The organism is Mesorhizobium waimense, from assembly GCF_003601975.1.
In the GTDB taxonomy this organism is placed as follows: domain Bacteria; phylum Pseudomonadota; class Alphaproteobacteria; order Rhizobiales; family Rhizobiaceae; genus Mesorhizobium; species Mesorhizobium waimense.
On the sequence record NZ_QZWZ01000020.1, the window covers coordinates 1 to 110452 of the forward strand.

Genomic DNA, 110452 nt, shown 5'->3' on the forward strand with positions numbered 1-110452 from the left:
GCCACAACGAGAACCCCAAGCCATATCGATGGACCAAGTCCGCAGACGACATTCTCGCCTCCGTCAAACGCTTCTGCCAGAAGGCGGAACAATCCTTATGCCACGAAATTTAGATTCAGATGACTAGGAGGCAAGGCGCGCTCGACGACGTTGAGGAAAAAGCGGATGCCGATCGGGATGATGGTGTCGTTGAAGACGAAGCGGTCACCATGCAGTCCTTCGGCCGGGCCGACATCGCCGGCGCCGATCCAGGCATAGGCGCCGTCGCCAACGCCTTGCAGCAAATAGGCAAAATCCTCGCAGCCCATGCTCGGCTGGAACTCGGTAAGGACACGATCCGCGCCGACTGTGTCGGCGGCGGCTTGCGCCGCGAGTGCCGCGCCATCAGGCGAATTCACAACGGGCGGATAGCCACGCTTGTAGGTGAGCGCGGCACTCGCCCCGTGCATCGCCGCGCAGGCCCTGGCCACGCGCTCGATCTCGGCGGCGCAATGATCTGACAGCGCGCGGTCGTAGAAGCGGCAGGTGCCCTCGACCTTCACCTCGCCTGGCACGAAATTGTTGAAGCGGCCGCCATGGATTTGCGTCACCGACAGCACCGCGGGCGACAGCGGATCGACACTGCGGCTGACCAGGCGCTGGACGGCGGTGACGAAGCTTGCCGCGGCCAGCACCGGATCGTCGCCCAGATGCGGCATCGCTGCGTGGCAGCCGCGGCCGCGAAAGGCGACCTCGAAATCGTCGACCGCCGCCATTTGCGGTCCGGCCCGCACGCCGACATGCCCTTCCGGGAAGCCCGGCCAGTTGTGGACCGCGAACACCTGCTCGACTGGAAAGCGGCGGAGCAACCCGTCTTCGATCATCTTCTTGCCGCCGCCCAGCACCTCCTCGGCGGGTTGGAAGACGAACACCACCGTGCCCTCGAAACTGCCGCTCTCGGCAAGCAGCTTTGCGGCGCCGAGCAGCATCGCCATATGGCCGTCATGGCCGCAGGCATGCATGACGCCGTCCTTGCGCGAGGCGTAGTCGACAGCGGCGGCTTCCGTGATCGGCAAGGCGTCGAGCTCGGCGCGCAACGCGATCGACCGGCGGCTTGTGCCTCTGGTCAGTGTAGCGACGACAGCGGTTGCGCTGACGTCAGTATGAACGGCAAGGCCGAATTCTCTGAGCTTTCCCGCGACGAAGGCCGCCGTCTCGTGCTCGGCAAAGCCCAGTTCCGGATTGGCATGGATGTGTTGCCGCCAGCCGATCGCCTCCGGCACGATCGCCGCCACCTTGTCGTTCTCATGCATTGTCAAACCTCCGCGTCGTCCTGTGTCGTCTAGGATACCCGGTTGCCTGGCTCCCGGTCTTGAACGGGATTGACGGGCCGCGTGCTTTTGAGAAGGCTGGGGCACCATGAGCGATGCCAGCGAACAGAAAGAACGCGAAGCCGCGCGCTTGACGCGGCATGCCGGCCTCGGCGACCTCGAAATGCTCGCCGCCCGCTACCGCGACCATGCTTATGCGCTGCACACTCATCCAACCTACGTGTTCGGCGTCGTCGTCGCCGGCGTCGAGAAGCTGAGGATCGGTCGCCGCAATCATTTGGCGCCCGCAGGCTCGATCATCGCCGTCAATCCCGAAGATCCGCATGACGGCGAGAAGGGCTGCGCTGTAGGCTGGGCCTACCGCACCTGCTATCCCGATGTGACCTTGATGGGCGAGATCGCCGACGATCTCGGACTGCGGGGATTGCCGATGTTCGCCGAGGGAATTTTGCAGGCGTCAGACCTGGCGCGAGGCTTCGTGCGTGCGCACAGTCTGGCGGGGCAGCCGCTTGAGCAGGAAGCGGCGATGCTGGTCGTGCTGCGCCGGCTCGCCAGCCGCTTCGGCGGCTGCAGTGGCCGCATTCATGCCTCCGATGGCGGCGAGCCTATCAGGCGCTTCCGCCTCTATGGCGAACTGATCGAGGCCGATCTTGCCGCCGGCTTCGACCTTGCGCGCCTGGCCAGCGCCGCCGGCGTCAGCCGCTTCCAGGTCATCCGCGATTTTCACCGCACTGCTGCCATGACGCCTGGACAATATCTGCGCGACCGCCGCATCCGTGCCGCGTCAGCGCTGATGCGGACCGACATGCCGCTTGCGGAAATTGCAGTGGCGACCGGCTTTGCCGACCAGAGTCATCTCACAAGAGTGTTCAAGACCATCAAGGGCCTGTCGCCGGGCGCCTGGCGCGGCGCGCCGCCGCGTAAGGCAACCACAAGTCGAAAATGAACCAGCCGACTTGGGAACCCAACGCGCCTCTTCGCAGTTCAATGCGGGAGAGGGCGGGGCGCGTCGTGAGCAGCCGGCACGGTCAGGCATGGCCTGTCCGTTTTGGTCGGCTGCCGGAGGAGACCCGCCGCCATGAAGTTCTTTCACACGCTGCTTGCGTTTGCCGTCGCCGCTGTGCTCGCCGCCAGCCCGGCCCGGGCCGTCGACCTCTCCATCGTCTCGGGCGACACCGGCAACGGCCTGAAGGTGCTTCGCGATATCCTCGACCAGTACGAGAAGAAAAGCGGCAACAAGGTCACCATCATTCCGATGCCGACCTCGACCACGGACCAGTTCGGCCAATACAGGCTCTGGCTCGCCGCCCACAACAGCGACATCGACGTCTATCAGACCGACGTCATCTGGGCGCCGCAACTGGCCAGCCAGCTTGTCGACCTGACCGCTGCGACCAAGGATGTCGTTGCAGCCCATTTCCCGTCGATCATCGAATCGCAGACCGTCGATGGCAAGCTGGTGGCGTTGCCGATATTCACTGACGCGCCGGCGCTCTACTACCGCAAGGACCTGCTGGATAAGTATGGCGCCAAGCTGCCGGGAAGCTGGAGCGAGCTTGCCGCCACCGCCAAGCGCGTCATGGACAAGGAACGAGAGGCCGGCCACAAGGACATTTGGGGCTTCGTCTTCCAGGGCAACGCCTATGAGGGGCTGACCTGCGACGCGCTCGAATGGGTGATGTCGAACGGCGGTGGGCAGATCGTCGAGCCGGACGGCACGATCTCGATCAACAATCCGAAGGCCGCCGCCGCGCTCGACATGGCCAAGGGCTGGGTGGGCACCATCGCGCCTCCGGGCGTTCTCGCCTACCAGGAGGAAGAGTCGCGCGGCGTCTGGCAGACCGGCAATGCGGTCTTCATGCGCAACTGGCCCTACGCCTATTCGCTGGGCGAGAGCGAAGGCTCGCCCATCAAGGGCAAGTTCGACGTGACCACGCTGCCGCCCGGGTCAGGCGAGGGCGCCCGCTCGGCGGCGACGCTCGGCGGTTGGAACCTCGCCGTCTCCAAATATTCGAAGAACCCCGATGCAGCGATCGAGCTGGTCAAATGGGTCGCTTCACCTGAAATGCAGAAGTACCGCGCGCTGAAGGCGTCCTATTTGCCGACCATCCAGGCGCTCTACGACGATGCCGACATCGCCAGGGAGCAACCGGTCATCCCGCGCTGGAAGGAGGTCTTCCTCAACGCCGTGCCGCGTCCCTCGAATGAGGCCAAGGTCAGGTACAACGAGGTGTCCAACGCGTTCTGGACCGCCGTGCACAAGACGCTCTCCGGCGAAGGCACGGCCGCCGACAACCTCGCCGATCTCGAAGTGACGCTGACGAAGCTCAAGGGCGCCGCCTGGTGATACAGCCGCGTTCCAGGCTGATGCGCCAGCGCGTGCGCGCGGCGTGGCTGTTCCTTGCCCCGATGCTCGTCGTGCTTGCCGCTGTCGCCGGCTGGCCGCTTCTGCGCACCATCTATTTCAGCTTCACCGACACCTCGCTGACCGATCTAGAGGCGGGGCGGTGGATTGGCTTTGCCAATTACTTTTCGGAGCTCAGCATGCCGAGCGGCCGGGTTCTTTACGACGGCCTGCTCGTCGACCCAGCCTGGTGGCGCGCCGTCTGGAACACGGTGCGCTTCGCTCTGATCTCGGTGACCTGCGAGACGGTCTTCGGCATGGTCGTCGCACTGGTGCTCAACGCCGAATTCCCGGGCCGCGGCTTCGTACGCGCCGCCGTCCTCATCCCCTGGGCGATCCCGACGATCGTCTCGGCGAAGATGTGGCAGTGGATGCTCAACGACCAGTTCGGCATCATCAACGATGTGCTGCTCAACCTCGGCCTGATCAGCACCAAGATCGCCTGGACCGCCAGCGCCGATACGGCGATGGTCGCCGTCCTCATCGTCGATATCTGGAAGACCACGCCGTTCATGGCGCTTCTCATCCTCGCCGCGCTGCAGATGCTGCCGCGCGAGATCTACGAGGTCGCCCGGATCGATGGCGTGAGCCCCTGGCGGGTGTTCTGGAAGGTGACCTTGCCGCTCATCCGGCCGGCGCTGATGGTGGCGGTGATCTTCCGTGGCCTCGACGCGCTGCGCATCTTCGACCTGATCTATGTGCTGACGCCAAACAATGCGCACACCAAGTCGATGTCGGTGTTTGCCCGCGAGAACCTGTTCGAGTTCGACAAATTCGCCTACGGCTCCGCCGCCTCGACGCTGCTCTTCCTCATTCTCGCTCTGCTAACAATGCTCGTGCTGTGGCTCGGCCGGGTCAGACTGGACAGGGACTATTGATGATGTGGCCATCGACCATGCGGATCCTCAGCCGCGCCGCCTTCTACCTGCTCGTCGCGGTCATCGTCATTGTCGCGGTGTTCCCGTTCTACTACGCCGTCGTCACCAGCCTGAAATCGGGGACGGCGCTGTTCGAGGTCGACTATTGGCCGAAGATGATCAGCTTCGCCAACTACCGGACCGTCCTCACCGACGGGACCTTCCCGCGCAATCTCCTCAACTCGCTGATTGTCTCCGGCGCTGTCGTCGTCATCTCGCTGTTCCTTGGCGTCACCGCCGCCTACGCGCTGACGCGCATCCGCTTCCGTGGCCGCTCGCTTCTCCTGTTCGCCATACTCTCCGTTTCCATGTTCCCGCCGGTGGCGCTGCTTGCCGGCCTGTTCGAGCTGATCCGCACGCTTGGCCTCTACAATTCGCCCCTGGCGCTGGTCTTTTCCTACATGATCTTCACGCTGCCGTTCACCGTCTGGGTGCTCACCGCCTTCGTCCGCGACCTCCCGCTCGAGATCGAGGAGGCGGCGATCCTCGACGGCGCGACGCCATGGATCATCATCACCCGCGTTTTCCTGCCGCTGATGTGGCCGGCGCTGGTCACCACCGGGCTGCTCGCCTTCATCGGCGCCTGGAACGAATTCCTCTTCGCGCTCACCTTCACCTCCAGCAACGAACAACGAACCGTGCCGGTCGCCATCGCCCTTCTGTCCGGCAGTTCGCAGTTCGAGATCCCCTGGGGCAACATCATGGCCGCTTCGGTGATCGTCACCGTGCCGCTTGTCGTCCTCGTGCTGATCTTCCAGCGCAAGATCGTCTCCGGCCTCACCGCGGGTGGCGTGAAGGGGTGAACGTTCTTTGGTGACGGCTCTCGTTTTGCGCCGCTGAGTCCTCGGCTAGTGTCACCGGATACCTTCATCGGTAAGTTAGTGCTCGAATGCATCAAGATGTCTCGATCGATTCCGACCTCGTTCGCCGGCTGATTGCCGCGCAGTTTCCTCACTGGTCCGACCTGCCGGTGGAACCGGTCGAGCCGGGCGGCTGGGACAATCGCACCTTTCGTCTCGGCGACGACATGTCGGTGCGCCTGCCGAGTGCGGCGCCCTATGCCGCGCAGGTCGAGAAGGAGCAGCGCTGGCTGCCCCGGCTCGCGCCGCATCTGCCGCTGCCGATCCCGGTGCCGCTGGCCAAGGGTGCGCCCGGGCAAGACTATCCCTGGCCCTGGTCGGTCTATGGCTGGCTGCGCGGCCAGCCGGCAGAGAACGGCCGGACTGCCGATCCCACCCAGTTCGCCCGCTCGCTGGCCGATTTTCTGCTCGCTCTTTACCGCGTCGATGCCACCGATGGCCCGCCGGCCGGCCAGCACAATTTCCATCGCGCCGGCCGGCTTGCGGTCTACGGCGCCGAGACCCGTAGAGCACTGTCGGCACTGACTGGGCGCATCGACACGGATACCGCGCGAGAGGTTTGGGCAAGCGCGATTGGCTCCGAGTGGCAGCGCCCGCCGGTCTGGGTCCATGGCGACGTCGCCTCTGGCAATTTGCTGGTCGAGGACGGAAAGCTCTGCGGCGTCATCGATTTCGGCAGTTCGGCCGTCGGCGATCCCGCCTGCGACCTGGTGATCGCCTGGACGGAGTTTTCCGGGGAGAGCCGACAGACCTTCCGCGATGCGCTTGCCCTCGACGGAGAAACCTGGGCACGCGGCCGGGGCTGGGCGTTGTGGAAAGCCCTGATCACCGCTTCTGGACATGACGGCAACCAGCGCGAGGCCGCGAAATCCTGGGCCGTCATCGACGAAGTGCTGGCCGACCATCGGCGGGTTTATCGCCAATAGACCGGCTCTGTGTCGTCACGCCAGGACGAGAATTTTCGCGCGGCGATTGGATCATGCACCATACCACATGCGCCGGAGCAGCCCGTCACTACGCCGAATGAACTGGTGGTAAAGCGCCGCGCCGGCATGGAACACCAGCAGCGCCACGAGCAGCAAGGCGCCGAAGCCATGCGGCGCGCGCGGCGGATAGTCGGTGAAGTTCGGCAAAGTCGCGCTGCTCTGGCCGAAGATCACCGGGGCAGCACCACTCAGGACCATCATGCCGATGCCGCTGGCGGCCATGCCGAGAATGACGATGTAGAAAGCGACATGCACAAGGCGTGCGATGCGTTCCTGCCAGGCTGGCGATCCTTGCGCGGGAAGCGGCCGCAGATCGAAGCGCCACCACCAGACGATGCGGAATGCCGTCAGCAGCAAGACCACGATCGCCACCGGAATGTGGAAACGAAGGAGGTCGGCCTTCACAGCCGCATCCATTGCATTGGCGGCCCTGAAGCCGGAGCCGAGCAGGGCCAGAATCAGGATGGCGCTCAGCCAGTGAATGGACACCGCTACAGTGCCGTAGCGGTCAGCTCTGCTCTTCCGCATCCATGTCTCCTTCGAGTTTCCGGCGCAGCGCCGTGATCACGGCGTGCATTGTGTTGAGATCCTTGACCACGAGCCCGTCGGCGAGCCTGTTCACCCAGGGCGCCTGCAAGCGCATGGCGGCGTCGAAGGCCTGTCTTCCCTTGTCGGTCAGAACGACGAGTTGTGCCCGCTGGTGATGCGGGTTGGCCCCGAATGCGACGAGCCCTTCCTTGTGCAGGTCGTTGACGATCCGCTGCACGTTCTGGCGGTTGGCGCCGAGATCGCGCGCCAGCCAGGCGACCGGCTGCGGCCGTTCGGCGATGACGATGGCGCCGAGGACCTGCCAGCGGGCGCTGGTCAGGCCAAGGTCGGCGACCAGCCTGTCTCCGGCGGCGAGCATTCGGCCGTTGAGCCTGAACAGGTCGAGAACAAGATCGTTCAAGGCTTCACCGGCCGGGGTTCGAATGGGTTCGTTCATTTGTCATCCTATATCGTGATTGACATCATAGTGTCAAGTTGGTATGTATGCATCATAACAGAGTGACACCATAACACCAATTAGATGGAGCCTTATGATGACTGAGATACGCCCAATGGATCCTGCCTTCCCCATCGACCGTCAGGTCGCGATCGACGCCAGCGCCGTCGTGCTGGTCAATCTTTTCACGCTCGACAAGGCCGACGAGCAGACCTTCCTCCAGGTGTGGCAGGATGATGCCGCCTTCATGAAGCAGCAGCCGGGCTTCATCTCGACCCAGCTCCACCGCGCGCTCGGCGACAGCCCGACCTATTTGAACTGTGCCGTGTGGGAGTCGACCGCCGCCTTCCGCGCCGCCTTCACGCATCCTCAGTTCAGGGCCAAGATCTCGGCCTATCCGACCTCGGCGGTCGCTTCCCCGCATCTGTTCCAGAAGGTCGCAGTGCCGGGCATCTGCGTGGCCTAGCAAGGACGGACGCCCTGCCGCCGTACCGGTTCCGCGCCCGTCTGTCATCCAGCTGTCATATGGTCGCGCTAGGCATCCTTAAATCCGGATTTATGGATATATGGATGGACAAGGAAGCAGCTCTTCGCGCATTGGCAGCCCTCGGCCAGGACACACGCCTCGAAGTCTTCCGGTTGCTGGTGCGCACCGGGGCAGGCGGTTTGCCCGCCGGCGAGATCGCTGCGCGGCTCGACATCGTCCAGAACACCATGTCGGCGCATCTGAAGGTGCTCGACCAAGCCGGGCTGGTCAGTGCCGGGCGTGAGGGGCGCAGCATCCGCTATGCACCGGATATGACCGGCTTTCGCGACCTGCTCGCCTATCTGATGGAGGACTGCTGCAACGGCGCGCCGGAGCTCTGCCAGCCCATTATCCAGGCCGTGACCTGCAAATGTTGAGGGAGGAATTGATGAGCGATCAGATCTACAACGTCTTGTTTCTCTGCACCGGCAATTCGGCGCGCTCGATCCTCGCCGAGGCGATCCTCAACCGGGTCGGCGCCGGCAGGTTCAAGGCCTATTCCGCCGGCTCGCATCCCAAGGGCGAGGTCCATCCATTCACGCTGCAGCTCTTGAAGACGCTCAACCACGACACCTCCTTTGCCCGTTCGAAGAACTGGGAAGAATTTGCGGTCCCCGGCGCGCCAGAGATGAATTTCGTCTTCACCGTCTGCGACAACGCCGCCAATGAATCCTGTCCGGTCTGGCCGGGCCAGCCGATGACCGCGCATTGGGGCGTGCCCGACCCGGCCGAAGTCGAGGGCACCGATGCGGAAAGGCATCTGGCCTTCGCCGAAGCCTACCGCATGCTCAACAACCGCATCTCGATCTTCGTCAGCCTGCCGATGAGCACCGTCGATAAATTGGCCCTGCAGAAGCGGCTGGATGAGATCGGCCGTGATCTGCCAAGGGCCGGCTGAGCATGACCCTTGATCTGCCCCGCCGTCTCGTCGCCGAAGCCCTCGGCACCGCGATGCTGGTCGCCGCCGTCATCGGTTCGGGCATCATGGCCGACCGGCTCACCGACGATGTGGCATTGGCCCTGCTCGGCAACACCATCCCGACCGGCGCCATTCTGGTGGTGCTGATCACTATCCTCGGCCCGGTCTCCGGCGCCCATTTCAACCCGGCAGTGACGCTGGTGTTTGGGCTGCGGCGGGAGATCGAAACCAAGGCGGCGTTGGCCTATGTCCTGGCGCAGATCGCCGGCGGCATTGCAGGCACACTGATCGCGCACGCTATGTTCGGCCTGCCTCTGGTCGAGCTGTCCACCACGGTGCGAAGCGGCACGGGGCAGTGGATCGCCGAACTGGTCGCGAGTTTCGGCCTGGTCTTCACCATCCTCGCCGGCCTGCGCGCCCGTCCGGAGTCGATCCCGTGGCTGGTCGGTCTCTACATCACCGCAGCGTACTGGTTCACCGCTTCGACCTCATTCGCCAATCCGGCGGTCGCCATCGCGCGCGCTTTCTCCAACACTTTTGCCGGCATCAGGCCGCTCGATGTCCCGGCCTTCATCGTCGCCGAGCTTGTCGGCGCGCTGCTGGCCATGGCGCTGGCGAGCTGGCTGCTTGCCGAACCGAAACCCTTGCCTCAGATGAGACCCGCCGAATGACCATCACCATCTATCACAACCCTCAATGCGGCACTTCGCGCAACACGCTGGCCATCATCCGCCAGTCCGGCGAGGAGCCGGAAGTGATCGAGTATCTGAAGAACCCGCCGTCGCGTGAAAAACTCATCGAACTGATCGCTGCCATGGCGATGACGCCGCGCCAGCTGTTGCGCGAGAGCGGCACGCCCTATGCCGAGCTGAACCTTGGCGATCCCAAATGGAGCGACGGCGAGATCCTCGATTTCATGCTGGCGCATCCGATCCTGATCAACCGGCCGATCGTGGTGACGCCGCTCGGCACCATGCTGGCGCGGCCGTCGGAAGCGGTCCTCGACATCCTGCCCAATCCCGACATCGGCCCTTTCACCAAGGAAGACGGCGAAGTGGTGATCGGCGCCGACGGCAAGCGCATCCTCTGAGAGCTTATTTCGAATTTCTTCGAAATTGAGTTGACGCCCAGCTGAGTCTGGGCGTATGGATATTTCCATGAAACTCGAACAAGCAGCAAAACAGCTCGAGGCGCTGGGCAACCCCACGCGGCTGAAACTCTACCGCATCCTAGTCCGGGCAGGCGAGGCGGGCAGGCCGGTCGGCACGCTGCAGGAAAGTTTGGGCATTGCCGCCTCAACGCTGTCGCATCATTTGCACCGCCTCATCCTGACCGGTCTCGTCACGCAGGAGCGGCAGGCGACGACGCTGATCTGCCGCGCCAACTATCCGATCATGCGGGATCTGATCGGCTTCCTCGCCGACGAATGCTGCGCCGATGCCGCCAGCAATCCCGCCGCGGGAGAGGCGGCGGCGTAATTTTTTTGGCTTGTATTTCGATAATCCCGGAATTACGGAAGGTAGAGAAATGAACAAGCACAACGATCTCCCGGTAGCAGTCATCGGTGCCGGCCCTGTCGGCCTGGCGGCAGCCGTCCATCTGCTTCGCCAGGGGCTACCAGTGAAGCTCTACGAGGCCGGCGGCGACGTTGCTACCAACCTTCGCGATTGGGGCCATGTCAGGATTTTTACGCCCTGGCGCTTTTGTGTCGATCAGGGGGCGAGGGAACTGCTGGAAGAGCATGGCTGGAAAATGCCCGATCCCGAGGCGTTTCCCACCGCCAACGAGCTTGTCGATCTCTATCTCGAACCGCTGGCGAAACTCCCCGAGCTGGCGCCGGTGATCGAAACCGGCGCTCGAATTGTCGGCATCTCGCGCTGGGGCGCTGACAAGGTGCGCAGCAGGGGACGCGAAGCACGGCCCTTCATGCTGGTGGTCGAAACTGCCAATGGCACCAGGCGTGACGGTGCCCGCGCCGTCATCGATGCTTCGGGCACATGGCAGTCACCGAACCCGCTCGGTGCCGGCGGCCTCGCGGCCGAGGGCGAGATGGAATTCGCCGATCGCATCGCTTACGGCATTCCCGATATTCTAGGCCGTGACCGAAGCGTTTATGCCGGCCGCACCACGCTGGTCGCCGGCTCCGGCCATTCGGCGGCCAATGCCTTGCTCGATCTTGCCAGGCTCGCTGATGCCGAACCTGGGACGGCGTCCATCTGGACGGCTCGCGGCACCGACCTCGTGCGCATCTATGGCGGCGGCGATGCCGACCAGCTGCCGGCGCGTGGCGAACTTGGCGCCGATGCGCGCGAACTTGCCGAAAGCGGCCGCGTCACGCTGGTCACTGGCTTTGCCACTGTGGCCGTTCGCGACGAAGGCGGTCGCCTGATCGTCGAGGGCGAGACAGCAGACGGCTTGCGGCGGATCGGCCCGGTCGACCGCATCATCGCCGCCACCGGGCAGCGGCCCGATCTCACGCTGACCAGGGAGCTTCGGCTCGATCTTGATCCGTGGCTGGAAAGCGTCAAGGCGTTAGGGCCGCTCATCGATCCCAACGAGCATTCCTGCGGCGACGTGCCCCCGCACGGACACCGCGAACTCAGCCATCCCGAGGCAGATTTCTACACGGTCGGCATCAAGAGCTACGGCCGGGCGCCGACTTTCCTGCTTTTGACCGGCTACGAACAGGTGCGCTCGGTCGCGGCCGCTTTGGCAGGCGACACCGCGTCCGCCGATGCGGTGCGACTGGTCCTGCCCGAGACCGGCGTCTGCGTGGTGCCAGGATCGCTCGCCTTGGCCGAAAGCGCGTCTGAAGACTGCTGCGGTGGCCCGGCGCCGCAAGAGGCGGATGCGTGCTGCGTCGCCGATGTCGAGGCGAAGACCGCCGGCAAGAGTGGCTGCGGCTGCGGCGTCGCCGCATGAGCATTCCGTCGGGCATGCGTAGCCGCGGCACGATCATCACCGTGCTTGGGCTGACGCAGATCATGGCGTGGGGCTCTTCCTACTATTTGCCGGCGGTCATTGCGCCGAAAGTGGCCGCAGAGACCGGTTGGCCGCTGGCTTGGGTGGTCGGCGGCCTGTCGCTCGGGCTTCTGGTCGCCGGCTTGATCTCGCCGCGTGTCGGCTCCTCGATCGAACGTCATGGCGGCCGCAATGTGCTTGCTTTCAGCGCCGTCTGCATCGGCGCCGGCCAGATCGGCCTGGCAGCGGCGCCGACCCTTGCGGCCTATGTCGGCGCGTGGCTCGTGATCGGGCTCGGCATGGGGGCTGGGCTCTATGACGCGGCCTTCGCGACGCTTGGCCGCCTGTACGGCCACAGCGCGCGTTCGGCGATCACCACCTTGACCCTGTTCGGCGGCTTCGCCAGCACCGTCTGCTGGCCGATTTCCGCCTTCCTGATGGCCGAGATCGGCTGGCGCGGTGCCTGCCTCGTCTACGCGGCGGTGCAACTGCTTGTCGCTCTGCCGCTCTATCTCACGCTGCTGCCGCGCGGGGTGTCACCGCGCGGCAGCAGAACCGAAGCGGAAGGAAACGCCAAACCCGCGCCTGTGGGCGATCCGTCCCTGGCGCTGATGATCGTGCTCGCCGCCACCATCACGCTTGCCGCGGTGATCTCCTCGACGATGTCGGTGCACCTGCTGGCGATTCTGCAGGCCAGCGGCCTGGCGCTTGCCGCCGCCGTCGGTCTTGGCGCCCTGGTCGGCCCGTTCCAAGTGACGGCACGCGCCATCGAAATGATGATCGCGCGCTACCATCATCCGATCTGGACCAAGCTTGCCTCGGCGAGTTTCGTCGCCATAGGCATCTCTGCACTCTGGATCGGCATGCCGGCCGTGCCGGTGGCGCTCGGCTTTTACGGCGCCGGCATCGGCCTTGAATCGATCGCGCGCGGCACCTTGCCGCTCGCATTGTTCGGTCCGTCGGGCTACGCGAAATTGATGGGCCGCCTGGCTATGCCGAGCCTGATCGCCCAGGCGGCCGCGCCGTCGATGGGCGCGGTGCTGATGCAATGGACGGGAGCGCAAGGCACGCTCGCCGTACTTGGCGGCCTTGCCCTGTTCAATGTCGTGCTGGCATGCGGCCTGCGCTGGTTGTTGGGCCGCAGGGGCATTCTACTGCAGCCGGGGTAGCCGATCGCTCGAAAACGCGCGGCGCCAGCCGATCCAGCCGCTACATCAGGGACGCGGTCGCCAGACGACTGGTCGCGACGTTCGGCTTCTTGTCGCCTACGTACTCAACGTTCGTGTCGATGAGCCGGTCGCTGTCGATCCCGGCCGCGGTCAAAATATCCACGATCGCCTTCACACGCTTCTTGGCCAGTTCCTTGTTTTTCTTTGCGGCGCTGGAGCCGGTGAATTCCTTGGCAGCCAGGGCCGTCAGTTCGACATTGCAGCGCGCGTCTCGGATGCTGGCGGCAAACTTGTCGAGGTCGTCTTTGATCTGCTGTGAAATCACGGAGGACTGGTTGTAGAAAAAGAGGTGAACCTGGACAGGGTCGCGCTTCTCATACTGTCGGCACGATATCCCTTGCTTCGGGAGAGTGTATAGGATGGCGCTCCGCGCCGTGTTGGTGTCGGCGGCGCCGTCGTCGACCCAATGCGAAAGCGCCAGCACCATTTCCGGCTTGACGCCTTGCGCCTTGAGAAAGTCGCCGGTCGCACTCAGCCTGCGGCCGGCAATGTCGTAGGCCTTGTCGTAGCCACCTTCCTTGCTCGCCGTTGCATAAAGCCTATAGCCGCATTCGTGCCCGGCCTCTTGGATGAAAGCCGCCAGGCCCTTCGCAGATTTATCCGATATCTTGCCGTCACCCTTTTTGAACAGGACTCGGAACGAATTCCACTGGGTGCATTTAGGGCCCAGCTCGCGTTCCTGGGCGGCCGCTCCGAAAGACAAGATGCTCCCGGCAACGACAATAAATGCCAGGACAAGACTGAATGACATCTTCATTTTCAAGGCGCGCCTCCTGTGCATATACTGAACCTACTGCCGTTCCCATGATTTCGATAGGTTAGAACAATTCCTGGAAAAGTGCGTAGCGGTTTTCCTTCGGAATTGCGTAAAAACAAACATCCAGGTCTGCGCCATCGACGATGCCGTCGTCAGTCCCACACCAGCAGCAGCTTGCGCCAAAAGGCGTTGGATGGCATCGGCTTCGAGCCGCGCGGCAGCCGGATGGCCAGATAGATCGTCAGCCATTTGCGATCGATCTCCCGGATTGAAACCTTCAAATCATGCAGCTCGAAAGGTTTCGAAACCCGTGTCCATCCGGAGAACGCCAAGGCACCGACCGGGGCATCGCCTTTCCATACGAGCCTTTCTTCCTGCCTGCCCAGCGCCATGGCGAACTCGAATGGAGACGCTTCCTCATGAGCGATCTCTACTGTTGCGATGACACTTCTGGCGAAGGCCGGGAAAGCAGAGTTGAGGGCGGCAACAACCGGGCCATGCGTGCTCGGCCGCAGGAATATGCCGCCATTGTCGCTGGCGACAAGCAACGCCGGCAGATCGGAGGGATGGTCGGTCACCAGCGTTGAATGCTTCAGCTCGTCACTGGTCATTCGGCGCATGCGTCGGCGTTGCTGCGGCGCGCCGAGGCGCGGACGCCTCGCGCCGGTCGAAACGACATGGCTGATCTGGATGCCCGAAAAGCCGCCGAGCACCCGCGCGTCCAGGAGGCTGCCGCCGCACCGGACCGCGAGCAGCAGATCGCGCCTGTCGGCCGCCGGCGAACTGACAGTCGCCATGATCTCGCGCGACTCGTGCGGTCGGCTGACATCGGCCCAGCCGCTTCCGCCATCACTCTCAAGGAGTTGGGCGAGATTGCCGAAGGTCTGGTTTTCCGCATCCACGATGGCGAGCTGAAACTGCGCACGACCCGTCAGTTCCTCGTCGAGGTAAATCCAACAGGTCGCGCCAGTGACGCCCGGCGGGCAGACGCCCTTCAGCAAAGCCATGGTGATATTGCTGCCCTTGGCTTCAAGAAACAGCTGGTCCGGCGATTGCTCGACATAGCTCAGCAGGGCCGGATCGTCATCGGGATACGAACCGATATGAGCCAGGCGCAGGGGTTCGGCGGAGAGATACTGCTCGCGGTAGAGCGAGGAATGCAACTCCGGCACGGTTTCCTCGGCCGCTGCGTTGAGCATTTCGACGACACCCAGGGTGAAGTCGGGGCGCCCAGCATGGGCGAGCAGCGAAACTGCGGTATCCGCCCTGCCTTCGCGCGCCGCGATCTCGGCCAGCAACTGCATCGCGTCCGCGCCATTGGGGGAACCTGCGCTCAACCGGAGATATCGTTCGTCCTTGACCCGAAGCTCCAGATTCCAGAGGTTGAGTTCTTTCTCATGATTGGCGGTGTTCGAGCTGATGCCGAGTTGCACGAACATGTCCGTATTCGCGAACTTGTGCTTTCGGAAGACGTTGATGATCGGCTTGCGGTTTCGCAGCCACTCGGCATTTCGGTTCATGCCGGTCGGCGATGAGCGATACCAATAGAGCGGCTCCGGGACGGTGACGATCTCCAGGCCGGCCTGGTCCGCCCGAAGGAAGAATTCCCAATCGCTGGCCGAAAAGCCTCGCTCCTCGTTGAGGTAGCCTATCTTGTCGAAAACCTCACGCCGGAACATCGCGTTGGCATCGCCATACGGATTGGTGATCAGGGCGATGTCCGTAGGTCCGCCGACCGGGAAATAGAGCATGTAACCGCTCTTCGTATCCGGCGGCACGAAAGGTTCGTTGAGCCACTTGGCGAAGGTCGTGCAGATATCGGCACCGGACTTTTGCATGCCGGCAACGAAGGCACTGATGGCATTCGGGAACAGCACGTTGTCGTCGTCCAGGAACAGGATCAGCGAACCCTTGGCCGCGCGGATTCCGGTGTTGCGCGCCTTGCCGAGGAAACCGTTCTTCTGCCGGATGATCCGCCAGCCGCGCTGCACGAACTCCGGCTCGATCTCGGCCAGCAACTGGACGGCAGCTGGATCGGTGCTGCCGTCGTCAACGAGGATCAGTTCGATGTTTGGGTAGTCCTGGCGCCGAACCGAGGCAATCGCCTGGGGCAGCAGGCTGGCGCGATTGTAGTGCGCGGTGATGATTGAAACGAGCGGTGGCCGGCTCCGGCTGCGGCTTGGGGCCTTGCCGGGTTCCCTGCGGAATTTCGCGTGCAGCCTGCTCCAGGCTTTCTCACGAGCGTCCCGTTTTTGCAGCGGCTTTGCCGGGCCGAACGATCGGCTTTCCAGCGCTGACGCAATTTTGGCCGCGATGGCCGACGCGGACGCCTCCATCATGATGGCATCAGCCGAACTCGGATGGAGCACGTCGCGAACGCTACCGACGTCCGTCGCGACAAACGGGATCTCCTCGTCGAGGCATGTCACCACATCGAGCGGAAGCTGAGCAGCCGTGTGCGTAATCGCCACCAGCGCATGGCTCTGCCGGAGATATTTGAAGATCTCGGGTTCGTCTCGAATGGGCAGGAGCTTCAGCTTGAACGGCCATTGCCGCGCCCGGCGAACGATCATGCCGCCCGAATGCTCGCCCAGCACATGACCAAACGCGCCGACGACGGTCACCGCCAGGTCGGCCACGCCGCTGTCGGCCAGGCGGTCGAGCGCATCACAGAACAGCGTCAGTCCGCTGCGCGCCTCCGTGCCCGAGAAATGAACAATTTCGGCCGTGGGCCGCTCGCGCGGCCGGTAATGATCGACAGCGAAGTTCGAACGCCACTCCTCAGGCTCGAGGGGCGCTGCAATGTGATGGCTGCCGGGTAGTTTCCATCCCGCCTTGGTCATCCAATCGAGCAGGGACTGGCCGGTGACGACAAGATGGTCGCACGTCTCGGCCGACGTCTTTTCCATGTGCGCGACGGTCATCTGGTCCTTCTGTTCGACCGCGCGGGCATTGGCCTCCAGCTTCCACATGAGCGGCTCATGGGCGAGCACGACGATCGCAGGCGGAGCGGGAAAAACGCCCGTGCGCTTGGCGACGGTGGGGAAATGCGCCAGGCCGCCCTCGAGCGAAAAATAGACGACGTCGAAATCATTCTGCTTGAGGTAGTGGTAGACAGCGACCGAGTTCTTGTCGCTCGCCTCATTGCCGCGCAGCAACTGGGGCGATGGCGGCAGCAATTCGAGCCGCACCAGGAAATTGTCGAAGCACCATTTGCCCAGCCTGGCGATCTCCTCCGCATCAGGCTGGCTGCCGAGCGGGCTCGGCACCCAGAGCAGTGTCACGGTGTCGCCGGTTCTCGCCAGATGCTGCGCCAGCGCGTAGGTTGCCGACCCGGGATCCGCAGTCACCGTCGAGCCGAACTCAACCTCCGAAACGATACACACGTTGCGAGGCTTCTGATTTGCTTGTCGCTTGCCCGTGGGCGGCGCGCCTGCCTTAGAACCAACGCTCAATCAGTCCCCCGATTAATCCGTCTTGTCAGCCTACCCCGCTCGAAACAGTCTTGCCAACAGTTGTATAACACTTTGATAATTGTCTTGCGGGCATAACGCACGTGTCTTTCGCGCAAACCGGATTGAAGACGTTCGGATGATTGGCCTTCTACCCCCAAGACATCTCGCGCGGCTGGATGATCGGCAGATCGACATAGCCGATGGCGAGATCCTGTGCTTTGTCGGCCTGCGCAACGAAGCGACGTTGTTGCCGCATATCCTCGACCACTACCGCGGCCTTGGCGTCGACCGCTTTTTCTTCCTGGACAATGGTTCGACGGACGGCACCCGTGAACTGATCCTGGAACAGCCGGACAGCCACTGCTTCCACACCGAGGGATCGCATTTCGCGCAGAACATCGATCCGCCGCGATGGATCAACACGCTCATGAACGTCTTCGGCACCGGCCATTGGTGCCTTTCGGTCGACGCCGACGAGCTTCTCGTCTATCCCGATCTTGAGCGGGTAAACCTGCGCCAGCTTTGCAGTTATCTCGACTCGACCGGCGCCGAAGCCGTGATCGGCTCGATGATCGACATGTATGCCGACGGCCCGCTGGCCGAATGCAGCTATGACGGCACGATACCGCTCATCGAGGCTTCACCCTACTTCGATCCGGAGCCCGGATGGCTGCGAGCCCGCGACGGCTTATATCCGCCGGAGCAGATGTTCGGTGGCGTGCGGGAACGTGTTTTCTGGCACGGCCGGTTCAAGCAGACGTTTCCCCCGTGCCTGACGAAGGTGCCGATCGTGCGATGGGGACGGGGCACGCATTACCACGTGGCGCAGCACACGATCAGCAAGGTCCGGTTCAGCGAACTGCGCGTCGCGTTGCTTCACTTCAAGTTCGTCTGGGGGTTCCGCCAAAAGTCAGCGTCGTCGCTGAGCGAGAACACGCAACTGAAGGAAAAGACGCTCGAGGAGCGCGCTGCTTACATGGAAGCGCTGGAGCGCGATCCGAAACTGGCGCTCCGCAACCATCGGTCTGTGCGCTATCGCGGCGACGCCGCGCAGCTCGTCGATCTCGGCTGGATGAGAACCTCGGATCGCTACGCCGAATTTGTGTCGAGCCAGGCTGCGCGGCGCCTTCACGGCGACGCGACCACCTGACTGCCAAAACGGGAAGACGCAGCTAAGACCTATCCGCCGTAGCGGCCGCCGCCATCACCACCGTTTCCATTCCCACCGCCCGCCGCAAACTGGGACAGGCTGTTGAGCGCAAGCGCCTTACAGGCCGTCGGAGCATTCGGATAACGGTGCAGATAGTCCTCGAGCGCCTCGATGGTGCCGATCTTAAGGGCCTGCTCGCAAGCAAGCTCGGCCTCCTTGACGGGAGCAACCGCCATTTGCGCCTGCGCCACGTTGGAAAAAGCGACGCTCACGCCCAGAACACTAAGTCCGCCCAACAGTAGCGATTGGATTTTACGCATTACACACCCCTTCCACTACGAACCCCATAGCCCTTGATAATATTAGTTGTTAGTAATTTGTCAACCATAACAGCGGCCAAGCAGCCGTTCTCTTGGGGGATGGTTAACGGTCTCGGGGCCTGGTCGCCCGTTGGATTGCTATTCGCTGAACAGCGTCAGCTTTCGAAAGAAAGCATTGGTCGGAAAACCATTGGGCGTCCCCGCAAAACGCACCGTAAGAACGATAGAAAGCGGCATCTTGCGCCTGGCGTGAAGCATCACCACCAGGGGGTGGCGCACGAATTTGTCTTTCACGGTCATCCACCCCGAAAAGGCAATCGTTTGGGCAGCGATGTCCTGCTGCCAGTCTATGGTTTGATCGGGGCGGGCGAGAGCCAGGGCGAAGTCCATTGCCGGTGCGTCGGCATGCGCGACTTCGACGATTGCTTCTATCTTGCGGAAGAAGGGCGGAAACTGATGATCAAGCGATGCGGCGACCGCACCCTCCAGATGCGGGCGCAGGAACACTCCACCGCCATCCGGTGCGACCAGGAGCAAGGGGAGAGGCGAGGGGCGCGGTGTGAGCAGCCGTGCGCTCCTCAACATGTCGAAGCCGAGAGTGTTCGAGCCGACATCAGCGCGGTCCGGGTCATGGCGGCGCTCATCGGCTTGGGGGCGTCCAAGCAAGGTGGCTGCCGTGTCGGGGCGACCGATCGATGCGGCAATGGCGGCAAGTTTCGCCATGGCGGCATCGCTGTTCGGCTCGACGTCGCAGAGCTCCAGATATTTCTGATTGGCGGGTGTATACTTCAGGTTTTCGCGCGCGCTTTCGATCTCGGATTGCGCTGTGTTCTGGGCGATGGCCAACTTGTAGAGCTGCCCCAAATCACCGAATTGGCTTGACCTGAACGCTTCCACGACGGGGAGGCGATTGTCGTACCAATTCGACGTCCGGAACATTCCGTCAGGCTTCGAGCGGTACCAGTAGAGCGGTTTTGGAATAGGCCTGAGCTTGAGCCCGGCAAGCGAGGCTCGCGCAAAGAATTCCCAGTCGTGCATGGCGTAGCCCGGTTGCTCGATCCAGAACCCGATCTGTGCAAAGACGGATCGACGCACCATCGCATTGGCATCGCCGTAGACATTGTGGATCAGGCCAAGCGTGTCGGGACCACCCAATGGCAAATACTGGATCAGCCCATCGGCCCGGTCCCCGGGCACGAAATCCTCATAGAAGATCAGTTGGAACGCGGTGCAGATGTCCGCGCCTGAAATTGCCATGGCGCGCACGAAATGGTCGACAGCCTCCGGAAACAGCGCGTTGTCATCGTCGACGAACAGGATCAGCTCGCCATGCGCGGCACGGATGCCGGCATTTCGCGCCGCGCCGAGATGCCGGTGCGGCCGCCGCAGGATCTTCCATCCGCGCTGACGGAAGGTCGGCTCCAATGCATCCAGCAATCGCCTGGCTTCGTCCAGGTCGCTTCCGTCGTCAACCAGCACCAGCTCCAGGTGATCGTAGGTTTGCGCTTCGATCGCCGCGATCGCCTGTTTCAGATAGAGCGGCCGGTTGCGATGGGCCATGACGATCGAGACCAGCGGTGACGATCCGGCGCCTTTATGGATGCGCCTCCGCTTGGCCGGCGTCGGCAAATTGCGCGTATCCAGCCATGATTGACGGCATTGGCTGAGGCTGTCGATCGGCAAGGGGCGAGGGGGATCCTTGAGCGCCGCCAGGATCGCCTGCGCCAAAGCGGCAGCGTCGGCATCGACCAGTCGCGGTTGCCTTGCCTGTGGCTTGCAGATCTCGGCGTGCGCGCCGACATTGGTTGCAACGAATGGCAATCCCGCCTCGATGCATGCGGCGACGGCTCCGCCGGTCGATGCGGCGCGGGCGGGTATGACGGCAAGCGCGCCGGCGCGCGCGGCGTAGTCGAGCTTTGCCGCAAGGTTCGCGCGCGGCAACATGTTGAGCTTGAACGGCCACCGCTCGGCGCGTCGCAGAAGCAGGCCACCACTGTGCTCGCCCATGATCTTTCCGAATGGACCGAATGCGGTGACCGTCAGGCCTTTGGGCGCCGTCGGCGCCAGGATGTCCAATGCATCGCACAACAGCGTCATGCCATCGCGAAGGTGCCATCCGGCAAAGACGACAAGTTCTTTTGAGCTTTGTTTCCCGACCGACGATCGCGCGCCTGCCTGGTCGATGCGATCCTGGAGCAGCGGCGTCACCACCGCCTTCTTCACCTTCCAATCTTTCGACAACATCCACTTGCGCAGTGCGGCAGACGCGCAGATCGTGCTGTCAGCCATCTCCGCGCAATATTTTTCCATGTAGGTCACGGCAATTGCGTCGGTGCTTCCCATGAACGCCCTGTCGGCTTCATGTGCCCATTCCAGCGGCGCCTGGGCAATGACCACAACCGACGGCAGAGCGGCAAAGGCCCCGGTCTCGACCGCCAGCAGCGTATAGTAGGGCAGTCCGCCCTCGAGGGGCGCGTAGACCAGATCGTGGCCGGACCGTTCGAGATAGTGCAGCAGCGCCGCGGACTGGCTCTCGGGCGTCGCCAGCGAAGGAAGCAGCTGAACGGACTTGTCGAGAACTTCCAGTCGGACAGAGCCCTCCAGCTCACGGTGACGCGCTGCCACCTCCTCGGAGGAAGGCACATCGCTCCCGGGAACCGATAGCAGGGTGACCTGGTCACCATCCTCGGCGAAAAGCCTGGCCAATTCGACCATGGCTGTGTCTTCGTCGCCACCATGGCCGATCGCACGCGTTACGACACAGACACGGCGAGGCCTGCCTTGCGGCTCTAACGGCCTCCGCTCCTTGCCACCAACGGCCATCGAAGTTCCTCTGATCCAATTCCGCCGAGCGCTTCCGCAGCGTGGTCCATCGACAATGATGCCTGCGCCGGGTTTACTCTTCAGTGATCATCCTTCAGCGCCATTGGTAAACCAAATCGTCACGCAGGTTCTAAAACGGCTGTACAATCAATCGACTGTTACAACTTTAGCGACGCGGAATAGTCAATCTTTACGCCTCCCAGCTAGGCATTGACGGCATAGCAGGAGGCGCAAATGAAAACGACAATGAAGTTTCTCGGCGCGCTCGGTTTGATGGGCGCACTGGTCTCGGCAAGCACCGCAGGTGAATTGCTGCGCCCAAGCATCAAGCTCGGCACTGCCAACGTCAAGACGATCAGCGGCGATCGCGGCGGCTATGTGATCGACTATGCCATCCGTGTGCTGAAAATGCGCCGCAGCGGCGGCTTTGTGCGCTTCAACGGCGCGTGCGACTCGGCCTGCACCCTGTACCTGGCCATGCCCAAGGGCAAAGTGTGTGTCACACAGAGGGCGTCGTTCGGCTTCCACCTGCCCTATGGCGCGGGGGCGCGGGGCAACCAGGTAGCCGCGAATTTCATGATGAAGAACTACCCAGGCTGGGTTCGCAGCTGGATCGCGAAGCGCGGTGGGCTCAAGGGCTCCATCGCGACCATGACATACGCGGATGCCAGCCGCTATCTGCCAACCTGTCCGTCCGAACAGCGTATGGCCATCGCGAACCTGGGTCCGACACGCCTGCGTGGCGGCTGATCGCAAGCCGGCGCTGAAAAGTATCGCGACGGCGGGCGCTCGAAAGCGCCCGCCGTCGTTGATTCATGCGGCAGTCCGGAATTGCATGGGCCGGGCATTTGTATATTTTCCGACCCATGTCCCCTGTTTCAGGTTTGAAGCGAATGCAGTCTTGCCAAAAGTTCGTCCTTCTCGCTTCGCCCAGAACCGGATCTCAAGCACTCAATAGCCATCTCAATCAGTATGACGGGATGGTGATGCACGGCGAAGTCTTCAATCCGAGCTTCGTCGGACTGCGCCATGACTACCACGAGAAAATGAACCTGCAGCGTGAAGACGTTGCCGCGCGGGATGTCGAGCCCGAACGGTTCATTTCGCAGATCTTCGACGATCCCTCGGCTCGCTTTGTCGGATTTCACATATTTCCCGACCAGACACGTGCGGCCGTTCTTCCCGTGCTCGAAGATGAAAGCGTCAAGAAGCTCTGGCTTGTGAGGAACCCGGTCGCGTCCTTTGTTTCATTGCTTGAGGCCGAGGCTTCCGGAGTCTGGATTCTTCATGCCTCGGAACCGTTGCCCGCTGGCGACTACCGGCAAAAAGTGCATTTCGACATCGACCGGTTCAATGCGTACCTCTACGAGCTGAACCTGTTTCGGACCAAGATAAGATCCGTGCTGTTCGAAACCGGGCAGCCGTATTTCCCGATCCACTATAGTGACATCGCCGATCCTCTGGTTGGCAACGCCATCATAGCCTATCTCGGCGGCGACCAGCGCCTGGACCATTTCGAGATCGATATCGTAAAGCCGCCACCGCGCCCGTTTGTCGAGCGCATCGAGAATTACTGGGAATTCACCGCCTATTTCAGAGCCATTTCCTCGGAAGCTCTGTACGCGTTCGGGTGAGGTCTCGGGGCGACATCCTCTGGCGAGGGCACGATCGTTGCGAATGTCGTGCGGTGTCGGAAATTCGCCGGCTTCCAATTCTTGCAGAGGCTCGAACCTGCCGACAGCCGCCGAACGGGCAGTTGGTGCCAAACAGTAGGCTGCACATCGACAAGGAAGCGACTGGTCGCACCGACGGCAGCGAGACCAGCATGTTCAACAATGGCTCGTTATGGATCAACGGCCCTTCGTCGAGGGATGCGTGTAGAACTGGGCACGCCTGAAACGCGTCGATCGGACTGCGTTTTGAGGCGCGCAGCAAAACCAATCGATCGCATTTTAATAATATCCGGCGCAGCCGCGAAGGGCGGTGCTCACCACGCCGCTTGCCCGAATATTAATAAGCGTCGTCTAATATTCTCGCGGAAGGAAAGGGCTGTTCACACGGCGTAAAAGGCGATCAGGGTGAATCTGTCGCCGCTCGCCATGGATCTGCAGCCCGAGCGGCTTTGGCAGCGGTCGAGCTGCCGTTCTCGATACTGATCTCAGCCGGGGGGCGCGAGCCGGGGGCAAGAGGTTGGCGCAGGCTCTGCCCGCTACCTCTTGCCCTCCGGCCGCCATTCCTGGCAATACCAGTCGACGAAATTCCGCAAACCTTCCTCGATAGGCACCTTCGGCTTGAAGCCGAAATCCCGCTCCAGCGCGCTGGTGTCGGCATAGGTCTTCTCGACCTCGCCGGCCTGCATGGGCTCGTTATGGCGTATCGCCTTGACCCCCAGCAGGCTTTCCAGCGTGTCGATGAAATGGCCGAGATGGACCGGCTGGCTGTTGCCGATATTGTAAAGGGCGTGCCCGCCGGTTGGTGGCTTGTCGAGGATGGCGACGACGCCGTCGACGATGTCGTCGACATAGGTGAAGTCGCGCCACATCTCGCCATGGTTGAAGACCCGGATCGGCTTGCCCGCAAGCATCGCCTCGGTGAAGATCCAGCTCGCCATGTCGGGCCGGCCCCACGGGCCGTAGACGGTGAAGAAGCGCAGGCCGGTCTGCGGCAGGCCGAACAGATGCGAATAGGTCGAGCTCATCAGCTCGTCGGCCTTCTTGGTCGCGGCGTAGATCGACACCGGGTCGTCGACGCGGTCGCTCTCCGAAAACGGCACCTTGGTGTTGCCGCCATAGACCGAGCTCGACGAGGCGTAGACGAGGTGCTCGATGTCGGGCGCAGCCCGGCAGAGTTCGAGAATTTCCAGATGGCCGGCAATGTTGGCGTGGATATAGGCGCGCGGATTTTCCAGCGAATAGCGCACGCCCGCCTGGGCTGCCAGATGCACGATCTTGCGGACCGGCCGCTTGCCAAGCACCGCGGCCAGGACGCCTGATTCGGCGATATCCAGCTCGTGGAACGAAAATCCCGTCCTGCCGGCAAGCCGGGCGAGCCGCGCCACTTTCAGTGCCGGATCGTAATAGGCGTTCATGTTGTCGACGCCGACGACCTCGTCGCCGCGGTCCAGAAGCCGCTGGCAGACATGACTGCCGATGAAGCCCGCGGCACCGGTCACAACTATGGACATAGAACCCCCAGAGCTTTGCGATCAGGTCACCGGCTGGGGCGATACCAGCCGTCGCCTTCATTTTCACCGGGCGCCGATTGCGGACGCGCGACGTAGGCCGATGACCCGTTCGCCTCGTGATAGACGCGCGCCAGCATTTCCGCCAGCACGCCCGACGTCACCATCTGCACCCCGGCGATGAGCAGGAAGAAGCCTGTGAACAGCATCGGGCGCGTTCCGATGTCCTGGCCGAAAAACAGCTTCAGGCCGAACAGATAGGTAAGGATCAGCGAGCCCAGCGCGCCCAGCACGATGCCGATGCCGCCGAAGAAATGCCCGGGCCGCGTGCGATAGCGCATGAAGAAATACATGAAGACCAGATCGAGCACGACCCTGAAGGTGCGCGAAATGCCGTACTTGGACTGGCCGTGGATCCGCGCATGGTGCGTCACCACTTCCTGTGCGATGCGCCGTGGCGTCGTCACCGTGGCGAGCCAGGCCGGGATGAAGCGGTGCATCTCGCCATAGAGCCTGACGCTGCGGATGACGTTGCCGCGATAGACCTTGAGGCTGCAGCCATAGTCCTTGAGGCGCACGCCGGTGACGCGCGCGATCAGCGAGTTGGCGATGCGCGAAGGCAGCCTGCGCATCAAAAGCCCTTCCTGGCGATCCTTGCGCCAGCCGACCACCAGGTCGAGATCCTCGGTCAGCAACCGGTAGACCATGCGCGGGATGTCGAAGGGGTCGTTCTGCAGGTCGCCGTCGATCGTGGCGATGACATCGCCGCGCGCCGCGTCCATGCCGGCCTGCATCGCCGCCGTCTGCTTGTAGTTGCGCACCAGCTCGACCGCGTGCACATGCGGGCCGTAATGCGCCGCCAGGCGCCTGATCTCGCTCACCGTCGCGTCGGTGCTGCCGTCGTCCACCAGCACAACCTCCCACGGCCGGCCGTAATGTTCCATCGCCTGGTGAATCCGGGCCAGCAGCGGTTCGACGTTTTCGGCCTCGTTGTACATGGGAACGACGATCGACAGCGTGTGGTCCGGCATGACCGCGCCCTCGGGCAGTCCCGAAGCAGGGATGGGCAATACGTTCATGGCGATGACTTCCTTGCAGAGCCGACGGCCGGGTTTCCCGGCACGGTCGATTTCGAGGGAAACAGCCAGGCGATCGCGCCCGTCGCGATGGCCGAGCAGAAGATGAACAGGTGCAGTGCCAGCGCCGCCTGCAGGCCACTCTTGATGGCAATGCCGGAATAGAGCAGCGCAGCCGCCGCTCCCGCCTCATAGGTGCCGAAGCCGGCGACGCCTTGCACTGGAAGAATGGCTGCGGCCTCGGCGCCGACGGCCCCGGGAAAGGCGGTCTGGAAAGACGTGCCCAGCAGCATGGCCAGCAGCCAACCCTGCACGGCAAGCTTCAGCGCCCAGTTGGCGACCGTCCACCACCAGCCGTAGCGCGACCGTCCAGTCGCCTCGGTGAAAATGTCGCGCAGCATGCCGAGCTTCGCAACGATCCTGCCGCGTGCCGCCCAGTCATGCGGCGCGCGCGCCCATCGCGGCAGATACCAGGCGGCCGCGATCAGCGCCGCGATCCCCGCCGCCCTCAGCGCGGGATTGAGGCCCGGCCACACCAGGCAGGCGAGCACGCCAACGACGAAGGCGTCCTGCAGCCTGAACCACAGCAGCGAGGCGCTGGCGCGCATGAGCGGTATGCCGAAGACCTGCCGCAACAGAAGTGGAAAGGCGGTCTCGCCGCCGCGGAAGGGCACCACGTTGATCATGGCATTGTGGATCAGAATGACGCGCAGGCAGGCGCCGAAACGGCCGTTCACCTCGTCGCGGAACTCGTCGCAGACGCGCAGCGCCCGCAGCACATAGGTGACGAACAGCGCCAGCGCGACAGCCGCGAATGCGCCGGGTGTGATACTGGCGAAGGCATCGCCGACCATCTTCCAGCGCGAGTCGCTGGCGAGCCAGGCCAGCAGCGCCAGCGTCACGACAATCGAGACTATTCTTTTCAACCAATTCTCCGCCGCTTGCGCGGGCCTATAGTGCTCGGCGGCGCCGGACCCATTGTTTTGCTGCACCCGTACCCCGCACTGCTCGTTTGTTGAGTGCGCGGGCAGATCCGCGGAAGCAACCATGAGCCCCGACGTTTTCGGCCGCGTTGAAGTGTGGCGGTCTTATAGATCACCAGACTACGCGAATCCACCAACTTGGTCGTCGACGGATATGGGTCATGCCGACGGGGCGTCGACAGTATCGGCATGCACCGCAAATCCTTGATTTTGCAGTCTGTCACGAGAGTTCGCCACGTTCGCGACCGGCCTTCCCCGGAAAGGTTGACATCATTCTTCGCGCGGCGATTGATAGTGTGCAGGTAGTAACGGCAGTGCCTTGCATCCCCGGGCCCTTCCAGGAAATATTCGGCCAACCCCGCACCATTGAGAAGCGAATACCGAAATGCGATCGCTCGCCATGACAACCAAAAGGGGATCTGGGGCGCAACCCCATCGCCGTGCCGCATCCCTTGCGCCCCTCCTGGCCATCTGCTGTCAGCTTGCGCTTCTCGGAACCGCGAATGCGGCCGCCAAAGGACAAGGTGCCTACGGAGGCAGATGCCTCGGCCACTGTTCCGTCCGCCTATGAGCTGCAAGTTCTTTGCCAGGACCGCACCTGGATCTGGAAGAACGGAGCGGCCTACTTCGCCAAGGACAACAGGCGTCTTCAGGCCTGGACGTTCGGACAGGACTCGGCGTCGGTCGCGGAAGGCAGGTGGTTGGTCACAAAGGACGGCAAGATGTGCATGGAAGCTGCCTTGGCGGTCCAAGGGCACGCCGGCAAGCTTGGGCGCTCATGTTTTAGCAACCGTATCAACGGCGGCAACATCGAGCAGCGCAAGGATCGGGATGGGCCGTGGTACAGTTTCAAGCGGTCGCCGGAAGAACCCGATGACGAGTACAGGAAATTCGAGCAAGGCGACACCAGGGGCGCGCAGTTCGAAGAGACCCGCAAACTGGTCGAATCCAAGAGTTAGCCCCCGGCTGGAACAAGGCATTGGATCAAGCTTGATAAAGGCTCGCTGAGACTAAAGCCCTCACTCCAGCTCAGCGAGCCCACGCCCCGACAAGCTACATACAGGGACGACAACCAGCCTTGCGGGCTGGCATTTCTGACCGGCGCATTTCATGTGCCATGCGGCCCATAGGGCCGTGGCAAGCACCGGGAAAAACCATTGCAGTGACATCATCGGACTGCCTCCAGCCCGAAGAAGGGCGCGGCCGTCCTGACGATCGTGTCGATGTCGGAAAGCTCCGGCACGAAGCCAAGATGTTCGCGTGCGTTGACCGGGTCGGCGTAGAGCTCGGCCGGGTCGCCCGGGCGCCTGGTCCTGTAGACGGCCGGGACCGATTTCGAGGTCATGCGGCTGACCGCCTGCAGGATCTCCTTGATCGACACGCCCCGGCCGGTGCCGAGATTGATCGACAGGTTTTCGCCGCCGGCCTCGAGATGCATTAGCGCCTTGAGATGCGCGCGGGCGAGATCGCTGACATGGATGTAGTCGCGCACGCAGGTGCCGTCCGACGTGTCGTAGTCGGTGCCGAAAACCTCGATCTCGTCGATCATCCCGGATGCGGCCATCAGCACCCGGGGAACGAGGTGGGTCTCGGGCGTGTGCCACTCGCCGAGTTCGCCGTCGGGATCGGCGCCGCAGGCGTTGAAATAGCGCAGGATTGCGTATTTCATCCCGTAGGCCGCCGCGTAATCGCCGATGATCTGCTCGCCCATCAGCTTGGTCCGGCCGTAGGGGCTGATCGGATTTTGCGACGATGTCTCGCGCACCGGCAATGCTTCGGGCACGCCGTAGGTTGCACAACTGCTCGAGAAGATGACGTTCTGGATGAAGCCCGCGCGCGCCGCGTCGAGCACGGCGATGGTGCCGGCCACATTGGTCGAATAATATTCGGCCGGCTCGCGGACGGACTCGCCGACATAGGCGAGCGCCGCGAAGTGGATGATCGCCTTTGGCCGGTAGGTCGCGATCGCCAGCCGAAGCGCCTCGCCGTCGCGGATATCGCCGACGACGAGCGGCCCCCAGGCAACGGATTTCTCATTGCCACGGCTGAGATCGTCGTAGACCACGGGCAGGTAGCCGGCGGCCGATAGCAGCTTGCAGGTGTGGCTGCCGATGAAGCCGGCCCCACCGGTCACCAATATGGGGCGGCGTGTCATGACATTGCGGCCTCTTTGACAGGCCGGCTGCCGTAGAGCAGGGCGTCGAAATACTCCACCGTGTGCGCCAGGCCCTGGCTCAGGCTGATCTTCGGCTCCCAGCCGAGGTTCTGCCTGGCGAACGAAATGTCGGGCTTGCGTTGCCTGGGATCGTCGACCGGCAGCGGCCGGTGCACGATCCTCGAGCGGGAATTCGTGTAGTCGATGACCAGCCTGGCCAGCTCCATCACGGTGAATTCGACCGGATTGCCGAGATTGACCGGATGCGCTGGCGCATTGGGGGCATTCATCAGCCGGATGAAGCCTTCGATCAGGTCGTCCGCATAGCAGAACGAGCGCGTCTGCAGGCCGCTGCCGTAGACGGTCAGGTCCTCGCCCCGCAATGCCTGGACGATGAAATTCGACACCACGCGGCCGTCATCGGGCTGCATGCGGCGGCCATAGGTGTTGAAGATGCGGGCGACGCGCACATCGATGCCATAGGTTCGCGAATAGTCGAAGAACAAGGTTTCGGCTGAGCGCTTGCCTTCGTCGTAGCAGGATCGCGGGCCGTGCGTGTTGACGTTGCCGAAATAGCCCTCGGGCTGCGGATGCACCAGCGGGTCGCCATAGACCTCGGAGGTGGAAGCCTGGAATATCTTGGCGTTGTGCCGCCGGGCAAGTTCCAGGAGGTTCAGCGAGCCGAGCACGCTCGTCTTGAACGTGTGGATCGGGTCTGCCTGGTAGTGCGGCGGCGAAGCCGGGCAGGCGAGGTTGTAGATTTCGTCGACCGGGAGGTCGCGCGGCAATGGATCGATGATGTCATGCTCGATGCACAGGAAGCCCGGATCGCGCTGCAGGACGTTGAGATTGTATCGCTTGCCGGTGTGGAAATTGTCCACCGCGATGACTTCGTAGCCATCGCGCAGCAGCCGCTCGCACAGATGCGAGCCTAGAAATCCTGCGCCTCCGGCGACCAGAGCGCGGCCGCGATTGAAACTACCGCCCCGCCGACCGGTTCCCACACCGGGCTTCAGAACCTTGATCACTTTACTCATGGCATCCCCCTTACGCGCTGCAAAACGCTACCCCGAGGCCGGGACAAAGCTTCGCCCGGCCACGTCCCAAAGAACGTGGCGAAAACCTCCGCTCGCGCGGAATCGCCATCAATGATGTGCGTAAATAGTCTGAGTTTACGGAGATCGTGCCGTACGGCTTATTGGCTGCCGCTCAGCATTCAATACCCCTGAATCGCGACCACGCGCCTGGTTGCCACCATCGCGGATTGCTCGCCCAAATTGCACACCCAACGCTTACAAAAATATACCTGTGGACAACATAGTCAACTAAATTAGAGATTCGTTAACCGTATTCATTGGCGAGTGGTTAATCATGGGCGAGGTCGAGCGTCTCTCCCTCGGTGCAAGCATCGCATTGGCAGGGACCTGGAAGGCGGAAGTGGTTGGTGCTCATTTGCCAGGCCTGCAAAGCAGCGCCTGGAAATTCGCCAGGGGAAGTCAAGGTTTGGCAACTCCCGCGCATGGAAAAGTTTCCAGACACGCCCCCGGCGGCCCGCGATCTGCTTGGGTAATGATAAAATTTTAAATATTCTCGGCCGGGGTCTGGTTCTGGACCCGCAGGAAGCAGTGCGATTGCTGCCCGAAACCGCTCGGGCTGCAAATATGCGCGGCGGCTCCGAGGTAGCGGTTCATGCGCACTTTGGTGATCGGGCGGGCCACAGGTCTGGTTTGAATTTCGGGATATGGTTTCATGCTGACCAGAGCTGCGCTTCAGGTTTGAGATGAGTTGAAAGAAAACAATCCGCCTGACGTAAAGTATTGGCACCCAGGTATCGCCAGAAGGCTCCCCAGGGACGAGCGCTCTGTACAAAAATCCATTCACGCTATTGAAATTTGACCTGCATTGGCGGCCTCTGTGCTGCCAATGAACTTCGCGCATCAAAAATCCCCTCATTCAATCACATGCGGGGCCATACCCCGATTCATTGGGCAGGCGCTGACACATTCCATTATGCCGAGGTCGGTTATTCTAGCGATAGCCGTTTGATCGAAATGCAACGTTTACGCGACTGTTTGCACGACCCGGCCGTCACAAAAAACAGGCATGGCCCGTCGTTGGTGGGCCATGCCTGACGTCTCCTGGTGACAGCGATCTTTGCCGCTGGCGGGACTTATTCCCCCGCCCATTTCGTTTTGCCGGCGTGACCTATTCCCCGCCCATTTCCTTTTTGAATGTGTCGAAATCGACCTGCATGCCGTTGAAGACCGTGCTCCAGTGGCGGGTCAGCGCGGCAACCGCCACGGCCTCCTGGATTTCCTCGTCAGTGGCGCCGGCGCGCTTGGCGTCCTGCGTGTCCGACCAGATGCAGTAGCTGCACGGGATCTGCGCCGCCACGGCGAGTGAGATCAGCGACTTGACCTTCGGCGGCAGCGCCGTCTTGTCGCTGAGCTGGAGGGCCTTGACCTCCGCCCACGCGCCGGGCAGACCGGCCTTCGGGAACTGCTTCACGAAGCTTGGCACGCCGCCCATGGTCGACTGGATGTCCTTGATGGCAGCGTCATAGTCGTCGGCCTGGGCAGGTGCGGCGGCCAGCGCCAGGGTGAGTGCGCAGGCGGCAGCAAGCACGGTTGCGGACGCATTGCGAAGGCAGGAATGCGCGGATGAAAGCTTGAGGTAGGCGGACATGCTTTTCTCCTCTGGTGTTTGTTAGCCTTACGATGTAAGGTAATGTGGAAAATGAACCTTACAGTGTAAGTTGTCAAGCGGCGCCATGGACTCATCGATCAAAAAAAAGCGACCACGCGGGCGGCTGTCCCGCGAGATGATCGAAGATGCGGCTTTCGAGGTGATCGAGAGGGAGGGCCTTGCCGGCTTTTCGATGCGCAAGCTGGCGGCAGAGCTCGGCTGCGAGGCTATGAGCATCTATCACCACTTTCCATCGCAGGCGCATCTGCACGAAGCGCTGGTCGACCGGCTGGTCGGTTCGCTCGAAATGCCCGACGCCGGTCTGCCGTGGCGGCAAAGGATGCGCATCGCCATGCACGACTTCCGCCGCATCGGCAGCGAGCATCCGGCCTTTGCGCCGTTCCTCGTCACCTACCGCATGAATTCGCCGACTTGCCTTGCCTGGCTGAGTGGCATCCTCGGCCTGTTCGAGGCCGGAGGCTTCGGTCCCGAACTGAGCGCGCGGCTGTTCCGCACCGTTGGCTATTATCTGATGGGTGCGATCCTCGACGAGACATCGGGCTATGCCAAGGGCCCGTCGGCGGTCACCGCCGTCAGCGACGAGCAGCTTGCGCTGGATTTCCCGAATGTTGCCGCCGCCGGGCGCTATTTCGGCGCCGCCGAATTCGACCGGACATTCGATCTCGGCCTCGATATGCTGCTCGACGAGATGGAGCGCGCCCTTGGCGGCGCCAATTCGAGGTAGCCGGGCGCATGCGCTTTCTGTTTGCTCTGATCCTGCTCGCCGGAGCCGCCATCGGCGTCGCCTATCCCTGGGCGATGAGCAACTTCTCCGGCCATGAGATCGGCACCTGGCGGGTCTATGAGAAGGGCCGGTTCAGGCCGGTGACGGTACCACTAGCCGTCAGCGACGCGCCGGTCAGGGTGCTGGTGGACCTGACCGCAAGGGCCGAGCGCATCGTCTCTCAGCAGCGCACCGTGCTGACGCTGACCGCCGCAACCGGAGGCCACACGGCGCTCGCCTCGACGCTTCAGTTCAACCATGCCGACAATCCGCGCCAGCCCAGCCCGCAATCGCCCGACAAGATCTTTCGCGACGAGGCGGGCGTGATCGAGACGGTCAGCCCCGGCGCCTATCTGTTCACCGTCGGCCTTGGCGATGCCGAGAACATTCCGATGCGCGCGGTCGACCTCGTGCTGCGCGCCGGCACCGGCGAGATCGACAGCCGCGCGCGGCCGGTCGGCTTCTCGCTGATGGCGGCCGGGCTGATCGGGCTTGTGCTGGCGATGGTCTTTGGTCGCGGCGGCGGGCGGCCGGAAAACCCGAATTCGCAGCCGCCACCGCCGCGCTGGGGCAGGGGCTCGAAGTGAACTACCGCCACGCCTATCACGCCGGTAACTTCGCCGATGTCGTCAAGCATGTCGTGCTGACGCGGCTGCTCGAATATCTCAAGCAGAAGGACAAGGCCTTCCGCGTCATCGACACCCATGCCGGCATTGGCCGCTACGATCTGTCGTCGGCCGAAGCCCAGAAGACCGGCGAATGGCAGGGCGGCATCGGTCGGCTGGTCGGCGTTAAGCTGGACGCCAAGGCGGCCGCACTTCTGGCGCCCTATCTGGAGGCGGTTCGCGCGCTCAACCCCGGCGGCCCAGATGGCGGGATAAAAAAATATCCGGGCTCGCCGCTGGTCGCCAGGCACCTGTTGCGCAAGCAGGACCGGCTGACGGCGATCGAACTGCATCCCGACGATGCGAACCGGCTCAAGATGGTCTTCGCCGGCGATTTTCAGGCGAGGGTGATCGAACTCGACGGCTGGCTGGCGCTCGGCGCGCAATTGCCGCCGAAGGAAAAGCGCGGCCTGGTGCTGATCGACCCGCCGTTCGAAGAGGCGGGTGAGTTCGACCGCCTCGTCGACGGGCTGGTCAAGGCCCACAAGCGCTGGCCGGGCGGCATCTATGCGCTGTGGTACCCGATCAAGGACCGCAAGGCGGTCATCGCCTTCAGGAAGGCGCTCAAGCAGACAGGCATCCCGAAGCTGCTCGACATAGAATTCGAGATCAGGCCGGCCTCGGCCGAACCCAGCCTCGACGGCAGCGGCATGGTGGTGGTCAATCCGCCTTTCACGCTGGAAGGTGAATTGCGCCTGCTGCTGCCGGCCCTGCACAGATTGCTCGTGGTCGGGCGACCGGCGGGCTGGTCGCTGCGGTGGCTGGCGGGGGAGGCGGGGTAACAGCGGCTTCCACCTTGCGAAGCCCACCTCTGGCGGATGGCGAGTTCGAAGCTGGAAACCATCATCATCGCAACCGCTTGACCGCTGACCGGCGAATCCGCACAGTGCGCACAATCGACCTTGAGAGGCTGTCATGACTCGCTTCGCCAAATCCGCCCTTGCCGCACTGATTTCGCTTTGCACGCCGCTCGCCACGTCGCTTGGCTTCACCCAGGCGGTGCATGCCGCCGATCTTTCCGTCTATTCCGACGAGGACAGTGGTGTGTGTGGCGAGGCCTGGGTGCTGAACAAGATCACCAGCCGCTTTTCCTATCAAGTGCGCCACGTGCCGCATCTGCCGGATGTGGCCATCACCGATTTCCGCCGCATCCACCAGCACCGCTATCTGCCGGCCAGCGAACAATGGCCAATCGGCCGCCGCTATTGCGGCGCCACGGTCGCCCTGTCGGACGGCCGCGACCGCACCATCTGGTACCTGATCGAGGAGGGGCAAGGTTTCGCCTCGATTGGCGACAATGTCGAATTCTGCGTCGCGGGCTTCGACCGCTGGATGGTCTACAACGGCCGCTGCCGCGTCCTGCGCTGAACGCAGCTTTCCGATCTAGGGCATTTTCGTTGCCTTGCGGCCAGATCGGCCGCAGCGCTTCGGTCTTGCATGTTGCCGGCAGCCGCCCTGTCGCGAAGATCCTGACTTTTCCTTCTATCGCCGGCAGGCAAATCAGCTAGTCTGAACGCCCGAGAGCAACAATCACTTTCCGGAGTTTTCATGGACCTTGCGACCTTGCTTGCCTTTGCGGCCGCCTTCTTCGTGTTCGCCGCCAGCCCAGGTCCCGACAATATGACGATCGTCGCCCGAACGATCTCCGGCGGCGCTGCTTCGGGCATCGCCTATGGCGCCGGAACGGTGGTCGGCATCGTCATCTTTCTGGTGCTCGCCGCCTTGGGCCTGTCGGTCATCGCCGCCAAGATGGCGATCGTCATGACAGCGCTTCGCTATGGTGGAGCGGTCTACCTGATCTGGATGGGCGTCAGGCTGTGGACTGCGGTCCCCGTGGTGCCGGAACTGCAGCCCGTTTCGGGCGGGCGCGGGTTGCTGACGATCTTCAGCACGGGCATTGCCCTCAACCTAGGCAATCCCAAGATGCCGCTGTTCTACGTCGCACTGCTGCCGAATGTCGTTGGCGCGTCGCTCACCCCCCGACACGTCGGCGTGCTGATGGCGGTGATCCTGGTCGTCGAGGCAGTGGTGATCGGCGGCCACGTCATCCTCGCCGCCCACGCCCGCAACCTATTGCGCACGCCCAGGATTGTGCGCCGCGTGAACCGCGCGGCGGGCGGCGTGATGATCGGCGCCGGCGTCGCCGTGGTCGCCACGCGCTGAGGCACGGGCCTTCTCTCCTGCGCGAGCTCTCACGCCTCCTGATCGAGGATGGCGCGCGCAGGAGCCTGCACTATTGTCCGTGAACGGAAGAAGCTGGCCGGCAGCGCCAACCTCAATCGTAGAAGCCGGCCCGCGGTTGACAGAAAGCATTATCATCATCTAAAAAGAGACAGACCTGTCTCATCACCAACGGCAAAAACCATGACGCCTTCACCCGCTTCCGGCAAACGCCAGCATGTCGTCGACACGGCCTATGCGCTGTTCAGGCAGGGCGGCTTCCATGCCACCGGCATCGACCGGATCATCGCCGAGGCCGACATCGCCAAGATGACGATGTATCGCCACTTTCCCAGCAAGGATGAACTGATCGTCGAGGTGCTAGACTATCGCGCCGGGCGTTTCGACCGTCAGCTCGACCGGCTCGAGCAAGAGGGCATCACAGCCGAGCAGAAAATCTCAAAAATCTTCGACTGGCACGAGCGCTGGTTTCGCGGCGATGATTTCCACGGCTGCCTGTTCGCGCATGCGCTGGCCGAATTCGGCGATCCCGGGCATCCGGTGTTCAAGGCCGTCGCCAGGCAGAAGAACCGCCTGAGATCGCGCATGCAGGCGATCCTCGAGGATGTGATGCCGCCCGACTGTGCTGAAGGCGCTGCCGCCGCGTTGCTGATGCTGATCGAGGGCGCCACGCTGATGGCGCAGATGGGGCAGCCGGCCATAGGCAATGCCCGCAAGGCTGCGGCCGCCATCATCGGCGCTGCGAGCGTGCCGCATTGAGCGCGACCGTCGTCGGACTGGCGGTGTTCGCAGCCATCCTGCATGCCAGCTGGAACGCCTTCCTGCGCACCGGTGCCGACCGGCTGTGGACGGTTACCGTCATGAGCTTTTCCAGCACGCTGGTCGCCATCCCCTTTGCGCTCTTCCACGCCCTTCCGGCGGCGGCTGCCTGGCCCTATGTCGTGCTCTCGGCCTGCCTCCAGGTCGGCTACAGCGTGTTCCTGGTCGCCGCCTACAGATATGGCGAACTTGGTCAGGTCTATCCGATCGTCCGCGGCAGCGTGCCGCTGCTCGTTGCGCTCGGCGGCTTCTTTCTTGCCGGCCAGCAGCTGACCATGCCGGAGATCGTCGGCGTGGCGCTTGTCGCCGGCGGCATCATGGGCCTTTCGCTGGGCAGGGGGAGGGCGTCGACGACATCGATCCTCTATGCGCTGGCGGCCGGAGCGATCATCGCCGCCTACGCGACAGTCGACGCAATCGGCGTCCGTGCGGCGCAAGACAGCAGCGCTTACACGGCATGGGTGCTGGTGCTCTACGGCGCCTTGCTGCCGGCGACCTTCATCGCCATGCGCGGCAGGCTCGCCGTCGACCTCAGCGCGCCGGAAACCTGGAAGGCGCTGGGCGGCGGCCTGTTCGCGCTGATGGCCTATGGCGTCGTCGTTGCCGCCTTCGCGCTCGGACCAGCCGGCCCGATCACCGCGATCCGCGAAACCAGCGTCGTCTTTGCAGCCTTCATCGGACGACTGTTCCTTGGCGAGCTGCTCACACCAAGGCGCGTTGGCGCCTGCGCCATCGTCGCCCTCGGAGCCATATGCCTCGGCTACCGGCCGTGACGCTCCCGCTGTCTCACCGCGGTGCGGTTCTGTGCTGCCCGGACAGGTAGGCGCAGATCAGATCGACGAGCTGCTTCTGCAGTTCCGGCGCCTCCAGCATGCCGCGTCGCGCCGCATTGTGGATCACGCCCTCGACCGCGGAGGAAAGCACGCGCGCGACGGTCTCTGTGTCTTTCGTGCGTCTGCGATACTGCGCCACGGCAGCCGCGTAGTGTTCGAGATAGCGCGACTGGAAAGCGGCATGCGCAGCCCTTGAGCCGCGATCGCCTGGCGCTTCGTCGAGCAGCACCTGGTGCAGCGTCGGATGGATGCTGTGCGCCGCGATCATGCCGCGCGTGAGTTCGCGCGCGAATTGCCGGAGCGGTCTCTCGTCAGCTGCCGCATCGCTGATAACCGCGAGCACCTGATCGAAGTGCCGGCGACGGATCGCTTCGACCAGCGAGAGCTTGTCGGGGAAATACTGGTAGAGCGAGCCGATGCTGGCGCCGGCCGCCTCGGCCACCTTGTTGGTGGTGAAGCCGGCCCATCCTAAATCGCTCAGAACGCGAGCACCCGCCTCGATGATCGCCTCGACGGTTGCCTTGGAACGCGCCTGGCGCGGCTCCTTGCGCATGCGCGAGCGCGGCTTTGCAATGCGAGTAGACATGCCGGCTCCCTCTCCGCAAGAATATAAACAACGTACTCACATTTATGAAAAAGGGATACCGATCATGAGCGCCCTGGTTTTGCTGCGCAGCCTCTTCGCCTACCAGGCCTGGGCCAATGACGAGTTGCTGGAGAAGCTCGCGAGCCTCGACTCACATGCACACGGCAAGGAGCGCCTCATCGCGATCCGTCTCCTCAATCACAGCCACGTCGTGTCAAAAATATTCTCGGCGCATCTCACCGGCGCTCGTCACGGCTACAGCGCCGACAGCACCGAGGACACGCCCGCGCTCGACGCACTACGCACCGATGTCGCGACAATGGATTGCTGGTATCTGGACTATCTGGAATCCGTCTCGCCGGACCATCTGTCCGAGCCCGTGTCGTTCGTCTTCACCGATGGCGACAAGGGATCGATGTCGCGCCAGGAGATGCTGACCCATGTCATCATCCATGGCGGCTACCATCGCGGCGAGGTCGGGCGATTGCTCTCGCAGATTTCCGTCGCGCCGCCATGGGACACTTTCGCCGTTCATCTCCATCAGACCGAGCCTTCGCGCCGGCAGCAGGCGTTGCGTGAGCCGCTAAGCGCCTGATCGTAATAAGGTTTCCGGTTTGACGATGTCGGCTGTAATGCTTTCTTTCGCGAGCATCGTGATCTCCAGAAAACGTGAGCATAAAGCTCACTTTTAATTTCGTGCCGCAAGATGATGGGACGCCGCGGCTGTCGTGTTGCTTTCGTCTTTTCCTCTGTTCGTCGCACGGGACAAGACAAAGCGAGCGATCCGGAAACTCTGCATGATCTTCGCAACGCGCAGTCGATGTCTGCGGTCGAAGCTGCTCGAAAAACCCTGAGCTCGTCGACAAGATCGGCCAAGATAGAGCGCGAAGAATTTCCCTCGCAGAACTTCGTTGCGGGATCAAAGATGCGTGACGAATTTCGTCGACGATCAGCACGTTCGCATTGCGCTCGTAACCGAAATTTAATCTGCTAAAATCAATGTAATGCTTCGCTGGCTAGACACGCGCGAGTCAGATAAGCATGACGCGCCGGGTCACTAACGGCCATCGGCAACAACGCAAGGGGCATCGCATGGCTAAGCAGTCATCCAAAGCGCCGGCATCCAAGGCACCGGCAAAGAAAGCACCAGTAAAAGCAGCAGCGGCGAAGGCCGCGACTGCAGTGAAGAAAGCAGCACCCGCTGCCAAGCCGAAGGCGGCAGCGCCCAAGGCAAAAGCAGCACCGGCAAAGAAGCCGGCTGCAAAGGCTGCGGCGAAACCCGCAGTGAAGAAGGCAGCACCGGCCAAGGCCAAGGCTGCACCGGCGAAGAAGGCAGCACCTGCCAAGAAGCCGGCTGCAAAGGCTGCGGCGAAACCTGCGGCGAAGAAAGCAGCGCCAGCCAAGGCTCCGGTCAAGGCAGCCGCGGCGAAGTCTTCGGCACCGGTGAAGAAGGCCGCGCCGGCCAAGAAGGCGCCTGCGAAGGCCGCGAAGAAGTAATCGCGTTTCTTCGCGCGCCGGGGACAGTACCGGGACATGAGGGCGGGTGCCTTGGATGCGCCGCGCTCTCCGCACCGGTGTTGAGGCGCACGAAAAGAGGGGCGGACGTAGATATCTTTCGCAGCTCCCAGGACTTCGCCACACGGCGAAGTCCGGTGGGTTTTTTTGTTGCCGTGAAAGACGCGCAAAAGGCCCGGCTACCTCGCCATGGCGAGAGCCTTTTCAAGCACCGGATCGCGGCCGGCGGCATAGTCGGCAAACGCGACGTCTATCTTGACGTCGGGTTGCAGCGAGATGTTGCGCGGCCCGAATACAGAAGTTGCCCAGTAGCATTTACTGGCATCGCTGCAGCCCTGTTCGTAATCCTCGAACCTGGTGCTGCAAGTGACGATGATGCGCGAGTTCGGCAATGTCTTGAATTGCGGCTCCGCCCAGAAGTGGCCGTTGTCGCCCATCGGTTCGCCGACGAATGTCACTCTGTCCTGGCCGGTGCTCTTGAGCATCGCCGCCGTCGCCAGTGCTGCTGAAAATGTCGCGCGGCTGATCAGCACGAAGCATGCGCCCGTTGCCTGGCATCAGCTTGGGAAGCGCCTGCGCAAACAGGATCGTGTCGAAGAAGTTGCCGCCATTGTTGAACCGCAAATCGACGATGACGCATTGCGGCCGCTTCGGCACGACGAGCTTTTCCAGGACGCCAAACAGAAATTTCTGGTCGAGCGGATCCTGGTTCTGGCTGCGCAAGTAGTTGCTGCGGATATACAGCACCTTGCTGTCATCGCCGGTCCAGGCGGTCGAGACATCCGTGGCCTTGGCATAGGTCAGCGGGCGTTGGTTGACGCTGTCCAGAACATGCAGCCAGCGGCCAGGCATTGCCTTGCCGTCGGGGATGAGGACAGTCCAGCCGCCGTTGAAAGCCGGGTCGTGCGGATCGCCCGGATCCGGCTCGCTTGCCGGGCCGAGCCTGACGACGCTGGTGCCGCCGCTACGCAGGCGCAGTGTCAGTGGAATTACGCTCGCGTCCGGGGCGGCGCCGATGCGACGCAGGACTATCGGACTGGTGAGATAGTCCGCACTCAGATAGCGCACGCGCTGCTCGGTTCCGGAAATGAATGGCGCGACCCGCGCCAGTGCTTCTTGCGGCGCCAGCGAACCGAGCTTTTCGATGCGGGCGCCGAGCAACTCCGGCACCTGCGGCTGCACGCTGATGATGTAGAGGCCGTCGGCGAACCACCATGTCCTGACGGGCAGATTACCCAACAGGCGGTTCACCATCGCAACCGTATGACCGTTGCGCGGGATGGCCACGGCGCGCATGACGTCCAGCGCGAAATCCGCTGTGGAGGATGTGGCGGCGTTGGTCGTTGCGTCGGCGATCGCCTCGTCACAGGCCTTGCGTTGCTGCTCGCTGAAACTCTGGTCCAGCGGCGCCCATTGCGCCCTCAGATAGGCAAGGTCCTCACGCATCTGCGCCGGCGTTAGTTGGATCGGCGCCGCCGGCTCGGTTGTTTCCGCTCGTGCCCATCGCGGGATCGCCGCACAGGCCAAGGCTGTCGAGGCCGCATGCAACAGATGTCGGCGATTGAGGCTCATGGGCAAGCGCTCCGGCAAGCGCCGCCGACGCTAGGCTAAGCCCAAAACCTTCACCACTAACACTTCCGTGTAGACGCTCAGGCGCTCTCGCTCGCCGAAGCCGACCTCTGGCGGCTGGTTTTTTCCTTTCTGGCTGTTGCGTGGGCGAGGGCGCCCGGTCAACAGTGCCGGTCCGCAAAACAGGGAACCGATCATGCCGAAGCTGCTCTACGCGTCCACGTCCCCCTATAGCTCCAAGGTGCGCATGGCGGCACTTTATGCCGGCATCGGCGTCGATCTCGTGCCTGTAAAGACCGAGGACAAGCCGGCCGAGCTGATGTCAGCCAATCCGCTCGGCAAGATCCCGGTGCTGGTGCTCGACGACGGCCGCTCGATCCATGACAGCCGCGCCATCACCCAGCATCTCAACCGGGCGTCGAAGAGCGCGCTGTTTCCGCGCAACCCCGACAAGCGGCTCGAGGCCGAGGTGCTGGAGGCCATGGCCGACGGCATCTGCGATTGCGCGCTGTCGATGGTCTATGAGCGGCGCACGCGGCCGGAGGAGATGGTCTATCAGCCCTGGCTCGACCGCCAGTGGGCAAAGATCACCGCAGCCCTCGACCTGCTCAACGCCAACCCGCCGAAACTGCCGAAGAAGATCACCGCCGGCCAGATGGCCCTGCGCGCCTGCCTCGGCTATCTCGCGCTGCGCTTCGCCGGCAAATGGGAAAAGGGCCGTGGCCGACTGACCCGCTGGGCGGCGCGTTTTGACGAGAAGTTCCCGGAGCTGAAGGGCGCGGTGCCGGGGTAGCTTGGCCGCCGCGCTCCACTTCCATATTGACCGTTTTCGTGCTTGCCTGTCGCTTGCAAATCGCACACGGGCGGTGAGCATGCCGAGATCAGTCACCACGACCAGCAGCACAGCGGATCCCATGCTCGAGCGTCTGCGCGCCGCCCTTGGCCAGCGCGCCTTCACCGAGCAGAAGATGTTCGGCGGCACCTGCTTTCTCGTCAACGGAAACATGCTCGTCGGAACCTCGAAGCGCGGGTTGCTGGTCCGCGTCGGCAAGGCCGCGCATGAAGCGGCGGTAGCGCGTCCGCATGCACGCCCCATGGAAATGGGCGGGCGTTCGATGGAAGGCTACGTCCATGTCGCGCCGGAGGGCACGGCGACAAAAGCCGATCTTGGCGGCTGGCTCGATCTCGCGCTGGCATTCGTCGGCACGCTTCCACCAAAATCAAAACCCGCCAAGGTCGCAAAGAAGCGCGCCTGAACAGATGGCGCAGCGCATTCTGGGCTCCGCCAGGTCAATGTTGCCGAGGGGCACACGGCGAGGAGAGGGTGCGATGGTCCATCTTACGGGAAACTGCATGTGCGGGGCAGTCGCCTGGACCTACTCCGGAGCCTTGACGCGCAATCTGGTCTGTCACTGCATCGATTGTCAGCGCGCAACGTCCTCCCCCGTCACGGCCTTCCTGGGCATGAAGCCGGAGCATCTGAACTGGACCGGCGAAATTGTGCATTACGAGAGCACCCCAGGAACATTTCGGGGATTTTGCTCGTCCTGCGGCACAAGGCTCTATTTCCGCTCCCGGAAATGGCCTTTGGAAATTCACGTCCACGCCGCCACTATGACCGACCCGGGCGAATACCAACCAGACGCGCAGGTCTTCATGCGCTCGCGGGTGAAATGGCTCGACCGGTTGCAGTCGCTTTCCGCTCATCAGGGTTTTCAGCAAGCTCCGTCGGATTCTGCCGATACGCCCTGAGGTCGGAGCGAACACGCGCCTGCCTGAACGGACAAGTTTGTTGCCCGCTCGTACAAAGTTCTCGAAACCGGCAAGCTCTTGGGCTAGAAAGGTTTTTAAGAATGGCGGCGTGAACCCTTTGTAATGAACATAACCGACGACGACAGCCCGAATGGCGCACGCAACGGCATGTTCACGCCGCCCGGCGATGGCGCCGGCGTCGAACGGGCAGGGCGGCCGCGCAAGGCGCTGCTGTCGTCCTCGATGGTCGGCTCGACCAATCGCGGCCGCGTGCTGCAGACCCTGTTCGATCTCGGTCCGACCAGCCGCGCCGAGCTGGCGCGGCTTGCCGGCGTCAACCGCACCACCATCTCCGGCATCGTGCAGCCGCTGATCGACGACCAGGTGCTGGTCGAAAGCGATCCGATCCCCGCCAATCCGGGCGGCGGCAAGCCGGCGCGGCCGCTGTGGTTCTCGCCCAAGGCGCGTCCGATCTGCGGCGTGCTGTTGATGCCGGACGCGGTGCATGCCTGCGTGTCGACGCTGGATGGCAAGATCGAGGCGGAGCGCAAGATGGCGCTGCCCGATGGCCGGGGGCCGGTCCATCCGATCATCGAGACCATTGCCGAATGCGTCGGCGACACGCTGGCCAAAGCGCGGCGCACGCCCTTCGGCATCGGCGTCGGCGTCGGCGGCATGGTCGACACCGATCGCGGCTCGATCGTCACCGTCAACCTCGCGCCTGCGCTCGACCGCTATCCGCTGGCCGACGAGCTCGGCCGCCGCTTCGGCCTGCCGGTCAAGCTCGACCACCATCCGCGCGCCCTGCTGCTCGGCGACCGCTGGTTCGGCGCCGGGCGCGGCGTCAGGCAATTCGCCGTCGTCTACACCGGCGAGGTGCTGGGCGGCGCGCTCTATTTCGACGGCCATCTCTATCGCGGCACGGCAGGGGCAGGAGGCGAACTTGGCCACACCTTCGTGCAGCTCGACGGCGAACTCTGCCGCTGCGGCCGGCGCGGCTGCTGGGACACGATCGCGACGCTGAGCTGGCTGCGGCGCGAAGCAGCCGGTGCGGGCTTGCCCGAACCCGAGCTGATCGACTCCGGCCGTCTCGCCGACATGGCCGCGCGCCAGGTGCCGGGTGCCGAGAAACTGCTCGACCGCTATGCCCGCAACGTCGCCGTCGGAATCGCCAATCTGCAGCAGACGGTGGCGCCCAACATCTTCATCCTGCATGGCGATGTCGTGCTTGGCGGCGACCGCCTGCTCGAAGCCGTCGCCGCCCACGTCCGCGCCATGGTGCCGGCGCGGCCGGGCGGCCAGATCGAATTCATCGCCGGCGACGCGGGCGATGGCGCGGCATTGCTGGGTGCAGCGGGGCTGGTGATTTCGGAATTGCTGCAGCTGCCGATCTGACTTTGGTGATGGGCGAAGGCAGACTCAGGCGTAATCTCCCCCCTTGAGGGGGAGATGGCCGGCAGGCCAGAGGGGGTCGTCTCACATAGATCGCCGACATCCTGTAGTCGGGAAGGCGTTGGCGCTCCACGCGCCGGGACCCCCTCTGTCGCCTTCAGCGACATCTCCCCTCAAGGGGGGAGATCGGCTGCTTCAACGCCCCGCCAGCCTCAAATAACTCTGGAACCACGGCCGCATCCGCTCAAACCGCGCGGCCATGTTCAGCACACTTTCGTCGGCATGGCGCCGCCCGATGATCTGCATCCCGACCGGCAGGCCCTGTGGCGTCAACCCCGCCGGCACCGAGATCGCCGGATGGCCGGTGTAGTTGATCGGGTAGGTCATGCACCAGCCGATCAGCGGATCGACTGCCTCGCCATTGATCGAGGTCGGGCCGATCGTGTTGCCGTCGGTTGCGTTCTTCACCGGCGGAATCGCCAGCGTCGGCGAGACGATCAGGTCATGCGTTTCGAACAAATCCTCGAGCCCGTCGCTGACGCCGGTGCGCAAGAGGTCGTCGAGCGCGTGCTCAACCGCCGACACTTTGTAGGCGCCTTCCAGCATCGCCAGGAATTGCGGCGTCAGCACTGCTGCGTGTTCGCCCATCAGGTCGATGCCTTCCTGCTTCCAGTAGACGGCGATCGCCGCATAATGGATCGAGATCGTGCGCACCCAGAGCGCCGCCAACTCCTTGTGGTCGGCCTTGAAATCGGGCTCGACCTCATCGACCTCGACGCCGCCCTGCCGCATCGCCTCGACCGCGTCGGCAATGACGGCGGCGACCTGGCGGTCGACCGGAAAATTGCCGAGGCGCGGGCTGTAGGCGACGCGCAGCTTTCGCGCCGGCGCCTGCACGGCGCCAACATAGTCGACGCCGTCATCGGGCAGGCTGAGCGGGTCGCGGCTGTGCGGCCCGGCCATCACCTTGGCCATCAGCGCGGCATCGGCGATGGTGCGCGTCAGCGGTCCGATATGGACCAGCGGATGCCCCCACAGGAAGCCGTCGGGACGCGTCACCGAAGGGATGCGGCCGAAGGACGGCTTGAAGCCGACACAGCCGCTGAACGAGGCGGGGATGCGCACCGACCCGCCGCCATCCGTGCCTTGCGCCAGCGCCGCCATGCCGTCGGCCACCGCCGCCGCACTGCCGCCCGACGAGCCGCCGGAATTGTAGCCGATCGCAAACGGCGTGCTGGTCGGTCCGAAGCGCAGATTGTCGGTGATGCCCTTGTGGCCGAATTCAGGCGTGTTGGTCTTGCCGAGCACGATGGCGCCGGCACCGAGCAGGCGCTCGACCGCCACCGCACTGGTCTTCGGCACCCGGTTCTTCACCGCCCGCGAGGCCATCGATGTCGGCACGCCGGCGACGTCATCGAGATCCTTGATGCCGACCGGCACGCCATGCAAGGGACCGAGCGGACCGCCGGCCATCACCTCCTTTTCGGCGACGCGCGCGGCATCCATCGCCTCGTCGCCGAGCACCAGCGTGTAGGCGTTGACCACGGGGTTGCGCGCTTCGATACGGCGCAGATACGCCTCGGTCACTTCGACAGGCGACAGGTCGCGGCGGCGGATGCGCTCGGCCAGTTCCGTGGCCGGCAGGAAACAAAGCTGCGTTTCTGCAGAAGTCATGAAGCCATTTCCGTCTATTTGATGAACACTGGATTTGCCGAGCCGCCGGTGCCCTTGCTGACCTTGGCGGGGCTCGCGCAATAAAAACCTTCATAGCGGCGGTCGGCGGCACAGTCGGCCGCCAGCGCATCGAGCGACGCCATCTCGGTGAAGACGACGCCGAGATTGCGCATCAGCGCCGCGTGCAGCACCAGCATCAGCCCGGTCTCGGGTTCGTAGGTGGTCTCGTTGGCCAGCGTGTCGGTGACCAGGCTGGGGATCTGCATCTCGTCGAACCAGCGCACCAGGTCGAGGCTGAAGGTGAGGCCAGGCTCCCAATAGTTTTCACCGACCGTCTGACTGCCCGCCGCCAGTGCGCCGACCCAGCCGGTGCGGACAAGCAGGATGCTGCGCGGCAGGATCTCGACGCCTTGCGCCCGCGCGCACTCGATCAGGTCCAGATGCGTGAACGCCTCGGCGCGCTCCAGCGCCGGCTTGCCGCGGAAGCGGGCAATGTCGATGAGCACACCGCGGCCGACGATGCCGCGCTCGGCGATCGGCATGATGCCGGCCCTGGTCATGCCGCCATTGGTGCTCGATGCCGGAAAGCCGTTCCAGAGCGTGTCGTCGAACCACATGTGGCCGAGCGCATCGCAATGCGTGCCGGCCTGCGCGAAACCGGTAACGTAGTCGTCGGCGAATTCGAGGCCGCCGGGCAGAGCGTGCCAGTGGCCGTTCTCGAAGCCGGCCTTGTCGGCGACCATGAAATGCTTGGCCGGCCAGCGGCCGGGAAACACCGCATCGCCATCATGGGTGGCGATCGGCACGCCGAGCGTGAAGGTGCGGCCATACCGCACCGTCGCCAGCCCGTACATGACCTCCTCGGCGGTGAGATAGTTGAGCGCGCCGATCTCGTCGTCGGCGCCCCATCGGCCCCAGCGGTTGGGCGCGTCGGCGAGCAGCCGGCGCAGCGTCATCGTGTCGGTCGCGCTCATGCGCCAGCCTCCGCGATGGCCGAGCGAGGCGTCATCGCCTCCCTGGCGCCGGTGATGTAGGCGACCATGTCTTCCATATTGGTGGCGGCGCTGGCGAGGTCGGCGGCCTTGCGGCCGCGGCGCATCACCACCACGCGGTTGCACACCTGCCAGAGGTGATCGAGATTGTGGGTGACCATGACGATGGTCAGCCCCTGGGCGCCGAGCCGCCTGATGAGGTCGAGCACCTCGCGCGATTCGCGCACGCCAAGTGCGGCGGTGGGCTCGTCGAGCAGCAGCAATTTGTGGCCCCAGAAGGCGCCGCGCGCGATCGCCACCAGCTGGCGCTGGCCGCCTGACATGCGGTCGACCGGCTTGCTGCGCACGCCGGGGATGTCGATGTTGAGCTGCTCGAGGCCTCGTATCGCGGTGTCGCCCATCGACTTGCGGCGGATCCAGCGCAGCAGCGCCGGACCGCGGCCAAGTGCCAGCTCGCGGCCGAGGAAGAAGTTCTCGGCTGCGGTAAAGGTGCCGATCAGCGACAGGTCCTGATAGACCGTCTCGATGCCGAGGCGTTGCGCCTCGGCCGGCGGCGACAGTTTCTGCGGCCGCCCTTCGAGGATCACCTCGCCGGAGGTCGGATCATGCGCACCGGCAAGGATTTTGATCAGCGTCGACTTGCCGGCACCATTGTCGCCGACCAGGCCGATGATGTCGCCCCTGGCGATGTCGAGCGAGACATTGTCGAGCGCCTGGATGCCGCCGAAGCTGCGGCAGATGTGGCGGAGCGAAAGCAGCGTCGCCTGGCCCATGGCTACCCCCTTCCGTAGCGGCGGCCGATGCCGCCGAGCGCCACCGCGACGACCAGAAGCGAGCCGGTGAACAGGAACTGGGTGAAGATCGGCGCGCCGATCATGGCGAGCCCATTGTTGCCGACCGCGACCGTCAGCACGCCGACCAGCGTGCCCAGAATGTGGAACTGGCCTTCCCTGAGTGCCGCCGAGCCGAGGAAGGCGGCCGAGAACGAAGTCAGCATGAAACTGTCGCCCGCCGTCACCTGTCCCGAGCCGAGATTGGAGGCCATCAGCATGCCGCCGATCGCCGCACAGGTGCTGGCGATGGCGAAGGCGACGATGCGGCTGCGGTCGACGGCGACGCCGGCGCGGCGCGCCGACTCCGGACTCACGCCGATCGCCTTGATGTGCTGGCCCTGCACGGTGCGGTTGAGGATCACCCACAGCAGCGCCAGCACCACGGCCATGATGATGACCAGATGCGGCACCCCGGCGATGCGGCCGATGGCGATGTTGGTGAATTCCCGGCTCTGCGTGAGCTGCAGCGGAATACCGCCGGAATAGGCGTAGTTCAGGCCGACGACGATGGTGCCGGTGCCGAGCGTGGCGATGAAGGCATTCACGCCGATCTTGGAAACGACGATGCCGTTGACGATGCCGATCAGTGTGCCGAGGCCGACGACAAGCACGATGGCAAGCGGGATCGACAGGCCGCTATAGCTCAAGAGCCCGACCACGAGCAGCCCGCAGAAGCTCGCGACATAGCCGATGCTGAGGTCGAAATCGCCGGCCACCAGCGGCACGGTGAGGCCGGCCGCGACAATGGTGCCGATCGCCATATCATTGATGATGTTGCGGAAATTGCCGATGGTCGCAAAGGTTCCCGGCTGCAGGACCGAGAAGATCAGCACCATCGAGCCGAGCACGATGATGGTGCCATAGGTGCCGAGCAGGCGCATCAGAAGCGCCCGCCGGTCGCGCGCGCCGGGAGGGAGATACCCGACCTGCGTGACCGGCGAGGCGCCCTCCGCCGGAGCGGAGGTTTCTGGCAGGGAATGGTCAGCGGACATGACAGCTCTGTTCATGATGGAAATCGGGTCCGGCTGGGCTTGCCCGGCCGGACCGTCAATCTGCAGCGTTTACTGCGGATTGTCCTTCATGAACTGGTCGACATTGTCCTTGGTGACCAGAGTGTAGCCCGGCACGAAGGATTTCGGCTGCCACTTGTCGCCGGCTGCAAGAATGTCGGGGATCTGCTCGACAAGCATCTTGCCGGCCGAGGTCAGATCGACGCCGAGCGTGGCGGTCATCGTTCCATCCTTGACCGCCTGCACGGCGGGCGCGGTGGCGTTGAACGAATAGACCTTCACGTCGCTGCGGCCGTTCTGCTTCAGCGCCGCGATGGCGCCCATGGCGTTGTCGTCATAGCAATTGAAGATCGCGAACGGCCCCTTGGCGTCGGCATTGGCGGCGAGCCAGGCGCTGGTTGCGGCCTGCGAAGATTCGGCAGCACCCGGGATGCTGATTTCGTGCGAGGTCGCCTTGAGTCCCGGCTTGGCCTTGACCGCCGCATCGAAGGCATCGGCGCGCTCGCGGCACGGTATGCCGGGGTGATAGGTGAGGTCGAGCAGTGTGCCGGTGTCGCCGACATCCTTCAACATCAGGTCGATCAGCGGTGGCGCGGCGCCCGTGCTGGCCGAAAGCGCAATGCCGTCGGCCATGCCGCCGCCGGCCGAAAGCACCGGGATCTTCGCATCCGCCGCGGCCTGCAGCCCGGCGGCAAGGCCGGTCGAATCGAAGACGGTGACGATGATGGCGTTCACCTTCTTGGTCGTCAGTTGTTTGATGCTGGTGATCGCCTGCGAGGGATCGCCATTGGCGTTGAGTGTTTCCACCGTCCAGCCCTTTGACTGGGCCTCCTTGGTCATGGTGTCGACCATCTGGTTGGTGTCGACATCGGAGGTCGAGAAGGTGACGATCCCGATCGTCAGCTTGTCATCGGCGTGGGCAGCCGGCGCGAGGCATGCCGCGACCAATGCCGCGGCCGAGAATGTCTGAAAGCGGTTCACGTTGCATATCCCCTGTTTGACCGAGTGTTCCGGCTCGCATCTCGACCGCACGGAGCCCTACGGGGCCTTGAGTGCGGGTCGCCACAGATTAGGAATGTTTGTTCGTGCGAGCCACGTACTAACTATAGGCATAAGCCGCAGAGTGACGCAACGGCAAAATGGGGGCTTCCCCTTCTTCCCTTGTGGGAGAAGGTGGATCGGCGGGCAGCGCCGAGACGGATGAGGGGTGCTGGAAGAAACGAGACTTCAGAAAGTTAAATGATTCGAAGTGCTTATGCCTTCAGCGCAGCGATCCGTCCAACACCCCTCATCCGACCGAGCTTCGCTCAGCCACCTTCTCCCACAAGGGGAGAAGGTAAGAACGCATCGCCGGGGCACAAAAAAAGCCGGGCACGAGGCCCGGCTTTTCGTGTCGTGGCTTGAACGACTTAGAACTTCATACCGACGCCGAAGGTGACGCGGTTGTCCTTGACCTTGACGTTGCCAAGAGAGCCGAAGTCCTTGTCGCCGTAGTCGGTGTAGCGGTACTCGACGCGGCCGAACACGTTGTCGGTGATCTTGATGTCGGTGCCGACGCCGGCGGTCCAGCCGAACATCGCATTGCTGTCGTCGGTGCCGGTGACGCTATCCGTGATCTTCTGGTTCTTGCCGGCGAGACCGCCGGTGCCGTAGAGCAGGATTTCCGGGGTCACGGAATAGCCGAGGCGGGCACGCAGCGAGCCTTCGAAGCCGCCCTTGGCGTCGATGCCGTCGCTGTCGCCCTTTACGCCGTTGTAGCCGAGATCGGCTTCGGCGCCGTACACGAAGTTCTCCTGCTGCCACTGATAGCCGCCGAAGACGCCGCCGATGAAGCCCTTGGTCTTCACGTCGACGCCGGCGTCACGGGCATCGGCATGGCCACTAAAGCCATAGCCGGCGCTGATACCAGCATAGGGGCCGGCCCAGGAAGCGACCGGAAGTTCAGCAACCGGGGCGGCCGGTGCCGGCGGCTCTTCCGAGACCACGTCCGCCGCATAGGCGGTTCCACTGAGGGCGAAGAGCCCGAGTGCGACAGCCAGCGGCCGTGCGAATTTGAGATTGGCTTGCATTGTTCTTTACTCCTTAAGCCACAGGACACAGGCTTGTTTTTCACGATCGCCATCGACCCGTCCGGGGGGTGAAACGGATCTGGCGTTCGTCGGTTCCAAATGTCGTGTCGAAATGCGGCTGAAGCGAACCTGAACTTGGGTCATTCCCCGGCGCGAATGAGGCTGAACCTTGACGTTGCATCTTCGCAACAGCGAGATGTCAGCACGCTTGCCATGCTGCATTGCACTCGGCTTGGTGCAAGGAGTCCAGCGTCCTATATTGCGGTCCAGTTGGCCGAGTCTCGGCCGAGCCGAAACGCCGATCGGGCCGCTTTGCCACAATCCTGCCCCAGGTGGAAACGGCATTTAACCCCTGGGCGTGTCATAATTTGCCGGCGGCCGGAATCGAGGCCGCGATTGAGGATTGACAGATGAACGAAGCCGCCGGAACGGCGCTGGTGACGGGTGCGGGAAAACGGATCGGCAAGGCGATCGTCGAGGATCTGGCCAGACACGGTTTCGCCGTCGCCATCCACGCCAACGGTTCGCTGGCCGCAGCAGAGGCGCTAGCCGCGCGGATCCGGGATGCCGGCGGTCGCGCCGCCGTGGTCGGCGCCGGCCTCACCGACATGGGCGCGGTCGGCGACCTCGTGGGACGCGCCGAGGCAGCGCTCGGCCCGGTCACGCTTTTGGTCAACAACGCCTCCCTGTTCGTCGACGACAGCATCGAGGATTTCGACTGGGCCGTATGGGACCGCCACTTCGCCATTCATGTGAAAGCCCCCGCGCTCCTGGCGCAGAACTTCGCCCGCGCGCTGCCGCAGGGCAAGGAGGGGCTGATCGTCAACATCATCGATCAGCGCGTCTGGCGGCCGACGCCGCGGTACTTTTCCTATGCACTATCGAAGTCGACGCTGTGGAGGCAGACCGAGATGCTGGCGCAGGCGCTCGGGCCGCGCATCCGCGTCAACGCCATCGGCCCCGGACCGACGCTGAAGAACGCGCGCCAGGAGGACGCCGATTTTGCCGCGCAGGTCGACGGGCTGATCCTGAAGCGCGGCCCTGAATTGCCCGAATTCGGCGCCACCATCCGCTATCTCTGGGCGGCGCGCTCGATCACCGGCCAGATGATCGCGCTGGATGGCGGCCAGCATCTTGCATGGCAGACGCCCGATGTGACAGGCATGGTGGAATGAGTCCCGCAGACCACAAACACAAGCAGCGCGGCGCCGCCGACGATCTGCCGCCCGAGATCGACCTCGAGGACGATGCGGCCGAGGAGATCGCCGAGCCGGAAACCACCTCGGCCGCACCCGACGTCGCCTTCACCGCAATAGACTGGACGCCACATGCCGGCGATGCCGACGGCATGGTCGGAGCTGAGGTCATCCAGACCTTGGTCAAGCGGCTGCCCAATGCGCCCGGCGTCTACCGCATGATGAATGCAGCCGGCGACGTGCTCTATGTCGGCAAGGCGCGCAGCCTGAAGAAGCGGGTGACCAACTACGCGCAGGGGCGCTTCCACACCAGTCGCATCGGCCGCATGGTGCGCGAGACGTCGACGATGGAGTTCGTCGTCACCCGCACCGAGATCGAGGCGCTGCTTCTCGAAGCCAATCTTATCAAGCGCTTGCGGCCGCGATTCAATGTGCTGATGCGCGACGACAAGTCGTTTCCCTATATCTTGCTGACCGGCGACCACGTCTCGCCCGGCATCTACAAGCATCGCGGCGCGCGCTCGCGCAAAGGCGACTATTTCGGCCCCTTCGCCTCGGCCGGCGCCGTCGGGCGCACCATCAATTCGCTGCAGCGCGCCTTCCTGCTGAGAAGCTGCACTAACTCCTTCTACGAGAACCGTACACGGCCTTGCCTGCTTTACCAGATCAAGCGCTGCGCCGCCCCGTGCACCGGCGAGATATCGCACCAGGACTATGCGGAGCTGGTCAGCGAGGCGAAAGATTTCCTGTCGGGCCGCAGCCAGAAGGTGAAGACGGAAATCTCCGGCGCCATGCAGCAGGCCTCTCAAGACCTCGATTTCGAGCGCGCCGCAATCTATCGCGACCGGCTGGCGGCGCTGTCGCATGTGCAGAGCCACCAGGGCATCAACCCGCAGACGGTGGAAGAGGCGGACGTCTTCGCCATCCATCAGGAAGGCGGCCAGGTCTGCATCCAGGTGTTCTTCTTCCGCACCGGCCAGAACTGGGGCAATCGGGCCTATTTCCCCAAGGCCGATCCGGCGCTGGAGGGATCGGAAGTGCTTGGTTCTTTCCTGGCGCAGTTCTACGACGATAAGCCGACGCCGCGCGCCGTTCTTCTGTCGCATGGCGTCGAGGAGCAGGAGCTTCTGGCGGAGGCGCTCTCCACCCGCGCCGGCCGCAAGGTGTCGATCACCGTGCCGCAGCGCGGCGAGAAGAAGGACCTGACCGACAATGCGCTGCAGAATGCGCGCGAGGCGCTGGGCCGCCGGCTGGCCGAAACCTCGACGCAGACGCGGCTGCTGACAGGTTTTGCCGAGACCTTCGGCATGGCAAAGCCGCCGGTGCGCATCGAGGTCTACGACAATTCGCACATCATGGGCACTAACGCCGTCGGCGCCATGGTCGTCGCCGGGCCGGAAGGGTTCGTCAAGAACCAGTACAGGAAGTTCAACATCCGCTCGACCGAGATCACGCCGGGCGACGATTTCGGCATGATGCGCGAGGTGATGGAGCGGCGCTTTTCGCGGCTGCTGAAGGAGCATGGTGATGCGCCGCGAGGCGCGGACGTCGAGGGCGAGACGGAAGAAGACATCGAGGGCTATGGCGGCTTCCCGGCCTGGCCCGACGTCATCCTGATCGACGGCGGCCAGGGCCAGATGAGTGCGGTGCGCAAGATCCTGTCCGATCTCGGCATCGAGGACCGCGTCGTGGCCATCGGCATCGCCAAGGGCCAGGATCGCGACGCCGGCCGCGAGCGCTTCTTCGTCAAGGGCAGGGACTCGTTTTCGCTGCCGGTGCGCGATCCCGTGCTCTATTTCGTCCAGCGGCTGCGCGACGAGGTGCACCGCTTCGCCATCGGCTCGCACCGCGCGCGGCGCAAGAAGGAGATGGTCAAGAGCCCGCTCGACGAGATCAGCGGCATCGGCCCCGGCCGCAAGCGCGCGCTGCTCCTGCATTTCGGCACGGCAAAAGCGGTCAGCCGCGCGGCGGTCGAGGATCTGGTCAAGGTCGACGGCATTTCCGAGCAGGTGGCCAAGCTGGTCTACAATCATTTCCACGAGAGTTGACGAGGTGTATCGCTATTCAGCCGGCCTGACCTGAATTTCGATACGCCCGGGTCTTTTCGGCTGGCCAATCGAAATTGTTCTGTTGACCCCCCACATTCGCTTCTGATTTGAGTACGCAGGCAGAAAGAGTCCCAAAAATATGGCCCAGCGCGCGTTCAACCTGCCCAACATGCTCACCTACGCCCGCATCCTCGCGGTGCCGCTGGTCGTGCTGTGTTTTTTCCTTGAGGGCCATCTGAAGTCGAGCGACTTCGCCCGCTGGTTGGCTCTGGCCATTTTCCTGCTCGCTTCGATCACCGATTACTTCGACGGCTATTTTGCACGAGCCTGGAAGCAGACCTCCAACATCGGCAAGATGCTCGACCCGATTGCCGACAAATTGCTGGTCGCCACCTGCCTGCTGCTTTTAGCCGCCGACACCGATCGCCATGCCGGCATCGCCGGCTGGTCGCTATGGGCGGCGATCATCATCCTGTGCCGTGAGATCCTGGTCTCGGGACTGCGCGAATATCTGGCCGCGCTGAAAGTGTCGGTGCCGGTGACTCAACTGGCCAAATGGAAGACCACCATCCAAATGGTCGCCATCGCCTTCCTGCTCGCCGGCCCGGCCGGCGACAAGATCTTCCCGCTGACCACGCAGACCGGGCTGGTGCTGCTGTGGATCGCCGCCCTGGTCACGCTCTATACCGGCTATGACTATTTCCGCGCCGGCCTGAAGCACATCATGGACGAGTGACGTGGCAACCAAGCTCATCTATTTCGCCTGGGTGCGCGAGCGGATCGGCAAGCCGGAAGAGGATGTCGAACTGCCCGCCGGCATCGAGACCGTCGCCGACCTTCTGCGCTGGCTGAAGTCGCGCGGCGAGGAATACGAGCACGCGTTGCAATATCCCGACGTGATCCGCGTCGCCATCAACCAGGAACATGTCGAGCACCGCGAGAAGATCGCCGGCGCGCGGGAGATCGCGCTGTTCCCGCCGATGACCGGGGGCTGAAACCATGTCCGGCGTGGTGGTGCCTGTCGTGCGCATCCAGCGCGAAGATTTCGACGTCGCCGCCGAGATCGCCAGGCTGACCGAAGGTCGAGCCGACATCGGCGCCGTGGTGACGTTCTGCGGTCTCTGCCGCGACGAGCAGGGCCGGCTGTCGGCCCTCGAACTCGAACATTATCCCGGCATGGCCGAGGCCGAGATCGCCCGCATCGCCGGCGAGGCGATCGAACGCTGGCCGCTGCAGGGCCTCACCGTCATCCACCGCCACGGCAAGGTCCGGCCGGGCGAGAACATCGTTCTCGTGGTGACGGCTTCCGCGCATCGCCAGGCGGCATTCGAGGCGGCGAACTTTTTGATGGACTACCTGAAGTCGCGGGCGCCGTTCTGGAAGAAGGAGCACCATGCCGACGGTTCCGCGGGCGGCTGGGTCGACGCCAAGGAGATCGACGACAAGGCCGCCGGCCGCTGGAAGGCGCCGTCCAAATAAACTCTCACGCAGCCATTCATTGACCGCAATCCTTTGGCCAATTTGCTGCCATCGGTCAGCCTGGGCAAGGGAGAAGGTCATGCTCGACAGGATCGCCGAATTCTTCATCTTTGGTTTCGTGCCGCTGGTCGTCGGCATGCTGGCGGTGCCGGAAATGTCCAATGCCGCCGAAAAGACCCTGAAGGGCGAGGTGATGTATCGCGAGCGCATCGCATTGCCGCCCAATGCCGTGCTCTCCGTCCAGCTTGCCGACGTGTCGCTGGCCGATGCGCCGGCGGCGATCATCGGCGAGCGCAAGCCGGCGCCGGCCGGCCAGGTGCCGATCAAGTTCGAGATCAGCTTCGATCCCCAGGTGATCCGCCCGAACATGACCTACGCGCTGCAGGCGCGCATTACCGTCGAAGACAGGCTGATATTCATCTCCGATACGCGCCATCAGGTCGACCCGCTGAGCGATGCGCCGCAGACGATCATGCTGAAGATGGTGGCGCCGGACGACAAGGCGGCCGGCGCTCTGCTCGGGCAGAGCTGGCTGGTCGAATACATCGACGGCATCGGCGTCATTGCGGAGCCGCAGGCGACGTTCCGGGTAAGCGAAGCCGGCAAGGCCGGCGGCAGCGGCCCCTGCAACGTCTATTTCGCCACCGCGAAGGTCGACGGTTCGACGATCGCCATCAGCGAGATCGGCTCGACCTCAAGGCCTGCGCGCCTGATGTCATGGCCGAGGAGAAGGCGCTGTTCGAGGCGCTGGCCAGGGCCGCCTCCTACCATGTCGATGCAGGCAAGCTCACCATCACCGACAAGGACGGCAAGGACATCCTGCGCTTCAACGCCGCGAGCTGACCGTCGGACGATCTTTGCGCTGCCGAGGCAGCACCCGCCTCTGAGCGATGCTGGGGCTGGGCGAAAAAAAGGCCGGCGAAACGCCGGCCTTTTGACTGCATGGTCCGCCGGCTCAGCCGACGATCTCGGTGTCGGAGAACCAGTACTTGATCTCCTGCGCGGCGGTCTCCGGCGCGTCCGAGCCGTGCACGGAATTCTCGCCGATCGACAGCGCGTGCACCTTGCGGATGGTGCCTTCGGCGGCGTTGGCCGGGTTGGTGGCGCCCATTACTTCGCGGTTCTTGGCAATGGCGTTTTCGCCTTCCAGCACCTGAACAATGGTCGGCGCCGAGGACATGAACTCCACCAGCTCGCCGAAGAACGGACGCTCCTTGTGCACGGCATAAAAGCCTTCCGCCTCGCGGCGGCTCATCCACACCCGGCGCGAAGCAATGACGCGCAGGCCGGCATCCTCAAGCATCTGGGTGATGGCACCGGTGAGATTGCGCCGCGTCGCGTCGGGCTTGATCATGGAGAAGGTGCGTTCGATCGCCATTGGGTCGTCCTTGCTTTTTGAGAATGGGAATTGGAGTGGCGGGCTCTATACAAGCCGCTTCGGTCCTTGCCAAGGGGAGGCGGCTTCTGGCCAAGGCCGGATGTTTGCGGGATAATTAGACGGCTGCACGCGGACCTGGGCGCCAGGTCGGGGAGCATCGCGGCAGCGGAGCCGAAGGCGATGAACTGGCCTTACGTCAAACGCGGCGACTTCACCGGCATCCTCTTCGTGGCCGTTCTTTTCACCGTCATCACCCTGGTCCTGCTGTTCCTGCCCCAGCTGAAGCAGGATTTCGGCCTTGGCCCGGAATGGCAATGCGCGCGCATGGAGGAGGGCGATCCAATCTGCGTCAGGCTGGTCCAAGAGGATGAAGCGAGATAGCCGGCACTACCGCCTGATCATCACCGGCGGCCGCCGCTGCTCCCAGCCCTCGCGCTGCATGAAGCGGATTTTCGTTCGGAAAAGCGGTCAGGGCACGGGGCGACGTCTATGCCTCGCATCGATCGATGCCGCGCGAAGCAACGGCTATGCGTTCATGCGACTCGACACCGCCAATTTGCTCATCGAAACGATCGCTTTGTGCAGGTCCGTCGGCTTCCGCGACTGCCCCGCCTACAACGAGTATCCCGACGAGCTCCTGCCCCATATCGTCTTCATGGATGTGCCGCTCAGAGCCGCTGAAGCGGATTAGACCGAGCTCATCAAGGCGGATTAGACCGATGTCATCAAGCTGATGGTCATTGAGATAACTGAGTGGCGCGAGTTCAGGCCATGTATCGAGATTTGATCTTGGCTGCCTCCCGAAACACGCCGCGAGCTTGTGGTAGAGGGAAATTGACCATCCGGACATAGGGGTTTCCAACGACCGAAGGGTTCGACTTCGGCCCCGCTTTGCGTTGATCGGGATATCGGGGCTGAAGGCTGCGAAAGGGCGGCCTAGCGGAATGGGTCTCAGCCCCAGTTGCTGTCGTGCTCCGCGTGCGTACTGAGGTAGGCGCCCGGCGCGAAATGCGTGTCGTAGAACTCTGTGTCGAGCCGATGCGCTTGGAGATACATCAGGTTGAAGATCGCCGGCACTGTGGCCGGGAATCTGCCGAAGGTATCGTATATATACTGGGCCATCGCGGACACGCAGTCGACGAACTCCGCTCCCATCGGCGCGGCGCTGGTGCGGACCATCTCCGAGTGCTTGTAGGGGCCTTTTGTCTCGCCATGGAACGGCCCGCCCTTACCGAACTTGCGCTCGACCACCGCTTCCACAGCGGCGCGCATGTCCGGAAAATGCGGCGGGCAGTGTGCCTCGAACACGCCCGGCAGTCCGGTCACATGAGGCAGTGGTTTTCCGGGGATCATGTCGAACCGGAATCCGAGACCGGGAACGGCGGGATCACCGCTGGCGCCCTGAACCGTGAATGGGTTGAGGCCATCGTACATCCAGCCACCGAGACCAAGTGCCTGCAGCATTAGGGCGCCCGCGTAGCAGGCCGTCGAGGTTTCAACGGTGACTTCGGTGAGAGCCAGCTGCTCTACGAACGTCAGCGGATACGGATTCTGCAGATCCACCAGCCCGGCGAAGTTTTCGAGCCCTGGGATTGGCCGGCCATTGACGTCGTCGTAGACGCAGGCCCCGTTCTGAACGAGGTAGCAAAGCGTGAGCACCATGTGCTGAGCGAGATCCGCGACAGGAATGATCAGCGTGCTGCCGGCAACATTGCCACACCACTCGTTGTGCATCTCCATGTGCTCGGGAGTGCGCGGGATGTTTAGCCGCTGATCCGCCAGTTTGACAATGCGCGACCGGTGTGCCCCGAGATACGCGTCCAAGTCGGTCTCGCCGCCGGTCGACATGATGGACGCCATGTCCCGCGTCGGCAGGAAATAGACCCCGGTATCGTCGGTGAAGAATATCTCCGACGTGTGAAACCCTGCCGAAGACGGGAATGTGCGGCCACCGGCGGCGCCCGCATAGTTCGGCATTTTTGGAGCGTAGTGTTTGTTGTGCGGAATGAGATTTGCCCATCCCGTATTGCCCGCTACCGTGCTCAAGAGCAGCATCTTTTCCATCTCGGTGATTGGCGCCGCAAGTTTTTTTGAGGTATAGGCAAGAGGACCGTCCGGTATGGATGCGCCCTTCGCAAAACGCCGTGAGCGGCGCCCATGAATCGCTTGGATCAGTGGAAAATTGGTGACTTGCGCAAGGCCGCGCTCCGGGGCAGTACTGGCATCGTTTTGCTGGTTCACCGGAGTGGCGCCGGACGCGATGCCAGTCAGCAGGCCACTTGCACCGATCACGGATGCACCCAGTACGTTTCTGCGGGTTTTGTCGAACATTGTTCTGTCTCCTGCGGCGCGTCGGCGAATTGAGTTCAGCCAGCGGATGCGCCGTCTAGTTCGTGGTTTCGTGTGCCCAGAACATCCACGGTCCAGCGTTCCAAAACCAGTTGGCTTACGGTACACTGATCACAAATCGAAGATTGTTGTTTAAAGACAATGTCTTGCAGAGCCGCAGCCGGCATGTCCGCCCGCCGCCGTCGCAGGATTTTGTACTGATGGTCTAGAAAGCGGGTATGCCTTGAGCACAAATATACGCGGGAGTTCGACGCGACAGCGCATTATGGACGTCGCCCAGGACGCTGTTCTGCTGAAGGGCTTCGAAGCGACGTCGATCGATGAAATCGTCGCGGCCGTAGAGATATCCAAGGGCGGCTTTTTCTACCATTTTGCCGACAAGAACGCGTTGGCTCAGGCGTTGATCAGGCGCTACATCGAGGAAGAGGATCGTATTTTCGACGACTTGTTCGGCAGGGCCGGCGAACTCAATGACGACCCATTGCATGCCATGCTGATCGGCCTGAAAATGCTAGCGGAACTGTTCGAGAATTTGCCGGACGCCCACCCCGGGTGTCTGGTCGCCACGACCGCCTATCAGGACAGGATGTTCGACGCCGAGGTTCGCGAGTTGAATCGTTCTGCAATCCTGGGCTGGCGTGCCAGATTTCTCGCAATGCTCGAGGACATCCGGGCGTTATACCCCCCAACGAGCCGGTCGACATCGACGCGCTCGCCGATATGGTCATGGGTGTAGCCGAAGGAGGTATCGTTCTGTCCAAGGCGTTGAATGAGCCGAGTGCACTGCCGGCGCAAATCATGCTGTTCCGGACCTATCTGAAACTGCTCTTCAGCCCTCGTTTGAAGCCAGCGCTTTGAGCCGGCGGCCAGCTAGTGGTAGGGTCGATCAAGGCCCGCGGTTGTTCCGCCGTCGAAGCTGGAGCTCCAGCCCCAAACCATGGGCAGCTTTTTTCACTTAGCGCCTGATCATCACCGGCGGCCGCCGCTGCTCCCAGCCCTCGCGCTGCAGCGTCGGCACGTCGTGCTCCTCGCTCGGATAGCCGACGCAGAAATAGCCGATCAGCGTCCATTCGGGCGGCGTGTCGAGGATCTCGGTCATCTCGGCTGGATCGAGGATCGAGACCCAGCCGACGCCGATGCCTTCCGCGCGTGCTGCAAGCCACAGCGTGTGCACCGCCATCACCGCAGAATAGTCAATCGTCGCCGGCATCGTCAGGCGGCCCAGGCCGTGGCCTTGCCCCGTTGTGCGGTCGGCGAAGACCGCGAACTGGCAGGGCGCCTCGGCAAGCCCGGCGAGCTTCAGGCGCGCGTAGAGCGCCGCGCGCTCGCCCGAGAAGTATGCCAGCGCCTCGGCGTTGCAGCGCTCGAAGCAGCGTTTCACGGCGTTGCGACGCTCCGGACTTTCGACGACGACGAAGCGCCAAGGCTGGCTGAGGCCGACAGACGGCGCAATGCTGGCAAGCTCGAGCAGCCGCTCCAGCGTGCCTTCGGCCAGCGGCGTCGGCTTGAAGCGCCTGACGTCGCGGCGCCAGCGCAGCAGCGTTTCCAGCCCGGTGCGAAAGTCGTCGGAGAAATCCGGACCTGAGGTCATGCTGCTATATTGCCTTCGTTGCGGTCGCCCGGATTCACCCGCTGCTTCTTGGCCTCGATCAAGGCAGCGATGAGGCGTGCAAAGCGACGCAAGCGCACCTGCTTTGTCGCATTTCGGAAGCGGTGGGCGGTTACGCCGCCGCCGCCACCGTGCGGCCGAGGCCGCCATTGAGATCGAGGCAGCGTTCGAACCATTGCGCCACGATGTCGCTATGTTCCAGCAGCCGGTAGGGCGAGGCGATGCGTGCCCATTGCAGCGCGCCGAAGGCGATGTAGTCGGCAAAAAGGGGCGAGGCGCCGCCAATGAAAGGCTGGTAGCCGAGCATCGAGCGCAATGGCTCCAGCGAGGCGCGGAATGCGTTTAGTCCGGCGTCGCGGCCAGCCACCACCTCTTCCAGCCGCTTGCCGAAGCGCTGCTCGCGGTTCTGCCGGAAATAGGCGGCATTCGGCTCGTCCTGCATGGCGTGCAGGTCCATGACCGCCACGGTGTTGATGTAGGGATGGATGGTCAACTGCGACCAGCGTTCGATGAAGCGTGCCATCGCCTTGCCGCCGTCGCCGGAAAACAAGGTCGGCCGCTCCGGATAGGTCTCGTCGAGATAGAGCGCGATGGCGAAGGAATCAGCGATCACCTTCTCGCCATCGCGGATCACCGGAACGAGCTTCGAAATACCGCCCTCGACGTTGGGCACTTCGAGGAAACGCGTCGGCACGCTGGAACTGGTGAGCCCCTTGTGGGCGAGCGCCATCGCGATCTTCCAGCAATGCGGGCTGAACGGGCGGGCAGAATCGCGTCCGACGAGGTCATAGAACAGAATGGTCATTGGCGCGAATCTTCCAAGGGTTTAGGTAGGCCGGAATTCGATGCGAGCGAGGCCGGAAAGATGAAACAGCATTTCATGATGTTCGCGGCCTACAATCAATGGGCCAATGGACGCATCTACGAGGCCGCCGCCGATCTCGTCGACGAAGAATTCGAAAGGGATGTCGGCGCCTTCTTCGGCTCGATGGCGGGCACGCTCAACCATCTTCTTGCCGCCGATCGTGTCTGGATGAAGCGCTTCACCGGCGAGGGCGATGCACCTTCGAGGACCGACACGATCATCCACCGCGCCCTGTCTGTCCTCAGCCTGGCACGCGAAGCGGAGGACAAGAGGATCATCGACTGGGTCGGCGGCATGAGTGACAAGGCGATCGCCGGCCGCTTCTCCTACATGACGCTTACCGAGATGCGCACTGTCTCGCAGCGGCTGGCGCCGGCGCTCAGCCACTTCTTCAACCATCAGACCCATCACCGCGGCCAGGCGCATATGATCCTGACTGTGCTCGGCCGGCCTTCCGTGCCGCTCGACCTGGTGTTGTTCCAGCGCAGCGAGGAAGGCCGTGCCTACGCCTGATTTCGGGATCAGATTGTCTTATATTAGGAATTTCTAAAGTTTTAGAATAAAGCGCGCCTTGTTTTAGCGTAGCAATGAAATATTCAAAAACTAAGATTCATGGAAAAAGAAAGAGCGTTGAAACTGAAGTGCATCTCCAAGCGTAGCCCTTGCTGCATGAGCAATATAACGGATTTGTTCCAAGAAATTGCGGTGCAGGAACTGGATGGCAACAAAGGAGAGTGTCATGCCTAGTATCGTTCGGAGAATCGCTGGAACTTTTGCAAGTGGAGCGATTGTCGTTATTCTCGCCGCTCCTGGAAATGCGGCTGAGGTTGGCCTTGGTGGCCTTGGCGGCGTTTCCATCGGCGGCAATTCAGCCAACGGTAATGTGGGCGGCGCCAATGGGGCCAACGCAGACGCTTCCTTCGGCGGCAGCAGCACCAGCGCCAACGCTTCGATCGGCGGCTCGGGGGCCGCCAATGCCGACGCCACCATTGGTGACGGTGGTGCCGCGGCTACGGCGTCCCTGGGCGGGACCAACGGCGTAGGGACCAATGCATCCCTGGGCACCGGCAATGGGGTCAATGGAGCGCTGGGAACGACGCTCGGCGGCACGAGCGCCAATGTCGGTGTCGGCACCGGGGTTGGCATTCCTAGCACCCCCGGCACTCCGGCAACTCCCGGCACACTGGGTCTGCCCGGCGTCGTCGCTCAGATGTCGACCAGCCAGCTGACGCGGATGAAGAAGCGCTGCGTCGACGTGCTGAGCAGCGAAGGCACCTATGACCGCGAACTGCGGCAGCTCTGCCTGCTGATTTCGCGCCGGTAACGCCGGATCCCGAACGCCGGTCCCCGGCGAAACCGATCTCGCCGGGGACCGGGTGCGGAAGGAATTTTTTGCGACGGCGCTCGTGCGTCCCGCGCACCCGCTCCGCACTGGATCGGCGGGAGTGTCGACCAGCCGATCGCGGGGAGTGTCGACCGGCCGTGAGGCTTCTGCGGCACACTCTTACCGCGTGGCCCCGACGCAGCTTTCGAACAGGCCACGCGTTGTCGAGAACCTCCGGCCAGTCTGAAGGCCCGCCACGCAGATGGCGGGCCTTTGCACCGCTCCGGCCAATAAATATTAGCGCATAGAACATTAGTGTCTTTGCGGGGAAAGTTTAACCATGTTCGGATTGCAACTCCGATCTTAGGACTTCATTTGCCTTCCCGCATCAGGATGATCTGACGTAGTGGGAGCAATGGCATGAGGATCGATTTGTCCCCGACAAGCTGGGGCAGGGTTATCGTGGTGACGGTCGTCGGCACGGCGATCTGCATTGGCGCTGCGTTCTTCGTCGATTCCTTCAATTTCCCCCATCTGTCGCCCGAAGCGCTGTGGCACGCGCAATTGACCGACCTGTTCCTGCCGCTGGTGCTGGCGGGATCGTTTTTCTTCTTCCTGATGTTCAAGATGCGCCAGTTGGCCATCGCCCAGAAGGAACTGAGCATCGTCGCGGCCACCGACAGCCTGACGGCGGTGTTCAACCGTGGCGCATTCTCGATGCTCGTCGAAGCCTATCTCGATCAGGCCCGCAGCCAGGCGGTCGTCAATGCCGGTGCGTTCCTGATCGTCGACGCCGATCACTTCAAGACCATCAACGATCGCCTCGGACACGATTGCGGCGATCAGGCGCTGAAACTGATCGCCAAGACGATCCAGGATCAGCTGCGCGGCGCAGACATCGTCGGCCGCATTGGTGGCGAGGAATTCGCGGTCTTTCTTCCCGGCGCCGACCCCTCGCAGTCCTGGCTGGTCGCCGAGGGCATAAGGCGGCGGATCCGCGAGGTGGAATTTGCTCCAGGCGGGCGGCCTTGCCCGCTTTCCGTGAGCATAGGCGGCATCGCCTTCAGCGGCCCGACCACCTATGCCGACATGTTCCGGGTGGCCGACGAGCACCTCTACAAGGCCAAGTCGAACGGCCGCGATCAGGTCAGCTTCGAAACGACCGGGCTGCGCGGTCCGGCGGTCGGCGACGCCGCGACCGTCCACTGAACAACGATCCTTTGACACTCAGTTCCCGCTGACGCCGGCGGGACAGCATCCCGCTATCAGGCGGCGTAGCCGCCAAAACCGCGCGCGACCGGCTTGACCGAGACGGCGGGCTGGGCGGCCGGCCAGAGCACGCCAGCGGTCACCGCGAAGCTGATCAGCGCATCGCGCGCCGCATCGAGGGAAATATCGCCGGCACGTGCCGCTTCGCAGGCCTTCACCGCCGCGCCATAGCTTAGGCGGCGGCGCGACGGCGGGAATTCGGTCAGGAATTCGTGCATGTCGAACAACGACGCGATCATGCGCTTGTGGCCGGCGCCGACGGTAACGGCGACCGGGGTGAAGAACATCCTGTCGTGCATTCTGGCCTCTCGGGTTGGACGAAAAAGGCGGCGGTCGCCGCTCTTCCGGTTGGGGTCGAACGCCAGAGAACGCGGAGGGTGGCATGAGGTTCCATGGCCAGGAGCCATTTTTAAGGGAAGGCAGTAGGGCAGTAGGGCAGTAGGGCAGTAGGCAGTAGGATTGGCGGTTCCCACCATTTTCTATTCCCCTACTGCCCTACTGCCATATTTCCTTATCCCCCTCCTCAATAATCCTGCCGTGTCGGCCGAAATAGGATCTCGTTGACGTCGACCTCTTCCGGCTGGCTCATGGCGAAGGCCACCATGCTGGCGAAGGAACTGGCCGGAATGGCCCACCGCTCGTACAGTTCGCGCGCCCCTTGCGCGACGTCGGCTTCGGTGACGCTCTCAGGCAGCTCCGTTGCCACCGCGCCGGGCGAGATGATGGTGGAGCGGATGTTGTAGGGCTTCACCTCCTGCCGCAATCCTTCGGAGATGACGCGCACCGCATGCTTGGTCGCGGCATAGACCGCGCCGCCCGGACCGACCTTGTGACCGGCGACGGAGGACACGTTGATGATGTGGCCGCTCTTCTGCGCCTTCATGTGCGAGAGCTGCGGCGATGCCGTAGAGAACGCCCTTGATGTTGACGTCGATCATGCGGTCCCAATCCTCGATCTTGCCGCGCTCCAGCGGCGGGTGTGGCATCAGGCCGGCATTGTTGATGATGACATCGATGCGGCCATGCGTCTTCACCGCTTGGTCGACGAGACGCCGGACCTGATCGACGTCGGTCACATCGGTCTTCAAGACGGCGTCCTTGCCGAGTGAAAGCTCGCCCGCAAGCGCCTGCAACCTGTCCAGACGCCGCGCGCCGAGCACCAGCCTGGCGCCTTGACTGGCAAGCAGGTGGGCAGTCGCCTCGCCGAGCCCGCTGCTGGCGCCGGTGATGACGACGACCTTGTTCTCGATACCTTGTGTCATGATCTTTCTTTCCGATTTTTCGTCGCGCTCAGCGATCGATCCTTGCCGCCTGTTGCGGGGAATAGCGCTCTCCCTGCACGGCAATCGCCGAGACCGCGTTCTCGATCTTGCGAAGGTCGTCCGCGGTCAGCGCGACAGTGGACGATCCAATGTTCTCCTCGAGGCGATGAAGCTTGGTGGTGCCGGGGATCGGAACGATCCAGGGCTTCTGCGCCAGCAACCAGGCGAGCGCCACCTGCGCGGGGGTGACCTTTTTCTCGGCTGCGATCGCGCCGATGGAATCGACCAGAGCCTGGTTCGCCTTCCTGGCCTCCTCTGCAAAGCGCGGCACGGTGTTGCGGAAGTCGCTGCTGTCGAACGTCGTGTCGGCGGTGATGGCGCCGGTGAGGAAGCCCTTGCCCAACGGGCTGAAGGGCACGAAGCCGATCCCCAATTCCTCAAGCACCGGCAGGATCGCCTCCTCGGGTTCACGCCACCAGAGCGAGTATTCGCTTTGAAGAGCCGCGACCGGCTGCACCGCATGCGCGCGCCGGATGTTGCGCACGCCGGCTTCGGAGAGGCCGAAATGCTTCACCTTGCCCTGCTGGATCAACTCCTTCACCGCGCCCGCGATGTCTTCGATAGGCACGACCGGATCGACCCGGTGCTGGTAGAGGAGGTCGATGCGGTCGGTCCTCAGCCGCTTCAGCGAAGCCTCGACGACGTCGCGAATATGCTCCGGCCGGCTGTCCATACCGTCGTGTCCGGCGGTACCAGCAATGTCGATGCCGAATTTGGTGGCGATCACCACCTGGTCGCGGATTGGCTGCAGCGCCTCACCGACGACCTCCTCATTCGTGAACGGTCCATAGACCTCGGCGGTGTCGAAGAAGGTGATGCCCCGCTCGAACGCCGCCCGGATCAGGCGGACGGCATCCGCCGGCTCCATGGGCTGCCCGTATGACTGGCTCATCCCCATGCAGCCGAGGCCGATGGCCGAGACTTCGAGGCCTTTGTTTCCAAGTGTGCGCTTTTGCATGGTGTTCTTTTGTGGTGAAGGCGGTGGCGCGGCCGGCGTATCTGCGCCGGCGGATGTCATGCCCGGCTGACCCCGAGGCTGGCGCGGACGTGGAGTGCGGGCGACGTCGCCAGCCTGACGATCAGATCCGACAGGCTGTTCAGCGAAACGTCGTGCCCCCGAAACGCTTCACCTTTTTGCGTGATCTGGTAGTCGACCTCCTCGTCATCCGTGAACCAGCCTGGCCTGAGGATGGTGAAGTCGAGATCGGAGTGCTCGATCAGCGCTGCCGAGTCGCGATAGGGGTCGAGAATGCTGCGGTAGTGTTCTCCGGGCACCTCACCATAGATGCCCATCGAACTGATGAAGATCAGCCGTTTCAAGCCTGCGGCATGCATGGCGTCGATGATCGCACGCGCCTGCCTTGCCATGTCACCGGAAAGGTTGGCGTAGACCATGTCCTGCCCCTGCATGGCGGCGCTGAGCGCGCCGGCATCAACCACATCGCCCTCGACGATTGCTACCCGTCTCGGATCTGGATTGGCGAGCCTGCGGGCTCGGCGCAGATAGAGCGTCAGCGTGACATCGGTCGTCTCAAGGAAGACCCGCGTGGCGTTGCGCGCCAACTGGCCATTGGCGCCGAGGATGAGAACCTTCGTCATCATTGTGTTCCTGGGTTACGCGACGGCGCCGGCCTCAATGGCCTTGCGCGGCCTCACGATCAGCGCCAGCACGAGAATGAGCGCCAGCGCCAGCATCATCGAGCCAGCGGTGAGTGCGGCGGTGACCTCATGGACAAGCAGGTCCCGGCCGTCGAGCGCGCCGGCGCCGAAGGCCGACACTGCGACCAGCACCGCAAGCCCGAGCGAATTGCCGAGCTGGTGGGCGACATTGACGACGCCGGACGCAGCACCCGCATCCTCGGGACCAACGCCGGAGACGCCGGCGGCGGTGAGCGGGCTCAGCGCAAAGCCTTGGCCAGCGCCGATCAGCATCATCGGCAAGGCGATGCCGCTGACAAAGGATGCGTCGGGAGCGATGCGGCTCAGCCAGGCCATGCCGATCACCGACAAGGTGAGGCCACCGGCAAGCAGCCGGCCATTGCCGAACCGCCTGCTCATCTGCGGCACCGTCATCGCCACGGCGAAGTTCACCAGCGTGGCCGGCAGGAATGCGAGGCCGGTGAGCGCGGCGCTGTAGCCGATCACGCCCTGCAGATATTGCGTGGTGAAAAAGAAGAAGCCGATCATCGCGCCGAGGAACAGCATGCGCGCCGCATAGGCGCCGGAGCGCACCGGGCTGGCGAACAGCCTGAGCGGCATGATCGGTTGCTCTGCCCGCCTTTGGATGACGATGAACAGGACAAGAAGCACGCCGGCGACAGCAAGAGCGGCAAGCGTGAGGTCATCACCCCAGCCCGCGCTTGCCGAACGGACGAGACCGTAGACGAGCGCGCTCATGCCGACCGTCGAGCTCAGCGCACCAGCAATGTCGAGCCGGCCGGATTGCCGTTCGGTTTCCGGCACATAGCGGAAGGTGGCGGCGATCATGGCGATGCCGATCGGCAGGTTGACCAGAAAGCCGACGCGCCAGGACAGCCAGTCGGCCAAGACACCGCCCATGACCAGGCCGACACTGGCAGCCACGCCGGCAACGGCGCTGTAATAGGAGACGGCGCGGGTGCGCTCGGGGCCTTCGGAGAAATTCGTCTGCAAAAGCGCCAGCGTCGAAGGCGCCAGGATCGCCGAGCCGATGCCCTGGGTGGCGCGTGCCGCAAGCATCCACGATGCCGACTGCGCCATGCCGATCGCCAGCGACGCGGCGGTGAACAGCGCCAGACCCAGGATCAGCATCATGCGGCGGCCAAGGATATCGCCGGCGCGGGCGCCGATCAGCAGCAAGCCGCCGAAGGTCAGCGTATAGGCGCTTTGCACCCAGGATAGTTCGGCACTGGTGAAATGCAGCTCCTGCTGGATCTTCGGCAATCCGGTCAGCACGACCGAAATGTCGAGCACGATCATCACATAGCTGACGAGGATGATCGCAAGGATCGCCGTCTTGTTCGGCCCGGCCGTGGTTTTGATGGTGGACATGATTTCCCTGCCTGAATGCTCGAGCCCTGATCAGCGCCGGTATTGCTCGTCGCTGACCTTCTCCATCCAGTCGACGACCTTGCCGTCGAGCGCTTCGGCGATGGCGATATGGGTTATGGCGGTGGTCGGCGACGCGCCGTGCCAATGCTTTTCCTCAGGTGCGAACCAGACGATGTCGCCGGCGCGAATCTCCTCGATCGGGCCGCCTTCGCGCTGTGCCGAGCCTGTGCCGGCAATGACGATCAGCGTCTGTCCCAGCGGGTGCGAGTGCCAGGCGGTGCGCGCGCCGGGCTCGAAAGTGACGGTGGCGCCGCCGACGCGGGCGGCGTCGCTGCCCTTGAAAGGCGCATCGATGCGCACGGTCCCGGTGAAATAGTCGGCCGGTCCCTTGGCCGATGGCTGCGAGCCGTTTCTGGTGATGTTCATTACCGGTGTCCTTCGCTTGATCGAGCGCGATCCCGCCTCGTCTTAATGGGCACGATGTAGCGGCTGCGGCGGCGAAGGATTAGGTGGTATAATGCGCATGAACTTATGAGGATGATTCATATATGCCGCGCGAAAACCTCAACGATCTGCTCGCCTTTCTGGCCGTGGCGCGCGAGCGCAGCTTCACCAAGGCCGCTGCCCAGCTCGGCGTTTCGCAATCGGCGCTCAGCCACACCATGCGTGCTTTGGAAGAGCGGCTGGGTCTTCGCCTGCTCACCCGCACGACGCGTAGCGTCTCGCCGACCGAGGCCGGCGAACGGCTGATCAACACCATCGGCCCGCGCTTCGAGGAGATCGACACCGCACTTGCCGCGCTGAGTGCGTTTCGCGACAAGCCCGCCGGCACGTTGCGCATCACCGCCGGCGAGCATTCGGCCGAGACCATTCTGTGGCCGGCTCTGGCAAAGCTGCTGCCCGACTATCCGGACATCAATGCGGAGATCATCATCGACTATGGGCTGACCGACATTGTCGCCGAGCGCTACGTTGCCGGCGTCCGCCTCGGCGAGCAGGTCGCGAAGGATATGATCGCGGTGCGCATCGGGCCGGACATGCGCATGGCCGTGGTCGGCGCGCCAGCCTATTTCGCGCGCCACAAGCGGCCGCGTACGCCGCAGGGTCTTATGGAGCACAACTGCATCAATCTGCGGCTGCCGACTTACGGCGGCCTCTATGCCTGGGAATTCGAGAAGGACGGCCGCGAACTGAAGGTGCGGGTCGAAGGACAGCTTGTGTTCAACAATATCGGGTTGCGGATGCACGCGGTGCTGGCCGGTCTCGGCCTGGCCTATCTGCCGGAGGATCAAGTGAAGGACCAGCTAGCCGACGGACGGCTGGTGCGGGTGCTCGCCGACTGGTGCCCGCCCTTTCCCGGCTACCACCTCTACTATCCAAGCCGCCGCCAGTCCTCGCCGGCCTTTTCGGTGCTGGTCGAGGCTCTACGCTATCGGGGGTGAGAGAGGGATCTTCCCGGAAGGGCCTATGGAACGGAAGCGGTCGTCGTGATCTGGCCCGGAGCGAATGTCGGCGCCTCAAAATGCGCTGACATCACGAGAAACAGGATAGCGATGCCGGCGATAAGGGCGGCAACGACATTGACGAACAGCCTCCCGGCGAGTTGCCCCAATCTCTGCCGCCAACTCATGGCGGATGGTACGAAACGCATCCCTGCCTCCCTTTGGCGGATGGCAATGCAGCTCTCAGGCATCCGCTACGCGCCGGGGTCACGGCGCGAGCGGTACCAACCGGTCTTAGTCCCAGCCTTTGTGCAAGCCGCAGCTCCAGACCCTCTTGATGACCAGGCGGTTGTGATGCCAGCGCTTGTGCTCCCTCACGCCGCAGTCGCGATGATGGCGCCAGTAGCGCCGGTCATCATCGCGCATGGCGTACTGGCGCATATGATGGCGGCGCCATTGGTATTTGTCACGATCGCGGCCCCAGCCGTCATCGGTGGTGATCGTCACGCTTGCCGCCTGCACCGGAACCGCCGTCGGCGCCAGCGTGGCCATGGCGAGCATGGTTGCGAGGATCAGCTTTCTCATCTCAGCCTCCTTTGCATTAGGCTTTGCCAACCGAAATCCATCCGGCGGCCGATGGTTCCATCGCGATCAACCGCCAAAGTCCCTGACGCATGCCAGGAAAGGGCATTGATCGAGGGGGGAAGGAGATCGGATCAGTCCGTCTCGTCGGGGGCGTGGAGGACCAGATAGTCGGTGGAAACGGCATCGGGGCCGGTCCCTCGCGTGACGCGAACCGTGGCAACCCTCTGCCCGGGCATCAGTGTCGCCGCGTCGACCGCCCGGCATCGGCCGATCATGCCGGTGCCTTGCAGCCTGCGGGGCAGGGCGGCGGTGCACGCGGCGATTCCCGGATAGACGACGGGCTGTGTCTGAGCCGGGTGACAGAAAACCATGTCCGGACTGCATGAAAGCAGGATCATTGCCGTCGCCACTACGGGTTCCATTGTCGTGCTCCGCATGAACGCGGATTAACGCAAGGCGCGGTCTTTGGTTGCCGGCAGTGGGAGCCGCAGTCTATTTCCACATGCCGCGCATGCGCGCGCCGAGGTCGACGCGCACCTGCGGCTGACGTCGCGGATCGTCCCTGGCCTGGACGCTCGCCCACGCCGTCTGTTCGAAGGCGGAAAGGATCGAGGCCGGGATGAAGCGGGTGCGCGAGGCATAGACGTGGCGGTCGCCGCGCGCCGCCTGGCCATGGACGAAGAAGCGCTGCGGCATGACCAGATGCAGGCTGTCCCTGGCCCGCGTCATCGCCACATAGAACAGGCGGCGCTCCTCCTCGATATCCTCCTTGGTGCCGACGCCGAGATCGGCCGGAATGCAGCCGTCGACGGAATTGAGCACGAAGACGTTCTTCCACTCCTGGCCCTTGGCCGAATGGATGGTCGACAGGATGAGATAATCCTCGTCGCGATGCGGCGGCCCGGCCTGGTCGCTGGTCGCGTCCGGCGGATCGAGCGTCAGCTCGGTGAGGAAGCGCTCGCGCGATGCGTATCCGGAAGCGATCTGCTCGAGCTGCAGAAGGTCGGCCCGCCGCGTCGTCGCATCCTCGTGGATGCGCTCCAGATGCGGCTCGTACCAGAGCCGGACCTGTTCGAGATCGGCAGGCCATTTCGCGCCGGCCCGCAAGCCAGAATAGAGCGTGATGAAGGCCGGCCAGTCGTCCGCCGCGCGCTGCGGCGGCCGGTAGCGGGCGAGCCCCATCGCTTCATCGAGCGACGTCGCCATGGTCTCGACGATCTGCGAGGCCGCCGATGGGCCGATGCCGGGCAGAAGCTGCAGCACGCGAAAACCGGCGACGCGGTCGCGCGGGTTCTCGGCAAAGCGCAACATCGCCAGCATGTCCTTGATATGGGCGGCGTCGAGGAATTTCAGCCCGCCGAACTTGACGAAGGGGATGTTGCGGCGCGTCAGTTCAATCTCCAGCGGCCCGCTGTGATGCGAGGCGCGAAACAGCACCGCCTGCGATTTCAGCACCGTGCCGGCCTCGCGCTCGGCCAGGATCGCCTGGCAGACATAGTTGGCCTGCTCGGCCTCGTCGCGCACGCTGACCAGTTTCGGCTTCTGCGAGGATTTGCGCTCGGTCCACAGGTTCTTGGTGAAGCGCTCCGATGCTTGGGAGATCACCGCATTGGCGGCGGCCAGAATGGTCTCGGTCGAGCGGTAGTTGCGCTCCAGCGTGATGATCGCGGCTGCTTGAGCGAACTGTTTTGGGAAATCGAGGATGTTGCGCACTTCCGCCGCGCGGAAGGAATAGATCGACTGCGCGTCGTCGCCGACCACGGTCAACCCGGAGCCGTCGGGCTTCAGCGCGGTCAGGATCGACGCCTGCAGCCGGTTGGTGTCCTGGTATTCGTCGACCAGCACATGGTCGAACCGCGCGCTGAGATGCGCCGCGATCTCCGGCTCGGCGGCCATCTGCGCCCAGTAGAGCAGCAGGTCGTCGTAATCGAGCACGTTCTGCGCCTGCTTGGCCTCGACATACCCGGCGAACAGCGTCTTCAGCTGTTCTGCCCAGCCGGCGCACCAGGGAAACGCCGAACCAAGCACCTCGCCGAGCGGCGCCTGCGCATTGACGGCTCGCGAATAGATCGCAAGGCAGGTACCCTTGGTAGGAAAACGGCTTTCTGTCTTCGAGAACCCGAGCTCGTGGCGGGCGAGGTTCATCAGGTCGGCGGAATCCTCGCGGTCATGGATGGTGAAGGCCGGATCGAGGCCGATCTCCAGCGCATAGTCGCGCAACAGCCGGGCGCCTATGCCATGGAAGGTGCCGGCCCAGGTGAGCGCGTCGGTGATGATGGCGGCGTCGCGCCCCAGCACCTCGCCGGCGATGCGCTCGACCCGCTTGGCCATCTCGGCGGCCGCGCGCCGCGAAAACGTCATCAACAGGATGCGGCGCGGGTCGGCGCCTTTGACAATGAGATGCGCGACGCGATGGGCGAGCGTGTTGGTCTTGCCAGACCCGGCGCCGGCGATCACCAGCAGCGGCGCGGCCACCATGCCGTCGCCATGCTCAACCGCCTGCCGCTGCTGGTCGTTCAGCTTGGCGAGATAGGCGGGCTGGAAGGTCGAATCACGGGCGGCGAGGTTCATCGCCCATCAAGCATCGTTTCTGCTTTGTTCGCAACGTTTTCGCAGCGCCTTCCTCTCCCCACTCTCGTGGGGGCAAGGAACCAGGTTCTGCTACCGCCGCGGCTCCACACCCATCGCGGCCGACTGGCGCCGCAGCGCACGGCGCTCGTCGCCGGGCATCGGCAACGGATCGAAATCATCCGGCACGTCGTCGATGACCTTTTTGGTGAAGCGATAAGTCGCATAGGCGAACAGGCCAACAATCAGCAGACGGATATGATCAGATACTCCTTCGCGGACCAACCGGGGAGAGGGCATTTTGTTCCGCCGGGTCCTCCCGGCCCGGCTTGCCGTGCAACCAAACCGGCACCGCATCGTTTGCCCCTGATGAAAGGGGCAAACGAGAGGAGGTTGTCATGAAGAAGCTTCCGATACTGCTGGCCCTGGCGGCAGGGCTCGCGCTCGCTGCCTGCGACAATAACATCCCGCCGACCAAGGCGCCCGTCGACCAGAATCCACAGGTCGACAAGAATCCGGTGCCGAAGTCGATGACGGGTGGCGATCAGCCCGGCACGCCACCGGCGCAATAAATAGACCGACTGCTCTTCCATCGGCAAGATCTTCACCGCCCCAGCAGATTTCGGCCGGCGTGGATCAGGGCGGACCAGCGCGATGCGGCCTTGTCCAGTTCGAAGACGAGGTAACGCGCGGGTTCGGCGCCGATGGACTTCAACCCATGCACTGCACGGGCAGGGTGATAAAGCAGTGCGGGAGCCGAAATCGTCTTGCCCAGCGTTTCAATCGCACCGGAAAACACGACGATGGCCACGTCGTAGCGGTCGGCGTGGGGCGCATAGCCGACGCCAGGCGCCACGATCGAGACATGACAGTGCAGGCGATCGAGCCATCTGGTCCTCGTGTTGAGGAGTGTTCCGCGATTGCGGTTGCCGGGATCCGCCGCGGCAAACAGCGTGTCTGAGGCTCGCACGAAGGCCATCTTCGACGCGTCGTCCGGTGCATGGCCTCGCTGGTTGCGCCATTTCAGCATCGTGTAGAGCACCGGTCCGTCGCTGGCGTTGACCAGCGTGTGCGGCTGCAAGGCGGGGTAATAGGCGAAATCGCCGGCGTTCATTGTCTCGCGCCGAACGCTCTCAGAGCCGACATCGTCGGCGGTCATCAACTCGGCTTGCCCTGAAACGACGATGAGGATCTCTTCTTCCACATGGATGTGCAGCGGATGAGGCGAGGCGCCGGGCGCAAGTACTGATGAATGCGCGTCCATGAATTCGATCTTTGCCGTGCGGCCGCGAAAGTGCGGCATCGAGGCGAAATGTGCCACCGGCTTGGCCGGCAATTCAGGCAGATCGAACGCAGCGTTCGGTATCGCGGCAATCCGGCGCGTGCCTGGTGGCCTGGCGATCTGGTTGACGCCGATCGGCGAGCGGCCGGAAACCACCAGCACCGGCGGCCTTGGCTCCGTCTTGAACCGGAACGGCCTATCGAAGGCTTCAGCCGGACGGTCGGCTCGGGCATATTGCAACAGCAAGGCGACGCGTGTGGTCGCGAATGGGTTATGCGAGCCGTGCCAGGCCCTGCCATCGAAGACCAGTGCGGCACCGTCGGAAACCTCGGGCTGAACGATCGTCGCGTCTTGAGCAAAAGTCCGCGCCGCATCGAGCACAGCCGCATCGGAATTTTCCGCCGCGTTGATGCCAAGCGTGGCTTTGATCTCCTGAACAGTGGCGCCATAGCGGTGCGAACCCCTGACGAACTTAAGGCCCGACGCGGAATTTGTGTTCTCCAGGCCCAGCCACACGGTCAGGAAGCCGCCGTCGGCCGAGCACGATTCGACATCGCAGTGAAACGGATGCTCCGTGTCCGGACGCCTGATCACGAGATGCGCGGCCCACAGGATGATGTCTTCGCCGAGGACCGGACGTACCAGCTGGAGGATGCGCGGGTCGCTGGCGATCTTGTAGTAGTGACGGTTGGCGACGGCGGACGCTTTGCTTCACACCTTTTCTTCTGGCGTTCCTTGATCAGCCTGGGAAGAAGCCGGGCACATTCTTTGCGGCTCAGGACCGGAAAACGGGCCAGCGAAACCGTCGCGCTCGATGTCGTCGATCATCAATCAGCTCTCTTCAGGTGAACCCAATCGGAACCGATTGCCTGAAGCCGAGAGTACGGCAAGCGCGCATTGCAAGACAAGTACACAGAAGAAGGCCGGCGCTGCTTGGGAGGAAGCTGAAAGCGCCGGCCAAGCGGGAAATCAGGCCCGCCGCACGCACAACGATAGCTGAGTCTTTCCCTTGCGTCATTGTACGATTGCGTACGGATGCCTAACCGTTGCAAACGGGCATCGCGAGAATGGAACAATTTACTGCTGGCGTTCGCCGCTCATCTCGATGTCCAGCTGGCGTTGCGTCAGTGCCGCTTCGGCGATCACCCATTGCTTGAACAGCACCACCTTGCGTGCCGCCAGCGCCGTGTCGGGGCTGACGAAATACCAGCCGGCGGTATTGGGATGGTGTACCGCGAACGGCGCCACCAGCCGCTCGGCGCGGATGTCGCTGGCCATATAGGCGCGGTTGGCCACCGCAAAGCCCATGCCGGCATTGGCCGCCTCGTAGGACATCATGCAGGAATCGAAATAGATGCTTTTGGTCTCGCCGAGCACGAAGCTGGCACCGGCAAAGCCCAGCCACGACTGCCAGTTCTGGGTGCAGGTGTCGGAATGCAGCAGCGTGAAATGCTGCAAATCCTCCGGCGTCACCTTGGACAAGGGCTTGTCGCCGAGGATTTCGTGGAACAGCTTGCGGCTGCATACCGGCGTCAGATCCTCCTTGAACAGAAGATCTGCCTTCAGGTCGGGGAAGTGGCCGTCGCCATAGCGGATTTCGAGGTCGAAATCCGACGCCGCGAACTCATGCGTGGCATACGAGGTCGAGACCCGCATCTCGATATCAGGATATTGCTGCTGGAACGACGGCAGGCGCGGAAACAGCCAGCGTGCCGCGAAGGTCGGCAGCACCGAAATCTTCAGCACATGCGCCTGCGACTGTCCGGTCGCCTCCATGCTTGCCGCCACGATCCGCTCCAAAGCTTCGCGTACGCGCGACACATAGGTCTCGCCCTCAGGTGTCAGTGACACGGCATTGCCGCCACGCTGGAAGATCTTGAAGCGGAGCTGGTCCTCGAGGCTCTTGACGCGTTGGCTGACTGCGGAGGCGGTGATGAACTGCTCTTCGCCGGCGCGTGTGAAATTTCGGTGCCTCGCGGCACTCTCCACGATTTTCAGCGAATTGAGGTTGACCTGACTGAGCAGACGCACGGTTTCGACCTTAAGCTGGGCTTAGGGTAGCACCAGCATTCCTAATTTTACAGGGGGTGCTAATTTAATTGACTGTCGTTCAAGTGTTGTCCCCAATCCTGGAGAAGTACAATGAACGCACATACCATCCCGGAATTGCGCTATGCGATGAGCCGTGAAGCCATCATCGGCCACGAGACGGCCTGGAAAGTGTCTAGTTTCGGCGTCGCGCAGTATCGTCACGGTTACGACCCGGTGCTGCTTGCCGCCATCGAGGAGGCCGCGCTGAAGCTCAAGGCCAGCCACGCCGTGCACAAGCACCTCGACCTCACCTTCATCACTGGCGCCGACCGCTTCATCCCCGAAATCAAGGAATTGCTGCACGACAAACTGCGCCTGGAGCGGCTCTCCGACATGATGGGCACCAAGCTGGAACCCTATCCGCTGTCGATCGTCGGCTCGACCGTCACCTTCATGAATCCCCGGGATGGCGCCGTCGATTGGCATTGCGACGGCGTCCCGGTCACCGAGCTGATTCCGCTGTCGATCAGCGATCCGCTGGTCGGCGGCCATCTCGAAATCTATTGCGATGATAGCGAGACAGGCCGCGCCATCCTCGAATCCGGCCGCGAGATCCCGCGCAACCGCGTCATGCGCATCGACCACAAGATGAGCTACGCCACGCTCGGCCAGTTCCTCGGCGTGCTCCACCGCACAGCGCCCATCCAGCTCGGCGAGCGCGTCACGCTGGTGCTCAACCAGCGCTCGGTGTCCAAGCCCTATGTCGACGACAACCGCATGTTCTACCTCGCCGCCGATAATGACCGGGATCGCGAATGGGTCAACGAGCTGGCCGAGGATGTGTGGACCAACCAGTTGCCGGCCTACCGGCGCCACGAGGAGGAACGCCCCGTGCCGCAGCCGGTCGATGCGGCTGTGCCGGGCGGAGCACGGGAATCATGGTAAGCAAGCCAAGGGCGGGAACCGGTTTTTGCTGAGCTGACCTTCGATTTCGGAGCAGATCATGGTCAAACAAGAGGATAGGCTCCTGTACCGATCCGCTCTGGGCGGGTCGGGGTCGAGATTCGCGCTGGTCTTCGCCACCGGCGCGGTCGCGCTGTGGGCGACCAATGCACTGGTCGGCAAATCCCTGCTCGCAAGCCACCCTGTGTCGCAGGTGCAGTTCCTGCAATTTATTGGTGCCGCCCTGGTCTTTGCCTTGATCCGGCTGATCGGCCGGGATGGCGGCAGGCGACGGATGCCGCAAGATGGCGGGGCGGGGGTGAGTGCTGCTCTGGTGCCGTTCGCCGTCGGCATCATCGGCCTTGTCGGCACCATGGTCCTGCAATATGTCGCCTTCGCTTCGATGCCGGTCATCGAGGCCAATCTTGTCGCCTACACCTGGCCGCTGATGGTCGCGGCGGCGATTATCGTGCTCGACAGGCCGCGGCGTCCGGCGCTGCTCGGCTTCACCGCCGCGCTCGGCTTCGTCGGCGTTGCGATGGTGATTTCGGGCGGGCGTGAGCAGTCGTGGTTCCAGGGCAATCTCGCCGGCTATCTCGCCGCCTTCGGGTCGGCGCTGTGCATGGCCTTCTATTCGATCGTCGTTGGCCGTCTTGCTACGTCGCCCGATCGCCTCCTGCTGCCTTCGGCGCTGGTCGGCGTGGCGCTGACATTCCTGTGGTGCGTCCATGACGGTGTTGCCTGGGATTTCGGACCATACCTATTGGCCGGGCTCTATCTCGGCGCCGGCCCGATGGGCCTCGGTTACTATTTCTGGTCGAGGGCGCTAAAGTTTGACCAGGGCGGCAAGGTCGCGGTCGTCGCCTATCTCACGCCGATCGCCTCGACCCTATTGCTGACGCTCTCGGGCGAAAGGCTGACGATGACGGCCATTGCCGGCGCCGTCCTCGTCATCGGCAGTTGCATTGCGGTGGGCATCGAAGGTTCGGAGGCCGAAAACCATGCTTGACGAGGATGAACGCCGCGCCAGACAGGAAGCGCACTGGCTGGTCAAGGAGTTTGGCGCCGAGGCGCCTATCTATGCCGCAATGAAGGCAGAAAAGGCGATTGAGCAAAAGGATTTCGGTCGTTGCGCCCGCTGGAAGCGTATTCTCGAGATTTTGTCCGATTCCGTACACTCAAAGTCGACCGCTTCCAAGTATTAGAATTTCTAATTTGCGCCGCCGCAGGCGGCCATTAAAATATCCAACCGTACTGAGTCTGTATGGGTTACTTATTTTTGACGGTCCGTTGGGGAACGCGGTCAAATCGATACATCGAAAGATGTATCCAACAGAGATGGCGACTTGATCGCCAGCAGAGGGAAAAAAATTGCACAATATCGATGACAGGACAGCAATCGAACTCACCGCCGACATTGTCTCGGCCTATGTCGGCAACAATCCGCTTCCGGCCGCCGGCCTGCCGGATCTGATCGCCAGTGTCAGCGCCTCGGTGCGCAAGCTGGCCGCCGCCAGCTCCGTCAAGGAGAGCGTGGCGCTGACGCCGGCCGTCAATCCGAAGCGGTCGGTATTTCCGGACTACATCGTCTGCCTTGAGGACGGAAAGAAGTTCAAGTCGCTGAAGCGGCACCTGAGCACCGACCACGGACTGACGCCGGACGAATATCGTGCCAAATGGGGCTTGGCGCCCGACTATCCGATGGTGGCGCCCAGCTATTCGGCGACCCGCTCGGCACTGGCGAAGTCTTCCGGTCTCGGCCGCAAGCCTGCCGCGTCCGCGCCGGCCAAGCCGGCGAAGCGCAAGGCCAAGAGCTGATCGCGGACTGCATAAAAGACTTGAAGCGCGCCGCGTGAATCCATTTCAATGCGACGCGCTTTGACGCGTTTTAACGTTGCCCTGTCAGTTTCGGGGTTCCGGCGGCGCCTTTGCGCCCTTCCGTTTCGGATCTTGCGCGTTCGCCAGATTGTCGGCTTCGACCGCCGTCATCTCGAGAAAATAGACCAGCATGTGATAGCGCGTGCGCGAAAGCATCTTCGCCAATTTCCGGGTGATGTCGGCGACATATCTGAGCGCACGCAGATCGTTCGCTGCCTCGTCCATGATGGGCTCCTGACCAGGTAAATTCTTCTTGGCGCCCAAGTCGAATCGAGGCGCAATCGCAAGGTCACAGCATCGGCGCAAAAATTGAAATCAATTCTTCAAAAAAATATCATGGCCGGAGCAAAAGATTTTCTGGTCCTTGCGCATCCGAAGCGCACGCACAGCGCTAGTATATGTTGGGGTTGAACTTCAAGTTGTCTGTCGTGTCGATGTTTTGCTCGGCAACGAGGGTCGGCCGATTCGAGTGATGCAGTCTGGCCGTCCGACGTCGACGGCGAGGCCTATTCGGCCAACCCAGCCGCAAGCTCTTGCGAAGCGCCGGTGTCCCGTGCAAAAGCGCGGCCATGCTTGTTATCAATGACCTTTCGCTCCGCATGGCCGGACGCCTGCTTCTCGACCACGCTTCGCTGACCTTGCCGGCCGGCACCAAGGCCGGGCTTGTCGGCCGCAACGGCACCGGCAAGACGACGCTGTTCAAGGCCATCACCGGCGATTTCCCCTCCGAGACCGGTTCGATAAGCCTGCCGAAGAACACCCGCATCGGCCAGGTGGCGCAGGAAGCGCCGGGCACCGAGGAGCCGCTGATCGAGATCGTGCTCAAGGCCGATGCCGAACGCAACGCTCTGCTCGAAGAGGAAAAGACGGCGACCGATCCGCACCGCATCGCCGACATCCACATGCGGCTGGCGGACATCGATGCCCATTCGGCCGAGTCCCGCGCGGCCACCATCCTTGCCGGCCTCGGTTTTGACGACGCGGCGCAGCGCCGCCCGGCCTCGTCCTTCTCCGGCGGCTGGCGCATGCGCGTCGCATTGGCAGCCGTGCTGTTTTCCGAGCCCGACCTTTTGCTGCTCGACGAGCCGACCAACTATCTCGACCTTGAAGGCACGCTGTGGCTGGAGAACTACGTCTCCAAATATCCGCACACCGTGCTGCTGATCTCGCACGACCGCGACCTGCTGAACCGCGCCGTCAATTCGATCGTCCATCTCGACCAGAAGAAGCTGACCTTCTGGCGCGGCGGCTACGACCAGTTCGAGCGCCAATACGCCGAGCAGCGCGAGTTGCAGGAGAAGGGCCGCGTCAAGCAGGAAGCCGCGCGCAAGCATATGGAATCCTTCGTCGAGCGCTTCCGCGCCAAAGCTTCCAAGGCCAGGCAGGCGCAGTCGCGCATCAAGGCGCTGGAGAAGATGAAGCCGATCGCGGCGATCGTGAACGACACGGTGCGGCCGTTCTCCTTCCCCGAGCCGGTCAAGACGGTGGCTTCGCCGATCATCGCGCTGAGCAGCGTCAATGTCGGCTATACCGAGGGCCAGCCGATCCTGAAGAAGATGACGCTGCGCATCGATGCCGATGACCGCATCGCCCTGCTCGGCGCCAACGGTAACGGCAAGTCGACCTTCGCCAAGCTCTTGTCGGGCCGCCTGAAGCAGGAGACCGGCACCATGACGGTAGCGCCCGGGCTGAAAGTGGCGATCTTCGCCCAGCACCAGCTCGATGATCTGCGCCCCGAGGAAAACGCCTATGAGCATGTCCGCCGGCTGATGCCGGAAGCGCCGGAATCGAAGGTGCGCGGTCGCGTCGCCCGGTTCGGCCTGACCACCGAGAAGATGAACACCGCCGCCAAGGATCTTTCGGGCGGCGAGAAGGCGCGGCTGCTGATGGGCCTGTCGGCTTTCGAGGGACCGAACCTGTTCATCCTCGACGAGCCGACCAACCATCTCGACATCGACAGCCGTGAATCGCTGATCCATGCGCTGAATGAGTTTCCCGGCGCCGTCATCCTGATCTCGCACGACCGCCATCTGCTGGAAGCGACGGCCGACCGGCTGTGGCTGGTCAAGGACGGCGCGGTCAACCCGTATGACGGCGACCTCGAGGACTACAAGACGCTGGTGACCGGCGTGTCCGGCGATCGCCGTGAGCGGCGCGAAGCAGACAAAGCCTCCAAGGCCGACCGCCGCCGCGAGGCGGCCCAGCGCCGCGCCGCCTTCGAGCCGCTGGCCAAGGAAATCCGCGCCACCGAAGCGCTGATGGACCGCATCCGCAAGCGCATGGACCTGATCGAGGACGAGCTCGCCAATCCGGCGATCTACGAGAAGGATCCTTCGACCGCGACGCGGCTGGCCAAGGAACGCTCGCAACTCGCCCAGACGCTCGCCGGCCACGAAGAGAAATGGCTGATCATGTCGGCGGAGTATGAGGAAGGCACGGCGGAGTAGGGGAGAAGGGAAAGCCCCATGTGGCCCTACACGCCGCCCTCGCAACCGGCTAGTTTGCCCCCATGAACCAGCACGCCAAGCTCCGCATCGGCCATTCGGCCTGTCCGCATGATTGCCCGTCGACCTGTGCGCTCGAGGTCGAACTGCTCGACGAAAAACGCATCGGCCGCGTCCACGGCGCCAAGGCCAATACGTACACATCAGGCGTGATCTGCGCCAAGGTCGCCCGCTATGCCGACCGCGTCCATCACCCCGATCGCCTGCTGAAGCCGCTGGTGCGGGCCGGCGCCAAGGGCGAGGGGGCCTGGAAGGAAGCGAGCTGGGAAGCAGCCCTCGACCTTGTCGCCGAGAAGTTCATCGCGGCCGAGGAAAAGCACGGTTCGGAGACAGTGTGGCCCTATTACTATGCCGGCACGATGGGGCTGGTGCAGCGCGATGGCATCGACCGGCTGCGCCACGCGAAAAAGTATTCCGGCTTCTTCGGCTCGATCTGCACCAACCTGGCCTGGACCGGCTGGATGATGGGGGCGGGTGCCCTGCGCGGGCCTGACCCGCGCGAGATGGCGAAGTCCGACTGCGTGGTGATCTGGGGCACCAATGCTGTGGTGACCCAAGTCAATGTCATGACCCACGCCATCAAGGCGCGCAAGGAACGCGGTGCGAAGATCGTCGTCATCGACGTCTATGAGAACGCGACCATGAAGCAGGCCGATCTCGGCCTGGTGCTGAAGCCCGGCACCGATGGCGCGCTGGCCTGCGCGGTCATGCATGTGCTGTTCCGGGATGGCATGGCCGATCGCGCCTATCTGGAAAAATACACCGACGATCCGCGTGGGCTGGAAGAGCATCTAAAGGAGCGCACGCCGGAATGGGCGGCTTCGATCACCGGGCTCGACGTGGCCGAGATCGAGGCCTTCGCCCGCCTCGTCGGCACGACGAAGAAGACTTACTTTCGCCTCGGCTACGGCTTTGCGCGCCAGCGCAACGGCGCGGTCAATATGCATGCGGCGTCTTGCATCGCCGCCGTCACCGGCTGCTGGCAGTATGAAGGCGGCGGCGCCTTCCATTCCAATTCCGGCATCTTCAAGCTGAACCAGGACGTGCTTGAAGGCACTGCGATGCGCGACCCCAACGTCCGCTATCTCGACCATTCGCGCATCGGCCCGGTCCTGACCGGAGCGGCGGATGCGCTCAATGGCGGGCCGCCGGTGACGGCGCTGCTGATCCAGAACACCAATCCGGTGAATGTCGCGCCCGAGCAGCGGCTGGTGAAGCAAGGCTTCCTGCGCGGCGACCTTTTCTCCTGCGTGCACGAGCAGTTCATGACCGACACGGCAAAGCTTGCCGATGTCGTGCTGCCGGCGACGATGTTTCTGGAACATGACGACGTCTACAAAGGCGGCGGCAACCAGCACATCACGCTCGGCCCCAAGCTGATCGACCCGCCGGAAGGGCCGCGCACCAACCACTTCGTCATCGAGGAACTTGGCAAGCGCCTCGGCGTCGCCGGCCGACCGGGTTTTGGCCTCACCGAAAGGCAGCATATCGACATCATCCTCGGCAAGCGTGGGCTCGGCAGCTTCGACAGCCTGAAAGAGCAGAAATGGGTCGACCTGCAGCCGAATTTCGAGGCCGCGCATTTCATCAATGGTTTTGGCCATCCGGATGGAAAATTTCGCTTCCACGCCGACTGGACCGGGCAGGCGGCGCCCAACCGGCCGCCGAAAAGCATGGGCCTGTTCGGCCCGGTGGAGCGGCTGCCGGAATTCCCCGATCATGTCGACCTGATCGAGGTGGCGGACGAGGCTCATCCGTTCCGGCTGACGACCTCGCCGGCGCGCAATTTTCTCAACTCGACCTTTGCCGAGACGCCGGTGTCGAAGGCCAAGGAGGGCAGGCCGGAACTGCTTTTGCACCCCGACGACGCAGCCGCTCTCGGGCTCGCCAACGGTAGCCGCGTCGAGGTCGGCAACCAGCGCGGCGAAATGGTCCTGCATGCCAAGCTGTTCGACGGCATCAAGCGCGGCGTGGTGATCGCCGAAGGCATCTGGCCGAACAGCGCGCATGAGCGCGGCGAGGGTATCAACGTGCTGACCGGCGCTGATGCGCCGGCGCCCTATGGCGGTGCGGCGCTGCACGACAACAAGGTCTGGCTGCGCAAGGCGGAAGAGCTGGGCGCCTAGCGGTGGCTTCCAGATTTGGCATCTGGCCCAAGTGCCTGCCGTCGCGGCTGCCAGCTCCCGCGTCTATAGAGGCTCCCCTCAGCTGAGACGAGGGAGGATGCCATGACGGGGATTTCGCTTCTGGGAATACCGCATGACGAGAATTCGTCCTATCTGCGCAGCGCCGCTGAGGCGCCGGCGCTGATTAGGCGCGAATTGCAAAGCGACGCCCACAGCTCGTGGAGCGAAACCGGCTTCGATTTGACGGATCGCTTCGTCGAACATGGCGACATCGACTTCGCAGGCGCCGGCGACCCGTGGGAGCGGATCGAAAACGAGGTCGGCCACGCGCTGGATGCCGGCCATCCGCTGATCAGCCTCGGTGGCGACCATGCGATCGCCTGGCCGGTTCTGCGCGCCGTGCGCCGGCGCCATCCCAGCCTGACAATCGTCCAGATCGACGCCCACCCCGACATCTATCCTGCCTATCAGGACAATTTGCGCTCGCACACCTCGTCCTTCGCCCGCATCATGGAGGAGCGGCTCGCCGACCGGCTGATCCAGATCGGCCTGCGCACCCTCAATGACCAACTTCGCGACCAGCTTGAGCGTTTCGGCGTCGAGGTGATCGAGGCGCGCCATGTCAGCGAGGGCTTGCGGCTTAACCTCAAGACGCCCGTCTACATCTCGGTGGATCTCGACGGTCTCGATCCGGCCTTTGCGCCCGGCGTCTCCCACCGCGAGCCCGGTGGGCTGTCGACCCGCCAGGTGATCAGCCTCATCCAGGGCATCGACCAACGAATCGTCGCCGCGGATGTCGTCGAATACAATTCAAGCCAGGATGTCTCCAACCTGACGGCACTAGTTGCCGCTAAGCTGGTAAAAGAGATCGCCGGCATGATGCTGAAGACCAAGGGCGCAACTGCGGGCTGAATCAATTTGGCAAGGCGGCGTGCTAGACGATTGTTCCGTCTCGCATTTCAACAGGAAACGCCATGCCACCCCTCAGGATAGCCATCGCCGGCGCGCTCGGCCGCATGGGCCTGCAGATGGCGGTGGCCGTCGAGGCAGATCCGCGGCTGGCGCTGGCCGCACGGTTCCATCGGCCCGGCGCCGCCGGCGAGGGGCTGGTCAGCCGCGACGAGGCCCTCGCCTCTGCTGACGTGGTCATCGACTTCACCACGCCGGCCGCATCCGCTGAACTCGCAGAAGCCTGCGCGGTGCGTGGCGGGCTGGCGCTGGTGATTGGTTCGACCGGCTTCGACGACAGGGAACTCGCCGCCATCGCCGCTGCCGCCAAAACCATCGCCATCGTGCGCTCCGGCAGTTACTCGCTCGGGCTCAACATGCTGACCGGGCTGGTCGAGCAGGCGTCCCGCGCGCTCGATCCCGGCGACTGCGACATCGAGATCCTGGAGGCCCACCATCGCCACAAGGTCGACGCGCCGTCGGGGACGGCGCTGATGCTTGGCGAGGCCGCCGCCAAAGGGCGCGGCGTCGAGCTGGAGGCGGTGGCAAGGCGCGTCCGCGATGGCATCACCGGCGCCCGATCGCAAGGCGAGATCGGCTTCGCCGTGGTGCGCGGCGGCAGCATCGTCGGCGAGCACAGCGTCAGCTTCCTGGCCGACGGTGAGGTGCTGACGCTGGCGCATTCGGCGCAGGACCGCTCGATGTTCGCGCGCGGCGCCATCGCCGCAGCGCTCTGGGTCGCGGGGCGTCCGCCCGGTGAATACGACATGCGTGACGTGCTCGGGTTCAACGCCTCGTGATGAGCAATCCTGGCTGATTTCGATTACTCCGGTCATAAGACGGCTGAAAGCCAGCTGAAAGCTTGGCCATGCCATGATGGGGCTGCGGTGTTCGCCGCATGGCCGGTCCTGGTGGCCGGCGAGGAGGAAATGCGGTGCCGCTTGTTGGCGCGCCGCCCAGGTGGAGGAAGTTTCGTGACCGGTTTCATCTCGAAGTGCGCCTTGCGTTCAGCGGCGCTGGCATTGGCCATCGCAGCCACGGGTGCCACGGCGGCATCGGCGGCCGACAAGATCACCATCATCGTCGGCGGCATGGAAAAGCAGATCTATCTGCCGGCCGTGCTCGCCCAGCAGCTTGGCTACTTCAAGGACCAGGGGCTCGATGTCGAGCTGGTCAACTCGCGTGCCGGCGTCGAGGCCGAAAATGAATTGCTGGCCGGCGCCGTGCAGGGCGTGGTCGGCTTCTACGACCACACCGTCGACCTGCAGTCGAAGGGCAAATACATCCAGTCGATCGTTCAGTTCAGCCAGGCGCCGGGCGAGGTCGAGCTGGTTTCCGCCAAGCACCCCGAGATCAAGTCGCCGGCCGACTTCAAGGGCGCCACGCTCGGCGTCACCGGCCTTGGCTCCTCGACCGATTTCCTCAGCCAGTATCTTGCCGTTCGCAACGGGCTGAAGCCCGGCGATTACACGCTGCTGCCGGTCGGCGCTGGCAACACCTTCATCGCCGCCGTCAAGCAGGACCAGATCCAGGCCGGCATGACCACCGAGCCGACCATCGCGCAACTGCTGAAGACCGGCGAGGCCAGCGTCCTGGTCGATATGCGTACCCCAGAAAAGACCAAGGAGGCGCTGGGCGGGCCTTATCCGGCGGCGTCCTTCTACGTCCAGTCCGCCTGGCTCGAGGACCACAAGGACGAGGCACAGAAGCTTGCCAACGCCTTCGTCAAGACGATGAAGTTCATCGCCACCCATTCGGCCGAGGAGATCGCCGACAAGATGCCGAAAGACTACTACGCCGGCAACAGGGACCTATACGTACAGGGGCTGGCCGGCGGCAAGGCGATGTTCACGCCGGACGGCCGCATGCCGGCCGATGGCCCGCCGACCGTGCTCAAGGTGCTCTCGACCTTCTCCAAGAGCCTGCAGGGCAAGCAGATCGACCTGTCGAAGACCTACACGACGGCGTTCGTCGACGCCGCCAAGTAGCGTCGCACCGACGGGCATCAGTTTCCGTATCGCCCGTTGAAGAACAAGGGCTTGCGCCGCTCGCTTGAATCAAACCGGCAGCGCAGCCCATTGCCAGAACACCAGGAGACCCGCGGCTGCGCTGTGGGCTCACTTGCCCCATTGCGACAGGAGTGTGCCATGCAACTGCAACCCATGGCGGCCGAGAGACTGTCTCAGGCCGCGCCGCCGGCTAACGCCGCGATCGCCATCGACGATGTGACGTTGCGCTTCGTCACGCCCGACGGCCACATGATGACGGCGATCCGCGACTTCACCATGACGGTGGCGCACGGCGAATTCGCCTGCGTCGTCGGGCCGACCGGCTGCGGCAAGTCGACGACGCTCAACCTTGTCACCGGCCTGCTCAGGCCGACCACCGGCGCTGTCCGTGTCATGGGCAATCCCGTCACCGACATCAGCCGCGACATCGGCTTCGTCTTCCAGGCCGATGCGCTGTTTCCGTGGCGCAGCGTCATCGACAATGTCGCCGCCGGTCCGCTCTACCGCGGCACGCCGAAGGCTGAGGCCTATGAGCGGGCGCGCGACTGGATCGGCCGCGTCGGCCTGGGGCGCTTCGAAAAGCATTATCCGCACCAGCTCTCCGGCGGCATGCGCAAGCGCGTCGCGCTCGCCCAGACCTTCATCAACCAGCCCAAGATCCTGTTGATGGACGAGCCGTTCAGCGCACTCGACATGCAGACCCGCACAGCCATGCAGGACGAATTGCTGGGCCTGTGGTCGGAGCAGAAATCCTCCGTCGTCTTCGTCACCCACGACCTCGAGGAGGCGGTGGCGCTGGCCGACAAGGTCTATGTGCTGACGGCGGGACCGGGCACGGTCAAGAGCGTCTACCGCATCGACCTGCCGCGCCCGCGCGTCATGGCCGACATCCGCTACGACCCGAAATTCGTCGAGATCGCCAAGGTGATCTGGAACGATTTGCGCGAGGAAGTGCAACTCGGCCAGAGCCGCACTCTGCAGACCGGCCATTGAGAGGAGACCCGCCATGACCGCCATCTCTCCCACCGCTGACCATGCTGCCGTCCGCGACGCCTCCATCGCAATTGCCGAAAGCCGGGCGAGGGCGCGGTTGCGCCACCGCCATGCGATGGTCATCGGCCTGCGCCTGGCGATCCTCATCGTCTTCCTCGGCCTGTGGGAACTCGGCGCCGACTACAATTTCATCGACCCGTTCTTCTTCGCCAGCCCGTCCGGCATCTGGCAGCAGATCTGGTCGTGGATCACCGAAGGCACCTCGCAAGGCCCGCTCTGGCTGCAGATCTATGTGACGCTGGAGGAGACCTTCCTCGGCTTCGTCATCGGCGCCCTTGGCGGCATCGCCGCCGGCATCATCCTTGGTCGCAACCGGCTGCTTGCCGATGTCTTTTCGATCTACATCAAGATCGCCAACTCGGTGCCGCGCGTCGTGCTCGGCTCGGTGTTCATCATCGCGCTCGGCCTCGGCATGGCCTCCAAGGTGGCGCTGGCGGTGGTGATGGTGTTCTTCGTCGTCTTCGCCAATGCCTTCCAGGGCGTGCGCGAGGCCGACAGGGCGATGATCGCCAATGCCCAGATATTAGGCGCCTCGCCGTTCCAGATCACCACCAGCGTCATCATCCCGTCGGCGATGAGCTGGATCCTGGCCAGCCTGCATGTCAGCTTCGGCTTCGCTTTGGTCGGCGCCGTGGTCGGCGAATTCCTGGGCGCCAAGCAGGGTATGGGTCTGCTGATCTCGACCGCGCAGGGCGCCTTCAATGCCAATGGCGTCTTTGCCGCCATGATCATCCTGGCGGTGATGGCGCTGGTGGTGGAATTCATCATCACCCGCTTCGAGAACTATCTCGTCAAATGGCGGCCGGCACCTTTCAACGAGCAGGGGGCCTGATTGATCAGGCCAAAGGCAGCCGCACCTCGACCACCAGGCCGCCAGCCACGCCATCCGTAAGGGTGACGCGGCCGCCGGCATTTTCGACCACCTCGCGCACTATGGCGAGGCCGAGCCCGCTGCCTTCCTCGGTCGCGGCGGCGAGGCGGTAGAAGCGCTCGAAGACATGCTCGCGCTCGTCCGCCGGGATGCCGGGCCCGTCGTCGGCGACCGTCAGCACGGCTTCGCCGTCGATGGCGGCCAGCCTGACGGTGACGGTGCCGCCGGCCGGCGTGTAGCGCAACGCATTGTCGACAAGGTTGACGATCATCTCGCGCAGCATCGTGCCGTCACCGACCACCGTTACCGGCCCGGTTTCGTCGAGGCCGAGGTCGATAGTACGCGCGATCGCCGCCGGCGCCTGCGTCTCCAGCACATGGCGGGCGGCCTCGGTCAGGTCGATGCGATCGGCGCGTGGCCGCCGGCTGCCGGGCTCCGCCCGCGACAGGGTGAGCAGCTGTTCGGCCAGCCGCGCCAGCCGGCCGGAACTGGCCTGCAGCGCCACCAGCGCCTCCTGGCGGGCATCGGCAGCACTTTCGCGCAGCGCGTAGCTCGCCTGCGTCGACAACAGCGCCAGCGGCGTGCGCAACTGGTGCGCGGCGTTCGCAATGAAGCGGTGCTGTGCCGCCATCTGCGCCCGTACCCGCTCCATATAGACGTTGAGTGCATCGATTAGCGGCCGGATCTCGCTCTGTGCCCCAGCGACTTCGATCGGATCGAGGTCGCTGCGGCTTGGCGAGCGCACGGCGTCGCGCAGCCGGATCAGCGGCGCCAGGCCGCGGCTAAGGCCGAGCAGCACGAAGATGCCGGCAATCGCCACCAGCGCCAGCTGCTGGGCAAAAGCGCTGAACCACAAATGCCGCACTATGGCGTCATGTCCGGCCAGCGTGACGCCGACGGTGACGGAGATCGGCGAGTCCACGCCGGCGCCAACCACCGCATGGCTGAACGTCAGCAGCCGCAGCTCGTGGTCGCGATAGACCGCTTCCATGCTGGGTCGCCCTGGCGCCACGGGCAGGTCGGGATAGCCGGTCAAGAGCCGTCCGCCGGCAGTCTCGACACGATAGTAGACGCTGTCGCGATCGCCGGTGTCGAACATCTCGATCGCCGCCGGCGGCACCGTGGCGTCGAGCACGCCGTCGACGATGGAGACCTGCTCGGCAATCGCGCGGGCCGACCCTACCAGCATGCGATCCGTGACTAGGTCCGCGGTCGCCAGCGCGCTGCGGTGGCTGGTCCACAAATTGATGGTGGCGAGCCCTGCAAGCGGCAGCACCACCCAGGCAAGTAGCTGCAGACGGAGGCTTCTAACTGGCATCGCGCAGCAGGTAACCGAGGCCACGCAGAGTGGCGATCTGGACCCGCGATCCTTCGAGCTTCTTGCGCAGTCGATGCACATAGATCTCGATAGCGCTGGGGTCGGCATCGGTTTCGAAGTCGAAGATCGCCGACGACAGCGCCGCCTTGCTCACCGTGCGTCCTGCCTTGACCACAAGCTGCTCCAGCACCGCATGCTCGCGCGGCGTCAGCGCCAGTGTCTCGCCGGCCAGCGAAAACAGCCGCGTGTTGGTGTCGAAGACGAGATCGCCACAGGCGACGACGGGTGCTGTCCGATCGTTGACGCGCCGCAGCTGCACGCGGATGCGAGCCTCCAGTTCCTCGATCTGGAACGGCTTGGCCAGATAGTCGTCGGCGCCTTCGTTGAGGCCCTTGACGCGGCCGTCGAGGCTGGCGTTTGCGGTCAGCACGATGACCGGCACACGGTTGCCGCGCGCCCGCAGCATGCGCAGCACCTCCATCCCGCCCATGCGCGGCAGCGCAAGGTCGAGAATGACAAGCGCATGGTCGCCGGCGGCCAAAGCATGCTCGACATCCTCGCCATCATGCACGACATCGACGACATAGTTCGCCTGGCGCAAGGTCTTGCCCAGCCAATCGGCCAGTTCGCGATTGTCTTCGACAAGCAGCAGCCGCATTTTCTATCGCTGTTCAGGAATGCTGCCGCCGGGTCCCATCGGATGTTTCCGACGAGCGCGGCCCGGCAGCGTCCGATTGGATGCCCGTGACAACGGATAATATCGATCCGCGCGCAAGGCAAACTCCAAGCTGGCAAACTTTATCGCTGGCCTGCAGGTGGCGAAACTCCCGGCAGTTGGCATAAACCGAACCGTTCGGTTCGATTTACGTTGACGCACCGTGCACGACGGTGTGAACGCCGGCTCGGAAAATCTTGGGCGCTGGTCCGAGGTGTATTCGCCTAACCACATGATATCGCTTGGAAAGATTATGGCGCAGGAAGCCTCCAGCCAGATTTCAAGCGCCATTTCAGAGGTTCTTCGGGCACATCTTCGTGACTGGAAATGGCAATAACACAGACCCATCTCGGGGTGGTCCGAGCGACGCGAATTCCTCCCAAGGCACGCCACTTGACGGACAGAACAGTGAACTACTGGAGTACATGAAATGACCAAGATCGCTCTTACAGCCGCCGCTATCCTCGTTGCCACGGGCAGCGCCTTCGCCGGCAGCGACCACTATGGTTCGAACAACGTCCACCAGCCGGCCGTTACCGCGCCTGCCGACAATCTGGACCACAGCTTCACGGCTTCGATCCGCAAGCCGGTCGAGCACCAAGGCTTCAAGTTGACGCCCGATTCGGCCCAGCCGGAATCCGGCCAGGGCATCTGGGGCCGCTAATCCGGCTCCGTTCCCCGAACCATCAACCATCAAACATTGAAATCAGGAGTATTTGACATGACCAAGATCGCTCTTACCGCTGCCGCCATCCTCGTAGCCACGGGCACCGCCTTCGCCGGCAGCGACAATTACGGCTCGGCCAACGCCAACCAGCCGGCCGCTTCGGTCGACAGCACCGTTACCGCTTCGATCAAGAAGTCGGATGCGTCGGTTCAGAAGCCGGTGACCCAGGGCGCCGACCGCAACCTGTTCGGCAATCGCTGAACGGTTCGGTCCTCGAAAGACCTCAAAGCGGCGGGCTTGTCCCGCCGCTCTGTTTTTGTGCCGCCGGCTATCGAGTCCGCCCTCGGCTGGGGAAGGCTGGATCAACTGGCCATCACAAAGCGGTGATGGCTGTAACGACGCTCCAGATGGCGGCGAAAGGGAAGCAATGGGCCGAGGGTACTCGAGCCTGATTACCCCACAACTCGAAACCAGGAGTATTTGACATGAAAAAGATCGCTCCTACCGTCGCCGTCATCCTCGTTGCCACCGGCGCCGCTTTCGCTGGCAGCGAAAACTATGGCTCGAACAACGCCAACGCGGCTAGCTCAATTCCTTCGGCCTGATGCAATGCGTCAGCCGGCCACTGCCGAAGGTGAGGTCAGCCCAGTCGCCGTCGACGTCAAAACGGGCCAGCGCCGCGGTCGGGAATTTCTCTTCGAGCTTTTTCAGCGCCCCGGCATCCGATCCGTCGCCGGCAAGCTGGCGTGCGAACTCTTCCAGCCCGGGATTGTGGCCAAGCACCAGCAGGCTGCCCGCCTTCGCCTTTGCCTGCCGCACCTTGGCCAGAATGTCCGCCGCGGTGGCTTCGTAGAGCGCCAGGGCAAAATCCGCCGGCACTTTTTTTGGCAGTTCCGCCGAGACCAGCCGCCAGGTGTCGCGGGTGCGCAGCGCCGACGAGACCAGCGCCAGATCCGGCAGCCAGCCGCGCCGGGCCAATTCGCGCCCCATCAGCGGCGCCGTCTTCAACCCGCGCGGTCCGAGTGGCCGGTCGAAATCGGCGAGCTTGGGGTCGTCCCAACTCGACTTGGCGTGTCGTAGTACAAGCAGTTGCCTCGTTGTCGCCATGCCAGCCTCTCTTACGGCGTGATCCGCGCCAGCTGCTCGAGATCGCGCTCTTCGCGCAGCGGGTCCGGCGCCATCACCACGGAGGTGCCGTTCTCCGCGTCGTCGGCGAAGTGGGCGAGCACGGTGTGGCCCTTCTCCATGCGCGCCTTGCCTTCGGCGACCAGCCCCAGCGCCAGCGGATAGAGCCGGTGCTCGGCCTTCAGCACGCGCGCGGCCAGCGTATCCTCATTGTCGCCGACCATGACCGGCACCGCCGCCTGGGCGATGATCGGGCCGTCATCCATGTCTTGCGTGACGAAATGCACGGTGCAGCCATGGATGCGCATGCCGGCACGCAGCGCGCGCGCATGCGTGTCCAGCCCCTTGAAGGCCGGCAGCAGAGCAGGGTGGATGTTGACCATCCGCCCCAGCCATTTCTCGACGAAGCGCGCGCCGAGGATGCGCATATAGCCGGCAAGAGCCACGATCTCGGCGCCGAATCCGACAAGCGCGGCGTCGATCGCCCCGTCATGGGCTTCCTTGCTGGCATAGTCGGCGCGCACGATGACCTTGGTCGGGATGCCCCGCGCGGCGGCTATGGCGAGGCCGGCGGCGTTTGCCCGATCGGAAATCACGCCGACGATCTCGGCCGGATAGGTGGGGTCCGCTGCCGCGGCGATCAGCGCCGTCATGTTGGAGCCGCGCCCCGAAATCAGCACCACGGTGCGTTTCTTGCTCATAGGCCGATCGAGCCCCGATAGAGGACGCCGGCGTCGCGGCGCGGCACGATGCGGCCGATCGGCGTCACCGTCTCGCCGGCCTCCTGCAGAACGGCGGCCACCTGCGCCGCCTGGCCGGAGGCGACGGCGAGGATCATGCCGATGCCACAATTGAAGGTGCGCATCATCTCTTCCGGCGCCACGCCGCCGGTCTTGGCCAGCCACGAGAACACCGCCGGCACCTCGATGGCCTCGAGGTCGAGTTCGGCGGAAAAATCCTTGGGCAGCACGCGCGGGATGTTCTCGGGGAAGCCGCCGCCGGTGATGTGCGCCAGCGCCTTGATGCCATGCGTGTTGCGGATCGCCTTGAGGATCGACTTGACGTAGATGCGGGTCGGCTCGAGCAGCGCCTCGGTCAGCGTCGACTCGTCGTTGAACGGCGCCGGATCGCTCCAGGCAAGACCGCTGACGCCGATGATGCGCCGCACCAGCGAGAAGCCGTTGGAGTGCAGGCCGGAGGAGGCGAGGCCTAACAGCACGTCGCCCTCGACGATGTCGTCGGTCGGCAGCAACTGGCCGCGTTCGGCGGCACCCACGGCAAAGCCGGCAAGGTCGTAGTCGCTGCCGTGATACATGCCGGGCATTTCCGCCGTCTCGCCGCCGATCAGCGCGCAGCCGGCCTGCCGGCAGCCCTCGGCAATGCCGCCGACGATCGCGGCACCCTGGTCTGGGTCGAGCTTGCCGGTGGCGAAATAGTCGAGGAAGAACAGCGGCTCCGCACCCTGCACGACGATGTCGTTGACGCACATGGCGACAAGGTCGATGCCGATCGTGTCGTGTTTTCCCGCATCGATGGCGATCTTCAGCTTGGTGCCGACGCCATCATTGGCGGCGACCAGCACCGGATCGGTGAAGCCGGCTGCCTTGAGGTCGAACAGGCCGCCAAAACCGCCGATCTCGCCATCGGCGCCCGGCCGGCGCGTCGCCCGCACCAGCGGCTTGATCTTCTCGACCATCAGATTGCCGGCATCGATGTCGACGCCCGCCTCGGCATAGGTGAGCCCGTTCTTGCGCTTGCTCATACTCTTTCCCTGCTTTCCCGGGCTCTTCGCATGAACGGTTTCCGTCCGCAAGGATAACGGCAAAATGGTGGGCTTTTGCCCCCGATAAAAACGGGGATGGCCGGCGAAGCTGCTGATCTCCCCCACGAGGGGAGTTTGGCAGTTTCTCCCTTGCACCCATCCCCCATCTCCATCATCTATCTCTCAACAAGACACGACGGGACATCGCCTTGACCATCCCCAACATGATCACGATCATGCGCTTTGTGCTGGTGCCCGCCGTGGTGTTGGCCATGTTGCAGGCGCACTGGGGCTGGGCTTTTGCCGGCTTCCTCGTCGCCGGCATTTCCGACGGGGTCGACGGTTTCATCGCCCGCCGCTACAACCAGCATTCCGAGCTAGGCGCCTATCTCGACCCGATGGCCGACAAGGTTCTGCTGGTCTCGGTGTTCGTGGTCATGGGCTTCATCGGCGAGCTGCCGCTGTGGCTCGTCGTCACCATGGTCTCGCGCGATGCGCTGATCATCTGCGCCGTGCTGTTGTCGACCGTGATGGCGCATCCGGTCGAGATGAAGCCGCTCTTCGTTTCGAAGGCCAACACCGCCGTCCAGATCGTGCTGGCGGCGGTGGTGCTGGGCGAGCTTGCGTTCGACATCCATCTCGACCCGCTGCGGCCCGCGCTCATATTGATGTCCGGGGTCTTGACCGTGGCTTCCGCCGCGGCCTATCTCGTGGGCTGGCTGAGGCATATGAGCGGCTATGGCGAAGGCTCCACACCGGGCACCTGATCAAGGATCGATCGAAGCGGCCGCCGAGGCCGCGGCGGCCGGCGAAGCTGCGTCTCTGGCGTTCCGCCGCCAGATCTTTTTCTGGCTGGCCACCGCCGTGCTCCTGGCGCTGTTCCTCTATGTCTTCTCCAGCATCCTTCTGCCGTTCGTCGCCGGCATGGTGCTAGCCTATTTCCTCGATCCGGTCGCCGACCGGCTGCAGCGCATCGGCCTCTCCCGGCTGATGGCGACGATCGTCATCCTGATTGCCTTCATCGTCACTCTGGTGCTGGCTTTTGTCATCCTGGTTCCGGTGCTGGCCACGCAGATGGCCGATTTCGCCGGCAAGCTGCCGGAGTATCTGACCCGGCTGCAGGGCCTGATCACCAGCTTCGACCCAAAATGGCTGGAACAGAAATTCGGCGTCAACGCCAATAGCCTGCGCGACGGGCTGAACTCGCTGCTCACCTCCGGCTTCGGGCTGTTGACCACCGTCTTCACCTCGATCTGGAGCTCGGGCGTGGCGCTGGTCTCGGTGGTCAGCCTGTTCGTGGTCACGCCCGTGGTCGCCTTCTACATGCTGCTCGACTGGGACCGCATGGTGGCGATCGTCGACAGCTGGGTGCCGCGCGACTATGTCCAGACGGTCAGGACGATCGCCAGGGACATCAACACCGCCACCGCCGGCTTCGTGCGCGGCCAGGGCACGCTCTGCCTGGTGCTGGGCGCCATGTACGCCACCGGCCTGACGCTGACAGGCCTCAATTTCGGCATCCTGATCGGCCTGTTTTCCGGGCTGATCTCTTTCATCCCCTATGTCGGTTCGCTGACCGGGCTGGTGCTGGCCGTCGGCGTTGCCTTCGTTCAGTTCTGGCCCGACTGGACCATGGTGGCGGCGGTAGCCGCCGTGTTCTTCGTCGGCCAGTTCATCGAGGGCAACATCCTGCAGCCGCGGCTGGTCGGCAAGAGCGTCGGCCTGCATCCGGTGTGGCTGATGTTCGCGCTGTTTGCCTTCGGCGCGCTGTTCGGCTTCGTCGGCCTGCTGATCGCCGTGCCGGCTTCGGCCGCCGTCGCCGTGCTGGTGCGCTTCGCGATTGCCCGCTATCTCGAATCGCCGCTTTACAAGGGCCATGCCACCGAACCCGTCCCGCCGCTGCCGGCCAACCGCCGCAGGGGACCGCGTGGCTGAGCCTGATGGCTGACCAGAAAGCCGACCCGCCGCGCCAGCTGCCGCTCGATCTCGGCCACGGCACCGGCTATTCGCGCGATGAGCTCGTCGTCTCGGGCACCAACAGCCAGGCAGCAGCGCTGATCGACCGCTGGCCCGACTGGCCTTCGCCGGTGGTGGTGCTGGCCGGCCCGGCGGGCTCGGGCAAGACGCATCTGGCCACGATCTGGCAGGCTCGTGCCGGCGCAGTCAGGGTCGATGCCGAGCGCATCGAAGACTGCATCGCCGGCCTCGGCGAAAGGCCGGCGCTGATCGACGATGTCGACAAGGCACGGATCGACGAGGCCGGCCTGTTCCACCTCATCAACGCCGTGCGCGGCGCCGGCTCGACCCTGCTGTTGACGGCGCGACGTTTTCCCCTGGCCTGGGGTGTGGCGCTGCCCGACCTCGTCTCGCGGCTGAAGGCGGCGGCAACCGTCGAGATCGACGAGCCCGACGACCTGCTTCTCGCCGGCGTCATCACCAAGCTGTTCGCCGACCGCCAGGTCGAGGTTGAGCCGCATGTCGTGCAATATCTGGTGCGCCGCATCGAGCGCTCGCTGGCGACCGCCATGCGCGTCGTCGAACGGCTCGACCGCATAGCGCTGGAGCGCAAGACGCCGATCACCCGCGCGCTCGCCGCCGAGACCGTCAGCGCCATGGACCAAGGGCAGGGCGAGTTCGAGATTTAGAGCGAGGAGAAGGCCGTCGCTGCTGTCTCATTTCGGGATCAAATCACTGGCATCCATCTTGCAACACCAGTTTGCCGGCTTAATCCCCGGTCCTGATTGCGTTCCAAATCAGGTTGTAGGCTCGCCGGGAGTTGTGGCGGTTGGGGTCCTCGCCCGGCGAGCTTGCCTTCCTGTATCACCGAATGGGAATGTCGATCCCTTCGGATACTCAGGATGAGCCGGCCGACAGGTAGAGGTGCGTCCGCCACCCGCCGCTGCCGTGCTCAGCCCTCCTCGTCGGCCTGTGTGGCCCGCCCCACGCCGAAGCGCCTGCGGTAATCGCCAGGCACCAGCCCCGTTATCCTGGCGAACACTTTCCGAAACGAGCCGGGGTCGTCGTAGCCGACGTCCCAGGCGATCTGGTCGACGGATCGCGTCGTCATTTCCAGCATGTCGCGTGCCTTGCCGACGCGCAGATGCTGGCAATATTCGGTTGGCTTGAGGCCGGTGGCGTTGCGGAAGCGACGCAGGAAGGTCCGCTCCTCCAGGCCGGCCTGCTCGGCCATCGAGCCGAGCGTGACATCGCGCGCCCCTCGTGCCTGCAGCCAGTGCTGCACCTTGAGGATCGCCTCGTCGCCATGGTTCAGCCGCGGCGCGAAGGGACTGTAGAAACGCTGCTCGCGTCCCGGTGGGTCGACCAGCATGAAGCGCGCCGTCGCCATCATGACCGCCGACCCAAGCACCCTGTCGACCAGCTTGAGACCGAGATCGGTCCAGGCCATGTAGCCACCGACGGTGATGATGTCGCCATCGTCGATGACCAGCCTGTCGGCGTCGAGCAGGATGTCGGGAAAGCGCCTGGCCAGCGCCTCGCTGTAGGCCCAGTGCGTCGTTGCCGCGCGGCTGGACAGCAGTCCGGTTTCGGCAAGCACGAAGGCACCGGCGCAGACCGAGCCCAGCGTCGCACCCGCCGCGTGGCGCGCCCTCAGCCACTCGGCATAGGGCGCTGCCGTCTCGCGCGCGATCGGCTGGCCGAGTGTCGGCGGCAGGATGGCCATGGCCGGCCCGTTACCGGGTTCGCTGCCAGCCGGCTCGCTGTCGAAGCTGCGGATGACGGCACCCTCCTGCAATTGCCAATGGCTGATGCGAAGCCGCGGCGCCTGTGTCGACCGCGCCTGCGCCATCTGGTCGGCCAACATGAAAAGATCGGTGAGCCCAAGCACGGCGGCTTGCTGCACGCCGGGATAGACAACAAGCCCGATCTCGATCGGATCACGCACAGCGGCCATTTGTCAGTTTTGCCTCGTTCAATGTCTATTTTGCCAATCCTCACCATGGCCGAGCTTCTCTAGCCTGTCCACAGAAGGAGCGAACCTTCGCCGACAAACCAACTTCAGGAGCAGAACGATGAGCACATTAACCACCAGCGACGGCACCGAGATCTTCTACAAGGATTGGGGCAACGGCCAGCCGATCGTTTTCCATCACGGCTGGCCGCTCAGTTCCGACGACTGGGATAACCAGATGTTGTTCTTCCTCGACAAGGGTTTTCGCGTCATCGCCCATGACCGGCGCGGCCATGGCCGTTCCTCGCAGACCGCGAGCGGCAACGACATGGACACCTACGCTGCGGACGTCGCGGCACTTGCCGAACATCTCGATCTCAGCAATGCCGTCCATATCGGCCATTCGACCGGCGGCGGCGAGGTGGCGCGCTACGTTGCCCGCCATGGCGGCGGTCGCGTCGCCAAGGCGGTGCTGATCGGTGCGGTGCCGCCCATCATGGTCAAGTCCGACAGCAACCCGGGCGGCCTGCCGCTAGAGGTCTTCGACGGCTTTCGCGCAGCCCTTGTGGCGAACCGCGCCCAGTTTTTCAGGGATGTTCCTGCTGGCCCGTTCTACGGCTTCAACCGCGATGGCGCCAAAATCTCGCAAGGGGTCGTCGACAATTGGTGGCGCCAGGGCATGATGGGCGGCGCCAAGGCCCACTACGACTGTATCAAGGCCTTCTCAGAGACCGACTTCACAGACGATCTCAGGAAGCTCGACGTACCCGTTCTGATCATGCATGGGGGCGACGACCAGATCGTGCCGATCGAAGATTCCGCCCTGCTTGCGGCAAAGCTGGTCAAGCACGGCACGCTGAAGGTTTATGAGGGCCTTTCGCACGGCATGTGCACCACCCATCCGGAGACCATCAACGCGGACCTGCTGGCCTTCATCCGGACCTGACGCGACATTGCTGATGCAGGCGTGGCGGCCACGACGCGAGCCGCCTATGGAGACAAATGGCCGCTTTGGCGGTCATGCGCGGCGAGAAAGGCCTTCGCCGCGCCTCACTGTCGAATTCATGGAAGCTAGCGTGCCGATTGTTTTCTGGCGGCAATCGCGCAGAGGAAAGCCAGTGCGGCGGCGTCGCATGCCGTGCGGGACGGACCTTTGGCGAAAAGAACCGCGTCCGCGGCTGGGATCGTCAGGCCATACTTTTGGGCGAAAGAGATAACTTCATACGGCTGGTCGTCGGCTTGATTGCGTCTCTCGAACTCGTATTCCATAAATTGTCTCCTCCCGTTGCGCGACCTTGTCCCTCCTTGGTCAGACGCAAAAATTAACCACCGACGGCCAGCGCAAGTCCAGCAATTGGGAATTGTGCTAAAACGATACATTCTGAAATCGCTCTCCAACGGCGGTTGCAGGAACCTCGCGTGGGGATCGAACGGCAGGCATGGCAGCCGAGGCGAAGGACCTGTCGTCATCGCCGGGGTTCGTATCGTTGATGTAGGGAAATGGTCGGAGTGGAGAGATTCGAACTCCCGACCCTCTGGTCCCAAACCAGATGCGCTACCAGGCTGCGCTACACTCCGAGGCCTTGCGGCGTATAAGGTTCCGGGCCTTGCCGCGCAACCCCTAAAACGCAACCGCAACAAACGGCTGCGGCGCGACGAGTGCAAGGCGCGCCAGGGTTGCTTCCCGCTTAGCGATTCTGCCGGGCGATCTTGCGGGCGAGCGCGTCGCCCTGGATGCGGGCATTGGAAAAACAGCCGCGGATGCTCGGCCGCATGCCGGTGAACCACAGGCCGGGTAGTTTCGGATCGCTGTCGGAACCGTTGAACAGCGGCACCCCCTTGCCGTCGAGCACGCCGAGCTTGCCGACCATCGTCTCCAGCCCGGTGCGGTAGCCGGTGGCGGCAATGACGATGTCGGGCGAGATCGTCTGGCCATTGTCGAGAATGACGCCGTCCGGCGTGAATTCCCGCAGTTGCGGCACGACGATGATCCTGCCTGTCTTGATGGCGGCGGCGGCGCCGTCGTCGGCGGCGATCGCGGTGTAGTCGCCGACCAGGCGGCTGGCGCCGCCCGAAGCCGTCGCAGGCAGGCCGAATTTGCTGAGGTCGCCGAGGGCGAGCCGCTGCGTTGCCGCGATCACGGCGTCGGCGAGCCACACCGGCAGGCGCGCCAGCACCGGCGAAAACCGGTGCACTGCGATCTTGCGGCCGATGCGCTTGGGCAGCAGCGCCGGGCCGTTGCGCGCCGACAGCCACATCTGCCCAGGGTTCGCCCCGGCGAGGTGATTGAGCGCGTCGAAGCCCGAATTGCCGGCGCCGACCACCAGCACCGTCTTGCCGTCATAATCCCTGGCCGAGCCGAAATCCGCCGAATGGATAATCCGTCCAGCAAAGTCCGTCATGCCTTTCCACTGCGGAATGAAAGGCTGGCGGTCGCGCCCGGTGGCGACGACGACATGGCGCGCGCGCCGCGGACCGGCGCTGGTCCGCACGATCCAGTGGTCGCCGCCGGACACGATCTCGTCCACGCCGACGCCGAACGTGACAGGCAGCCGGTGCGTCTCGGCGAATTCGTTGAGGTGGCGGATGACGGCGGTTCGGTGCGGAAAGCCGGGCGTGCCGGTGGGGTAGGTGACACCCGGCAGCGCGGAAAGGTCGCGATGCGTGTTGAGATGCAGGTTCTCGTGCCGCCGGTGCCAGGGCTCGGCCAACCGGTTCTCGCATTCCAGCACCTGCACGGCCAAGCCGGCCTTGATCAGCGCGTGCGCGGCGGCGAGCCCGGCGGCGCCGCCACCGATCACGATCGCGCCGTCTAAGATTGCCGGTTCGCCGGTCCGCAAGGTTTCCGCCACCATGTCCGTCATTGTCATAACCGTGATTGGCACGCCAGTGTATCCGACATATGCCGCATGCGGCGCCGCGCCAACTCGACGCGGTCATAAGACCGTCGTCCGCGCGGGTCGAAGACCCGTCGTCCGACCCGGTTGCCCACGGTCGTCTGCCGCGGCTGCAAAACCTGTCGGCCTTGCCGCCGGCGCCATTGCACAGTAATGACGGGTTGGCGCACGACCCCGAGACCCTGAATCGGGTTTTTCGAGGGCAGGCGCCGGTTTAGGAGTGCCTGGAGCCGTCCGCCCCAGGGAGCAACGAGGTGGTCATGTCCGCGCGCATTTTCAGCCCAGCCAAAACCGCGATGCAATCCGGCAAGGCCAAGACCGGACATTGGGTGCTAGAATTCGATCCGGCGCAGCGCAAGAAGATCGACCCGCTGATGGGCTACACCACCTCGGGCGACATGCTGAGCCAGATCAGGCTGACTTTCGACACCAGGGAAGAGGCCGTGGCCTACGCCGAGCGCGAAGGCCTCGCCTTCCGCGTCGAGGAACCGAAGGAACCCAAGCGCCGGCAGATTTCCTATGCGGAGAATTTCCGCTATGACCGCAGGACGCCCTGGACGCACTGACCGGCATTGCCGGGCAACGCCCGGGCGTGAAGACATCAGCCGGCACGGCCGGCCAGCGGTCCCGTAGCTCAGCTGGATAGAGCACCGGCCTTCTAAGCCGATGGTCACAGGTTCGAATCCTGTCGGGATCGCCAATATTTCAATGACTTAGCGTTTGCGCGGCGGCGTGTTCCAACTCTGCCGGCGCAGAACTGGAGGCCGGTGGCCTGAAAGTTCACTTGGCTAATGCAGATAGCCCAGAAGCCACAGAACGATGATGACCGGTATCGGAATCCCGATGAGCCAGAGTAGCGCTCCTCGCAGCATGATGTCCTCCTTAGCTTGCAGGAGGGAACGCGCCCCAAGGGGCTTGGTTCCGCTGGCGGCATCGGTCCACCTTGGCCGATGAGGGCAGCTACGGAGGCGCGTGATCGGTCAAACGTTCGGAGGGCCACCATAGAGCTGCACCCCAAGTCGCTCGCTTCTCCTCCACCGAACAACGGCGCGATAGGTGGCGCCGTCGGCTTGTATGTGAAGCACAAAGCGATCCGGTATTTTCACGCCGGGAGCGACGCGCAATTCAGCTCCGTTTTCGTGCTGATTTCTAACGGAGCAGCCTATCTCGGCGTTCTCCGTTGTGATGGTCGCTTCCTTCAGCACAATCTCTCGTGCATGAAGGCGCCTCTCTTTGCGGGGTCCGGACGGGTCCATTCGATACCTCACTTCTCCCGGAAATCCTGCAGCCCTCAGTTTTCCAGCTCGATGTCTTCCAGCCCCAAGAGTCTCCAGCCCCAGGTCGTCCTCGCCTCGAAGATGCTTCACGCGGCCGCTCAGTTCCGGACCGTGGCAGGCATGCTCACGCATCGGACCTTATGCAAACTTGAATTTCAATTAATATCGTAGAGCAGTTTCCATTCCGTTAGCGGTCGCTAAAACGTTTCCGGAAACCTTCCGGCCCCCCGGCCGCCGTTCTGGTCGGCAGGCAGAACCAACGACAGCATGCGACGGCCTGAACGCGGCAATCGGGTTTGCTCCGGCCTACTCGACCAGCACATGCGCCTCACGGGCGGCGCCGACAAACGCATCCATGGCCGCATCGGCCGGAAGGTCGCCGCTCATGGCACGGCGGCAGGCGCGCAGCGCCGAGCCGTGTTGCGCACTCCCGGCGTCGCGCCATTGGCCTGTCAGCAATTCGACCGCCTGCTGTGCGCTGGAAATGTGCCGGATCGAGCCCGCGATGCCCACCGAAACCGCAACCGGCCTCGAAAACCATCCCTGGGTCATGGGTAAAACCCTTGCTGTTATGATCCACCAAAACGCAGCATGCGGCGCTAGGTTTCATCGCCGCCCTCTCAACTGGGCGTGAACTACCCGTTGCCGCTGATTTCTCCCTTGTGGCTGTCGCGAAACATGCGGCGCACTATAAATGCGGGGCGAAGAACTCGTTATATTCTTGCTGAAAGAGCGCGGCGCTGGTACTTGTTGGCGGCGCAGATTCAAAAAGATCGAATCTGTGCCGGCTTGCGTAACGCAAAAAATCGCGCATGCTGTCCCGGCCATGATCCCGAATGGTGGCAACCTGTTTCGAGAAGGATCATGGTCAAACGAGAAGCAGAGCCCCGTCCCGTTAAAAATGGGATGGTCAGCTCAGGCAATGCTCTGGATGTCTGATGCCATTGCCCCCATGGCGTTCGGAAGAGCAAGGCATATGGGGAAATAAATGGTCTCGAAGGAACTTACTTCCAACGCCGAAACAGCGGCCGCCTTCCTGTCCGTAATGGGCAATGGCAAGCGGCTTTTGATCATGAACTATCTGGCCGAGGGCGAATTGTCGGTCGGCGTTCTCGCCGATAAAGTCGAGCTCAGCCAGTCCGCGCTCTCGCAGCATCTTGCGAAGTTGCGGAGGTTCGGCATCGTCGAAACCCGCCGCGACCGGCAGATGGTCTACTATTCCTGCAAGTCGGCCGCCGCGCGCGAACTGCTTGCCTTGCTGGACGGCTTGCTGGCAAAGGAGAAGCCGCTCGCGGGCCGCCATCAACTGTACGTCACCGAAAGGCAGCGCCGGCCGCAGGCAGCCTGAGGCTGGCGCCGGTATCCGCCGGGCACGGCCGTGCCCGGCGACCCGGCCTCGGTCCGCAATTGGTCAAGGCAGGCGGCGTTGGGGTGTTGTCGATACCGAAACACCCCGGCCATAGCTAATGCCTCGCGCGGCAGAATATCGCTGCCCGCGCCTTGCCTCGTAGCGACGTTGCGCCGCCAGCACCAGCACTGTGATGATGATCGGGATCATCGACAGCGCGGCGATCGCCGGTCGATGTTGTCGCGCAGCGACGCCATGGCCACATCCTGCCGGGTGCCATGGCTGAAGAACGAACTGCCCCTGAAGCCCGTCGGATCGACAGTGCCCGCCGGACCTGTTTGGGCAATGTGGACTCTCAATTCCTGCTCACCTATCCTGCCGGATATGTGGGCGGGTCCATAGCGGGTCGGTCTTTGCCGGGCTCCTGATCCGCGAAGCTACGGGCAGCTGTTCCTTGATTGCCGGAGCTGACGATGCTCGATCCAGAAAAGGCCAGGGCTGCATCGCAGTTGCTGGTAGGCCATTGGGACAAGGGCACCCGCCTCCACGCCATACCCGAGGAATTGCGGCCACAGACGCGGATCGAAGGTTACGCCATCCAGTCGCATGTGATGGATCATTCGGCGTCGCCGCTTTTCGGCTGGAAGATCGCCGCAACCAGTCTGGCTGGACAAAGGCACATCAACGTCGATGGCCCGATGGCCGGGCGTCTCCTGGCCGAAAAGGCGGTTGAGATCGGCGGGGCTGTTTCCCTGGCGACGAGCAGGATGCGTGTTGCCGAGATCGAATTCGCTTTTCGTTTCGGCCGCCGGTTGCCGCCTCGTTCGGCACCTTATGACATCGCTGAAGTGATGGATGCCGTGGCGACCGTGCACCCGGCGATCGAAATACCGGACTCGCGATACGACGATTTCTGCGCCGTCGGCGCGCCGCAACTGATAGCGGACAACGCCTGTGCCAATCTGTTCGTCATCGGCGAGGCTGTAGAAGACGATTGGCGCGACGTGGATCTCGCGCAGCACCCGGTGGGCGCTTTCGTTTCCGGAAAGTCTGAGCACAACGGAACCGGGGCAGCGGTGTTGGGCGACCCTCGTATTGCGCTTGCATGGATCGTCAATGAATTGTCGGGCCTGGGGATAGCACTCCAGCCGGGACAGGTGGTGATAACCGGTACCTGCGTGACGCCGATCAGCGTCGAAGCCGGTGACGAAGTCACCGGCGATCTGGGCAGGTTTGGTCGCGTCTCGGTCAGTTTTGTCTAATTTAGAGCAATTCCAGAACTAATGCCCGCCGCGCTGCCTGGCCATGACACTGCGCACCGCCAGCACCAATACCGTGATGATGATCAGGATCACCGAGAGCGCCGCGATCGCCGGGTCGATGTTGTCACGCAGGCCCATCCACATCAGCCGAGGCAGCGTAATCGCGTTGACTGAGGTGATGAACAGGGTGACGCCGATCTCTTCCCAGGACAGCACGAAGGAGAGCAGGGCGGCGGTGACGATGCCGAACTTGATGTTGGGCATGATGATGCGCGTGGCACGCTGCCACACGCTGGCGCCAAGGCCGCGCGCGGCAAGGTCGATGCGCCGGTCGAGCTGGCTGAGCGAGACCAGGATCAGCACCGTCGCGAAAGGCACCGTCATCACCGAATGGGCCATGGCGACGCCGAGCCAGGTGTCGTAGCCGAAGAATGAGCTGAAGCCGGAGATCGAGGTCAAAAGGAAGTAGAGCGTGATCGCCGAGACCACCGGCGGCACCACCATCGGCAACAGCACGAAGCCGACTAGGGCAGCGGTGAAGCGCGGCTGGAACATCCACACACCGAGGCTGAAGCAGAGCGCCAGCACCGTCGAGATGGCGCTGCTGACGATGCCGATGCGGATCGAGAGCAGGATGGCGTCGATCCAGCGCGGATCCTCGATCAGCGCCCGGTAATGGCGCAGCGACAATTCCCCCGTCGGCATCGCCAGCATACGGCTCGGCGTCAGCGACACCGGAATGACGGCCAGTAGCGGCAACAGCAGGAACAGCGCCACAAGGCCGGCAAGTGCAAGCGAGACAGGTCCGGGGCGATAGGTCGGCATCGTGTTACACCAGCTGTTTCGGCCGCACGTAGCGGAACAACAGCGCCATCAGCGCGCCGACGAACAGCACGAGCACCACGCTGATCGCCGCGCCCAGGCCCCAGTCCGGGCTCTGGAAGATGCGCAGGTAGATCAGCTCGGCGATCATCACGCTGCGGCCGCCGCCGAGGATCGCCGGCGTGACGAAGAAGCCCAGCGAAAACACGAAGACGATCAGCGCCGAGCCGATGATGCCGGAGCGCGTCATCGGCACGAACACCGACCAGAAGGTGCGCATGCGACTGGAGCCGAGCCCGCGCGCCGCTAGGAGCACGCGGTCGTCGAGGCTGCGCATGGCCGACGCCAGCGGAAACACCGCGAAGGGAATGAGGAAATGCGTCATACCGACGATGACGCCGAATTCATTGCGGACCAGCGCCAGCGGCTCGGAGATGAAGCCGATCGATTGCAGCCAGCTGTTGATCAGGCCGCGGTTGGAAAGCAGCGCAACCCAGCCGAAGGCGCGCGTCAGCACCGAGATCCAGAAGGGAACGAGAATGCAGAACTCGGCCACGACGCGCTGCGCCGGGCTGCCGCGCACCCAGACGACTGTGATGGCATAGGCCGCCGCCACCGACACCAACGTGACGATCAGGGCGATGCGCAGCGTGCGGATGAACACCGACTGCACCAGCGGGTCGGTGGCCAGAGCGCCATATTGCCCGAGCCCCGGCGTCGGCAGCGTGACGCTCCATTTGACCACGCCGAGGAACGGCCAGGCGTAGGCGAGCACAAGAAACAGGAGCAGCGGCGCCATCAACAGCGCCGCGCCCATTCTGTCGGAGAGGGTGCCTCTCATATCGGTCCGATGATCCCGACCCGGTTAGGCCGAGATGATCTTGGTGTATTCGTCGAGCGCCGGACCGTAGTTCTTGGCGTACCAGTCCATGTCGAGCGCGATCTGCTTCTTCATGTTCTCGGGGTCGACGGGATTGATGCGCTTCTTGTCGGCTGGGATCAGCGCGTCGGCGGCCGGATTGGCCGGGCCTTGTCCCAGCTTGTCGAACATGATGAGCTGCTTTTCCGGATCTTGGGCGCTGGCGATGAACTTCATCGCCGCTTCCTTGCCGCCGGGGTTGCCCTTGAGCACGGCGAGTGCGCCGGGCGAGATCAGGCCCTGGTCCCAGATGAACTTGATCTTGCCGCCCGAATCCTGCTCGATCAGCGAGGCGCGTGTCGACCAGACGATGGCCATCGAGGCTTCGCCGTTTAGCAGCACGCTCTGGCTCTCGGCGCCGCCGCCCCAATAGGCCACAACGTTCTCCTTGAAGGCGGCGATCTTGTCATGCGCGCGCTTGAGGTCGAGCGGGTAGAGCGAGGCTGGCGCGATGCCGTCGGCGAGAAGTGCGGCTTCCCAGCTCGACACGCCCCATTTGTAGAGCGAGCGCTTGCCGGGAAATTTCTTGACGTCGAAGAAATCGGCCATGCCGGTCGGCGCGTTGCTGCCGTACTTTTCCGAGTCGTAGGCGATCACATAGGAGAAGAAATAGGTCGAGGCGGCGTATTCCCAGCCAAAGCCCTCGCGCATCTTCTTCTTGTCGACGATGGCATAGTCGATAGGCTCGAGAGCGCCTTGGGCGCCGAGCGTGATCGCCGAGAACGGATCGACGTCGACCAGATCCCAGGTCGGTGCGCCGCTCTTGAACTGTGCGGCGATCGCGCCTTCGGTCGGGCCCGAGCCGTCCATCTTCACGGTGATGCCGGTCTCCTTGGTGAAGGCCTGGCCGTAGGCGGCGTCGTAAGCCGTAATGGCGTCGCCGCCCCAGTTCACCAGCACCAGTTCCTTGGCCTGCGCGAAGGCGCCGGTCGAGCGCAGCAGCATCGGCGTTCCGGCCAGCACCAGTGCCGCCAGCTGCGTGAACTGCCGGCGCGAAATCTCGCCGCTCCTTGCCCTGGCGGAGAGGGTTTCGATGGCCTGTTTCTTGGTATCGTTCATGTCAGTTCCCCTTGTTGTTGTTGATCATTCCCGGAGCCGGCATGGCGCACGCGCCACGTCGAAAATCATTGTCCTCCATCCGGAAGGAGGAAGCCTTTTTCCGCCGGCCAGGTCAGCCAGACGGAATTGCCCTTGCTGAGTGCGGCTGCCGCTACCTCGTTCGGCACCGAGACGGTCACGCGTGAGCCCTGGCGCGTGGTGAGGTCGAGCTTGGTTGCCGCACCCAGATAGGTGGAGGCTATTGCCGTGGCGGCGATGCCGTTCTCGCCTATTGCCGCCTCGCGCGCGATAGACATGTATTCGGGGCGGATCGCCAGGATGGCGTTGCCTCCGACGATGCTGGCATTGCCGCGCAGGCTGACCGCGCGGTCTTCACAAAGCCCGGTCGCGCCATTGTCGGCGGCGCGCACGCCCTTCAGCGGTAGCATGTTGATCTCGCCGAGGAACTCGGCGACGAAGCGGTTGGCCGGCCGGTCGTAGACTTCGTCGGGCGCGCCGACCTGCAGCAATTTGCCGTGGTTGAAGATGGCGACACGTGAAGACAGCGCCAACGCCTCGCTCTGGTCATGGGTGACGAAGACGAAGGTGGTGCCGGTCTCCTGGTGCAGTCGCTTCATCTCGGCCTGCATCTGGCCGCGCAGGCTCTTGTCCAGCGCCGAGAACGGCTCGTCGAGCAGAAGCACGCCCGGCTCGAACACCAGCGCACGGGCAAGTGCCACGCGCTGCTGCTGGCCACCGGAAAGCTGCGCCGGCAATTTCGTCTCGTGGCCCTTCAGCCCGACGCGCTCGATCATCTCGCCGACACGCCGCTTGATCTCTGCCGCCGATTTCTTGCGCACCTTGAGCGGGAAGGCGATGTTGGCCTCGACGCTCATATGCGGGAACAGGGCGTAGCCCTGGAAGACCATGCCGGCGGCGCGCTGCTCGGCCGGTCGCTCGGTGATGTCGACGCCGTCGCTGAACAGGCGGCCGTCGCTCGGTTTGACGAAGCCGGCAAGGATCATCAGGAAGGTGGTCTTGCCCGAGCCGGAAGGGCCGAGCAGCGTCAAAAATTCGCCCCGGCCGATATCGAGCGTCAGATTGTCCAGCGCACGGAACGAGCCGAAGCTCTTGCCGATCCCGATTGCCTTGATCTCTGCGGCCCGGCCGGGTTGCTGCATCCTGCCTTCCTCATTCCGGTTGAAATCGTAGGGCAGGGTGCGGCCTCACCGCAACCGAATAGTTTTCGCCTGATCGGCAAATTTGATTCATCTATCGTAGGTTTAGAGTCGGTTCTCCGACAGCTTCGACCTCAGCCACCCGCCAAACGCCTCCAGCACCGGATGGCTCGCCTTCGCATGTTCGGACACCAAAAAATACGAGCGTGGCGACTTGATCGCGATGTCGAAGGGGCGCACCAGCCGGCCTTCGCTGAGTGCCCGGCGGCTGGTCAGTTCGTCGCCCATGGCGATGCCCTGGCCGGCGATCGCCGCCGAGAAGACGAGGTTCATGTCGGAAAAGAAAATGCCGCCCTCGGTGTCGGGGTTTTCCACCTTGGACAGCGCCAGCCAGCGCGCCCAGTCCTCGGTGTCGCCGAGATGCAGCAGATTGGCGCGCAGCACGTCGGCCGGCTTGGAGAAGCCGCCGACCTTGTTGAGCAATGTCGGGCTGCAGAGCGGCGTGAACGAGATCTCGCATAACAACTCGGCCGCCCGGTTCGGCCAGTTGCCGACGCCAAAGGCGATGAAGGCGTCGGCGTCCGGATTGCTGACGTCGTCGAGGCGCCGTGGCGTCAATATGTGCAATGCCACATCCGGATACATCTGCCGGAACTCGCCGATATGGGTGCACAGGAACAGCGAGGCGAAGCCCGGCGTGCAAGAGACGCTGAACGAGCCGCCGACGCCGGTGCCGGCATGGTGCGTCACCGCGTCGCCGAGCACGGTGAGTGCCTTGCGCACGTCGCTGGCATAGCGCTGGCCGCGCGGGGTGAGCGCCACACCCTTGCCGATGCGTTCCAGCAGGTCGAAGCCGAGGTCGCGCTCGAGCAGCCGCAATTGGTGGCTGACGGCACTGCGGGTCAGGTGCAATTCGTCGGCGGCGCGCCAGACGCTGCCATGACGGGCGAAACTGTCGAGGGCGCGCAGCGCCTGGGTGGAGGGTATTCTCAAGAAGCCTCAGGTGAACCGAATTTGCACGAGCCGGGAAAACATATCACTTTTTGGAAAGCCGCTTCACTGCTTTCTTTGACGGATGGAGAAACCGCTGAACACCTCGGCGCAAGCGACCGCGCTTGCCTGCATCGACGGCATCCAGCCGCTGCTGTCGGTGTGGACGCGGACCATCTTCGACTTCGGCGAGACCGCCTGGCGCGAGTACCAGTCGGCCGCCTGGTATGTCGACCGGCTGAAGCGCGAGGGCTTTTCTGTCGAGGAAGGCTCGGGCGGCATGCCGACCGCGTTTTGCGCCCACTGGAGCAATGGCGCTGGGCCCACCATCGGCATGTATGCCGAGTATGACGCCGTGCCCGGCAACTGCCAGGATGCGGCGACGGTGCAGCGTCCGCGCCCGGGCCTCGGCAGCGAGGCCGGCGGCCACACCGATCCGCATTCCGGCCTCGGCATTGCCAGCCTCGGCGGGCTTTTGGCCACCAAGGCCGCCATGCAGCAGCACGACATTCCAGGCACGCTGCGCTTCACCGGCGAGCCGGCGGAAAAGGTGAGAGGATCGAAGCCGATCCATGCGGCGAAAGGTTATTATGACAGCCTCGCCGGCATGATCTCCTTCCATCCTTTCTACATGCTGCCGCTCTGCAACACGGCGCGCTGGGACACGCATTGCGGCGCGGCCTACGCGATGATCTACCGCTTCATCTGCGACCAGCCGGAGCGCTGGGCGAGGCCGACCGGCGGCGCGGCGCCCATCCCG

General features: G+C 63.6%; 117 protein-coding genes, 2 tRNA genes and 4 pseudogenes (1 of these 123 cut by a window edge). 65 read left to right on the forward strand and 58 right to left on the reverse strand.

Annotated features, from left to right (window positions below; all coding sequences use genetic code 11):
• Positions 1 to 95: 95 nt before the first annotated feature.
• Positions 96 to 1292, reverse strand: a complete 1197-nt coding sequence (locus tag D3227_RS23295) for an amidohydrolase (protein WP_120016640.1) — start codon at positions 1290 to 1292, stop codon at positions 96 to 98.
• 106 nt (positions 1293 to 1398) lie between these two features.
• Between D3227_RS23295 and D3227_RS23300 the strand changes: the two genes are divergently transcribed.
• The 5 genes from D3227_RS23300 to D3227_RS23320 all read left to right on the forward strand — a co-directional run bounded on the left by D3227_RS23300 (position 1399) and on the right by D3227_RS23320 (position 6417).
• A complete protein-coding gene (locus D3227_RS23300; protein ID WP_120016641.1) occupies positions 1399 to 2256 on the forward strand; it encodes an AraC family transcriptional regulator in 858 nt (285 codons plus the stop codon).
• 132 nt (positions 2257 to 2388) lie between these two features.
• Positions 2389 to 3657, forward strand: coding sequence for an ABC transporter substrate-binding protein (locus tag D3227_RS23305; RefSeq protein WP_120016642.1), 1269 nt, complete (start codon positions 2389 to 2391; stop codon positions 3655 to 3657).
• A 20-nt stretch (positions 3658 to 3677) separates the two neighbouring features.
• Complete coding sequence (locus D3227_RS23310) at positions 3678 to 4592, forward strand: carbohydrate ABC transporter permease (protein ID WP_120016643.1); 915 nt, start codon at positions 3678 to 3680, stop codon at positions 4590 to 4592.
• A gap of 17 nt (positions 4593 to 4609) precedes the next feature.
• Positions 4610 to 5434 (forward strand): carbohydrate ABC transporter permease, encoded by an 825-nt coding sequence (locus tag D3227_RS23315; RefSeq protein ID WP_120016749.1) that lies wholly within the window; start codon positions 4610 to 4612, stop codon positions 5432 to 5434.
• 86 nt (positions 5435 to 5520) lie between these two features.
• Positions 5521 to 6417, forward strand: a complete 897-nt coding sequence (locus D3227_RS23320) for an aminoglycoside phosphotransferase family protein (protein WP_120016644.1) — start codon at positions 5521 to 5523, stop codon at positions 6415 to 6417.
• A gap of 51 nt (positions 6418 to 6468) precedes the next feature.
• On the opposite strand, the gene D3227_RS23325 is transcribed toward D3227_RS23320, so the two are convergent.
• Together D3227_RS23325 and D3227_RS23330 are read right to left on the reverse strand one after the other, a co-directional pair.
• Positions 6469 to 7005, reverse strand: a complete 537-nt coding sequence (locus D3227_RS23325; protein ID WP_120016645.1) for a cytochrome b — start codon at positions 7003 to 7005, stop codon at positions 6469 to 6471.
• Positions 6986 to 7462 carry a MarR family winged helix-turn-helix transcriptional regulator gene (locus tag D3227_RS23330; protein ID WP_120016646.1) on the reverse strand — a complete coding sequence of 159 codons (477 nt, stop codon included), beginning with the start codon at positions 7460 to 7462 and terminating at the stop codon, positions 6986 to 6988. Before D3227_RS23330 ends, D3227_RS23325 begins: the two co-directional genes overlap by 20 nt.
• A gap of 97 nt (positions 7463 to 7559) precedes the next feature.
• Here D3227_RS23330 and D3227_RS23335 point away from each other — a divergent pair, with 97 nt between their 5' ends.
• The 8 genes from D3227_RS23335 to D3227_RS23370 all read left to right on the forward strand — a co-directional run bounded on the left by D3227_RS23335 (position 7560) and on the right by D3227_RS23370 (position 13037).
• Positions 7560 to 7928, forward strand: a complete 369-nt coding sequence (locus D3227_RS23335) for an antibiotic biosynthesis monooxygenase family protein (RefSeq protein WP_120016750.1) — start codon at positions 7560 to 7562, stop codon at positions 7926 to 7928.
• 104 nt (positions 7929 to 8032) lie between these two features.
• Positions 8033 to 8365, forward strand: a complete 333-nt coding sequence (locus tag D3227_RS23340; RefSeq protein ID WP_120016647.1) for an ArsR/SmtB family transcription factor — start codon at positions 8033 to 8035, stop codon at positions 8363 to 8365.
• 11 nt (positions 8366 to 8376) lie between these two features.
• The gene (locus D3227_RS23345; protein WP_120016751.1) at positions 8377 to 8886 is read left to right on the forward strand and encodes an arsenate reductase ArsC; all 510 of its coding nucleotides are present in this window, start codon (positions 8377 to 8379) and stop codon (positions 8884 to 8886) included.
• Positions 8887 to 8888: 2 nt separating this feature from the next.
• Entirely contained in the window at positions 8889 to 9578 is a 690-nt protein-coding gene (locus D3227_RS23350) for an aquaporin (RefSeq protein ID WP_120016648.1), read from the forward strand.
• Positions 9575 to 9997, forward strand: coding sequence for an arsenate reductase (glutaredoxin) (arsC, locus tag D3227_RS23355; protein WP_120016649.1), 423 nt, complete (start codon positions 9575 to 9577; stop codon positions 9995 to 9997). The genes D3227_RS23350 and arsC overlap by 4 nt, the downstream gene beginning before the upstream one ends.
• 67 nt (positions 9998 to 10064) lie before the next feature.
• Positions 10065 to 10385: an ArsR/SmtB family transcription factor gene (locus D3227_RS23360; RefSeq protein ID WP_120016752.1), complete on the forward strand. Its 321-nt coding sequence runs from the start codon at positions 10065 to 10067 to the stop codon at positions 10383 to 10385.
• 49 nt (positions 10386 to 10434) lie between these two features.
• Positions 10435 to 11829, forward strand: coding sequence for an NAD(P)-binding protein (locus D3227_RS23365; protein WP_120016650.1), 1395 nt, complete (start codon positions 10435 to 10437; stop codon positions 11827 to 11829).
• Positions 11826 to 13037: an MFS transporter gene (locus D3227_RS23370; protein ID WP_120016651.1), complete on the forward strand. Its 1212-nt coding sequence runs from the start codon at positions 11826 to 11828 to the stop codon at positions 13035 to 13037. The genes D3227_RS23365 and D3227_RS23370 overlap by 4 nt, the downstream gene beginning before the upstream one ends.
• 40 nt (positions 13038 to 13077) lie before the next feature.
• Here D3227_RS23370 and D3227_RS23375 read toward each other — a convergent pair whose 3' ends face one another.
• Both D3227_RS23375 and D3227_RS23380 read right to left on the reverse strand, forming a co-directional pair.
• Positions 13078 to 13854, reverse strand: a complete 777-nt coding sequence (locus tag D3227_RS23375; RefSeq protein ID WP_245451849.1) for an OmpA family protein — start codon at positions 13852 to 13854, stop codon at positions 13078 to 13080.
• A 152-nt stretch (positions 13855 to 14006) separates the two neighbouring features.
• The gene (locus D3227_RS23380) at positions 14007 to 17240 is read right to left on the reverse strand and encodes a DUF6212 domain-containing protein (RefSeq protein WP_120016653.1); all 3234 of its coding nucleotides are present in this window, start codon (positions 17238 to 17240) and stop codon (positions 14007 to 14009) included.
• Between the two features lie 205 nt (positions 17241 to 17445).
• Here D3227_RS23380 and D3227_RS23385 point away from each other — a divergent pair, with 205 nt between their 5' ends.
• Positions 17446 to 18459: a glycosyltransferase family 2 protein gene (locus D3227_RS23385; RefSeq protein WP_120016654.1), complete on the forward strand. Its 1014-nt coding sequence runs from the start codon at positions 17446 to 17448 to the stop codon at positions 18457 to 18459.
• Between the two features lie 29 nt (positions 18460 to 18488).
• Here D3227_RS23385 and D3227_RS23390 read toward each other — a convergent pair whose 3' ends face one another.
• The gene (locus D3227_RS23390; protein ID WP_147377659.1) at positions 18489 to 18779 is read right to left on the reverse strand and encodes a hypothetical protein; all 291 of its coding nucleotides are present in this window, start codon (positions 18777 to 18779) and stop codon (positions 18489 to 18491) included.
• Positions 18780 to 18917: 138 nt separating this feature from the next.
• The gene (locus D3227_RS23395; protein WP_167480811.1) at positions 18918 to 21494 is read right to left on the reverse strand and encodes a DUF6212 domain-containing protein; all 2577 of its coding nucleotides are present in this window, start codon (positions 21492 to 21494) and stop codon (positions 18918 to 18920) included.
• 342 nt (positions 21495 to 21836) lie between these two features.
• Here D3227_RS23395 and D3227_RS23400 point away from each other — a divergent pair, with 342 nt between their 5' ends.
• Both D3227_RS23400 and D3227_RS23405 read left to right on the forward strand, forming a co-directional pair.
• Positions 21837 to 22352, forward strand: coding sequence for a hypothetical protein (locus D3227_RS23400; protein ID WP_245451841.1), 516 nt, complete (start codon positions 21837 to 21839; stop codon positions 22350 to 22352).
• Positions 22353 to 22417: 65 nt separating this feature from the next.
• The gene (locus tag D3227_RS23405; RefSeq protein WP_147377660.1) at positions 22418 to 23236 is read left to right on the forward strand and encodes a hypothetical protein; all 819 of its coding nucleotides are present in this window, start codon (positions 22418 to 22420) and stop codon (positions 23234 to 23236) included.
• 575 nt (positions 23237 to 23811) lie between these two features.
• Here D3227_RS23405 and D3227_RS23410 read toward each other — a convergent pair.
• Genes D3227_RS23410 through D3227_RS23420 form a run of 3 tightly spaced genes read right to left on the reverse strand, consistent with a single transcriptional unit; the run spans position 23812 to position 26785 of the window.
• Positions 23812 to 24786 carry an NAD-dependent epimerase/dehydratase family protein gene (locus D3227_RS23410; RefSeq protein ID WP_120016659.1) on the reverse strand — a complete coding sequence of 325 codons (975 nt, stop codon included), beginning with the start codon at positions 24784 to 24786 and terminating at the stop codon, positions 23812 to 23814.
• A 26-nt stretch (positions 24787 to 24812) separates the two neighbouring features.
• Positions 24813 to 25862, reverse strand: coding sequence for a glycosyltransferase family 2 protein (locus tag D3227_RS23415; RefSeq protein WP_120016660.1), 1050 nt, complete (start codon positions 25860 to 25862; stop codon positions 24813 to 24815).
• Positions 25859 to 26785: a lysylphosphatidylglycerol synthase domain-containing protein gene (locus D3227_RS23420; protein ID WP_120016661.1), complete on the reverse strand. Its 927-nt coding sequence runs from the start codon at positions 26783 to 26785 to the stop codon at positions 25859 to 25861. Before D3227_RS23420 ends, D3227_RS23415 begins: the two co-directional genes overlap by 4 nt.
• A 560-nt stretch (positions 26786 to 27345) precedes the next feature.
• Here D3227_RS23420 and D3227_RS23425 point away from each other — a divergent pair.
• Positions 27346 to 27801 carry a DUF995 domain-containing protein gene (locus D3227_RS23425; protein ID WP_245451842.1) on the forward strand — a complete coding sequence of 152 codons (456 nt, stop codon included), beginning with the start codon at positions 27346 to 27348 and terminating at the stop codon, positions 27799 to 27801.
• Positions 27802 to 28010: 209 nt separating this feature from the next.
• On the opposite strand, the gene galE is transcribed toward D3227_RS23425, so the two are convergent.
• The 3 genes from galE to D3227_RS23440 form a co-directional block, all read right to left on the reverse strand.
• Positions 28011 to 28997: a UDP-glucose 4-epimerase GalE gene (galE, locus tag D3227_RS23430; RefSeq protein ID WP_120016662.1), complete on the reverse strand. Its 987-nt coding sequence runs from the start codon at positions 28995 to 28997 to the stop codon at positions 28011 to 28013.
• On the reverse strand, positions 28994 to 30034 hold the full coding sequence (locus tag D3227_RS23435; RefSeq protein ID WP_120016663.1) for a UDP-glucuronic acid decarboxylase family protein: 1041 nt from the start codon (positions 30032 to 30034) through the stop codon (positions 28994 to 28996). Before D3227_RS23435 ends, galE begins: the two co-directional genes overlap by 4 nt.
• A gap of 1168 nt (positions 30035 to 31202) precedes the next feature.
• Positions 31203 to 31682, reverse strand: a complete 480-nt coding sequence (locus D3227_RS23440) for a carboxymuconolactone decarboxylase family protein (RefSeq protein ID WP_120016664.1) — start codon at positions 31680 to 31682, stop codon at positions 31203 to 31205.
• 136 nt (positions 31683 to 31818) lie between these two features.
• Between D3227_RS23440 and D3227_RS23445 the strand changes: the two genes are divergently transcribed.
• From D3227_RS23445 to D3227_RS23475, 7 genes are all read left to right on the forward strand, one after another.
• Positions 31819 to 32427 (forward strand): TetR/AcrR family transcriptional regulator, encoded by a 609-nt coding sequence (locus D3227_RS23445; protein ID WP_245451843.1) that lies wholly within the window; start codon positions 31819 to 31821, stop codon positions 32425 to 32427.
• A gap of 8 nt (positions 32428 to 32435) precedes the next feature.
• Positions 32436 to 33053 (forward strand): hypothetical protein, encoded by a 618-nt coding sequence (locus D3227_RS23450; RefSeq protein ID WP_120016666.1) that lies wholly within the window; start codon positions 32436 to 32438, stop codon positions 33051 to 33053.
• A complete protein-coding gene (locus tag D3227_RS23455; RefSeq protein ID WP_120016667.1) occupies positions 33050 to 33913 on the forward strand; it encodes a 23S rRNA (adenine(2030)-N(6))-methyltransferase RlmJ in 864 nt (287 codons plus the stop codon). The genes D3227_RS23450 and D3227_RS23455 overlap by 4 nt, the downstream gene beginning before the upstream one ends.
• A 133-nt stretch (positions 33914 to 34046) precedes the next feature.
• Complete coding sequence (locus D3227_RS23460; protein ID WP_120016668.1) at positions 34047 to 34499, forward strand: hypothetical protein; 453 nt, start codon at positions 34047 to 34049, stop codon at positions 34497 to 34499.
• A 180-nt stretch (positions 34500 to 34679) separates the two neighbouring features.
• A complete protein-coding gene (locus D3227_RS23465; RefSeq protein ID WP_120016669.1) occupies positions 34680 to 35294 on the forward strand; it encodes a LysE family translocator in 615 nt (204 codons plus the stop codon).
• A gap of 201 nt (positions 35295 to 35495) precedes the next feature.
• Entirely contained in the window at positions 35496 to 36071 is a 576-nt protein-coding gene (locus D3227_RS23470; protein ID WP_120016670.1) for a TetR/AcrR family transcriptional regulator, read from the forward strand.
• Entirely contained in the window at positions 36068 to 36904 is an 837-nt protein-coding gene (locus D3227_RS23475) for a DMT family transporter (protein WP_120016671.1), read from the forward strand. Before D3227_RS23470 ends, D3227_RS23475 begins: the two co-directional genes overlap by 4 nt.
• A gap of 13 nt (positions 36905 to 36917) precedes the next feature.
• On the opposite strand, the gene D3227_RS23480 is transcribed toward D3227_RS23475, so the two are convergent.
• A complete protein-coding gene (locus D3227_RS23480) occupies positions 36918 to 37517 on the reverse strand; it encodes a TetR/AcrR family transcriptional regulator (protein ID WP_120016672.1) in 600 nt (199 codons plus the stop codon).
• A gap of 97 nt (positions 37518 to 37614) precedes the next feature.
• On the opposite strand from D3227_RS23480, the gene D3227_RS23485 reads away from it, so the two are divergent.
• Entirely contained in the window at positions 37615 to 38145 is a 531-nt protein-coding gene (locus D3227_RS23485; RefSeq protein ID WP_120016673.1) for a DinB family protein, read from the forward strand.
• Positions 38146 to 38581: 436 nt separating this feature from the next.
• Here the strand turns inward: D3227_RS23485 and D3227_RS42255 are convergent, their stop codons facing one another.
• Complete coding sequence (locus D3227_RS42255) at positions 38582 to 39016, reverse strand: hypothetical protein (RefSeq protein WP_208646419.1); 435 nt, start codon at positions 39014 to 39016, stop codon at positions 38582 to 38584.
• A 364-nt stretch (positions 39017 to 39380) separates the two neighbouring features.
• Positions 39381 to 40637, reverse strand: a complete 1257-nt coding sequence (locus D3227_RS23495) for a peptidase S41 (protein WP_120016674.1) — start codon at positions 40635 to 40637, stop codon at positions 39381 to 39383.
• 193 nt (positions 40638 to 40830) lie between these two features.
• On the opposite strand from D3227_RS23495, the gene D3227_RS23500 reads away from it, so the two are divergent.
• The 4 genes from D3227_RS23500 (at position 40831) to D3227_RS23515 (ending at position 43781) form a co-directional block, all read left to right on the forward strand.
• Entirely contained in the window at positions 40831 to 41427 is a 597-nt protein-coding gene (locus tag D3227_RS23500) for a glutathione S-transferase (RefSeq protein ID WP_120016753.1), read from the forward strand.
• 79 nt (positions 41428 to 41506) lie between these two features.
• On the forward strand, positions 41507 to 41890 hold the full coding sequence (locus D3227_RS23505) for a TfoX/Sxy family protein (protein WP_245451844.1): 384 nt from the start codon (positions 41507 to 41509) through the stop codon (positions 41888 to 41890).
• 73 nt (positions 41891 to 41963) lie between these two features.
• A complete protein-coding gene (locus tag D3227_RS23510) occupies positions 41964 to 42386 on the forward strand; it encodes a GFA family protein (protein ID WP_120016754.1) in 423 nt (140 codons plus the stop codon).
• A gap of 123 nt (positions 42387 to 42509) precedes the next feature.
• On the forward strand, positions 42510 to 43781 hold the full coding sequence (locus D3227_RS23515; protein WP_120016676.1) for an ROK family protein: 1272 nt from the start codon (positions 42510 to 42512) through the stop codon (positions 43779 to 43781).
• A gap of 192 nt (positions 43782 to 43973) precedes the next feature.
• On the opposite strand, the gene D3227_RS23520 is transcribed toward D3227_RS23515, so the two are convergent.
• The 6 genes from D3227_RS23520 to D3227_RS23545 form a co-directional block, all read right to left on the reverse strand.
• Positions 43974 to 45452, reverse strand: coding sequence for an amidase (locus tag D3227_RS23520; RefSeq protein WP_120016677.1), 1479 nt, complete (start codon positions 45450 to 45452; stop codon positions 43974 to 43976).
• Between the two features lie 14 nt (positions 45453 to 45466).
• On the reverse strand, positions 45467 to 46426 hold the full coding sequence (locus D3227_RS23525) for a cyclase family protein (protein WP_120016678.1): 960 nt from the start codon (positions 46424 to 46426) through the stop codon (positions 45467 to 45469).
• Entirely contained in the window at positions 46423 to 47217 is a 795-nt protein-coding gene (locus D3227_RS23530; RefSeq protein ID WP_120016679.1) for an ATP-binding cassette domain-containing protein, read from the reverse strand. The genes D3227_RS23525 and D3227_RS23530 overlap by 4 nt, the downstream gene beginning before the upstream one ends.
• A 2-nt stretch (positions 47218 to 47219) precedes the next feature.
• Positions 47220 to 48284: an ABC transporter permease gene (locus D3227_RS23535; RefSeq protein WP_245451845.1), complete on the reverse strand. Its 1065-nt coding sequence runs from the start codon at positions 48282 to 48284 to the stop codon at positions 47220 to 47222.
• Between the two features lie 54 nt (positions 48285 to 48338).
• On the reverse strand, positions 48339 to 49268 hold the full coding sequence (locus D3227_RS23540) for a sugar ABC transporter substrate-binding protein (RefSeq protein ID WP_120016681.1): 930 nt from the start codon (positions 49266 to 49268) through the stop codon (positions 48339 to 48341).
• A 428-nt stretch (positions 49269 to 49696) separates the two neighbouring features.
• Positions 49697 to 50356 carry an outer membrane protein gene (locus D3227_RS23545; protein ID WP_120016682.1) on the reverse strand — a complete coding sequence of 220 codons (660 nt, stop codon included), beginning with the start codon at positions 50354 to 50356 and terminating at the stop codon, positions 49697 to 49699.
• Positions 50357 to 50766: 410 nt separating this feature from the next.
• Here D3227_RS23545 and D3227_RS23550 point away from each other — a divergent pair, with 410 nt between their 5' ends.
• The 6 genes and pseudogenes from D3227_RS23550 (at position 50767) to D3227_RS44065 (ending at position 55922) form a co-directional block, all read left to right on the forward strand.
• Positions 50767 to 51531, forward strand: a complete 765-nt coding sequence (locus D3227_RS23550) for an SDR family oxidoreductase (RefSeq protein ID WP_120016683.1) — start codon at positions 50767 to 50769, stop codon at positions 51529 to 51531.
• A complete protein-coding gene (gene uvrC, locus D3227_RS23555; RefSeq protein ID WP_120016684.1) occupies positions 51528 to 53600 on the forward strand; it encodes an excinuclease ABC subunit UvrC in 2073 nt (690 codons plus the stop codon). The genes D3227_RS23550 and uvrC overlap by 4 nt, the downstream gene beginning before the upstream one ends.
• A gap of 139 nt (positions 53601 to 53739) precedes the next feature.
• On the forward strand, positions 53740 to 54336 hold the full coding sequence (gene pgsA / locus D3227_RS23560; RefSeq protein ID WP_006201585.1) for a CDP-diacylglycerol--glycerol-3-phosphate 3-phosphatidyltransferase: 597 nt from the start codon (positions 53740 to 53742) through the stop codon (positions 54334 to 54336).
• A 1-nt stretch (position 54337) separates the two neighbouring features.
• Positions 54338 to 54595: a molybdopterin converting factor subunit 1 gene (gene moaD, locus D3227_RS23565; RefSeq protein ID WP_006201584.1), complete on the forward strand. Its 258-nt coding sequence runs from the start codon at positions 54338 to 54340 to the stop codon at positions 54593 to 54595.
• Between the two features lie 4 nt (positions 54596 to 54599).
• Entirely contained in the window at positions 54600 to 55079 is a 480-nt protein-coding gene (locus D3227_RS23570) for a molybdenum cofactor biosynthesis protein MoaE (protein WP_120016685.1), read from the forward strand.
• Positions 55080 to 55272: 193 nt separating this feature from the next.
• A pseudogene (locus tag D3227_RS44065) lies at positions 55273 to 55922 on the forward strand (YbaY family lipoprotein).
• 112 nt (positions 55923 to 56034) lie between these two features.
• Here the strand turns inward: D3227_RS44065 and ndk are convergent.
• On the reverse strand, positions 56035 to 56457 hold the full coding sequence (ndk, locus tag D3227_RS23580; RefSeq protein ID WP_006201580.1) for a nucleoside-diphosphate kinase: 423 nt from the start codon (positions 56455 to 56457) through the stop codon (positions 56035 to 56037).
• Between the two features lie 180 nt (positions 56458 to 56637).
• On the opposite strand from ndk, the gene D3227_RS23585 reads away from it, so the two are divergent.
• Positions 56638 to 56838 carry a hypothetical protein gene (locus D3227_RS23585; protein ID WP_120016686.1) on the forward strand — a complete coding sequence of 67 codons (201 nt, stop codon included), beginning with the start codon at positions 56638 to 56640 and terminating at the stop codon, positions 56836 to 56838.
• A gap of 106 nt (positions 56839 to 56944) precedes the next feature.
• Here the strand turns inward: D3227_RS23585 and D3227_RS41190 are convergent, their stop codons facing one another.
• Together D3227_RS41190 and D3227_RS23595 are read right to left on the reverse strand one after the other, a co-directional pair.
• The gene (locus D3227_RS41190) at positions 56945 to 57307 is read right to left on the reverse strand and encodes a hypothetical protein (RefSeq protein WP_147377661.1); all 363 of its coding nucleotides are present in this window, start codon (positions 57305 to 57307) and stop codon (positions 56945 to 56947) included.
• A gap of 101 nt (positions 57308 to 57408) precedes the next feature.
• Positions 57409 to 58788: a hypothetical protein gene (locus tag D3227_RS23595; protein WP_208646420.1), complete on the reverse strand. Its 1380-nt coding sequence runs from the start codon at positions 58786 to 58788 to the stop codon at positions 57409 to 57411.
• 283 nt (positions 58789 to 59071) lie between these two features.
• Here D3227_RS23595 and D3227_RS23600 point away from each other — a divergent pair, with 283 nt between their 5' ends.
• Complete coding sequence (locus D3227_RS23600) at positions 59072 to 59542, forward strand: TetR/AcrR family transcriptional regulator (protein ID WP_245451846.1); 471 nt, start codon at positions 59072 to 59074, stop codon at positions 59540 to 59542.
• Positions 59543 to 59761: 219 nt separating this feature from the next.
• Here the strand turns inward: D3227_RS23600 and bluB are convergent, their stop codons facing one another.
• Together bluB and D3227_RS23610 are read right to left on the reverse strand one after the other, a co-directional pair.
• The gene (gene bluB / locus D3227_RS23605) at positions 59762 to 60397 is read right to left on the reverse strand and encodes a 5,6-dimethylbenzimidazole synthase (protein WP_120016688.1); all 636 of its coding nucleotides are present in this window, start codon (positions 60395 to 60397) and stop codon (positions 59762 to 59764) included.
• Positions 60398 to 60527: 130 nt separating this feature from the next.
• Positions 60528 to 61220 (reverse strand): glutathione S-transferase family protein, encoded by a 693-nt coding sequence (locus D3227_RS23610; protein WP_120016689.1) that lies wholly within the window; start codon positions 61218 to 61220, stop codon positions 60528 to 60530.
• A 60-nt stretch (positions 61221 to 61280) separates the two neighbouring features.
• Here D3227_RS23610 and D3227_RS23615 point away from each other — a divergent pair, with 60 nt between their 5' ends.
• The 3 genes from D3227_RS23615 to D3227_RS23625 all read left to right on the forward strand — a co-directional run bounded on the left by D3227_RS23615 (position 61281) and on the right by D3227_RS23625 (position 63813).
• Positions 61281 to 61793 carry a DinB family protein gene (locus tag D3227_RS23615; RefSeq protein WP_120016690.1) on the forward strand — a complete coding sequence of 171 codons (513 nt, stop codon included), beginning with the start codon at positions 61281 to 61283 and terminating at the stop codon, positions 61791 to 61793.
• Between the two features lie 226 nt (positions 61794 to 62019).
• Positions 62020 to 62604, forward strand: a complete 585-nt coding sequence (locus D3227_RS23620; RefSeq protein ID WP_208646421.1) for a hypothetical protein — start codon at positions 62020 to 62022, stop codon at positions 62602 to 62604.
• A 420-nt stretch (positions 62605 to 63024) separates the two neighbouring features.
• A complete protein-coding gene (locus tag D3227_RS23625; RefSeq protein WP_120016691.1) occupies positions 63025 to 63813 on the forward strand; it encodes a GGDEF domain-containing protein in 789 nt (262 codons plus the stop codon).
• Positions 63814 to 63869: 56 nt separating this feature from the next.
• Here the strand turns inward: D3227_RS23625 and D3227_RS23630 are convergent, their stop codons facing one another.
• From D3227_RS23630 to D3227_RS23655, 6 genes and pseudogenes are all read right to left on the reverse strand, one after another.
• On the reverse strand, positions 63870 to 64172 hold the full coding sequence (locus D3227_RS23630) for a DUF982 domain-containing protein (RefSeq protein WP_120016692.1): 303 nt from the start codon (positions 64170 to 64172) through the stop codon (positions 63870 to 63872).
• A gap of 224 nt (positions 64173 to 64396) precedes the next feature.
• Positions 64397 to 65135: pseudogene (locus D3227_RS23635) on the reverse strand (SDR family oxidoreductase).
• Between the two features lie 28 nt (positions 65136 to 65163).
• Entirely contained in the window at positions 65164 to 66153 is a 990-nt protein-coding gene (locus D3227_RS23640) for an aldo/keto reductase (protein WP_120016693.1), read from the reverse strand.
• Positions 66154 to 66209: 56 nt separating this feature from the next.
• Entirely contained in the window at positions 66210 to 66794 is a 585-nt protein-coding gene (locus D3227_RS23645; RefSeq protein ID WP_120016757.1) for an NAD(P)H-binding protein, read from the reverse strand.
• 15 nt (positions 66795 to 66809) lie between these two features.
• Complete coding sequence (locus D3227_RS23650) at positions 66810 to 68225, reverse strand: MFS transporter (RefSeq protein WP_120016694.1); 1416 nt, start codon at positions 68223 to 68225, stop codon at positions 66810 to 66812.
• A gap of 30 nt (positions 68226 to 68255) precedes the next feature.
• Complete coding sequence (locus tag D3227_RS23655; protein WP_120016695.1) at positions 68256 to 68651, reverse strand: (R)-mandelonitrile lyase; 396 nt, start codon at positions 68649 to 68651, stop codon at positions 68256 to 68258.
• 122 nt (positions 68652 to 68773) lie between these two features.
• Here D3227_RS23655 and D3227_RS23660 point away from each other — a divergent pair, with 122 nt between their 5' ends.
• Positions 68774 to 69667, forward strand: coding sequence for a LysR family transcriptional regulator (locus tag D3227_RS23660; protein ID WP_120016696.1), 894 nt, complete (start codon positions 68774 to 68776; stop codon positions 69665 to 69667).
• A gap of 23 nt (positions 69668 to 69690) precedes the next feature.
• On the opposite strand, the gene D3227_RS23665 is transcribed toward D3227_RS23660, so the two are convergent.
• The 5 genes from D3227_RS23665 to D3227_RS23685 all read right to left on the reverse strand — a co-directional run bounded on the left by D3227_RS23665 (position 69691) and on the right by D3227_RS23685 (position 73105).
• Positions 69691 to 69876 (reverse strand): hypothetical protein, encoded by a 186-nt coding sequence (locus D3227_RS23665; protein ID WP_147377662.1) that lies wholly within the window; start codon positions 69874 to 69876, stop codon positions 69691 to 69693.
• 85 nt (positions 69877 to 69961) lie between these two features.
• The gene (locus D3227_RS23670; protein ID WP_120016698.1) at positions 69962 to 70252 is read right to left on the reverse strand and encodes a hypothetical protein; all 291 of its coding nucleotides are present in this window, start codon (positions 70250 to 70252) and stop codon (positions 69962 to 69964) included.
• A gap of 131 nt (positions 70253 to 70383) precedes the next feature.
• Positions 70384 to 70674 (reverse strand): hypothetical protein, encoded by a 291-nt coding sequence (locus D3227_RS23675; protein WP_147377663.1) that lies wholly within the window; start codon positions 70672 to 70674, stop codon positions 70384 to 70386.
• A 70-nt stretch (positions 70675 to 70744) separates the two neighbouring features.
• Positions 70745 to 72823, reverse strand: coding sequence for an ATP-dependent helicase (locus tag D3227_RS23680; protein ID WP_120016700.1), 2079 nt, complete (start codon positions 72821 to 72823; stop codon positions 70745 to 70747).
• A 90-nt stretch (positions 72824 to 72913) separates the two neighbouring features.
• Positions 72914 to 73105: a hypothetical protein gene (locus tag D3227_RS23685; protein ID WP_245451847.1), complete on the reverse strand. Its 192-nt coding sequence runs from the start codon at positions 73103 to 73105 to the stop codon at positions 72914 to 72916.
• Between the two features lie 113 nt (positions 73106 to 73218).
• Between D3227_RS23685 and D3227_RS41720 the strand changes: the two genes are divergently transcribed.
• On the forward strand, positions 73219 to 73392 hold the full coding sequence (locus tag D3227_RS41720; RefSeq protein ID WP_167480812.1) for a hypothetical protein: 174 nt from the start codon (positions 73219 to 73221) through the stop codon (positions 73390 to 73392).
• A gap of 32 nt (positions 73393 to 73424) precedes the next feature.
• Here the strand turns inward: D3227_RS41720 and D3227_RS43820 are convergent, their stop codons facing one another.
• The 3 genes and pseudogenes from D3227_RS43820 to D3227_RS23700 form a co-directional block, all read right to left on the reverse strand.
• A complete protein-coding gene (locus tag D3227_RS43820) occupies positions 73425 to 74123 on the reverse strand; it encodes a cupin domain-containing protein (protein WP_342634009.1) in 699 nt (232 codons plus the stop codon).
• Between the two features lie 264 nt (positions 74124 to 74387).
• A pseudogene (locus D3227_RS43825) lies at positions 74388 to 74780 on the reverse strand (phytanoyl-CoA dioxygenase family protein); the annotation flags it as partial.
• Positions 74781 to 75179: 399 nt separating this feature from the next.
• A complete protein-coding gene (locus tag D3227_RS23700; RefSeq protein WP_120016704.1) occupies positions 75180 to 76133 on the reverse strand; it encodes a LysR substrate-binding domain-containing protein in 954 nt (317 codons plus the stop codon).
• 111 nt (positions 76134 to 76244) lie between these two features.
• Between D3227_RS23700 and D3227_RS41725 the strand changes: the two genes are divergently transcribed.
• The 4 genes from D3227_RS41725 to D3227_RS23725 all read left to right on the forward strand — a co-directional run bounded on the left by D3227_RS41725 (position 76245) and on the right by D3227_RS23725 (position 78893).
• A complete protein-coding gene (locus tag D3227_RS41725) occupies positions 76245 to 77078 on the forward strand; it encodes a hypothetical protein (RefSeq protein WP_167480813.1) in 834 nt (277 codons plus the stop codon).
• Positions 77079 to 77136: 58 nt separating this feature from the next.
• Positions 77137 to 78084: a DMT family transporter gene (locus tag D3227_RS23715; protein ID WP_120016705.1), complete on the forward strand. Its 948-nt coding sequence runs from the start codon at positions 77137 to 77139 to the stop codon at positions 78082 to 78084.
• Positions 78077 to 78280: a hypothetical protein gene (locus D3227_RS23720; RefSeq protein WP_120016706.1), complete on the forward strand. Its 204-nt coding sequence runs from the start codon at positions 78077 to 78079 to the stop codon at positions 78278 to 78280. Before D3227_RS23715 ends, D3227_RS23720 begins: the two co-directional genes overlap by 8 nt.
• Positions 78281 to 78446: 166 nt before the next feature.
• The gene (locus D3227_RS23725) at positions 78447 to 78893 is read left to right on the forward strand and encodes a Ros/MucR family transcriptional regulator (RefSeq protein WP_120016707.1); all 447 of its coding nucleotides are present in this window, start codon (positions 78447 to 78449) and stop codon (positions 78891 to 78893) included.
• An 84-nt stretch (positions 78894 to 78977) separates the two neighbouring features.
• Here the strand turns inward: D3227_RS23725 and D3227_RS23730 are convergent, their stop codons facing one another.
• Positions 78978 to 79178 carry a hypothetical protein gene (locus D3227_RS23730; protein WP_120016708.1) on the reverse strand — a complete coding sequence of 67 codons (201 nt, stop codon included), beginning with the start codon at positions 79176 to 79178 and terminating at the stop codon, positions 78978 to 78980.
• A gap of 344 nt (positions 79179 to 79522) precedes the next feature.
• Between D3227_RS23730 and abc-f the strand changes: the two genes are divergently transcribed.
• From abc-f to D3227_RS23765, 7 genes are all read left to right on the forward strand, one after another.
• Entirely contained in the window at positions 79523 to 81400 is a 1878-nt protein-coding gene (gene abc-f, locus D3227_RS23735; protein WP_120016709.1) for a ribosomal protection-like ABC-F family protein, read from the forward strand.
• Between the two features lie 62 nt (positions 81401 to 81462).
• Complete coding sequence (locus D3227_RS23740; RefSeq protein ID WP_120016710.1) at positions 81463 to 83583, forward strand: molybdopterin-containing oxidoreductase family protein; 2121 nt, start codon at positions 81463 to 81465, stop codon at positions 83581 to 83583.
• A 102-nt stretch (positions 83584 to 83685) separates the two neighbouring features.
• Entirely contained in the window at positions 83686 to 84495 is an 810-nt protein-coding gene (locus D3227_RS23745) for an arginase family protein (RefSeq protein ID WP_120016711.1), read from the forward strand.
• Positions 84496 to 84557: 62 nt separating this feature from the next.
• Positions 84558 to 85331, forward strand: a complete 774-nt coding sequence (dapB, locus tag D3227_RS23750) for a 4-hydroxy-tetrahydrodipicolinate reductase (protein ID WP_120016712.1) — start codon at positions 84558 to 84560, stop codon at positions 85329 to 85331.
• Between the two features lie 174 nt (positions 85332 to 85505).
• Positions 85506 to 86519: an ABC transporter substrate-binding protein gene (locus tag D3227_RS23755; RefSeq protein ID WP_120016759.1), complete on the forward strand. Its 1014-nt coding sequence runs from the start codon at positions 85506 to 85508 to the stop codon at positions 86517 to 86519.
• Positions 86520 to 86678: 159 nt separating this feature from the next.
• Positions 86679 to 87533, forward strand: a complete 855-nt coding sequence (locus tag D3227_RS23760; RefSeq protein WP_120016713.1) for an ABC transporter ATP-binding protein — start codon at positions 86679 to 86681, stop codon at positions 87531 to 87533.
• 13 nt (positions 87534 to 87546) lie between these two features.
• Positions 87547 to 88425: an ABC transporter permease gene (locus D3227_RS23765; RefSeq protein ID WP_120016714.1), complete on the forward strand. Its 879-nt coding sequence runs from the start codon at positions 87547 to 87549 to the stop codon at positions 88423 to 88425.
• A gap of 4 nt (positions 88426 to 88429) precedes the next feature.
• On the opposite strand, the gene D3227_RS23770 is transcribed toward D3227_RS23765, so the two are convergent.
• Together D3227_RS23770 and D3227_RS23775 are read right to left on the reverse strand one after the other, a co-directional pair.
• Complete coding sequence (locus D3227_RS23770) at positions 88430 to 89782, reverse strand: sensor histidine kinase (RefSeq protein ID WP_120016715.1); 1353 nt, start codon at positions 89780 to 89782, stop codon at positions 88430 to 88432.
• Entirely contained in the window at positions 89772 to 90440 is a 669-nt protein-coding gene (locus tag D3227_RS23775; RefSeq protein ID WP_120016716.1) for a response regulator, read from the reverse strand. Before D3227_RS23775 ends, D3227_RS23770 begins: the two co-directional genes overlap by 11 nt.
• A 487-nt stretch (positions 90441 to 90927) precedes the next feature.
• Here D3227_RS23775 and D3227_RS23780 point away from each other — a divergent pair, with 487 nt between their 5' ends.
• From D3227_RS23780 to D3227_RS44360, 3 genes and pseudogenes are all read left to right on the forward strand, one after another.
• Positions 90928 to 91161 (forward strand): DUF680 domain-containing protein, encoded by a 234-nt coding sequence (locus D3227_RS23780; protein WP_120016717.1) that lies wholly within the window; start codon positions 90928 to 90930, stop codon positions 91159 to 91161.
• Positions 91162 to 91218: 57 nt separating this feature from the next.
• Entirely contained in the window at positions 91219 to 91425 is a 207-nt protein-coding gene (locus tag D3227_RS23785) for a DUF680 domain-containing protein (RefSeq protein ID WP_120016718.1), read from the forward strand.
• Between the two features lie 224 nt (positions 91426 to 91649).
• Positions 91650 to 91742, forward strand: a pseudogene (locus D3227_RS44360) (DUF680 domain-containing protein); the annotation flags it as partial.
• Between the two features lie 4 nt (positions 91743 to 91746).
• Here D3227_RS44360 and D3227_RS23790 read toward each other — a convergent pair.
• Genes D3227_RS23790 through purM form a run of 3 tightly spaced genes read right to left on the reverse strand, consistent with a single transcriptional unit; the run spans position 91747 to position 94051 of the window.
• Positions 91747 to 92271, reverse strand: coding sequence for a SixA phosphatase family protein (locus D3227_RS23790; RefSeq protein ID WP_120016719.1), 525 nt, complete (start codon positions 92269 to 92271; stop codon positions 91747 to 91749).
• An 11-nt stretch (positions 92272 to 92282) separates the two neighbouring features.
• Positions 92283 to 92990: a phosphoribosylglycinamide formyltransferase gene (gene purN / locus D3227_RS23795; protein WP_120016720.1), complete on the reverse strand. Its 708-nt coding sequence runs from the start codon at positions 92988 to 92990 to the stop codon at positions 92283 to 92285.
• Positions 92987 to 94051, reverse strand: coding sequence for a phosphoribosylformylglycinamidine cyclo-ligase (purM, locus tag D3227_RS23800; RefSeq protein WP_120016721.1), 1065 nt, complete (start codon positions 94049 to 94051; stop codon positions 92987 to 92989). Before purM ends, purN begins: the two co-directional genes overlap by 4 nt.
• A 209-nt stretch (positions 94052 to 94260) precedes the next feature.
• On the opposite strand from purM, the gene D3227_RS23805 reads away from it, so the two are divergent.
• The 3 genes from D3227_RS23805 to hdaA are packed head-to-tail and all read left to right on the forward strand — an operon-like array spanning position 94261 to position 96696.
• Complete coding sequence (locus D3227_RS23805) at positions 94261 to 94818, forward strand: CDP-alcohol phosphatidyltransferase family protein (protein WP_120016722.1); 558 nt, start codon at positions 94261 to 94263, stop codon at positions 94816 to 94818.
• Complete coding sequence (locus D3227_RS23810; protein ID WP_120016723.1) at positions 94790 to 95986, forward strand: AI-2E family transporter; 1197 nt, start codon at positions 94790 to 94792, stop codon at positions 95984 to 95986. Before D3227_RS23805 ends, D3227_RS23810 begins: the two co-directional genes overlap by 29 nt.
• 5 nt (positions 95987 to 95991) lie before the next feature.
• Positions 95992 to 96696: a DnaA regulatory inactivator HdaA gene (gene hdaA, locus D3227_RS23815; RefSeq protein WP_120016724.1), complete on the forward strand. Its 705-nt coding sequence runs from the start codon at positions 95992 to 95994 to the stop codon at positions 96694 to 96696.
• Positions 96697 to 96959: 263 nt separating this feature from the next.
• Here hdaA and D3227_RS23820 read toward each other — a convergent pair whose 3' ends face one another.
• The gene (locus tag D3227_RS23820; protein ID WP_120016725.1) at positions 96960 to 97964 is read right to left on the reverse strand and encodes a GlxA family transcriptional regulator; all 1005 of its coding nucleotides are present in this window, start codon (positions 97962 to 97964) and stop codon (positions 96960 to 96962) included.
• A gap of 118 nt (positions 97965 to 98082) precedes the next feature.
• Here D3227_RS23820 and D3227_RS23825 point away from each other — a divergent pair, with 118 nt between their 5' ends.
• Complete coding sequence (locus tag D3227_RS23825; RefSeq protein ID WP_120016726.1) at positions 98083 to 98907, forward strand: alpha/beta fold hydrolase; 825 nt, start codon at positions 98083 to 98085, stop codon at positions 98905 to 98907.
• 125 nt (positions 98908 to 99032) lie between these two features.
• Here the strand turns inward: D3227_RS23825 and D3227_RS23830 are convergent, their stop codons facing one another.
• The 3 genes from D3227_RS23830 to D3227_RS23840 all read right to left on the reverse strand — a co-directional run bounded on the left by D3227_RS23830 (position 99033) and on the right by D3227_RS23840 (position 100816).
• Positions 99033 to 99230 (reverse strand): hypothetical protein, encoded by a 198-nt coding sequence (locus tag D3227_RS23830; protein WP_120016727.1) that lies wholly within the window; start codon positions 99228 to 99230, stop codon positions 99033 to 99035.
• A 232-nt stretch (positions 99231 to 99462) separates the two neighbouring features.
• Positions 99463 to 99539 (reverse strand) — tRNA-Pro (locus D3227_RS23835).
• A 110-nt stretch (positions 99540 to 99649) separates the two neighbouring features.
• Positions 99650 to 100816, reverse strand: a complete 1167-nt coding sequence (locus D3227_RS23840; protein WP_167480817.1) for a flavin-containing monooxygenase — start codon at positions 100814 to 100816, stop codon at positions 99650 to 99652.
• Positions 100817 to 101118: 302 nt separating this feature from the next.
• Here D3227_RS23840 and D3227_RS23845 point away from each other — a divergent pair, with 302 nt between their 5' ends.
• A complete protein-coding gene (locus D3227_RS23845; protein WP_120016729.1) occupies positions 101119 to 101424 on the forward strand; it encodes an ETC complex I subunit in 306 nt (101 codons plus the stop codon).
• Positions 101425 to 101481: 57 nt separating this feature from the next.
• Positions 101482 to 101558, forward strand: a tRNA-Arg gene (locus D3227_RS23850).
• Between the two features lie 280 nt (positions 101559 to 101838).
• On the opposite strand, the gene D3227_RS44070 is transcribed toward D3227_RS23850, so the two are convergent.
• Together D3227_RS44070 and D3227_RS23860 are read right to left on the reverse strand one after the other, a co-directional pair.
• A complete protein-coding gene (locus tag D3227_RS44070) occupies positions 101839 to 102267 on the reverse strand; it encodes a PilZ domain-containing protein (RefSeq protein WP_342634008.1) in 429 nt (142 codons plus the stop codon).
• A 174-nt stretch (positions 102268 to 102441) separates the two neighbouring features.
• Positions 102442 to 102687 (reverse strand): DUF982 domain-containing protein, encoded by a 246-nt coding sequence (locus tag D3227_RS23860; protein ID WP_120016731.1) that lies wholly within the window; start codon positions 102685 to 102687, stop codon positions 102442 to 102444.
• Between the two features lie 436 nt (positions 102688 to 103123).
• Between D3227_RS23860 and D3227_RS23870 the strand changes: the two genes are divergently transcribed.
• Positions 103124 to 103483, forward strand: coding sequence for an ArsR/SmtB family transcription factor (locus D3227_RS23870; protein WP_120016733.1), 360 nt, complete (start codon positions 103124 to 103126; stop codon positions 103481 to 103483).
• A 473-nt stretch (positions 103484 to 103956) separates the two neighbouring features.
• Positions 103957 to 104745 carry a 2-keto-4-pentenoate hydratase gene (locus tag D3227_RS23875; RefSeq protein WP_120016734.1) on the forward strand — a complete coding sequence of 263 codons (789 nt, stop codon included), beginning with the start codon at positions 103957 to 103959 and terminating at the stop codon, positions 104743 to 104745.
• Positions 104746 to 104763: 18 nt separating this feature from the next.
• Here D3227_RS23875 and D3227_RS23880 read toward each other — a convergent pair whose 3' ends face one another.
• From D3227_RS23880 to D3227_RS23900, 5 genes are all read right to left on the reverse strand, one after another.
• On the reverse strand, positions 104764 to 105570 hold the full coding sequence (locus tag D3227_RS23880) for an ABC transporter permease (RefSeq protein WP_120016735.1): 807 nt from the start codon (positions 105568 to 105570) through the stop codon (positions 104764 to 104766).
• Between the two features lie 4 nt (positions 105571 to 105574).
• On the reverse strand, positions 105575 to 106408 hold the full coding sequence (locus D3227_RS23885) for an ABC transporter permease (protein ID WP_120016736.1): 834 nt from the start codon (positions 106406 to 106408) through the stop codon (positions 105575 to 105577).
• Positions 106409 to 106432: 24 nt separating this feature from the next.
• The gene (locus D3227_RS23890) at positions 106433 to 107545 is read right to left on the reverse strand and encodes an ABC transporter substrate-binding protein (RefSeq protein ID WP_120016737.1); all 1113 of its coding nucleotides are present in this window, start codon (positions 107543 to 107545) and stop codon (positions 106433 to 106435) included.
• 65 nt (positions 107546 to 107610) lie between these two features.
• Complete coding sequence (locus D3227_RS23895) at positions 107611 to 108705, reverse strand: ABC transporter ATP-binding protein (RefSeq protein WP_120016738.1); 1095 nt, start codon at positions 108703 to 108705, stop codon at positions 107611 to 107613.
• Between the two features lie 102 nt (positions 108706 to 108807).
• Positions 108808 to 109695: a LysR substrate-binding domain-containing protein gene (locus D3227_RS23900; protein ID WP_120016739.1), complete on the reverse strand. Its 888-nt coding sequence runs from the start codon at positions 109693 to 109695 to the stop codon at positions 108808 to 108810.
• 82 nt (positions 109696 to 109777) lie between these two features.
• Here D3227_RS23900 and D3227_RS23905 point away from each other — a divergent pair, with 82 nt between their 5' ends.
• On the forward strand, positions 109778 to 110452 hold the beginning of the coding sequence (locus tag D3227_RS23905) for an amidohydrolase (protein WP_167480814.1). It continues 930 nt past the right edge of the window; the window shows 675 of its 1605 coding nt (coding positions 1-675); it begins with the start codon at positions 109778 to 109780; its stop codon lies off the right edge, out of view.

Bases quoted from the DNA above. Each gene is read 5' to 3' on its own strand.
- D3227_RS23305 (WP_120016642.1), top strand. From the start codon at position 2,389: ATGAAGTTCTTTCACACGCTGCTTGCGTTTGCCGTCGCCGCTGTGCTC.
- D3227_RS23295 (WP_120016640.1), bottom strand. From the start codon at position 1,292: ATGCATGAGAACGACAAGGTGGCGGCGATCGTGCCGGAGGCGATCGGC.
- uvrC (WP_120016684.1), top strand. From the start codon at position 51,528: ATGAGTCCCGCAGACCACAAACACAAGCAGCGCGGCGCCGCCGACGAT.
- D3227_RS23875 (WP_120016734.1), top strand. From the start codon at position 103,957: ATGCTCGATCCAGAAAAGGCCAGGGCTGCATCGCAGTTGCTGGTAGGC.
- purM (WP_120016721.1), bottom strand. From the start codon at position 94,051: ATGAGCAAGCGCAAGAACGGGCTCACCTATGCCGAGGCGGGCGTCGAC.
- D3227_RS23600 (WP_245451846.1), top strand. From the start codon at position 59,072: ATGGACGTCGCCCAGGACGCTGTTCTGCTGAAGGGCTTCGAAGCGACG.
- D3227_RS23495 (WP_120016674.1), bottom strand. From the start codon at position 40,637: ATGAGCCTCAATCGCCGACATCTGTTGCATGCGGCCTCGACAGCCTTG.
- D3227_RS23410 (WP_120016659.1), bottom strand. From the start codon at position 24,786: ATGTCCATAGTTGTGACCGGTGCCGCGGGCTTCATCGGCAGTCATGTC.
- D3227_RS23425 (WP_245451842.1), top strand. From the start codon at position 27,346: ATGCGGCCGCCAAAGGACAAGGTGCCTACGGAGGCAGATGCCTCGGCC.
- D3227_RS23570 (WP_120016685.1), top strand. From the start codon at position 54,600: ATGTCCGGCGTGGTGGTGCCTGTCGTGCGCATCCAGCGCGAAGATTTC.
- D3227_RS23505 (WP_245451844.1), top strand. From the start codon at position 41,507: ATGCCGAGATCAGTCACCACGACCAGCAGCACAGCGGATCCCATGCTC.
- D3227_RS23460 (WP_120016668.1), top strand. From the start codon at position 34,047: ATGACTCGCTTCGCCAAATCCGCCCTTGCCGCACTGATTTCGCTTTGC.
- D3227_RS23670 (WP_120016698.1), bottom strand. From the start codon at position 70,252: ATGAGAAAGCTGATCCTCGCAACCATGCTCGCCATGGCCACGCTGGCG.
- D3227_RS23885 (WP_120016736.1), bottom strand. From the start codon at position 106,408: ATGAGAGGCACCCTCTCCGACAGAATGGGCGCGGCGCTGTTGATGGCG.
- D3227_RS23625 (WP_120016691.1), top strand. From the start codon at position 63,025: ATGAGGATCGATTTGTCCCCGACAAGCTGGGGCAGGGTTATCGTGGTG.
- D3227_RS23785 (WP_120016718.1), top strand. From the start codon at position 91,219: ATGACCAAGATCGCTCTTACCGCTGCCGCCATCCTCGTAGCCACGGGC.
- D3227_RS23650 (WP_120016694.1), bottom strand. From the start codon at position 68,225: ATGTCCACCATCAAAACCACGGCCGGGCCGAACAAGACGGCGATCCTT.
- D3227_RS23530 (WP_120016679.1), bottom strand. From the start codon at position 47,217: ATGGGCCAGGCGACGCTGCTTTCGCTCCGCCACATCTGCCGCAGCTTC.
- D3227_RS23390 (WP_147377659.1), bottom strand. From the start codon at position 18,779: ATGCGTAAAATCCAATCGCTACTGTTGGGCGGACTTAGTGTTCTGGGC.
- D3227_RS23680 (WP_120016700.1), bottom strand. From the start codon at position 72,823: ATGAACCTCGCCGCCCGTGATTCGACCTTCCAGCCCGCCTATCTCGCC.
- D3227_RS23880 (WP_120016735.1), bottom strand. From the start codon at position 105,570: ATGCCGACCTATCGCCCCGGACCTGTCTCGCTTGCACTTGCCGGCCTT.
- D3227_RS23520 (WP_120016677.1), bottom strand. From the start codon at position 45,452: ATGACTTCTGCAGAAACGCAGCTTTGTTTCCTGCCGGCCACGGAACTG.
- hdaA (WP_120016724.1), top strand. From the start codon at position 95,992: ATGGCTGACCAGAAAGCCGACCCGCCGCGCCAGCTGCCGCTCGATCTC.
- abc-f (WP_120016709.1), top strand. From the start codon at position 79,523: ATGCTTGTTATCAATGACCTTTCGCTCCGCATGGCCGGACGCCTGCTT.
- D3227_RS23535 (WP_245451845.1), bottom strand. From the start codon at position 48,284: ATGAACAGAGCTGTCATGTCCGCTGACCATTCCCTGCCAGAAACCTCC.
- D3227_RS23435 (WP_120016663.1), bottom strand. From the start codon at position 30,034: ATGAGTAAAGTGATCAAGGTTCTGAAGCCCGGTGTGGGAACCGGTCGG.
- D3227_RS23645 (WP_120016757.1), bottom strand. From the start codon at position 66,794: ATGACGAAGGTTCTCATCCTCGGCGCCAATGGCCAGTTGGCGCGCAAC.
- D3227_RS23470 (WP_120016670.1), top strand. From the start codon at position 35,496: ATGACGCCTTCACCCGCTTCCGGCAAACGCCAGCATGTCGTCGACACG.
- D3227_RS23360 (WP_120016752.1), top strand. From the start codon at position 10,065: ATGAAACTCGAACAAGCAGCAAAACAGCTCGAGGCGCTGGGCAACCCC.
- D3227_RS23335 (WP_120016750.1), top strand. From the start codon at position 7,560: ATGACTGAGATACGCCCAATGGATCCTGCCTTCCCCATCGACCGTCAG.
- D3227_RS23415 (WP_120016660.1), bottom strand. From the start codon at position 25,862: ATGAACGTATTGCCCATCCCTGCTTCGGGACTGCCCGAGGGCGCGGTC.
- D3227_RS23610 (WP_120016689.1), bottom strand. From the start codon at position 61,220: ATGACCATTCTGTTCTATGACCTCGTCGGACGCGATTCTGCCCGCCCG.
- D3227_RS23465 (WP_120016669.1), top strand. From the start codon at position 34,680: ATGGACCTTGCGACCTTGCTTGCCTTTGCGGCCGCCTTCTTCGTGTTC.
- dapB (WP_120016712.1), top strand. From the start codon at position 84,558: ATGCCACCCCTCAGGATAGCCATCGCCGGCGCGCTCGGCCGCATGGGC.
- D3227_RS44070 (WP_342634008.1), bottom strand. From the start codon at position 102,267: ATGCGTGAGCATGCCTGCCACGGTCCGGAACTGAGCGGCCGCGTGAAG.
- D3227_RS23400 (WP_245451841.1), top strand. From the start codon at position 21,837: ATGAAAACGACAATGAAGTTTCTCGGCGCGCTCGGTTTGATGGGCGCA.
- D3227_RS23790 (WP_120016719.1), bottom strand. From the start codon at position 92,271: ATGGCGACAACGAGGCAACTGCTTGTACTACGACACGCCAAGTCGAGT.
- D3227_RS23325 (WP_120016645.1), bottom strand. From the start codon at position 7,005: ATGCGGAAGAGCAGAGCTGACCGCTACGGCACTGTAGCGGTGTCCATT.
- D3227_RS23820 (WP_120016725.1), bottom strand. From the start codon at position 97,964: ATGGCCGCTGTGCGTGATCCGATCGAGATCGGGCTTGTTGTCTATCCC.
- D3227_RS23620 (WP_208646421.1), top strand. From the start codon at position 62,020: ATGCCTAGTATCGTTCGGAGAATCGCTGGAACTTTTGCAAGTGGAGCG.
- D3227_RS23870 (WP_120016733.1), top strand. From the start codon at position 103,124: ATGGTCTCGAAGGAACTTACTTCCAACGCCGAAACAGCGGCCGCCTTC.
- D3227_RS41190 (WP_147377661.1), bottom strand. From the start codon at position 57,307: ATGTCCGGATGGTCAATTTCCCTCTACCACAAGCTCGCGGCGTGTTTC.
- D3227_RS23765 (WP_120016714.1), top strand. From the start codon at position 87,547: ATGACCGCCATCTCTCCCACCGCTGACCATGCTGCCGTCCGCGACGCC.
- D3227_RS23485 (WP_120016673.1), top strand. From the start codon at position 37,615: ATGAGCGCCCTGGTTTTGCTGCGCAGCCTCTTCGCCTACCAGGCCTGG.
- galE (WP_120016662.1), bottom strand. From the start codon at position 28,997: ATGACACGCCGCCCCATATTGGTGACCGGTGGGGCCGGCTTCATCGGC.
- D3227_RS23720 (WP_120016706.1), top strand. From the start codon at position 78,077: ATGCTTGACGAGGATGAACGCCGCGCCAGACAGGAAGCGCACTGGCTG.
- D3227_RS41720 (WP_167480812.1), top strand. From the start codon at position 73,219: ATGAAGAAGCTTCCGATACTGCTGGCCCTGGCGGCAGGGCTCGCGCTC.
- D3227_RS23845 (WP_120016729.1), top strand. From the start codon at position 101,119: ATGTCCGCGCGCATTTTCAGCCCAGCCAAAACCGCGATGCAATCCGGC.
- D3227_RS23770 (WP_120016715.1), bottom strand. From the start codon at position 89,782: ATGCCAGTTAGAAGCCTCCGTCTGCAGCTACTTGCCTGGGTGGTGCTG.
- D3227_RS23655 (WP_120016695.1), bottom strand. From the start codon at position 68,651: ATGAACATCACCAGAAACGGCTCGCAGCCATCGGCCAAGGGACCGGCC.
- D3227_RS23310 (WP_120016643.1), top strand. From the start codon at position 3,678: ATGCGCCAGCGCGTGCGCGCGGCGTGGCTGTTCCTTGCCCCGATGCTC.
- D3227_RS23480 (WP_120016672.1), bottom strand. From the start codon at position 37,517: ATGCGCAAGGAGCCGCGCCAGGCGCGTTCCAAGGCAACCGTCGAGGCG.
- pgsA (WP_006201585.1), top strand. From the start codon at position 53,740: ATGGCCCAGCGCGCGTTCAACCTGCCCAACATGCTCACCTACGCCCGC.
- D3227_RS23370 (WP_120016651.1), top strand. From the start codon at position 11,826: ATGAGCATTCCGTCGGGCATGCGTAGCCGCGGCACGATCATCACCGTG.
- purN (WP_120016720.1), bottom strand. From the start codon at position 92,990: ATGAGCAAGAAACGCACCGTGGTGCTGATTTCGGGGCGCGGCTCCAAC.
- D3227_RS23825 (WP_120016726.1), top strand. From the start codon at position 98,083: ATGAGCACATTAACCACCAGCGACGGCACCGAGATCTTCTACAAGGAT.
- D3227_RS23385 (WP_120016654.1), top strand. From the start codon at position 17,446: ATGATTGGCCTTCTACCCCCAAGACATCTCGCGCGGCTGGATGATCGG.
- D3227_RS23860 (WP_120016731.1), bottom strand. From the start codon at position 102,687: ATGACCCAGGGATGGTTTTCGAGGCCGGTTGCGGTTTCGGTGGGCATC.
- D3227_RS23585 (WP_120016686.1), top strand. From the start codon at position 56,638: ATGAACTGGCCTTACGTCAAACGCGGCGACTTCACCGGCATCCTCTTC.
- D3227_RS23630 (WP_120016692.1), bottom strand. From the start codon at position 64,172: ATGCACGACAGGATGTTCTTCACCCCGGTCGCCGTTACCGTCGGCGCC.
- D3227_RS23665 (WP_147377662.1), bottom strand. From the start codon at position 69,876: ATGCGTTTCGTACCATCCGCCATGAGTTGGCGGCAGAGATTGGGGCAA.
- D3227_RS23895 (WP_120016738.1), bottom strand. From the start codon at position 108,705: ATGCAGCAACCCGGCCGGGCCGCAGAGATCAAGGCAATCGGGATCGGC.
- D3227_RS23595 (WP_208646420.1), bottom strand. From the start codon at position 58,788: ATGTTCGACAAAACCCGCAGAAACGTACTGGGTGCATCCGTGATCGGT.
- D3227_RS23440 (WP_120016664.1), bottom strand. From the start codon at position 31,682: ATGTCCGCCTACCTCAAGCTTTCATCCGCGCATTCCTGCCTTCGCAAT.
- D3227_RS23745 (WP_120016711.1), top strand. From the start codon at position 83,686: ATGACGGGGATTTCGCTTCTGGGAATACCGCATGACGAGAATTCGTCC.
- D3227_RS23515 (WP_120016676.1), top strand. From the start codon at position 42,510: ATGAACATAACCGACGACGACAGCCCGAATGGCGCACGCAACGGCATG.
- D3227_RS23330 (WP_120016646.1), bottom strand. From the start codon at position 7,462: ATGAACGAACCCATTCGAACCCCGGCCGGTGAAGCCTTGAACGATCTT.
- D3227_RS23345 (WP_120016751.1), top strand. From the start codon at position 8,377: ATGAGCGATCAGATCTACAACGTCTTGTTTCTCTGCACCGGCAATTCG.
- D3227_RS23365 (WP_120016650.1), top strand. From the start codon at position 10,435: ATGAACAAGCACAACGATCTCCCGGTAGCAGTCATCGGTGCCGGCCCT.
- arsC (WP_120016649.1), top strand. From the start codon at position 9,575: ATGACCATCACCATCTATCACAACCCTCAATGCGGCACTTCGCGCAAC.
- D3227_RS23350 (WP_120016648.1), top strand. From the start codon at position 8,889: ATGACCCTTGATCTGCCCCGCCGTCTCGTCGCCGAAGCCCTCGGCACC.
- D3227_RS23545 (WP_120016682.1), bottom strand. From the start codon at position 50,356: ATGCAAGCCAATCTCAAATTCGCACGGCCGCTGGCTGTCGCACTCGGG.
- D3227_RS23675 (WP_147377663.1), bottom strand. From the start codon at position 70,674: ATGGAACCCGTAGTGGCGACGGCAATGATCCTGCTTTCATGCAGTCCG.
- D3227_RS23500 (WP_120016753.1), top strand. From the start codon at position 40,831: ATGCCGAAGCTGCTCTACGCGTCCACGTCCCCCTATAGCTCCAAGGTG.
- D3227_RS23340 (WP_120016647.1), top strand. From the start codon at position 8,033: ATGGACAAGGAAGCAGCTCTTCGCGCATTGGCAGCCCTCGGCCAGGAC.
- D3227_RS23775 (WP_120016716.1), bottom strand. From the start codon at position 90,440: ATGCGGCTGCTGCTTGTCGAAGACAATCGCGAACTGGCCGATTGGCTG.
- D3227_RS41725 (WP_167480813.1), top strand. From the start codon at position 76,245: ATGAACGCACATACCATCCCGGAATTGCGCTATGCGATGAGCCGTGAA.
- D3227_RS23450 (WP_120016666.1), top strand. From the start codon at position 32,436: ATGCGCTTTCTGTTTGCTCTGATCCTGCTCGCCGGAGCCGCCATCGGC.
- bluB (WP_120016688.1), bottom strand. From the start codon at position 60,397: ATGACCTCAGGTCCGGATTTCTCCGACGACTTTCGCACCGGGCTGGAA.
- D3227_RS23405 (WP_147377660.1), top strand. From the start codon at position 22,418: ATGCGGCAGTCCGGAATTGCATGGGCCGGGCATTTGTATATTTTCCGA.
- D3227_RS23760 (WP_120016713.1), top strand. From the start codon at position 86,679: ATGCAACTGCAACCCATGGCGGCCGAGAGACTGTCTCAGGCCGCGCCG.
- D3227_RS23730 (WP_120016708.1), bottom strand. From the start codon at position 79,178: ATGGACGAGGCAGCGAACGATCTGCGTGCGCTCAGATATGTCGCCGAC.
- D3227_RS23640 (WP_120016693.1), bottom strand. From the start codon at position 66,153: ATGCAAAAGCGCACACTTGGAAACAAAGGCCTCGAAGTCTCGGCCATC.
- D3227_RS23445 (WP_245451843.1), top strand. From the start codon at position 31,819: ATGATCGAAGATGCGGCTTTCGAGGTGATCGAGAGGGAGGGCCTTGCC.
- D3227_RS23810 (WP_120016723.1), top strand. From the start codon at position 94,790: ATGGCGAAGGCTCCACACCGGGCACCTGATCAAGGATCGATCGAAGCG.
- D3227_RS23890 (WP_120016737.1), bottom strand. From the start codon at position 107,545: ATGAACGATACCAAGAAACAGGCCATCGAAACCCTCTCCGCCAGGGCA.
- D3227_RS23395 (WP_167480811.1), bottom strand. From the start codon at position 21,494: ATGGTCGAATTGGCCAGGCTTTTCGCCGAGGATGGTGACCAGGTCACC.
- D3227_RS23840 (WP_167480817.1), bottom strand. From the start codon at position 100,816: ATGGTGGCGGAAACCTTGCGGACCGGCGAACCGGCAATCTTAGACGGC.
- D3227_RS23375 (WP_245451849.1), bottom strand. From the start codon at position 13,854: ATGAAGATGTCATTCAGTCTTGTCCTGGCATTTATTGTCGTTGCCGGG.
- D3227_RS23615 (WP_120016690.1), top strand. From the start codon at position 61,281: ATGAAACAGCATTTCATGATGTTCGCGGCCTACAATCAATGGGCCAAT.
- D3227_RS23660 (WP_120016696.1), top strand. From the start codon at position 68,774: ATGCCGCGCGAAAACCTCAACGATCTGCTCGCCTTTCTGGCCGTGGCG.
- D3227_RS23510 (WP_120016754.1), top strand. From the start codon at position 41,964: ATGGTCCATCTTACGGGAAACTGCATGTGCGGGGCAGTCGCCTGGACC.
- D3227_RS23315 (WP_120016749.1), top strand. From the start codon at position 4,610: ATGCGGATCCTCAGCCGCGCCGCCTTCTACCTGCTCGTCGCGGTCATC.
- D3227_RS23525 (WP_120016678.1), bottom strand. From the start codon at position 46,426: ATGAGCGCGACCGACACGATGACGCTGCGCCGGCTGCTCGCCGACGCG.
- D3227_RS43820 (WP_342634009.1), bottom strand. From the start codon at position 74,123: ATGCCGCACTTTCGCGGCCGCACGGCAAAGATCGAATTCATGGACGCG.
- D3227_RS23320 (WP_120016644.1), top strand. From the start codon at position 5,521: ATGCATCAAGATGTCTCGATCGATTCCGACCTCGTTCGCCGGCTGATT.
- D3227_RS23740 (WP_120016710.1), top strand. From the start codon at position 81,463: ATGAACCAGCACGCCAAGCTCCGCATCGGCCATTCGGCCTGTCCGCAT.
- D3227_RS23780 (WP_120016717.1), top strand. From the start codon at position 90,928: ATGACCAAGATCGCTCTTACAGCCGCCGCTATCCTCGTTGCCACGGGC.
- ndk (WP_006201580.1), bottom strand. From the start codon at position 56,457: ATGGCGATCGAACGCACCTTCTCCATGATCAAGCCCGACGCGACGCGG.
- D3227_RS23300 (WP_120016641.1), top strand. From the start codon at position 1,399: ATGAGCGATGCCAGCGAACAGAAAGAACGCGAAGCCGCGCGCTTGACG.
- D3227_RS23830 (WP_120016727.1), bottom strand. From the start codon at position 99,230: ATGGAATACGAGTTCGAGAGACGCAATCAAGCCGACGACCAGCCGTAT.
- D3227_RS23715 (WP_120016705.1), top strand. From the start codon at position 77,137: ATGGTCAAACAAGAGGATAGGCTCCTGTACCGATCCGCTCTGGGCGGG.
- D3227_RS23550 (WP_120016683.1), top strand. From the start codon at position 50,767: ATGAACGAAGCCGCCGGAACGGCGCTGGTGACGGGTGCGGGAAAACGG.